The organism is Mycobacterium sp. IS-1742 (genome assembly GCF_001500125.1).
Classification (GTDB): Bacteria; Actinomycetota; Actinomycetes; order Mycobacteriales; family Mycobacteriaceae; genus Mycobacterium.
Genome location: NZ_LQIV01000002.1, coordinates 55,901 through 170,786, shown reverse-complemented (window position 1 = coordinate 170,786; position 114,886 = coordinate 55,901). Strand labels below are relative to the sequence as shown.

General features: G+C 68.8%; 112 protein-coding genes (2 of these 112 cut by a window edge). 66 read left to right on the top strand and 46 right to left on the bottom strand.

What is annotated here, in order from left to right; all coding sequences use genetic code 11:
* The 5 genes from AU196_RS02840 to AU196_RS02820 form a co-directional block, all read left to right on the top strand.
* Positions 1-485, top strand: the 3' portion of a protein-coding gene (locus tag AU196_RS02840; protein WP_059093558.1) for a helix-turn-helix transcriptional regulator. The gene continues 487 nt to the left of window position 1, outside the view; the window shows 485 of its 972 coding nt (coding positions 488-972); its start codon lies off the left edge, out of view; it ends in the stop codon at positions 483-485.
* Positions 486-514: 29 nt separating this feature from the next.
* On the top strand, positions 515-757 hold the full coding sequence (gene tatA / locus AU196_RS02835) for a Sec-independent protein translocase subunit TatA (RefSeq protein ID WP_059093557.1): 243 nt from the start codon (positions 515-517) through the stop codon (positions 755-757).
* 77 nt (positions 758-834) lie between these two features.
* Entirely contained in the window at positions 835-1,785 is a 951-nt protein-coding gene (gene tatC, locus AU196_RS02830; RefSeq protein ID WP_059093556.1) for a twin-arginine translocase subunit TatC, read from the top strand.
* Positions 1,769-4,525, top strand: a complete 2,757-nt coding sequence (locus AU196_RS02825; protein ID WP_059093555.1) for a DEAD/DEAH box helicase — start codon at positions 1,769-1,771, stop codon at positions 4,523-4,525. Before tatC ends, AU196_RS02825 begins: the two co-directional genes overlap by 17 nt.
* A gap of 41 nt (positions 4,526-4,566) precedes the next feature.
* Positions 4,567-5,358, top strand: a complete 792-nt coding sequence (locus AU196_RS02820) for a DUF4333 domain-containing protein (protein ID WP_059093586.1) — start codon at positions 4,567-4,569, stop codon at positions 5,356-5,358.
* On the opposite strand, the gene AU196_RS02815 is transcribed toward AU196_RS02820, so the two are convergent.
* Both AU196_RS02815 and AU196_RS02810 read right to left on the bottom strand, forming a co-directional pair.
* Positions 5,355-6,305, bottom strand: a complete 951-nt coding sequence (locus tag AU196_RS02815) for a 5'-3' exonuclease (protein WP_059093554.1) — start codon at positions 6,303-6,305, stop codon at positions 5,355-5,357. The two genes, AU196_RS02820 and AU196_RS02815, sit on opposite strands and share 4 nt — an antisense overlap.
* On the bottom strand, positions 6,302-7,150 hold the full coding sequence (locus AU196_RS02810) for a hypothetical protein (protein WP_059093553.1): 849 nt from the start codon (positions 7,148-7,150) through the stop codon (positions 6,302-6,304). The genes AU196_RS02815 and AU196_RS02810 overlap by 4 nt, the downstream gene beginning before the upstream one ends.
* A gap of 25 nt (positions 7,151-7,175) precedes the next feature.
* On the opposite strand from AU196_RS02810, the gene AU196_RS02805 reads away from it, so the two are divergent.
* On the top strand, positions 7,176-8,318 hold the full coding sequence (locus AU196_RS02805; protein WP_059093552.1) for a M24 family metallopeptidase: 1,143 nt from the start codon (positions 7,176-7,178) through the stop codon (positions 8,316-8,318).
* 3 nt (positions 8,319-8,321) lie between these two features.
* Here the strand turns inward: AU196_RS02805 and AU196_RS02800 are convergent, their stop codons facing one another.
* The gene (locus AU196_RS02800; protein WP_197415685.1) at positions 8,322-8,771 is read right to left on the bottom strand and encodes a F420-dependent biliverdin reductase; all 450 of its coding nucleotides are present in this window, start codon (positions 8,769-8,771) and stop codon (positions 8,322-8,324) included.
* Between the two features lie 10 nt (positions 8,772-8,781).
* Between AU196_RS02800 and dprE2 the strand changes: the two genes are divergently transcribed.
* The 4 genes from dprE2 to AU196_RS02780 are packed head-to-tail and all read left to right on the top strand — an operon-like array spanning position 8,782 to position 12,198.
* A complete protein-coding gene (gene dprE2 / locus AU196_RS02795) occupies positions 8,782-9,531 on the top strand; it encodes a decaprenylphospho-beta-D-erythro-pentofuranosid-2-ulose 2-reductase (protein WP_059093550.1) in 750 nt (249 codons plus the stop codon).
* A gap of 17 nt (positions 9,532-9,548) precedes the next feature.
* Complete coding sequence (locus AU196_RS02790) at positions 9,549-10,721, top strand: bifunctional cobalt-precorrin-7 (C(5))-methyltransferase/cobalt-precorrin-6B (C(15))-methyltransferase (RefSeq protein ID WP_059093585.1); 1,173 nt, start codon at positions 9,549-9,551, stop codon at positions 10,719-10,721.
* Positions 10,718-11,470, top strand: a complete 753-nt coding sequence (gene cobM, locus AU196_RS02785) for a precorrin-4 C(11)-methyltransferase (RefSeq protein WP_059093549.1) — start codon at positions 10,718-10,720, stop codon at positions 11,468-11,470. Before AU196_RS02790 ends, cobM begins: the two co-directional genes overlap by 4 nt.
* A complete protein-coding gene (locus tag AU196_RS02780; protein WP_059093548.1) occupies positions 11,470-12,198 on the top strand; it encodes a cobalt-precorrin-6A reductase in 729 nt (242 codons plus the stop codon). Before cobM ends, AU196_RS02780 begins: the two co-directional genes overlap by 1 nt.
* Here AU196_RS02780 and AU196_RS02775 read toward each other — a convergent pair.
* The 4 genes from AU196_RS02775 to cobG are packed head-to-tail and all read right to left on the bottom strand — an operon-like array spanning position 12,179 to position 16,538.
* On the bottom strand, positions 12,179-13,258 hold the full coding sequence (locus AU196_RS02775) for a phosphotransferase family protein (RefSeq protein ID WP_059093584.1): 1,080 nt from the start codon (positions 13,256-13,258) through the stop codon (positions 12,179-12,181). The genes AU196_RS02780 and AU196_RS02775 overlap by 20 nt on opposite strands.
* 37 nt (positions 13,259-13,295) lie before the next feature.
* Positions 13,296-14,771: a precorrin-2 C(20)-methyltransferase gene (locus tag AU196_RS02770; RefSeq protein WP_157545994.1), complete on the bottom strand. Its 1,476-nt coding sequence runs from the start codon at positions 14,769-14,771 to the stop codon at positions 13,296-13,298.
* Between the two features lie 8 nt (positions 14,772-14,779).
* The gene (locus tag AU196_RS02765) at positions 14,780-15,406 is read right to left on the bottom strand and encodes a precorrin-8X methylmutase (RefSeq protein ID WP_059093583.1); all 627 of its coding nucleotides are present in this window, start codon (positions 15,404-15,406) and stop codon (positions 14,780-14,782) included.
* A gap of 10 nt (positions 15,407-15,416) precedes the next feature.
* Entirely contained in the window at positions 15,417-16,538 is a 1,122-nt protein-coding gene (gene cobG, locus AU196_RS02760) for a precorrin-3B synthase (protein ID WP_059093546.1), read from the bottom strand.
* Between the two features lie 195 nt (positions 16,539-16,733).
* Here cobG and AU196_RS02755 point away from each other — a divergent pair, with 195 nt between their 5' ends.
* A complete protein-coding gene (locus tag AU196_RS02755) occupies positions 16,734-17,165 on the top strand; it encodes a cyclic nucleotide-binding domain-containing protein (RefSeq protein ID WP_059093545.1) in 432 nt (143 codons plus the stop codon).
* Position 17,166: 1 nt separating this feature from the next.
* Here AU196_RS02755 and AU196_RS02750 read toward each other — a convergent pair whose 3' ends face one another.
* A complete protein-coding gene (locus AU196_RS02750) occupies positions 17,167-18,084 on the bottom strand; it encodes a TauD/TfdA dioxygenase family protein (RefSeq protein WP_059093544.1) in 918 nt (305 codons plus the stop codon).
* 149 nt (positions 18,085-18,233) lie between these two features.
* On the opposite strand from AU196_RS02750, the gene AU196_RS02745 reads away from it, so the two are divergent.
* The 7 genes from AU196_RS02745 (at position 18,234) to AU196_RS02715 (ending at position 26,528) form a co-directional block, all read left to right on the top strand.
* Positions 18,234-18,881 (top strand): ABC transporter permease, encoded by a 648-nt coding sequence (locus tag AU196_RS02745; protein ID WP_157530998.1) that lies wholly within the window; start codon positions 18,234-18,236, stop codon positions 18,879-18,881.
* A complete protein-coding gene (locus AU196_RS02740) occupies positions 18,878-20,053 on the top strand; it encodes an ATP-binding cassette domain-containing protein (RefSeq protein ID WP_059093542.1) in 1,176 nt (391 codons plus the stop codon). Before AU196_RS02745 ends, AU196_RS02740 begins: the two co-directional genes overlap by 4 nt.
* Positions 20,050-20,829: an ABC transporter permease gene (locus tag AU196_RS02735; protein ID WP_059093541.1), complete on the top strand. Its 780-nt coding sequence runs from the start codon at positions 20,050-20,052 to the stop codon at positions 20,827-20,829. Before AU196_RS02740 ends, AU196_RS02735 begins: the two co-directional genes overlap by 4 nt.
* Positions 20,826-21,845 carry a glycine betaine ABC transporter substrate-binding protein gene (locus AU196_RS02730; RefSeq protein ID WP_059093540.1) on the top strand — a complete coding sequence of 340 codons (1,020 nt, stop codon included), beginning with the start codon at positions 20,826-20,828 and terminating at the stop codon, positions 21,843-21,845. Before AU196_RS02735 ends, AU196_RS02730 begins: the two co-directional genes overlap by 4 nt.
* Before the next feature lie 288 nt (positions 21,846-22,133).
* Entirely contained in the window at positions 22,134-25,718 is a 3,585-nt protein-coding gene (gene cobN, locus AU196_RS02725) for a cobaltochelatase subunit CobN (protein ID WP_059093539.1), read from the top strand.
* 38 nt (positions 25,719-25,756) lie between these two features.
* Entirely contained in the window at positions 25,757-26,140 is a 384-nt protein-coding gene (locus AU196_RS02720) for a PPOX class F420-dependent oxidoreductase (protein ID WP_059093538.1), read from the top strand.
* 1 nt (position 26,141) lies between these two features.
* Positions 26,142-26,528, top strand: a complete 387-nt coding sequence (locus AU196_RS02715; protein WP_059093537.1) for a PPOX class F420-dependent oxidoreductase — start codon at positions 26,142-26,144, stop codon at positions 26,526-26,528.
* Here the strand turns inward: AU196_RS02715 and AU196_RS02710 are convergent.
* Entirely contained in the window at positions 26,525-27,220 is a 696-nt protein-coding gene (locus AU196_RS02710) for a dienelactone hydrolase family protein (RefSeq protein ID WP_197415684.1), read from the bottom strand. The two genes, AU196_RS02715 and AU196_RS02710, sit on opposite strands and share 4 nt — an antisense overlap.
* A 61-nt stretch (positions 27,221-27,281) precedes the next feature.
* Between AU196_RS02710 and AU196_RS02705 the strand changes: the two genes are divergently transcribed.
* From AU196_RS02705 to AU196_RS02690, 4 genes are read left to right on the top strand one after another with little or no spacing between them, the layout of a single operon-like run.
* The gene (locus AU196_RS02705) at positions 27,282-27,755 is read left to right on the top strand and encodes an FxsA family protein (RefSeq protein WP_059093536.1); all 474 of its coding nucleotides are present in this window, start codon (positions 27,282-27,284) and stop codon (positions 27,753-27,755) included.
* A 21-nt stretch (positions 27,756-27,776) separates the two neighbouring features.
* Positions 27,777-29,369 (top strand): amidohydrolase, encoded by a 1,593-nt coding sequence (locus AU196_RS02700; RefSeq protein ID WP_059093535.1) that lies wholly within the window; start codon positions 27,777-27,779, stop codon positions 29,367-29,369.
* The gene (lnt, locus tag AU196_RS02695; RefSeq protein WP_059093534.1) at positions 29,362-31,092 is read left to right on the top strand and encodes an apolipoprotein N-acyltransferase; all 1,731 of its coding nucleotides are present in this window, start codon (positions 29,362-29,364) and stop codon (positions 31,090-31,092) included. The genes AU196_RS02700 and lnt overlap by 8 nt, the downstream gene beginning before the upstream one ends.
* Positions 31,089-31,886, top strand: coding sequence for a polyprenol monophosphomannose synthase (locus tag AU196_RS02690; RefSeq protein WP_059093533.1), 798 nt, complete (start codon positions 31,089-31,091; stop codon positions 31,884-31,886). The genes lnt and AU196_RS02690 overlap by 4 nt, the downstream gene beginning before the upstream one ends.
* 7 nt (positions 31,887-31,893) lie before the next feature.
* Here AU196_RS02690 and rbpA read toward each other — a convergent pair whose 3' ends face one another.
* Positions 31,894-32,232, bottom strand: a complete 339-nt coding sequence (gene rbpA / locus AU196_RS02685; protein WP_059093532.1) for an RNA polymerase-binding protein RbpA — start codon at positions 32,230-32,232, stop codon at positions 31,894-31,896.
* Between the two features lie 124 nt (positions 32,233-32,356).
* Here rbpA and AU196_RS02680 point away from each other — a divergent pair, with 124 nt between their 5' ends.
* The 5 genes from AU196_RS02680 to AU196_RS02660 all read left to right on the top strand — a co-directional run bounded on the left by AU196_RS02680 (position 32,357) and on the right by AU196_RS02660 (position 37,141).
* A complete protein-coding gene (locus AU196_RS02680) occupies positions 32,357-32,698 on the top strand; it encodes a hypothetical protein (protein WP_231737303.1) in 342 nt (113 codons plus the stop codon).
* Positions 32,699-32,732: 34 nt separating this feature from the next.
* Positions 32,733-34,364 (top strand): RecQ family ATP-dependent DNA helicase, encoded by a 1,632-nt coding sequence (locus AU196_RS02675; protein ID WP_059093530.1) that lies wholly within the window; start codon positions 32,733-32,735, stop codon positions 34,362-34,364.
* Positions 34,365-34,437: 73 nt separating this feature from the next.
* Positions 34,438-35,700 (top strand): alpha/beta hydrolase, encoded by a 1,263-nt coding sequence (locus AU196_RS02670; RefSeq protein ID WP_059093529.1) that lies wholly within the window; start codon positions 34,438-34,440, stop codon positions 35,698-35,700.
* Positions 35,701-35,774: 74 nt separating this feature from the next.
* Positions 35,775-36,506, top strand: a complete 732-nt coding sequence (locus tag AU196_RS02665) for a hypothetical protein (protein WP_059093581.1) — start codon at positions 35,775-35,777, stop codon at positions 36,504-36,506.
* 59 nt (positions 36,507-36,565) lie between these two features.
* A complete protein-coding gene (locus AU196_RS02660; protein WP_059093528.1) occupies positions 36,566-37,141 on the top strand; it encodes a hypothetical protein in 576 nt (191 codons plus the stop codon).
* Positions 37,142-37,156: 15 nt separating this feature from the next.
* On the opposite strand, the gene AU196_RS02655 is transcribed toward AU196_RS02660, so the two are convergent.
* Positions 37,157-37,849 (bottom strand): hypothetical protein, encoded by a 693-nt coding sequence (locus AU196_RS02655; RefSeq protein WP_059093527.1) that lies wholly within the window; start codon positions 37,847-37,849, stop codon positions 37,157-37,159.
* Positions 37,850-37,927: 78 nt separating this feature from the next.
* Between AU196_RS02655 and AU196_RS02650 the strand changes: the two genes are divergently transcribed.
* The 5 genes from AU196_RS02650 to AU196_RS02630 all read left to right on the top strand — a co-directional run bounded on the left by AU196_RS02650 (position 37,928) and on the right by AU196_RS02630 (position 42,539).
* Complete coding sequence (locus AU196_RS02650; protein ID WP_059093526.1) at positions 37,928-39,436, top strand: carboxylesterase/lipase family protein; 1,509 nt, start codon at positions 37,928-37,930, stop codon at positions 39,434-39,436.
* A gap of 61 nt (positions 39,437-39,497) precedes the next feature.
* Positions 39,498-41,501 carry a DUF7064 domain-containing protein gene (locus AU196_RS02645; RefSeq protein WP_059093525.1) on the top strand — a complete coding sequence of 668 codons (2,004 nt, stop codon included), beginning with the start codon at positions 39,498-39,500 and terminating at the stop codon, positions 41,499-41,501.
* Positions 41,502-41,585: 84 nt separating this feature from the next.
* The gene (locus tag AU196_RS02640) at positions 41,586-41,909 is read left to right on the top strand and encodes a YnfA family protein (RefSeq protein ID WP_197415686.1); all 324 of its coding nucleotides are present in this window, start codon (positions 41,586-41,588) and stop codon (positions 41,907-41,909) included.
* Between the two features lie 68 nt (positions 41,910-41,977).
* Entirely contained in the window at positions 41,978-42,190 is a 213-nt protein-coding gene (locus AU196_RS02635; RefSeq protein WP_011559910.1) for a hypervirulence associated TUDOR domain-containing protein, read from the top strand.
* A 10-nt stretch (positions 42,191-42,200) separates the two neighbouring features.
* The gene (locus AU196_RS02630) at positions 42,201-42,539 is read left to right on the top strand and encodes a DUF3140 domain-containing protein (protein ID WP_059093523.1); all 339 of its coding nucleotides are present in this window, start codon (positions 42,201-42,203) and stop codon (positions 42,537-42,539) included.
* A gap of 6 nt (positions 42,540-42,545) precedes the next feature.
* Here the strand turns inward: AU196_RS02630 and AU196_RS02625 are convergent, their stop codons facing one another.
* The 4 genes from AU196_RS02625 to AU196_RS02610 all read right to left on the bottom strand — a co-directional run bounded on the left by AU196_RS02625 (position 42,546) and on the right by AU196_RS02610 (position 45,677).
* Positions 42,546-43,433, bottom strand: a complete 888-nt coding sequence (locus tag AU196_RS02625; RefSeq protein WP_059093522.1) for an SCO6745 family protein — start codon at positions 43,431-43,433, stop codon at positions 42,546-42,548.
* 27 nt (positions 43,434-43,460) lie between these two features.
* Positions 43,461-44,057: an RDD family protein gene (locus tag AU196_RS02620; RefSeq protein WP_059093521.1), complete on the bottom strand. Its 597-nt coding sequence runs from the start codon at positions 44,055-44,057 to the stop codon at positions 43,461-43,463.
* A gap of 104 nt (positions 44,058-44,161) precedes the next feature.
* Entirely contained in the window at positions 44,162-45,127 is a 966-nt protein-coding gene (locus tag AU196_RS02615) for a DoxX family membrane protein (RefSeq protein WP_059093520.1), read from the bottom strand.
* Positions 45,128-45,167: 40 nt separating this feature from the next.
* Entirely contained in the window at positions 45,168-45,677 is a 510-nt protein-coding gene (locus AU196_RS02610) for a DUF6328 family protein (protein WP_059093519.1), read from the bottom strand.
* A gap of 103 nt (positions 45,678-45,780) precedes the next feature.
* On the opposite strand from AU196_RS02610, the gene AU196_RS02605 reads away from it, so the two are divergent.
* The gene (locus AU196_RS02605; protein ID WP_059093518.1) at positions 45,781-47,178 is read left to right on the top strand and encodes a xylulokinase; all 1,398 of its coding nucleotides are present in this window, start codon (positions 45,781-45,783) and stop codon (positions 47,176-47,178) included.
* Positions 47,179-47,307: 129 nt separating this feature from the next.
* Positions 47,308-48,525, top strand: coding sequence for an acyl-CoA dehydrogenase family protein (locus AU196_RS02600; RefSeq protein WP_059093517.1), 1,218 nt, complete (start codon positions 47,308-47,310; stop codon positions 48,523-48,525).
* Between the two features lie 90 nt (positions 48,526-48,615).
* Here the strand turns inward: AU196_RS02600 and AU196_RS02595 are convergent, their stop codons facing one another.
* Positions 48,616-49,245, bottom strand: a complete 630-nt coding sequence (locus tag AU196_RS02595) for a flavodoxin family protein (RefSeq protein ID WP_059093516.1) — start codon at positions 49,243-49,245, stop codon at positions 48,616-48,618.
* A gap of 89 nt (positions 49,246-49,334) precedes the next feature.
* On the opposite strand from AU196_RS02595, the gene AU196_RS02590 reads away from it, so the two are divergent.
* The gene (locus AU196_RS02590; RefSeq protein WP_059093515.1) at positions 49,335-50,147 is read left to right on the top strand and encodes an acyl-CoA thioesterase domain-containing protein; all 813 of its coding nucleotides are present in this window, start codon (positions 49,335-49,337) and stop codon (positions 50,145-50,147) included.
* Positions 50,148-50,176: 29 nt separating this feature from the next.
* Positions 50,177-51,658 (top strand): FGGY-family carbohydrate kinase, encoded by a 1,482-nt coding sequence (locus tag AU196_RS02585; protein WP_059093514.1) that lies wholly within the window; start codon positions 50,177-50,179, stop codon positions 51,656-51,658.
* Positions 51,659-51,668: 10 nt separating this feature from the next.
* On the opposite strand, the gene AU196_RS02580 is transcribed toward AU196_RS02585, so the two are convergent.
* The 8 genes from AU196_RS02580 to AU196_RS02545 are packed head-to-tail and all read right to left on the bottom strand — an operon-like array spanning position 51,669 to position 60,558.
* Positions 51,669-52,175, bottom strand: a complete 507-nt coding sequence (locus tag AU196_RS02580) for an Rv2253/PknI dimerization domain-containing protein (protein ID WP_059093513.1) — start codon at positions 52,173-52,175, stop codon at positions 51,669-51,671.
* Between the two features lie 9 nt (positions 52,176-52,184).
* Positions 52,185-53,672 carry an MCE family protein gene (locus AU196_RS02575; protein WP_059093512.1) on the bottom strand — a complete coding sequence of 496 codons (1,488 nt, stop codon included), beginning with the start codon at positions 53,670-53,672 and terminating at the stop codon, positions 52,185-52,187.
* Positions 53,672-54,859 (bottom strand): MCE family protein, encoded by a 1,188-nt coding sequence (locus AU196_RS02570; protein ID WP_059093511.1) that lies wholly within the window; start codon positions 54,857-54,859, stop codon positions 53,672-53,674. The genes AU196_RS02575 and AU196_RS02570 overlap by 1 nt, the downstream gene beginning before the upstream one ends.
* Complete coding sequence (locus tag AU196_RS02565) at positions 54,856-56,124, bottom strand: MCE family protein (protein WP_059093510.1); 1,269 nt, start codon at positions 56,122-56,124, stop codon at positions 54,856-54,858. The genes AU196_RS02570 and AU196_RS02565 overlap by 4 nt, the downstream gene beginning before the upstream one ends.
* A complete protein-coding gene (locus tag AU196_RS02560) occupies positions 56,121-57,206 on the bottom strand; it encodes an MCE family protein (RefSeq protein WP_059093580.1) in 1,086 nt (361 codons plus the stop codon). Before AU196_RS02560 ends, AU196_RS02565 begins: the two co-directional genes overlap by 4 nt.
* The gene (locus AU196_RS02555; protein WP_059093509.1) at positions 57,206-58,234 is read right to left on the bottom strand and encodes an MCE family protein; all 1,029 of its coding nucleotides are present in this window, start codon (positions 58,232-58,234) and stop codon (positions 57,206-57,208) included. The genes AU196_RS02560 and AU196_RS02555 overlap by 1 nt, the downstream gene beginning before the upstream one ends.
* Positions 58,231-59,418 (bottom strand): MCE family protein, encoded by a 1,188-nt coding sequence (locus AU196_RS02550; protein ID WP_059093508.1) that lies wholly within the window; start codon positions 59,416-59,418, stop codon positions 58,231-58,233. The genes AU196_RS02555 and AU196_RS02550 overlap by 4 nt, the downstream gene beginning before the upstream one ends.
* Positions 59,419-59,454: 36 nt before the next feature.
* Positions 59,455-60,558 (bottom strand): NAD(P)H-dependent amine dehydrogenase family protein, encoded by a 1,104-nt coding sequence (locus AU196_RS02545; protein ID WP_059093507.1) that lies wholly within the window; start codon positions 60,556-60,558, stop codon positions 59,455-59,457.
* A 174-nt stretch (positions 60,559-60,732) separates the two neighbouring features.
* On the opposite strand from AU196_RS02545, the gene AU196_RS02540 reads away from it, so the two are divergent.
* From AU196_RS02540 to AU196_RS02525, 4 genes are read left to right on the top strand one after another with little or no spacing between them, the layout of a single operon-like run.
* Positions 60,733-61,701 (top strand): LLM class flavin-dependent oxidoreductase, encoded by a 969-nt coding sequence (locus tag AU196_RS02540; RefSeq protein ID WP_059093579.1) that lies wholly within the window; start codon positions 60,733-60,735, stop codon positions 61,699-61,701.
* A gap of 15 nt (positions 61,702-61,716) precedes the next feature.
* Positions 61,717-62,790 (top strand): NAD(P)H-dependent amine dehydrogenase family protein, encoded by a 1,074-nt coding sequence (locus AU196_RS02535; protein ID WP_059093506.1) that lies wholly within the window; start codon positions 61,717-61,719, stop codon positions 62,788-62,790.
* A 10-nt stretch (positions 62,791-62,800) separates the two neighbouring features.
* On the top strand, positions 62,801-63,784 hold the full coding sequence (locus AU196_RS02530) for an LLM class flavin-dependent oxidoreductase (protein WP_059093505.1): 984 nt from the start codon (positions 62,801-62,803) through the stop codon (positions 63,782-63,784).
* Positions 63,784-65,019: a cytochrome P450 gene (locus AU196_RS02525; RefSeq protein ID WP_231737301.1), complete on the top strand. Its 1,236-nt coding sequence runs from the start codon at positions 63,784-63,786 to the stop codon at positions 65,017-65,019. The genes AU196_RS02530 and AU196_RS02525 overlap by 1 nt, the downstream gene beginning before the upstream one ends.
* Before the next feature lie 32 nt (positions 65,020-65,051).
* Here AU196_RS02525 and AU196_RS02520 read toward each other — a convergent pair whose 3' ends face one another.
* Positions 65,052-66,263 carry a cytochrome P450 gene (locus AU196_RS02520; protein WP_059093504.1) on the bottom strand — a complete coding sequence of 404 codons (1,212 nt, stop codon included), beginning with the start codon at positions 66,261-66,263 and terminating at the stop codon, positions 65,052-65,054.
* 100 nt (positions 66,264-66,363) lie between these two features.
* Between AU196_RS02520 and AU196_RS02515 the strand changes: the two genes are divergently transcribed.
* Positions 66,364-66,981 (top strand): TetR/AcrR family transcriptional regulator, encoded by a 618-nt coding sequence (locus AU196_RS02515; protein WP_059093577.1) that lies wholly within the window; start codon positions 66,364-66,366, stop codon positions 66,979-66,981.
* Complete coding sequence (locus tag AU196_RS02510) at positions 66,981-67,925, top strand: SDR family NAD(P)-dependent oxidoreductase (RefSeq protein ID WP_059093503.1); 945 nt, start codon at positions 66,981-66,983, stop codon at positions 67,923-67,925. Before AU196_RS02515 ends, AU196_RS02510 begins: the two co-directional genes overlap by 1 nt.
* A 19-nt stretch (positions 67,926-67,944) precedes the next feature.
* Here the strand turns inward: AU196_RS02510 and AU196_RS02505 are convergent, their stop codons facing one another.
* Genes AU196_RS02505 through AU196_RS02490 form a run of 4 tightly spaced genes read right to left on the bottom strand, consistent with a single transcriptional unit; the run spans position 67,945 to position 72,486 of the window.
* Positions 67,945-69,225, bottom strand: a complete 1,281-nt coding sequence (locus tag AU196_RS02505) for an amidohydrolase family protein (RefSeq protein WP_059093502.1) — start codon at positions 69,223-69,225, stop codon at positions 67,945-67,947.
* Positions 69,226-69,236: 11 nt separating this feature from the next.
* On the bottom strand, positions 69,237-70,211 hold the full coding sequence (locus AU196_RS02500; protein WP_059093501.1) for an SDR family NAD(P)-dependent oxidoreductase: 975 nt from the start codon (positions 70,209-70,211) through the stop codon (positions 69,237-69,239).
* A complete protein-coding gene (locus AU196_RS02495) occupies positions 70,208-71,335 on the bottom strand; it encodes an acyl-CoA dehydrogenase family protein (protein WP_059093500.1) in 1,128 nt (375 codons plus the stop codon). Before AU196_RS02495 ends, AU196_RS02500 begins: the two co-directional genes overlap by 4 nt.
* Positions 71,332-72,486 (bottom strand): acyl-CoA dehydrogenase family protein, encoded by a 1,155-nt coding sequence (locus AU196_RS02490; RefSeq protein ID WP_059093576.1) that lies wholly within the window; start codon positions 72,484-72,486, stop codon positions 71,332-71,334. The genes AU196_RS02495 and AU196_RS02490 overlap by 4 nt, the downstream gene beginning before the upstream one ends.
* A gap of 142 nt (positions 72,487-72,628) precedes the next feature.
* Between AU196_RS02490 and AU196_RS02485 the strand changes: the two genes are divergently transcribed.
* From AU196_RS02485 to AU196_RS02445, 9 genes are all read left to right on the top strand, one after another.
* Positions 72,629-74,275: a nitric oxide reductase activation protein NorD gene (locus AU196_RS02485; RefSeq protein WP_082695598.1), complete on the top strand. Its 1,647-nt coding sequence runs from the start codon at positions 72,629-72,631 to the stop codon at positions 74,273-74,275.
* Between the two features lie 98 nt (positions 74,276-74,373).
* Positions 74,374-75,222: a CbbQ/NirQ/NorQ/GpvN family protein gene (locus tag AU196_RS02480; protein ID WP_059093498.1), complete on the top strand. Its 849-nt coding sequence runs from the start codon at positions 74,374-74,376 to the stop codon at positions 75,220-75,222.
* Between the two features lie 83 nt (positions 75,223-75,305).
* Positions 75,306-76,424, top strand: coding sequence for an ABC transporter substrate-binding protein (locus AU196_RS02475; RefSeq protein WP_059093497.1), 1,119 nt, complete (start codon positions 75,306-75,308; stop codon positions 76,422-76,424).
* A gap of 3 nt (positions 76,425-76,427) precedes the next feature.
* A complete protein-coding gene (locus AU196_RS02470) occupies positions 76,428-77,564 on the top strand; it encodes a spirocyclase AveC family protein (protein ID WP_059093496.1) in 1,137 nt (378 codons plus the stop codon).
* Positions 77,557-78,573, top strand: a complete 1,017-nt coding sequence (locus AU196_RS02465) for an SDR family oxidoreductase (RefSeq protein ID WP_059093495.1) — start codon at positions 77,557-77,559, stop codon at positions 78,571-78,573. Before AU196_RS02470 ends, AU196_RS02465 begins: the two co-directional genes overlap by 8 nt.
* Entirely contained in the window at positions 78,566-80,053 is a 1,488-nt protein-coding gene (locus AU196_RS02460; protein ID WP_059093494.1) for an aldehyde dehydrogenase family protein, read from the top strand. Before AU196_RS02465 ends, AU196_RS02460 begins: the two co-directional genes overlap by 8 nt.
* 18 nt (positions 80,054-80,071) lie before the next feature.
* On the top strand, positions 80,072-81,289 hold the full coding sequence (locus AU196_RS02455) for a cytochrome P450 (RefSeq protein ID WP_059093493.1): 1,218 nt from the start codon (positions 80,072-80,074) through the stop codon (positions 81,287-81,289).
* A gap of 34 nt (positions 81,290-81,323) precedes the next feature.
* The gene (locus tag AU196_RS02450) at positions 81,324-82,601 is read left to right on the top strand and encodes a cytochrome P450 (protein WP_059093492.1); all 1,278 of its coding nucleotides are present in this window, start codon (positions 81,324-81,326) and stop codon (positions 82,599-82,601) included.
* Between the two features lie 38 nt (positions 82,602-82,639).
* Positions 82,640-84,022 carry a WS/DGAT/MGAT family O-acyltransferase gene (locus AU196_RS02445; RefSeq protein ID WP_059093491.1) on the top strand — a complete coding sequence of 461 codons (1,383 nt, stop codon included), beginning with the start codon at positions 82,640-82,642 and terminating at the stop codon, positions 84,020-84,022.
* Between the two features lie 6 nt (positions 84,023-84,028).
* Here the strand turns inward: AU196_RS02445 and AU196_RS02440 are convergent, their stop codons facing one another.
* Together AU196_RS02440 and AU196_RS02435 are read right to left on the bottom strand one after the other, a co-directional pair.
* On the bottom strand, positions 84,029-84,838 hold the full coding sequence (locus AU196_RS02440; RefSeq protein WP_059093490.1) for a lysophospholipid acyltransferase family protein: 810 nt from the start codon (positions 84,836-84,838) through the stop codon (positions 84,029-84,031).
* Positions 84,839-84,990: 152 nt separating this feature from the next.
* A complete protein-coding gene (locus AU196_RS02435) occupies positions 84,991-86,298 on the bottom strand; it encodes a TetR/AcrR family transcriptional regulator (protein WP_059093489.1) in 1,308 nt (435 codons plus the stop codon).
* A gap of 330 nt (positions 86,299-86,628) precedes the next feature.
* Here AU196_RS02435 and AU196_RS02430 point away from each other — a divergent pair, with 330 nt between their 5' ends.
* A complete protein-coding gene (locus AU196_RS02430; protein WP_059093575.1) occupies positions 86,629-87,507 on the top strand; it encodes a mycofactocin-coupled SDR family oxidoreductase in 879 nt (292 codons plus the stop codon).
* Here AU196_RS02430 and AU196_RS02425 read toward each other — a convergent pair.
* Positions 87,504-88,163: a TetR/AcrR family transcriptional regulator gene (locus AU196_RS02425; protein WP_502687203.1), complete on the bottom strand. Its 660-nt coding sequence runs from the start codon at positions 88,161-88,163 to the stop codon at positions 87,504-87,506. The genes AU196_RS02430 and AU196_RS02425 overlap by 4 nt on opposite strands.
* Before the next feature lie 182 nt (positions 88,164-88,345).
* Here AU196_RS02425 and AU196_RS02420 point away from each other — a divergent pair, with 182 nt between their 5' ends.
* A complete protein-coding gene (locus tag AU196_RS02420; RefSeq protein WP_059093488.1) occupies positions 88,346-89,134 on the top strand; it encodes a spirocyclase AveC family protein in 789 nt (262 codons plus the stop codon).
* Entirely contained in the window at positions 89,131-90,348 is a 1,218-nt protein-coding gene (locus AU196_RS02415; protein ID WP_502687202.1) for a cytochrome P450, read from the top strand. Before AU196_RS02420 ends, AU196_RS02415 begins: the two co-directional genes overlap by 4 nt.
* A gap of 15 nt (positions 90,349-90,363) precedes the next feature.
* Here the strand turns inward: AU196_RS02415 and AU196_RS02410 are convergent, their stop codons facing one another.
* Positions 90,364-91,392 carry a sugar-binding transcriptional regulator gene (locus AU196_RS02410; protein WP_059093486.1) on the bottom strand — a complete coding sequence of 343 codons (1,029 nt, stop codon included), beginning with the start codon at positions 91,390-91,392 and terminating at the stop codon, positions 90,364-90,366.
* A 117-nt stretch (positions 91,393-91,509) separates the two neighbouring features.
* Here AU196_RS02410 and eltD point away from each other — a divergent pair, with 117 nt between their 5' ends.
* Genes eltD through AU196_RS02370 form a run of 8 tightly spaced genes read left to right on the top strand, consistent with a single transcriptional unit; the run spans position 91,510 to position 100,363 of the window.
* Entirely contained in the window at positions 91,510-92,598 is a 1,089-nt protein-coding gene (gene eltD / locus AU196_RS02405) for an erythritol/L-threitol dehyrogenase (RefSeq protein WP_059093485.1), read from the top strand.
* A 19-nt stretch (positions 92,599-92,617) separates the two neighbouring features.
* Positions 92,618-94,045, top strand: coding sequence for an ABC transporter substrate-binding protein (locus AU196_RS02400; protein ID WP_059093484.1), 1,428 nt, complete (start codon positions 92,618-92,620; stop codon positions 94,043-94,045).
* Between the two features lie 32 nt (positions 94,046-94,077).
* The gene (locus AU196_RS02395; protein ID WP_059093483.1) at positions 94,078-95,034 is read left to right on the top strand and encodes a carbohydrate ABC transporter permease; all 957 of its coding nucleotides are present in this window, start codon (positions 94,078-94,080) and stop codon (positions 95,032-95,034) included.
* A gap of 2 nt (positions 95,035-95,036) precedes the next feature.
* The gene (locus AU196_RS02390; RefSeq protein ID WP_059093482.1) at positions 95,037-95,915 is read left to right on the top strand and encodes a carbohydrate ABC transporter permease; all 879 of its coding nucleotides are present in this window, start codon (positions 95,037-95,039) and stop codon (positions 95,913-95,915) included.
* A complete protein-coding gene (locus AU196_RS02385) occupies positions 95,915-97,030 on the top strand; it encodes an ABC transporter ATP-binding protein (RefSeq protein WP_059093481.1) in 1,116 nt (371 codons plus the stop codon). Before AU196_RS02390 ends, AU196_RS02385 begins: the two co-directional genes overlap by 1 nt.
* The gene (locus AU196_RS02380; RefSeq protein WP_059093480.1) at positions 97,027-98,154 is read left to right on the top strand and encodes an ABC transporter ATP-binding protein; all 1,128 of its coding nucleotides are present in this window, start codon (positions 97,027-97,029) and stop codon (positions 98,152-98,154) included. The genes AU196_RS02385 and AU196_RS02380 overlap by 4 nt, the downstream gene beginning before the upstream one ends.
* Positions 98,151-99,899, top strand: a complete 1,749-nt coding sequence (gene derK, locus AU196_RS02375) for a D-erythrulose 4-kinase (protein ID WP_059093479.1) — start codon at positions 98,151-98,153, stop codon at positions 99,897-99,899. The genes AU196_RS02380 and derK overlap by 4 nt, the downstream gene beginning before the upstream one ends.
* A complete protein-coding gene (locus AU196_RS02370) occupies positions 99,896-100,363 on the top strand; it encodes a ribose-5-phosphate isomerase (RefSeq protein WP_059093478.1) in 468 nt (155 codons plus the stop codon). Before derK ends, AU196_RS02370 begins: the two co-directional genes overlap by 4 nt.
* An 8-nt stretch (positions 100,364-100,371) precedes the next feature.
* On the opposite strand, the gene AU196_RS02365 is transcribed toward AU196_RS02370, so the two are convergent.
* A complete protein-coding gene (locus AU196_RS02365) occupies positions 100,372-100,863 on the bottom strand; it encodes a hypothetical protein (RefSeq protein ID WP_059093477.1) in 492 nt (163 codons plus the stop codon).
* Positions 100,864-101,105: 242 nt separating this feature from the next.
* Here AU196_RS02365 and AU196_RS02360 point away from each other — a divergent pair, with 242 nt between their 5' ends.
* A complete protein-coding gene (locus AU196_RS02360; RefSeq protein WP_059093476.1) occupies positions 101,106-101,972 on the top strand; it encodes an EamA family transporter in 867 nt (288 codons plus the stop codon).
* A gap of 83 nt (positions 101,973-102,055) precedes the next feature.
* Here the strand turns inward: AU196_RS02360 and AU196_RS02355 are convergent, their stop codons facing one another.
* The 4 genes from AU196_RS02355 to AU196_RS02340 all read right to left on the bottom strand — a co-directional run bounded on the left by AU196_RS02355 (position 102,056) and on the right by AU196_RS02340 (position 106,225).
* Positions 102,056-102,913: an ABC transporter permease gene (locus tag AU196_RS02355; protein ID WP_059093475.1), complete on the bottom strand. Its 858-nt coding sequence runs from the start codon at positions 102,911-102,913 to the stop codon at positions 102,056-102,058.
* Positions 102,910-103,785, bottom strand: coding sequence for an ABC transporter permease (locus tag AU196_RS02350; RefSeq protein WP_059093474.1), 876 nt, complete (start codon positions 103,783-103,785; stop codon positions 102,910-102,912). The genes AU196_RS02355 and AU196_RS02350 overlap by 4 nt, the downstream gene beginning before the upstream one ends.
* 9 nt (positions 103,786-103,794) lie before the next feature.
* Positions 103,795-104,985 carry a polyamine ABC transporter substrate-binding protein gene (locus tag AU196_RS02345; RefSeq protein WP_059093473.1) on the bottom strand — a complete coding sequence of 397 codons (1,191 nt, stop codon included), beginning with the start codon at positions 104,983-104,985 and terminating at the stop codon, positions 103,795-103,797.
* Between the two features lie 73 nt (positions 104,986-105,058).
* Positions 105,059-106,225, bottom strand: a complete 1,167-nt coding sequence (locus AU196_RS02340) for an ABC transporter ATP-binding protein (RefSeq protein WP_059093472.1) — start codon at positions 106,223-106,225, stop codon at positions 105,059-105,061.
* Between the two features lie 323 nt (positions 106,226-106,548).
* Here AU196_RS02340 and AU196_RS02335 point away from each other — a divergent pair, with 323 nt between their 5' ends.
* Positions 106,549-106,980, top strand: a complete 432-nt coding sequence (locus AU196_RS02335) for a type II toxin-antitoxin system Rv0910 family toxin (RefSeq protein ID WP_059093471.1) — start codon at positions 106,549-106,551, stop codon at positions 106,978-106,980.
* Here AU196_RS02335 and AU196_RS02330 read toward each other — a convergent pair.
* Positions 106,977-108,443, bottom strand: a complete 1,467-nt coding sequence (locus AU196_RS02330; RefSeq protein WP_059093470.1) for an MFS transporter — start codon at positions 108,441-108,443, stop codon at positions 106,977-106,979. The two genes, AU196_RS02335 and AU196_RS02330, sit on opposite strands and share 4 nt — an antisense overlap.
* Positions 108,444-108,556: 113 nt before the next feature.
* On the opposite strand from AU196_RS02330, the gene AU196_RS02325 reads away from it, so the two are divergent.
* Together AU196_RS02325 and AU196_RS02320 are read left to right on the top strand one after the other, a co-directional pair.
* Positions 108,557-109,036 carry a TspO/MBR family protein gene (locus AU196_RS02325; protein ID WP_059093469.1) on the top strand — a complete coding sequence of 160 codons (480 nt, stop codon included), beginning with the start codon at positions 108,557-108,559 and terminating at the stop codon, positions 109,034-109,036.
* Positions 109,037-109,096: 60 nt separating this feature from the next.
* The gene (locus AU196_RS02320) at positions 109,097-109,624 is read left to right on the top strand and encodes a phosphate-starvation-inducible PsiE family protein (RefSeq protein ID WP_059093573.1); all 528 of its coding nucleotides are present in this window, start codon (positions 109,097-109,099) and stop codon (positions 109,622-109,624) included.
* 4 nt (positions 109,625-109,628) lie between these two features.
* On the opposite strand, the gene AU196_RS02315 is transcribed toward AU196_RS02320, so the two are convergent.
* The 7 genes from AU196_RS02315 to AU196_RS02285 all read right to left on the bottom strand — a co-directional run.
* Positions 109,629-110,711, bottom strand: coding sequence for an isocitrate/isopropylmalate dehydrogenase family protein (locus tag AU196_RS02315; RefSeq protein ID WP_059093468.1), 1,083 nt, complete (start codon positions 110,709-110,711; stop codon positions 109,629-109,631).
* A gap of 62 nt (positions 110,712-110,773) precedes the next feature.
* The gene (locus AU196_RS02310; protein ID WP_059093467.1) at positions 110,774-111,826 is read right to left on the bottom strand and encodes a tartrate dehydrogenase; all 1,053 of its coding nucleotides are present in this window, start codon (positions 111,824-111,826) and stop codon (positions 110,774-110,776) included.
* Positions 111,823-113,427, bottom strand: coding sequence for an SLC13 family permease (locus AU196_RS02305; RefSeq protein ID WP_059093466.1), 1,605 nt, complete (start codon positions 113,425-113,427; stop codon positions 111,823-111,825). The genes AU196_RS02310 and AU196_RS02305 overlap by 4 nt, the downstream gene beginning before the upstream one ends.
* 97 nt (positions 113,428-113,524) lie before the next feature.
* The gene (locus AU196_RS02300; protein ID WP_059093465.1) at positions 113,525-113,944 is read right to left on the bottom strand and encodes a hypothetical protein; all 420 of its coding nucleotides are present in this window, start codon (positions 113,942-113,944) and stop codon (positions 113,525-113,527) included.
* 113 nt (positions 113,945-114,057) lie between these two features.
* Positions 114,058-114,243 carry a hypothetical protein gene (locus tag AU196_RS02295; protein WP_059093464.1) on the bottom strand — a complete coding sequence of 62 codons (186 nt, stop codon included), beginning with the start codon at positions 114,241-114,243 and terminating at the stop codon, positions 114,058-114,060.
* A 176-nt stretch (positions 114,244-114,419) separates the two neighbouring features.
* On the bottom strand, positions 114,420-114,836 hold the full coding sequence (locus AU196_RS02290; protein ID WP_059093463.1) for a DUF5313 domain-containing protein: 417 nt from the start codon (positions 114,834-114,836) through the stop codon (positions 114,420-114,422).
* 25 nt (positions 114,837-114,861) lie between these two features.
* Positions 114,862-114,886, bottom strand: the 3' end of a protein-coding gene (locus tag AU196_RS02285) for a MarR family winged helix-turn-helix transcriptional regulator (protein ID WP_059093462.1). 464 nt of this gene lie beyond the right edge of the window; 25 of the gene's 489 nt are visible here — the last part of the coding sequence; its start codon lies off the right edge, out of view — the gene reads right to left on this strand; it ends in the stop codon at positions 114,862-114,864.

Genomic DNA, 114,886 nt, shown 5'->3' with positions numbered 1-114,886 from the left:
ACTCCGCCTCGCACGACATCCTCACCAGCCGGGTCGTCGACCCGATCCGCGTGATCCTCGTCGCCGACCACACCTATCTCGAAGCCTGGTGCCGCTCGGCCGAAGGGGTGCGGCTGTTCCGGTTCGACCGCATCGTCGAAGCCCGCGTCCTCGACGAACCCGCCGCACCGCCCACGCCTGCGGTCGAGGCCGGTCCGGACACGTCGCTGTTCGACGCCGATCCGGCGCTACCGTCGGCCACGCTGCTCATCGACCGTTCCGCGTCCTGGATGTTCGACTACTACCCCCTGCGCGTGGTGCGAGAGCTGGCCGACGGCGCCTGCGAGGCCGCGATGACGTATGCCTCCGACGAGTGGATGGCCCGCTTCGTGCTCGGCTTCGGCTCGGCGGTGCGGGTGCTCGAACCGCAGGCGCTCGCCGACAGAGTGCGGCAATCGGCCGCCGCGGCGTTGCTCGCCTACGAGAACGACCCCGCCGGCGGGTAGACTCGGCGACGACTTCGAGGAGGTGCACATTGGGCGGTCTACAACCCTGGCACTGGGTAATCGTCATCGCGGTGTTCGTGCTGCTGTTCGGCGCCAAGAAACTGCCGGATGCTGCGCGTTCACTGGGCAAGTCCATGCGGATCTTCAAATCGGAGATCAAGGAGATGCAGGCGGAGGGCAAGACGGACAACGCGTCGGCCACACCGATCGCCTCCGAGCGCGTCGACACCGCCAACCCGACGGCCGAGCAACCCGACAAACGGTCGGCCTGACCTCACGCTTTCCGTCCCACGCGGCCTGACGCCGCGTCGTCAGGCGGCGTCCGTCGGCGGCCCCTAGGCAACTACACGTGCAAACCCCCGGATTCCTCAAGCGGCTCAACCCGCGGCAACGCCGCGCCCGAGTCAACCCCGACGGCACCATGTCGTTGGTCGAGCACCTCCACGAACTGCGCAACCGGCTTCTCGTGGCGGCCGCCGCGATCGTGCTGACGACCATCCTCGGTTTCTTCTGGTACAGCCACGGCATCCTCGGCTTCCACAGCCTGGGCGAATGGCTGCGCGGCCCGTACTGCGCACTGCCCGACTACGCGCGGGCCTCGATCACCGACGACGGCGAGTGCCGGCTGCTGGCCACCGCGCCGTTCGACCAGTTCATGCTGCGCCTGAAGGTGGCGCTGATGGCGGGCATCGTGCTGGCCTGCCCGGTGTGGCTGCACCAGCTGTGGGCGTTCATCACCCCCGGCCTGTACCGCAACGAACGCCGCTTCGCGATGGCCTTCGTCGGCATCGGGGCGGTGCTGTTCATCGCGGGCGCGATCCTGGCGTACGTGGTGCTCGCCACCGCGCTGGGCTTCCTGCTCACCGTCGGCAGCGACGTCCAGGTGACTGCGCTCTCCGGTGACCAGTACTTCGGCTTCCTGATCAACCTGCTGCTGGTGTTCGGCTTCAGCTTCGAGTTCCCGCTGCTGATCGTGATGCTCAACTTCATCGGGATGCTGCCCTACGAGCGCCTCAAGGCGTGGCGCCGCGGGCTCATCTTCGCGCTGTTCGTGTTCGCCGCGTTCTTCACGCCCGGCTCGGACCCGTTCTCGATGCTCGCGCTGGCGTGCGCGCTGACCGTGCTGCTCGAGTTCGCGATCCAGGTGGCCCGGATCCACGACAAGCGCAAGGCGAAGCGGGAGGCCGCCGAGACCGTGCCGGAGGACGAGGCCGCGCCGATCGGCGGCGTCGAACCGATCGAACCGCCCAGCGCGGTGTCGACCCCGTCCCGATCCACGATTCATGACGAATCCACCTGACACCCAACTCGCCGCGTTCTCCGCGGCGCTGCCGTTCACGCTCGACCCGTTCCAGATCCGCGCCTGCGAGGCGCTGGAAAGCGGGCACGGCGTGCTCGTGTGCGCGCCGACCGGCGCCGGCAAGACCGTCGTCGGCGAGTTCGCCGTGCACCTCGCGCTGGCCGCCGGCGGCAAGTGCTTCTACACCACCCCGATCAAGGCGCTGAGCAACCAGAAGCACGCCGACCTGGTCCGCCGGTACGGGGCCGAGAAGATCGGGCTCCTCACCGGCGACCAGTCCATCAACGGCGACGCCGACATCATCGTGATGACCACCGAAGTGCTGCGCAACATGCTGTACGCGGATTCGCCTGCGCTGCACGGCCTGTCGCACGTGGTGATGGACGAGGTGCACTTCCTGGCCGACCGGATGCGCGGTGCGGTGTGGGAAGAGGTGATCCTGCACCTGCCCGACGAGGTCAGGCTGGTCAGCCTCTCGGCGACGGTGAGTAACGCCGAGGAGTTCGGCGGCTGGATCCAGACGGTGCGCGGCGACACCACCGTGGTGGTCGACGAGCACCGGCCGGTTCCGCTGTGGCAGCACGTGCTGGTCGGTAAGCGGTTGTTCGATCTGTTCGACTACCGCGCGCACAGCCCGGCACGCAGCGGCCGTGAACTCATCGTGGACCCCGAACTGCTGCGCCACATCGCCCATCGGCGCGAAGCCGACCGCCTCGCCGACTGGCAGCCGCGCGGTAGGGGGCGCTCGGCGCACCGCAGCCGGCCCACGATCTACCGGCCGCCCGCCCGGCCGGACGTGATCGCCGCCCTGGACCGCGAAGGTCTCCTGCCGGCGATCACGTTCGTGTTCTCCCGGGCCGGCTGTGATGCCGCGGTCAAGCAGTGTCTGCGGTCGCCGCTGCGGCTGACGACGAACGAGGAGCGCGCACGCATCGCCGAGGTGATCGACCGCCGCTGCGCCGACCTCGCCGAGGCCGATCTGATCGTGCTCGACTACCACGAATGGCGCGAGGGCCTGCTGCGCGGGCTGGCCGCCCACCACGCCGGCATGCTCCCGGTCTTCCGCCACACCGTCGAGGAACTGTTCACCGCCGGTCTGGTCAAGGCCGTCTTCGCCACTGAGACACTGGCATTGGGCATCAACATGCCCGCCCGCACCGTGGTGCTCGAGCGGCTGATCAAGTTCAACGGCGAACAGCACATGCCGCTGACGCCGGGGGAGTACACGCAGTTGACCGGGCGGGCAGGGCGCCGCGGCATCGACGTCGAGGGCCATGCGGTGGTGCTCTGGACCCCCGACGTGGAACCCGTCGAGGTGGCCGGGCTCGCCTCGACGCGCACGTTCCCGCTGCGCAGTTCGTTCGCGCCGTCGTACAACATGACCATCAACCTGGTCCATCAGATGGGCCCGGCGCAGGCGCGCCAGCTGCTCGAGCAGTCGTTCGCCCAGTACCAGGCCGATCGCTCCGTGGTGGGTCTGCGCCGCGGGGTCGAGCGCGGTGAACGGATGCTCGACGAGATCGCCGGCGAGCTCGGCGGCCGCGACGCCCCGATCCTGGACTACGTGCGGCTGCGTTCGAAGATCTCCGAACGTGAACGCGCACAGTCCCGGTCGTCCCGGCTGCAGCGCCGCGCGGCCGCCAACGACGCGCTCAGCGCGTTGCGGCGCGGCGACATCATCACCATCACCAACGGGCGGCGCGGGGGGCTGGCCGTCGTCCTCGAATCGGCCCGCGACACCGACGATCCGCGCCCTCTGGTGCTGACCGAACACCGCTGGGCCGGCCGCATCTCCTCGGCCGACTACACCGGCGCGACCCCGCGCGTCGGCACCATGACGCTGCCCAAACGCGTCGAGCACCGCAATCCGCGGGTGCGCCGCGACCTGGCCTCGGCGCTGCTCTCGGCGGCCGCCGGGATGGAGATGCCCGAGACCCGGGGGCGGCGCAGGGGGGCCCAGCCGGACGACGACACCGACCCCGAACTCGTCTCGCTGCGCGACCGGATGCGCCGCCACTCCGCCCACCACCTGCCCGACCGCGAGGACAAGGCCCGCATCGCCGAGCGGTACCTGCGCATCGAACGGGACAACGCGCAGATCCAGAAGAAGGTCGCCTCCGCCACCAACTCGCTGGCGCGCACCTTCGACCGGATCGTCGTCCTGCTCGGCGAACGCGGGTTCATCGACACCACCGGCGACGATCCGAAGGTCACCGACGACGGCCGCCTGCTGGCCCGGATCTACAGCGAGAGCGACCTGCTGGTCGCGGAGTGCCTGCGCGCGGGCACCTGGGAGGGGCTCGACGGGGCGGAACTGGCCGCGGTGCTGTCGTCGGTGCTGTTCGAGTCCCGCGGCGACACGCCCGGCGTGCCGGCCGGGTACGAGGCGCCGACGGCGAAGGTGCGCCGTGCGTTGTCGCAGACCCGGCGCCTGTCGGCCGACCTGCGTTCCGACGAGCGGCGCCACCACCTCAGCCCCGGCCGCGAGCCCGATGAGGGTTTCGTCAGCGCGATCTACCGGTGGGCGACCACCGGCGATCTGACCACCGCACTGGCCGCGTCGGATGCCTCAGGCGGCGGGTCCCCGCTGTCCGCAGGCGATTTCGTGCGGTGGTGCCGGCAGGTGCTCGACCTGCTCGACCAGGTCCGCAACGCGGCGCCGACGCCCGCCCTGCGCACCGCCGCGAAACGCGCGATCAACGACATTCGACGCGGCGTCGTGGCAGTTGATGCGGGGTAGTGTGTGGTGCCAGCGAGCCGAGCGAGGACCAAGGAGACACGATGAGCGGACCGCAGGGATCTGATCCGACGCAGCCGTGGGCCGGTCAACAACCGGACACGGGCACGGATCAGCCGGCCGGCGACCCGTCGAACACTCAGTGGCAGTCACCCGGACAGGGCGGCGAGCAGGGGACGTCCGAAACCCCCTCGTGGCAGCAGCAGCCCCCGGCCTACACACCGCAGCAGTATCCGCAGTACCAGCAGCCGACTCAGCAGCAGCCGTCGTATCAGCCCTATCCGCCGACCGAGCAGTACGGTCAGCCCCAGCAGTACGGCCAGCCGCAGTACGGTCAGCCCGGTCAGTACGGTCAGCCGCAGTACGGCCAACCCCAGTACGGACAGCAGCCGCAGTACGGACAGCAACCCCCCTACGGTCAGCCGCCGCAGTACGGCCAGCCCGGCCAGACGGGCCAGTACGGGGCGTTCCCGCCGCCGGGCGGTGAGGACGGCTCGAAGCGTTCCCTGGGGGTGATCGGCGGCATCCTCGGCGCCCTCGTCCTGCTGATCCTCATCCTGGTCGCGGTGCTCGGCTTCTGGAAGCCCGGCTTCTTCGTGACGACCAAGCTCGACGTCAACGCCGCCCAGTCCGGTGTGCAGCAGATCCTCACCGACGAGTCGAACGGCTACGGCGCCAAGAACGTCCGCGACGTCAAGTGCAACAACGGGGAGAGCCCCGAGGTCAAGAAGGGCGCCACGTTCGACTGCGAGGTCAGCATCGACGGCACCAAACGCGAAGTCACCGTGACCTTCCAGGACGACGACGGCACCTACGAGGTCGGCCGGCCGCGCTAATCCAGGGCGTCGAGCGCCTTCTGCAACCGCCCGACCGACGACGTCACGCCGAGGTCGCCCGCCAACTGGGCGACCTTGCGCGGATGTGCTGCGGCCAACGGCAACTCGTCGGTCCTCGTCGACATCGTGACCGGGGCGTCGGTGGCCACCCGCACGACCGGTTCGGCCGCCTCGATGTAGTCGGCGGCGGCCAGCATCTTCTTGCGGTAGGCCTTGGACATCCTCGACTTCGGGTCGTTGGCTGCGGTCACGATCGCCTCCAGCGAACCGAACTGGGCCAGCAGCGTCGCGGCGGTCTTCTCGCCCACGCCCGGCACCCCCGGCAGCCCGTCCGACGGGTCCCCGCGCATCAACGCCAGTTCGGCGTAGGCCGCGCCCGCCCGCTCCTTCGGCACCGCGTACTGGTCGGCGACCTCGGTCGGACCGAACAGCGTGGCCTTGCTCATCCCGCGGCCGAGGTAGAGCACCCGCACCTCGACCGGAGCGTCGCGCACCACCTGCAACATGTCCCGGTCGCCGCTGACGACGATCACCCGGTCGCGTGTCTCGGCGGCGGCCAGCGTGCCCAGCACGTCGTCGGCCTCGTACCCGGGTGCTCCGGCATGGGGGATCCCGAACGCGTCGAGCATCTCCATGATCATGTCGACCTGCGGGGTGAGGTCGTCGGGGACGACCTCGACATCGGCGCCCGTGGGTTGCTCCTCGGCGACGCGGTGCGCCTTGTACGACGGGACCAGGTCGACGCGCCACTGGGGTCGCCAGTCGTCGTCGCGGCACACCACCAGCCGGGACGGCCGCTCCCGGCCGATCAACATCGCGACGGTGTCGAGGAATCCGCGCACCGCGTTGACCGGTCTGCCGTCGGGGGCGGTGATCGACGACGGGAGCGCGAAGTACGAGCGGAACCACATGCTCGCGCCGTCGAGCAGCAGCAACGGCCCGCTCATCGCCGGCCCTCGAACACGTAGGAGGCGCTGGTGATCGGGCGGTCACCGTTGCCCTCGTCGTGCAACACCACCCGCACCGCGACGACCCCGTCGGCCGGCACGGGCTCGGTCTCCGCGCGGAACGGCCCCGTCTTCCCGCGGGCCATGAACATCACGTGCGACGACGTGCCCTGCAGGAGGTCGGTGCCCGCGACCCGGGCCGCGGCGTCGGCGGCCGCGGTCTCGAGGACCACGAACTGCGGGCCGATGTGCAGCGCGGCGTCCGGTGAGGCCACCTCGGCGGACAGTTCGGGAAGCGCCCAATGCCCGTCGGGACGCCGGTGTGCGCCGAACACCTGCCACAGCGGCGGCAGCTCGGGGGAGTCGATGACCTCGATCGCGTCGACCTCCATCTTCTGCAGACCCTCCGGCGGTGTGCCGATGCTGACGCCCTGACCCTCGATCAGCGCGAGCACGCGGTCGGGCCGGTCGGCGTCGACGATCTTGGCGCGGCTGTACCCCATCTGCCTGCCCCGCCTGAGCTCCTCGGAGACCACCTCGATCCGTCGCACGTCGCGGCCGGCGTCGAGGAGCTGACACGAGTGCACGACCGGGTTGGGCACCGCCTCCAGATCGGACATGTGCCCGCTCTCCGGGGCCGCGATCCCCAACACGGACAACAGGAGTCCGCCGGTCGGGTTGCGCATGTCGCTGCGCAGGGTCACGGTGTCGTCGACCGCGCGCGGGTCCATGGAGGCGTAGAGCCGGCCGATGTAGCGGTAACTGAGCAGGCCACCCCAGCGTCGCCGCAGTTCCGCGGCGTAGGCATCGTGGTCGTCGATCAGGTCGCGGATATCTCGGAGCATCGCCTAGAACAGTAGCCTCGATGTCATGACCGGCAGCCGATTCGACACCGATGTCTATGCCCGACGACTCCGGGCCGCCGCGGCCGCGGCGGCTGACGCCGGACTGGCCGGCCTGATCATCACGCCCGGCTACGACCTGCGCTACCTGGTGGGTTCGCGGGCGCAGACCTTCGAACGGCTGACGGCGCTGGTGCTGCCCGGCGGCGGCGACCCGACGATCGTGGTGCCCCGGCTGGAGTTGGCCGCGCTGAAGGAGTCCGCGATCCCAGAACTCGGTGTGGCGGTCCGGGATTGGGTCGACGGCGACAACCCGTATGAGCTCGTCGCCGACGCGCTCGGCGGTGCCCCGGCCCGTACGGCGGTGACCGATTCGATGCCCGCGCTGCACCTGCTGCCCCTGGCCGGGGTGCTCGGCGAGATACCGGTGCTGGCCACCGACGTGCTGCGGCGCCTGCGGATGGTCAAGGACGCCGCCGAGGTCGACGCGTTGCGCAAGGCAGGCGCGGCCATCGACCGGGTGCATGCCCGGGTGCCCGAGTTCCTGGTGGCCGGCCGCACCGAGGCCGACGTCGCCGCCGACATCGCCGAAGCCATTGTCGCCGAGGGGCATTCGGAGGTGGCGTTCATCATCGTCGGGTCCGGCCCGCACGGTGCCGACCCCCACCACGAATGCTCCGACCGCGAGTTGCGGGCCGGCGACATCGTCGTCGTCGACATCGGCGGCCCTGTGGAGCCCGGCTACAACTCCGACTCCACCCGCACGTACAGCCTCGGTCAGCCGGATCCCGAGGTGGCGCGCCGCTACGCCGTGCTGCAGCGCGCCCAGCAGGCCGCCGTCGCGGCGGTGCGGCCGGGCGTCACCGCCGAGCAGATCGATGCGGCCGCGCGCGACGTGCTGGCCGCCGTGGGGCTCGCCGAGGCGTTCGTGCACCGCACCGGACACGGCATCGGCCTGTCGGTGCACGAGGAGCCCTACATCGTCGCCGGTAACGACCTGCCGCTGGAGGTGGGCATGGCGTTCAGCGTCGAGCCGGGCATCTACTTCCCGGGGCAGTGGGGGGCGCGCATCGAGGACATCGTGATCGTCACCGCGGACGGCGCCGAGTCGGTGAACAGCCGGCCGCACGACCTGGTCGTGGGGGCGGCCGGCCCGGCCGCCACCGCGTAGCGCCTAATCGCCGGAGCGGTCGAGCAGCTGGGAGGACCCCAGCACCCGCTCGACGCGCACCTCGATCACCACGCGCTCCGGGTTGACCCGCGGCGTGCGGTACCGCTGGGCGTAGCGCAGTTCGGCGTCGCGGACGGCATCGGGATCGGAGTTGACGGTCGACTTGCCTTCCAGCGACAGCCAGCGCGCCCCGTCGACCTGGCTGAGCACCGCGACACCCCGCTGTTCGGCGTTGACCGCCTTCTGCGAGCCGCCGGAGGTGATCACCCGCGCGATGTGGGTCTTGGGATCGAAGGTGAAGCCGACCGCCACGACGTGCGGGGAATTGTCGGACCGCAGGGTGGTCAGCATGGCGAGATGACGTTCGGTCAGGAACGCCAGCGCGTCGCTGGTGAGCCGGGTGGTCGCCTTGCGGCCCGATGTAGCCACGGGACCCACGCTAGCGCAGGACATACTGGCAGCCGTGAAGGACACGGATAGCGGTTCGGTGGTGATCTTCGGCGGCCGCAGCGAGATCGGCGTCGAGGTGGCGACACGGCTGGCACCCGGGGCGACGGTGGTGCTGGCCGCACGCGGCGCCGACCGGCTCGACGACCAGGTCGGCGCCGTCCGGGCGGCGGGTGCTGCGGCGGTGCACACCGTCGACTTCGACGCCGACGACCTCGCCTCGCACGCGCCGTTGGTGGCGAGACTGGTCTCCGAGCACGGCCCGATCGCCACCGCGGTCGTCGCCTTCGGCATCCTCGGGGACCAGGCGCGCGCCGAGCGCGACCCGGCCCACGCGGCGGAGATCGTGCACACCGACTTCGTCGCGCAGGTCAGCCTGCTGACGGTGCTGGCGGCGACCATGCGCGAGGCCGGTCGCGGGGCGATGGTGGTGTTCTCCTCGGTGGCCGGTGCCCGGGTCCGCCGCGCGAACTACGTCTACGGATCGGCGAAGGCCGGGCTCGACGGGTTCGCCAACGGGCTGGCCGACGCGCTGCACGGCTCGGGGGTCCACCTGCTGCTCGTGCGGCCCGGATTCGTGATCGGACGGATGACCGCCGGAATGGACCCCGCCCCGCTGTCGAGCACCCCGGCCCAGGTCGCCGAGGCGACGGTACGCGCGCTCGCGAAAGGGCGCAGGCAGGTGTGGATCCCGCGGTCGCTGGGCGCCGCCGTGGTGGTCATGCGGTTGCTGCCGCGGTTCGTGTGGCGCCGGATGCCGAGGTGAAAGCCGTGAACCGAGTCGTGGTCGTCGGCATCGGGGCCGACGGCATGCCCGGGTTGTCACCCGTCTCGGCTGCCGAATTACGGAGCGCGAGAAAGGTTTACGGGTCACGCCGGCAGCTCGACCTGCTCGACGACACGGTACGCGCCGAACGCCGGGAGTGGCCGTCGCCGCTGCTCCCCGCGCTGCACGCCCTCCGCGACGCGGCGGACGGCGACGTGCACATCGTGGCCAGCGGCGACCCGATGTTGCACGGCATCGGCGGGACGGCGGTGCGGACCTTCGGAGCGGACCGGGTCACCGTGCTGCCGCACGTGTCGTCGGTGACGCTGGCCTGCGCCCGCCTGGGCTGGGCGGTCCAGGACACCGAGGTGATCAGCCTGGTGACGGCCGCGCCCCGGCTGGCGGTGCGCCGCGGCGGCCGCGCGGTCGTGCTGTCCCGCGACGAATCCACCCCGGTGGCGCTGGCCCGGTTGCTGACCGACACCGGTCGGGGCGACTCGCAGATGACGGTGCTCGAACAGCTGGGCGGACCGGCCGAACGCCGACGGGACGCCACCGCCGGGGCGTGGGCGGCCGATCCGCCCGGCGACATCGACGCGCTCAACGTCATCGCGGTCCGGTACCTGCCCGAGGAGCGGCGACTGCAGGTGCTGTCCGACGACGCGTTCGCCCACGACGGCCAGCTCACCAAACAGTCGATGCGCGCGGTGACCCTGGCCGCGTTGGCGCCGCGCCCGGGCGAGCTGTTGTGGGACGTGGGAGCCGGATCGGGCAGCGTCGGTATCGAGTGGTGCCGCAGCGGACCGGGATGCCGGGCGATCGCGTTCGAGCGGGACGAACAGCGGCGGGCGCGCATCGCGACCAATGCGGACGCGCACGGGGTGGACGTCGACGTGCGGGGCCCGGCGCCGGACGGGTTCGGCGATGCGGAGCTGCCGTCGGCGGTGTTCATCGGCGGCGGCCTGACCACGGCCGGTCTGGTGGACGGTTGCCTCGCGGCGCTGGCGTCCGGCGGTCGGCTGGTCGCCAACACCGTCACCGCTGAGTCTGAAGCTGTTCTCGTGCAATGGTATTCGAAGATGGGTGGAGAGTTGCGCCGTTACCAGCACTATCGGGGTGAGCCCGTCGGCACGTTCACCGGCTGGCGGCCCGCCATGCCGGTGACGCAATGGGTGGCGGTCAAGCCGTGACCGTCTACTTCATCGGGGCCGGCCCGGGGGCGGCCGACCTGATCACCGTGCGCGGGCAGCGGTTGCTCGAGCGCTGCCCCGTGTGCTTGTACGCCGGGTCGATAATGCCCGAGGACCTGCTGGCGCTCTGCCCGCCGGACGCGCGCATCGTCGACACCGGTCCGCTGACCCTCGACCAGATCGTCGACGAACTCGCCCGGGCGCACGCCGCCGGAAAAGACGTCGCCCGCCTGCATTCCGGGGATCCGTCGATCTACAGCGCGCTCGCCGAACAGTGCCGCCGACTCGACGCGCTGAGGGTCGATTACGAGGTGGTGCCGGGCGTCCCGGCGTTCGCCGCGGCGGCGGCCGCACTGGGTCGCGAGCTGACGGTGCCCGGCGTGGCGCAGACCGTCACGCTGAGCCGGGTCGCGACGCTGTCGACGGCGATGCCGCCGGGGGAGGACCTGCGCACCCTGTCCGGCACGGGCGGCACCTTGGTGCTGCACCTGGCCGCCGCGCAGATCGACACCATCGTGCCCGAACTGCTGGCCGGCGGCCACCGGCCCGAGACACCCTGCGCCGTCGTGGCATTCGCGAGCTGGCCGGAGGAGATCGTGCTGCGCGGCACCCTCGCCGACATCGCAGCCCAGATGCACGACGCCGGCGTCACCCGCACCGCGGTGATCGTCGTCGGTGACGTGCTGGCCGGCGACGGCACCGACAGCTATCTGTACTCGTCCGGACGCGTGCGCCGCGGGCGGCACTGATGCGGATCCTGCTGCTGGGCGGCACGGGGGAGGCCCGGGCGTTGGCCGCGGCACTGCATCCCGACGTCGAGGTGATCAGTTCCCTGGCCGGGCGGGTGCCCGATCCGGCGCTACCGGTGGGTGAGGTGCGGATCGGCGGCTTCGGCGGCGTCGACGGCATGCGCCGCTGGCTGACCGAGACGCCGGTCGACGCGGTCGTCGACGCCACCCATCCGTTCGCCGCGACCATCACCGCGAACGCCGCCGCCGTCTGCTCGGACCTGGGTCTACCGCACCTGCTGCTGGCCCGGCCCGCCTGGGCGCCGGGCGGCGCGATCGTGGTGAGCACCGACCGGGAAGCTGCGGAAACCGTTGCGCGACAGCGGTTCGGCAGGGTCTTCCTCACCACCGGGCGGACCGGCGTCGCCGCTTTCCGCGACAGCGAGGCCTGGTTCCTGATCCGGGCGGTCACCCCGCCCGATGCCGAACTCCTCCCGCGGCGCCACGAACTGCTGCTCTCGCGCGGCCCGTACCGCTACGAGGGCGAGCTCGCCGTACTGCGGAACCATCGCATCGACGCGTTGGTCACCAAGAACAGTGGCGGCGACATGACCCGGCCGAAGCTGGATGCCGCCGCGGCCCTGGCCATCCCCGTCGTGATGGTGGATCGGCCACCGCTTCCGGCCGGGGTCCGCACGGTGGCGACGGTCGAGGAGGCCGTCGAGTGGCTCAGGTCGCCGGTGCGATGAGGTCGAGGGTGCCCAACTCGCGGATCGCCTGACAGCCGCGGGCCGCCATCACGAGCATCATCTCGTCGCCGCGTTCGGTCGACGTCGCGAACGCACACCCGAGCACGGTGATCAGCGGTGCCTGGAGCATGCCCAACCGGTAGTCACGCCAACATGTCTCGAGGTCGTAACCCGTCACCCCGTGACCGAGCAGCCGCCGGTGGTACGCGCCGACGAGGTCGCGTTCGACGGCGGCGCGGACCTCGGGCTGCAGGCTGGTCGCGGTGAAGTACGACAGATCCCTCGCGGGCAGTCCGGACCCCAGCGTCTGCCAGTCGACCACCGTGATCCGCGACCGGTCCGGGTCGAACAACATGTTGTCGAGGCGGTAGTCGCCGTGCAGCACCGCGAACCGGTCCGGTTCGGCCAGCAGCCACGGCGTCACCACCGACATCGCGGCCGTCATCGTGTCGCGGTCCTCGGGGCGCATCCGGTCGCCGAGCCGGTCCAGCGTCATACCGGCCGCCATGGCCGCCACCTCGCCGAAGCCCTGCGCCGACGCGGGTTCGGGCTTCGGCATGGCGATGCCCGGGAAGTCCGCCCACTGCGGGTCGCACCACGTCGGCCCGTGCAGGTCGGCCAGCGCCTCGACCGCCAGGCGTGCCTCCTCGGCGCTGCAGCCCGCGATCTGGTCACCCTGCACCGCAGGGGCCATGTCGCCGAGCAGCAGCACGAAATCGATTCCGTCGCCGGCGATCTCGCAGTGGTAGCAGGGTGGGATCGGGATCTGCACGACATCGGCGAGGTTGGTGTAGAACGCGTGCTCGGAGCGGTAGCCGATCGCGACCCGGTCGCGGACCGTCTCGTCCTGGGCGGGCAGTTTGACCGCGAACGACGACGGCAGGTCCGGGCGCGGGTCGGCGTAGGTGACCGTCACCCGGTAGGTGGCACCGGTCTGTCCGGTGCCGATCGGCACGGTGTCGACGCCGACGACGTCGACGGGCGCGCCGCCGCGGGCCAGTGCGCTGCCGAGCCACTGCGGGGTGACGTCTGCGGGCTTGCCGGGGATGAGGGCCTGCACGGCACCGCCTTTCGTCACGCTGTGACGCGTGACACTATCACCCGGGATAGTAACGCGGGGTGAACACCCGATCGCCGGCATCGCCGGTGTACCACTGGGTCTGCGACGACCCCACGATGAGCAGGCAGCGCATGTCGACCTCGGCGGGGTCCAGGTCGGCCAGCCGCACCACCCGGACCTCTTCGCGCGGTCCGGCGACGTCGCGGCCGATGATCACCGGGGTGCCGGGGTCCCGGTGGGCCAGCAGCAGATCCCGCATCGAGGCGACCTGCCAGGTGCGGGTCTTCGACGCCGGGTTGTAGATCGCGAGGACCAGATCGGCCTGTGCGGCCGCGGTCAGGCGCGCCTCGATGATCTCCCACGGTTTGAGCCGGTCGGATAGCGAGATCACCGCGTAGTCGTGGCCGAGCGGGGCGCCGACGCGACTGGCGACGGCCTGGGCGGCCGTCATCGCCGGGATCACCCGCACCTCGACACCCGGCCACTGCTTGGCCTCCTCGAGGACGGCGGTCGCCATCGCGAACACCCCGGGATCCCCGGAGGACACCACCGCGACGGCGCGGCCCTGTTCTGCCAGCGTGCACGCGAGCCGGGCGCGGGCCGGCTCGTCGGTGTTGTCGCTGGGGTGGCGCTGCTGGCCGTCGCGCAGCCCGACCCGGTCGAGGTAGGGCGCGTAGCCGATCAGGTCGGTCGCCGCGGCCAGTTCGCGCCGGCTCTGCGGGGTCATCCACTCGATCGCCCCGGGCCCCAGCCCGATCACGGTGACGCTGCCTGCCGCCGCGCGCCGGCGCGCGCCTCCGGGGACCATCGCCAACGAGAAGTACGGCACCTTGTCGTCGCCGTCGACGTCCGCCGCGGACAGGGTGCGCTGATCGGGGGTGCTCGCGCGTTCGACGTAGAACGCCTCGTCCAGCCGGCCCGTCGCCGCCAGAGCCGCACGCACCGCGGGATAGGACCGCCCCAATTTGAGCACGACGGCGGCGTCGGTGTCGGCCAGCCTGCGCTCGAGTTCGGAGGCGGGCAGGGTGCCCGGCAGGATCGTCAGCACCTCCTCGCCCTGCACCAGCGGTGTGGCGATGGCCGCCGACGCGGCGCTCACAGACGTCACGCCCGGCACGATCTCGGCGGCGAACCGCTCGGTGAGCCGGGTGTGCATGTGCATGTAGGAGCTGTAGAACAGCGGGTCACCCTCGGCGAGCAGCGCCACGTCGCGGCCCGCGTCCAGGTGCGCGGCGATGCGCTCGGCGGCCTCGCGGTAGAAGTCCTCCATGGCACCGGCGTAGCCGCCGGGATGGTCGGTCACCTCGGTGGTCACCGGATAGACCAGATGCTCTTCGAGCTGACCGCCGCGCAGGTACGGTTCGGCGATCCGGCGCGCGATGCTGCGGCCGTGGCGCGCACTGTGGTAGGCCACCACGTCGGCCTGCCCGATCACCCGGGCCGCCTTGACGGTCACGAGTTCGGGGTCGCCGGGTCCCAGCCCGACGCCGTACAGCGTGCCGCGCTTCGTCATCGACGGGGTCATTCTCGTTCGCTCGCAATCGCATTCACGGCGGCCGCCGCCATCGCGCTGCCACCCCGCCGGCCGGTGACGACGAGATACGCCATACCCCGGGGCCGTGCGACGAGCTCGTCCTTCGACTGCGCCGACCCGACGAACCCGACCGGCCCGCCCAGCACCGCCGCCGGGACCGGCGCACCCTCGTCGAGCAACTCGAGCAGCCGGAACAGCGCCGTCGGGGCGTTGCCCACCGCCAGGACCGCGCCACCGAGCCGGTCGGCCCACAGGTCGACCGCCGCCGCGGACCGGGTGAAGCCCAGCTTCGCCGCGAGCTCGGGCGCGCGGGGGTCGGCGACCAGCGACACCACCTCGTTGTCGGCGGGCAGACGCGACCGGGTGATACCGGCGGCCACCATCGACGAATCGCACAGCACGGGCGCGCCCGCGGCCAGCGCGGCGTGCGCACGGGCCACGACGTCGTCGCTGAACGCCACGTGGTCGGCCACGTCGACCTGACCGCACGTGTGGATCAACCGGACCACCACCCGCGCCACGTCGTCGGGGAATCGCGCCAGATCCGCCTCGTCGCGGATCGTCGCGAACGACTGCCGGTAGATCTCGGCGGCGTCGCGGATGTAGTCCAGCACGCCGCTCACCCTACGACGGGCGCTCGCGCGGCCGATAACCGTCCGGGCCCGCGATCAGCACCTCGCCGACCGGCGGGCTGCCACACGCGCGCTCGCACCCGACGAAGTGGCGATGGCCCGGCGTCGGATCATCGACCGCGGCGGCCGCATCGGCGCGCACGTCGGCGGCCGACCGATCGCATCCCGGGCTTCCGGTGCAGGCACTGACGTCGAGCCAGGGGGAGTTCTCGTCGAACACCAGCCCCATCGGCGCCAGCACACGCAGCGCCACGTCGGCGACGCCTTCGTCGAGGTCGCAGATCAGCAAGGACCGCCACGGCGTGACGATCACGGGCGCCTCGACCGCGCCGACGAACTCGGCGGTCCTGGCGGGCAGCACGCCGAGCGGAACAGCGGCGCCCAGGCTGACCCGGCCGTCGTGCTGGGGCAGCCAGCCCACCGGCGGGCGGGTCACCGCGGGCCAGGTGGCGCCGGGTCCGGCCGTGACCGGCAGGCCGGCGATCAGGTCCTGCGGCGCGGCGAGTTCGCCGACCCGCCAGGCGTTACCCCGGATCGCCACGAACCGCACCGCCACCTCGATCAGGACGCGCACGGCGTCGTCGAGGGTCAGCCGCACACCGGTGTCCCGGCCGGCCAGCAGCAGCGCCGCGTTCCCGCCGTCGAGGGCGTGGACACCGACATCGGTGCCGAGGCCGGAGATGTCGCCGCGACCGTCGTCGAGGCCGAACCAGAACCGGCCGGACGACTCGGCGAGCACGGGCTCGTTCCGGATCGCCGCGTCGAGGTCGCCGATCAGGTGCCGCAGGTCGGCGAGCCCACCCGAGCGTCCGGACAGGGGTGAGGCGACGATGTTGCGGACCCGCTCGTGGGTCGGCGACGGCAGCAGTCCCGCGTCGGCGACCGCGTCGGCGACCGCGCCGGTGTCGGTGATGCCGCGGATCTGGAGATTGCCGCGCGAGGTCAGCTCGAGATCCGGTGAACCGAAGCGGATGGCGGCCTGCGCGAGCGCGGTGAGCGCGGCGCCGGAGATCCTGCCGCCGGGCAGCCGGACCCGGGCCAGCGCGCCGTCAGCGGCCCGGTGCACCGAGAGGGCACCCGGGCACGCGTCCTGATCGCGGGATCGAGTCGTCACTGGCTGTCATTCTAGGAACGCCCGTCGGAGGACCACGCTCCGTCGCCGAGTGCGTCGTGTTCCGGCACTTTCGTCCAGAATTTGTTTGATCAGGTCATGAATTGTCGGATCCGGGCGTCCGTTCGGATCTGCGGGAGGCCCCCCATTCATTAGGCTCCGCGGTGTCAGGGTTACACCGGGGAACAGGAGCCCGTCATGAGAGACCGCGCCAAACAGGAAAAAGAAGACGTCGGCCGCCTTCGTGAGTTCCCGGCTTTCGAGAGTTTCTCCGACGAGGACCTCACCCGGCTCGTGCGAGCGGCGCACCGCACCTCGACATCAGCGGCATGGCCGCTGATCCACGAGCAGACCCCGTCCGACGCCTGCTTCATCCTGCTCAGCGGGGAAGCGTCGGTGTACCTCGGCCGCGACCGGATCGCGACGCTGCCGCCGGGAGAGGTCATCGGTGAATCGGCGCTGCGCCAGGGGAAGCTGCGCTCCGCCACCGTGACGACAACGGGTCCGGCAGAGGTGCTGCGCATCGAGCGCGACGACTTCGGCAGCCTCCTCGACGAGATCCCCGCGCTGCGCGGAATGGTGGACGACACCGTCGAGCGTCACATGTCGGGCACCCCGGCGACCGAGTGACTCAGCTCGCCAGCGCGACCGGCACCACCACGTCGGAGTAGCCGGACGCGTCGCCGACGACGACCCTGCTGCGCTGCCCGTACACGTCGACGGGGATGTCGCCGGCCAGCGTGACGCGGCTCAGCCGCCGGTACTGGTCGTCGTAGTCGGCCACCGCGTAGTGCTGGGTCGCGCGGTTGTCCCAGACCGCCAGATCGCCCGGTTCCCAGCTCCACCGCACGGTGTTCTCCAGCTTGGTGACGCGGTTCTGCAGCAGCGCCAGCAGCGCGGTCGACTCGGCGACCCCCAGGCCGACGAACTGCTTGATGAAGTGGCCGAGCAGCAGCACCTTGCGGCCGGTCTCCGGGTGGATGCGCACCACCGGGTGTTCGGTCTCGAAGTACTCGGAGACGAACTCCTCGCGGTACTCCCGTTCGGTGGCGGCGAGCGCCTCACGGCGGCCGTCGTAGTCGGCGGCGTAGTCGAACCGGTTGGTGTGCACGGCCCACAGGTTCTCGACGAGCGCGCGCAGCGGCGCGGGCAGCTGGTCGTAGGCGGCCTCCGTCGACGCCCACGTGGTGGTGCCCCCGTACTCCGGAAGGGTGACCGCGCGCAGCAGCGAGGCCTTGGGGATGCGGTCGACGAACGTGACGTCGGTGTGCCAGCTGTTGGCCTTGTCGTAGCGCGAGTCGATCGGCAGGATCCGGTGCCCGCGCGAGGTCACCGTCGGATGGGCCGTCGTCGGGGTGCCCAGCCGCCGCGCGAACGCCAGCTGTCCGTCGTCGTCGAGGTGGTGCTGACCGCGGAAGAAGATCACCTTGTGCTCGAGCAACGCCTCATTGATCGCGCTCACGGTCGCCGGGTCGAGCCCGCCGCCGAGGCGGGCCCCGTCGATCCTGGCGCCGATGTTCGCGCCCAGCTTCACCACTCGTAACGACATGCCGGTCAGGGTGGCCGCCGCGCCGGGGTCGCACCATGGTTTGACTCACGGCGAACCGAAACCCCCGTCGCGCCGGGCGTCGTTTCGTTTCCGGCGACCGGGGGTACCAGCGAATTCGGCACTCAACGAGCCGAGACGCGGAGGTGGTCGTGCGGGAGCTGTGGGACTACCTCAGAACCCATCAGGCACAGCTGATCTTCGACTCGTACCAGCATGTCAGCGCGGTGGTGCAGAGCGTGCTGATCGCGACGGTCATCGGCGTCGCGATCGGCGTGCTGACCTACCGCAACGCCACCGCGGCCAACCTCGCCACGGCGACGTCGAGTGTGATCCTCACGGTGCCGGCGTTCGCGCTGCTCGGTCTGCTGATCCCGCTGTTCGGCCTCGGCGTGGTGCCCAGCGTGGCTGCTCTGGTGCTGTATTCGCTGCTGCCGATCATCCGGAACACGATCGTCGGGCTCAACGCCGTCGACCCCGCCCTCACCGACGCCGCGCGCGGTATCGGCATGAGCCGGATGGCGACCCTGGGACGTGTCGAACTGCGGCTGGTGTGGCCGTCGATCCTCTCTGCCATGCGGATCAGCACCCAGATGTCGATGGGTGTGCTGGCCATCGCCGCCTACGTCAAGGGTCCCGGACTCGGGAACCTGATCTTCGCCGGGCTGGCCCGGGTCGGCAGCCCCACCGCCGTCCCCATGGCGCTCACCGGAACCCTGCTGATCGTCATCCTCGCGCTCGTCCTCGACGCCGTGCTGGTGCTGATCGGCCGGCTCACCACATCGAAAGGCATTCGATGACAACACAGAACGGCGCAACGGTGACCGATCCGTCCGGGGTGCGCATCGAACTCGACCACGTGTCCAAGGTCTATCCCGGGGCCGCCGAACCCGCCGTCGACGATGCGTCGCTGGACATTCCGGCCGGTGAGATCGTCGTCTTCGTCGGACCCTCCGGGTGCGGCAAGACCACGATGATGCGGATGATCAACCGGCTCTCCGAGCCGACCTCCGGTCAGATCCGCATCGGCGACGTGGACGCGCTGTCGATCAAACCGACCGAACTGCGGCGCAAGATCGGCTACTCCATCCAGCAGGCCGGTCTGTTCCCGCACATGACCATCCGGCAGAACGTCGGCCTGGTGCCCGGGCTGCTGCGCTGGGACCGCAAACGCATCGAGTCCCGGGTCGACGAACTGCTCGACCTCGTGGGGCTCGATCCGGGGCAGTACGCCGACCGGTACCCGCGGCAGCTGTCCGGCGGTCAGCAGCAACGCGTCGGGGTGGCCCGTGCGCTGGCCGCCGACCCGCCCGTCTTGTTGATGGACGAACCCTTCGGCGCCGTCGACCCGATCACCCGCAGCACCCTGCAGGACGAATTGCTGCGCCTGCAAACCGAATTGCGCAAGACCATCGTGTTCGTCACCCACGACTTCGGGGAGGCCGTCAAGCTCGGTGACCGCATCGCGGTGCTCGGTCCCCGATCCAAGCTGCTGCAGTACGACACCCCGCAGAACATCCTGGCCAGCCCGGCCGACGACACGGTGGCCGGCTTCGTCGGCTCCGGTGCCTCCCTGCGGCAGCTCGGCCTGATGCGGATCAAGGACATCGAGTTGCGCGACCACCTCGCGGTGCACGTCGACGACTCGCTCGAGGAGGTTCGCCGGCGGCTCGCGGACAGCGACGCCGAGTGGGCGGTGATCCTCGACGACCGCGACCGGCCGGTGAAGTGGGTGCGGGAGAACCGGTTGCGCAACGCCGCGTCGGTCTCGGACGCCGCCGAGGACCTCGACGTCGTGAGCACGCACTCCACCCTCGAAGACGCCCTCGAAGCGATCCTCGCCGAACAGCACGCGTCCGCGGTGGTGACCGGGGCCGGCGGCCGGTATGCCGGACTGGTGACCCTGGAGATGCTCATCGACACGATCACCCGGCTGCGCGCGGAGGCCAACGCGGAGAACTCCGAATCGTGAGCACCGTCGCCGACCAGGCGCGGGATCGCAAGGCGCCCAGAGCCGCATCCGCCGAGCGGTTGCGGCTGCTCATCCAGCCGGCGCTCGTGCTCGTCGTCGGCGCCGCGGTGGTGTTCTGGGCGTTCAACCGCGACCTCACCGCGACGCAACAGGAGAACATCAACCCCGGCAACGTGGCGACGCTGATCTGGCAGCATCTGCTCATCACCGCCGCGGTGACGGCGATCGTGCTGGCGGTCGGTGTCCCGCTGGGCGTCCTGGTCACCCGGCCCGGCGCGAAGGCGTTGCGGCCCTTGTTCATCGGCGTGGCCAACGTCGGGCAGGCGGCGCCGGCGATCGGTCTGCTGGTGCTCCTCTTCCTGCTCACCGCGCGGACCGGCTTCTGGATCGGCGTTCTGCCGATCGCGCTGTATTCGCTGCTCCCGGTGCTCGCGAGCACCATCCTCGGCCTCGACCAGGTGGACCGCTCGTTCATCGACGCGGGACTCGGACAGGGGATGTCGCGCAGGGGCCTGCTGCTACGGGTGGAACTGCCGTTGGCGGTGCCGTACATCCTCGCCGGGATGCGCACCTCACTGGTGCTGGCCGTCGGCACCGCGACGCTGTCGTTCCTCGTCAACGCCGGGGGCCTGGGCATCCTCATCGACACCGGCTACAAGCTGCAGGACAACGTGACGCTGATCCTCGGCAGCGTGCTCGCCGTCTGCCTGGCCCTGCTGGTCGACTGGCTCGGCGGGCTCGCCGAGTTCTTCCTCAACCCGAAGGGGCTGCGATGACCGGGGATTTCGGCGTACTTCGTCGCGCCCGGCGCAACCGACGACACCGAAATCGCGTGGTGGCGCTCGCGTGCGCGATCGTCTTGGCGGTGAGCGGGTGCGGGCTCGGGTCGGGCAGCACCGTCCCGCTGATGGTGGGGCCGGGATCGATCACGCCGACGCCGGGTCTGGAGGGCGTGCCGATCACCGTCGGCTCGAAGGAGTACACCGAGCAGGTCATCCTCGGCTACATCCTCGAGTTCACGCTGATGGCGGCCGGCGCCGAGGTGCGTGACCTCACCGGCATCGTCGGCTCGCGCAGCACACGGGAGGCGCAGCTGCGGGGACAGGTCGACGTGGCCTACGAGTTCACCGGCAACGCATGGATCAACTACCTGGGCCACGAGAAGCCGATCCCGAACACCCGTGAACAGTTCGAAGCCGTGCGCGACGAGGACCTCGAGCGCAACGGCATGGTCTGGCTGGACCCCGGACCGATGGACGACACGTACGCGCTGGCGGCCAGCAAGCAGGTGGTCGAACGGACCGGGGTGCGCACCCTGTCGCAGTACGCCGAATTGGTGCGCACCAACCCCGCGGCGGCCAAGACCTGTGTCGACACCGAGTTCCGCGCGCGCCAGGACGGGTTCCCCGGGATGGCGGCCGCGTACGGTTTCGACCCGGCGCGGGCCCAGACCCCGATCCTGCAGGTCGGCATCATCTACCAGGCCACGGCCGACGGCAGGCAGTGCGACTTCGGTGAGGTCTTCACCACCGACGGTCGCATCGCGGCCCTGGACCTGACCGTGCTCACCGACGACAAACAGTTCTTCGCGCACTACAACCCCTCGGTGACGATGAAGCGCGGGTTCTTCGACGCGCATCCCGAGATCGCGGAGGTCACCGCGCCCGTCACCGCCGCCCTCACCAACGAGGCGATCATCGAGATGAACAAGCAGGTCGACGTCGAGGGGCGCGATCCGGCGATCGTCGCGCGCGACTGGATGGTCGCCAAAGGGTTCGTCACACCCGCCTGAACAGGGGTGATCCCGGGTTATATGGCGTGGGTCACAGGTCCCGCGTCGATGATCAGTCCGGCACAAACAGTGGCCTGCGACGACGTCCCGGCCGTACGTTTCCAGTGAACCGATACCGCGGGTACCGGTTAACTGACTCGAAAGGGGTGCCCAGTGTTCACACTGATCGCCATCGCCGTGGGTTTGTTCGTCCTCGTCGCCGTTCTCGGCCTGCCCTACCAGCAGTCGTGGTACGCCCGGTGGGGTGGCTCGGACCAGTGAGCGGATGCGGTGGGGTACGAATGGTGAGTGACCCCGCCGCACCCCGCGCCGACCGTCCTGCTGCTGTCGACCTCTGACACCGACCTGATCACCGCGCGCTCCAGCGGGGCGCGGTACCGCTGGGCGAATCCGTCCCGGCTGGTGACGGGCGAGCTCGACGAGCTGCTCGACGGCGCGGACGTCGTCGTCATCCGGATCCTCGGCGGCTACCGCGCCTGGCAGGACGGCATCGACACCGTCTCAGCCGCAGGGCTGCCCACCGTGGTGGTCAGTGGTGAGCAGGCCCCCGATGCGGAGTTGATGCGGCACTCCACGGTCCCGCAGGGCGCCGCGCTCCAGGCGCACGTCTACCTCGCGCAGGGCGGCGTGGACAACCTGCGCCAGCTCCATGCCTTCCTCTGCGACACGCTGCTGATGACCGGCTTCGGGTTCGCTCCGCCCGCCACCACGCCGACCTGGGGGCTGCTCGACCGCGACATCCCCGCCGTGGACGGGCCCACGGTCGCCGTCCTGTACTACCGGGCTCAGCAACTGGCCGGCAACACCGCCTACATCGAGGCCCTGTGCGACGCGATCGAGGCGCAGGGTGGGCGGCCGCTGCCGGTCTACTGCGCCTCGCTGCGCAACGCCGACCCGGAACTGGTGTCGCTGCTGGGGTCCGCGGACGCGCTGATCACCACGGTGCTCGCGGCAGGCGCGGCCACCCCTGCCGCGGCGGGCGCCGGGGGCGACGACGACAGCTGGAACGTCGCGCACCTCGCCGCGCTGGACGTGCCCATCCTTCAGGGGCTCTGCCTGACGAGTTCGCGCGCGCAGTGGCACGACAACGACGACGGCCTGTCCCCGCTCGACGTGGCCACGCAGGTCGCCGTCCCCGAGTTCGACGGCCGCGTCATCACGGTGCCGTTCTCGTTCAAGGAGATCGACAGCGAAGGGTTGACCTCCTACGTCGCCGACCCCGAACGGTGCGCCCGGGTCGCCGGCATCGCCCTGCGGCACGCGCGTCTGCGACGAATCCCCCTACAGGACAAGCGGATCGCGGTCGTGTTCTCGGCGTATCCGACCAAGCACGCGCGGATCGGCAACGCGGTCGGACTGGACACTCCGGCGAGCGCGGTGGCGTTGCTGCGGGCCATGCGGGAGGTCGGCTACAACATCGGTGAGGTGCCGGGTGTGGAGGCCGGCGATGGTGACGCGCTGATCCACGCCCTCATCGAGCGCGGCGGTCAGGACCCGGAGTGGCTCACCGACGGTCAGCTCACCGGAAACCCGGTTCGACTGTCCGCCAACGACTACCGTGCGTGGTTCGCCACGCTGCCCGCCGAACTGACCGACGCCGTCGTCGAGCACTGGGGGCCGCCGCCCGGTGAACTCTTCGTCGACCGCACCGGTGACCCCGACGGCGAGATCGTCATCGCCGCAATACAAACCGGCAACATCGTGCTGATGGTGCAGCCGCCTCGCGGATTCGGGGAGAACCCGGTCGCCATCTACCACGATCCCGATCTGCCGCCCAGCCACCACTACCTCGCGGCCTACCGCTGGATCGACTCCGGATTCGGCGCCCATGCCGTGGTGCACCTCGGTAAACACGGCAACCTCGAGTGGCTGCCCGGCAAGACGCTCGGCATGTCGGCGGCCTGCGGCACCGACGCCGCACTCGGCGATCTGCCGCTGATCTACCCGTTCCTCGTCAACGATCCGGGGGAGGGGACCCAGGCCAAGCGACGCGCCCACGCCACCCTGGTCGACCACCTCATCCCGCCGATGGCCCGGGCCGAGACCTACGGTGACATCGCCCGCCTCGAGCAACTCCTCGACGAACACGCCAACGTCTCGGCGCTCGATCCGAACAAGCTCCCCGCGGTGCGCCAACAGATCTGGACGTTGATGCGGGCGGCGAAGATGGACCACGACCTCGGTCTCGAGGAACGCCCCGACGAGGACTCGTTCGACGACATGCTGCTGCACGTCGACGGGTGGCTCTGCGAGATCAAGGACGTTCAGATCCGCGACGGGCTGCACATCCTCGGTGCGCCGCCCGCCGGCGAGGCCGAGCTGGACCTGGTGCTGGCGATCCTGCGCGCCCGCCAACTCTTCGGCGGCGAACAGACCCTGCCCGGACTGCGCCAGGCGCTCGGCCTGGCCGAGGACGGCCACGACGAGCGGATCAGCGTCGACGCCGTCGAAGCCCGGGCCCGGCACCTGGTCGCCGCGTTGCAGGCCGCCGACTGGGATCCCGCCGCGGTCGACACCATCACCGACGACCCGCAGGTCGCGGCGATCCTGCGGTTCGCCGCCACCGAGGTGGTGCCGCGGCTGGCCGGCACGGCCGCCGAGATCACCCAGGTGCTGCGCGCGCTCGACGGCCGCTACATCGCCGCCGGCCCCTCGGGGTCCCCGTTGCGGGGGTTGGTCAACGTCCTGCCGACCGGGCGCAACTTCTACTCGGTGGACCCCAAGGCCGTCCCCTCACGGCTGGCCTGGGAAACCGGTGTGGCGATGGCGGATTCGCTGCTCGACCGTTACCGCGCCGACCATGGGTCGTGGCCGCGGTCGGTCGGGCTGTCGGTGTGGGGCACCTCGGCCATGCGGACCTCCGGTGACGACATCGCCGAAGTGCTTGCGCTGCTGGGAGTTCGACCGGTGTGGGACGACGCCTCCCGCCGGGTGGTCGACCTCGAACCGATCGACCTCGCCGAACTCGGCCGGCCCCGCATCGACGTCACGGTCCGGATCTCCGGGTTCTTCCGCGACGCCTTCCCGCACGTGGTCGCGATGCTCGACGACGCCGTCACCCTGGTCGCTGGTCTCGACGAGTCCGACGAAGACAACTACGTCCGCGCCCACGCTCAGGCGGACCTCGCACAGCACGGTGACCAAAGGCGGGCCACCACACGGATCTTCGGGTCCAAGCCGGGCACCTACGGGGCGGGGCTGCTGCAGTTGATCGACAGCCGCAACTGGCGCGACGACGCCGACCTCGCCGAGGTGTACACCGCGTGGGGCGGTTTCGCCTACGGCCGGGGACTGGACGGCAGACCGGCCGCCGACGACATGAACCGCAGCTACCGGCGAATCGCGGTGGCCGCCAAGAACACCGACACCCGCGAACACGACATCGCCGACTCCGACGACTACTTTCAGTACCACGGCGGCATGGTCGCCACGGTGCGCGCGCTGACGGGCAAGGCCCCGGCCGCCTACATCGGTGACAACACCCGCCCCGACGCCGTCCGCACCCGCACGCTGTCGGAGGAGACCAACCGGGTCTTCCGCGCCCGCGTGGTGAACCCCCGCTGGATCACCGCGATGCGCAGGCACGGGTACAAGGGCGCGTTCGAGATGGCCGCAACGGTGGACTACCTGTTCGGTTACGACGCCACCGCCCACGTCATGGCGGACTGGATGTACGACCGGTTGTCACAGGAGTACGTGCTCGACGCCGAGAACCGCAAGTTCATGGAGGAATCCAATCCGTGGGCGCTGCACGGGATGGCCGAACGGTTGTTGGAGGCCGCCGGGCGCGGCATGTGGGCCGAACCCGACCCCGCCACGCTGGACGGCCTGCGTCAGGTGCTGCTGGAGACCGAAGGGGAGCTCGAGGGCTGATCCGGCGCGGTGGGGGCGGACGCCGCTAGGTTGATCACATGGCCCCCACATTCGCCGAGATCGCCGGCTCCGAGTACATCCTGCTGACCACCTTCACCAAGGACGGCCGGCCCAAGCCGACGGCGGTCTGGGCCGCACCGTCCGGCGACAAGCTCCTGGTGATCACGCAGGAGAAGTCGTGGAAGGTCAAGCGGATCCGCAACACCCGGCGCGTGACGATCGCCAAGTGCGACCGTGCGGGGAAACCGCAGAGCGAGCCGGTGGAGGCCGCGGCGACGATCCTCGACAAATCCGCCAACGCCGCGACCTACGACGCGCTCGGTGACCGGTACGGGTTGCTCGGCAAGACCTTCAACGTTTTCTCGAAGCTGCGCGGGGGCATGAAGAACAACGTGACGATCGAGATCGAGGCGGCGGCCTGACATGGCGCCCACCTTCAGAGACGTCTACGGCGAGAAGTACCTGCTGTTGACGACGTTCACCAAGGACGGCCGGCCCAAGCCCACCCCGGTGTGGGGCGTGCCCGACGGCGACAAACTGCTCATCATCACCGACGACGGGTCGTGGAAGACAAAACGCATCAACAACACCCCTCGGGTGACGATCCAGAAGTGCGGTGTGCTGGGCAAACCCAAGGGCGAACCGGTCGAGGCGGTGGCCCGCAACCTGCCGCACTCGGAGACCCGGCGGGTGTGGAACATGGTCACCAAGCGCTACTGGTGGCACGCGTGGTGGTGGGTGCCCCACGCGATCATCCGCGGTGGCGTCGACAAGCTGCACAGCGCCATCGAGGTGACCGCCGCGGCCTAATGCGTCAGGTGCTCGCCGAAGAACGCGAACACGCGCTGCCACGCGTCCTCGGTGGCCTCGGCGTGGTAGCCGAAATTCGCGATCCGCATCAGCGGCTGCGCGGGTAGCCGGTTGGCGAAGCTGTGGCCGGCGTCCGGGTAGACCTTGACGTCCGCGGGCACCCCCTTGGCCGTCACCATCTCCTGCAGTCTGTCCCCGGCATCCCTGCCCAGCGGGTCGCGTCGGCCGAAGCTGGCCACCACCGGGCACGACGCGTCGAGCGTCTCGCCGATGTGCTTGGGCAGCGGGGTCCCGTAGAACGGGGCCGAGGCGCCGAAGTTGCCGGGGCCGAGGAGCAGCGCGAACTGTCCGCCCATGCAGAACCCGGCGATCCCCACCGCACCCGAACACTGCGGCAGCCCGAGCAGGTGGTCACGGGCGGCGAGCACGTCGTCGAACGCGCGGCCGCGCTGCTGCAGCGCCTCCCGGAACACCCGGGTGATGCACCGCGCCCGGCCCCCGCGTGAGTACAGGTTCGGTGTGATCGAGACGTACCCGGCGGCCGCGATCCGCCTCGCGGTGGCCTCGTTGTCCGAGCCGGAGCCGAGCGCGTCGTGCACCACCACCACACCGGGCCAGGGGCCCTCGCCCTCGGGCATGCTCAGCAGCGCCTCGATCGGTCCGTCCGGGGCGTCGACGCGCACTGTGGTCACCGTGTTGATCATGGTTCCCGAATGTACGGAACCCACCCGGCCCCCGAGACGTTGGAGGGCTATGGCAATGCGGCTGTTCCTGCTCTACGCGGTCGTCGAGGTGGCGGTCCTCGTGGCGCTCGTCTCGACCGTCGGTCTGGGGTGGGCGCTCCTGATCTCCCTGGCGGCCTTCGCGCTGGGCCTCATGCTCGCCGGATCGCAACTCAAGCGGCAGCTGCAGCGCCTGCGCTCGGGTCTGACGGCGACGACGGCCCAGGGGGCGGTCACCGACAGCGCCCTGGTCGCGCTGGGCACCGTGCTCGTCGTCCTCCCCGGGCTCGCCAGCTCGGTGGTCGGGGCGCTCCTGCTGCTGCCGCCGACGCGGGCGGCCGCCCGTCCAGTGGTGACCGCGCTGGCGGCCCGCCGGTTCGGGCCCGGGATGCCGATCGTCGTGACCGGTATGTCCGCCCGACCCCGCCGCGCGGACTACATCGACGGTGAGGTCGTCGACGTCGTCGACGTACAACCCCCTGCGGTGGAGCGCCGGGTCGACTGACCCGGCTAGTCTGTCGGCTCCGTGACGACACTGCTGCTCAACGGGCGGGTGCACAGCCCCGCCCAACCCGATGCCACCGCCATCGCCGTACGCGACGGCACCGTGGCGTGGGTCGGCAGCGACGACGTCGGACGCGCCCAGTTCCCACAGGCCGAGGTCGTCGACCTCGACGGCGGCTTCGTGGCGCCGGCGTTCGTCGACAGCCACGTCCACGTCACCGCCACCGGTCTGACGCTCATCGGCCTCGATCTGCGCCACGCCACCTCACTGCGCCACTGCCTCGACCTGCTCGCCGAGCAGGCGCGGATCCACCCGGACGGGGTCATCTGGGGGCACGGCTGGGACGAATCCGGATGGCCCGAGCCCACCGCGCCGAGCACCGACGATCTCGACGCCGCGGTGGGGCGGCGGGCGGCGTACCTCGCGCGGGTCGACGTCCACTCCGCGGCCGCCTCGACCGCGCTGCGGGACCGTGTGCCCGGGCTGGCCGACGCCGCGGGACACCACCCGCAGCGGCCCCTGACCGCCGACGCGCACCACCTCGTGCGCGCCGCCGCACGCGCACTGCTGACGGCAGCCCAGCGTGGACAGGCCCGCCGGGCCGCATTGGACGCCGCCGCCGCCCACGGCATCGTCGCGGTGCACGAGTGCGCGGGGCCCCAGATCGGCGGTCTCGAGGACTGGCGGGAACTGCGTGAGACCCGGCACGGGGTGGAGGTCGTCGGGTACTGGGGTGAGGCCGTCACCGACGCCGACGAGGCCCGTGCTCTCGTCGACCGCACCGGCGCCCGCGGTCTGGCGGGGGACCTGTTCGTCGACGGCGCGCTCGGCTCACGCACTGCGTGGCTGACCCGGCCCTACGACGACGCGCCGGAGCAGTGCGGCAACACCTACCTCGACGAGGGCGCCGTCGCGGCCCATCTGCACGCCTGCACCCAGGCCGGCGTCACCGCCGGATTCCATGTCATCGGCGACGCCGCCGTCGGTGCGGTGGTGTCCGCACTCGGGCGGGTGGTCGAGCGGTTCGGCGCGCCCGCGGTGGCCCGGTGCGGGCACCGCCTCGAACATCTGGAGATGGTCACCCCCGAGCAGGCGGCCCAGCTCGGATCATGGGGTGTGGTCGCCAGCATGCAACCGCACTTCGACGATCTGTGGGGCGGTCCGGACGGTATGTACGCCCAGCGCCTGGGCCGGGATCGAGCCGCCGGGCTCAACCCGTTCGCGCTGTTAGCATCCCATGGCGTGCCACTCGCGTTCGGCTCCGACAGCCCCGTCACCGGCATCGACCCCTGGTCGACGGTGCGGGCGGCGAGTCGCCATCGGACCCCGGGCAGTGCGATCTCGCTGCGCGCCTCGTTCGCCGCCGCCACCCGCGGCGCCTGGCGGGCGGCCGGGGTCCGCGACGGCGTCACCGGCACCCTGGTACCCGGCGCCCCGGCGTCCTATGCGGTGTGGGAGGCCGGCGAGCTGGCCGTCAGCGCACCCGCCGACTCCGTCCAGCGCTGGTCGACCGACCCGCGCTCCCGGGTGCCGGCGCTACCGCGACTCGAACCCGGAGACGCGCCGCCGCGCTGCCGCCAGACGGTGCACCGAGGTGTCGTCATCCATGGGTGACGCGCCGCGCGGCCGGATGGCGGGCCTGGCGCCCCGGCTCCGTCGCTTCCCGCAGGCGGTCGTGGACCGGATGTGGCACCTGGTCGCGGCGATCGCCGGCGGCCTGCTGCTCTGCGTGAGCTTCCCGCCGTTCGGGTGGTGGTACTGCGCGTTCCTCTCGGCTGCGCTGCTGGCGTGGGTGCTGCGCAGCGGGTCGACGACGCGCGCGGGCGGCTTCGGGTACGGCTACCTCTTCGGGTTGGCGTTCTACATTCCGCTGCTGCCGTGGATCAGCGGCCTGGTCGGCGCGTTGCCGTGGCTGGCGCTGGCCGCGGTCGAGGCGCTCTTCCCGGCATTGTTCGGGCTCGCCGCGGTGACGGCGCGCCGGCTGCCCGGCTGGCCGCTGTGGTTCGCCGCGCTGTGGGCGGTGCAGGAGTGGCTGAAGTCCAGCGTGCCGTTCGGGGGCTTCCCGTGGGGTGTGGTGGCGTTCGGTCAGACCGACGGTCCGCTGCTGTCGCTGGTCCGCGTCGGCGGCGCGCCGCTGCTGTCGTTCGCGGTGATGCTCGCCGGATTCGCGGTGGCGGCGCTGGTCGACGAGATCGTGCGGTGGATTCGCGGACACGACGGGCGGCCCGCCCATGTCGCGGCGCCGCCCGCGGTCGTCCTGCCGGGAGCGGTCATCGCGGTGGTGCTGCTCGGGACCGCCGTCATCTGGCCGCAGGTGCGGCACTCGGCGACGGGCGCCGTCGACGACCAGCCGGTGACCGTCGCTGCGGTGCAGGGCAACGTGCCACGGCTGGGGCTCGACTTCAACGCCCAGCGCCGCGCGGTCCTCGACAACCACGTCGAGGAGACGCTGCGGCTGGCGCAGGACGTGCGCGCGGGCCGGGCGGCGCAGCCGATGTTCGTGGTGTGGCCGGAGAACTCCTCGGACATCGATCCACTGGCCAACCCGGACGCCGCCGAGCAGATCTCGGCGGCCGCCTCGGCGATCAACGCGCCGATCCTGGTCGGCGCCGTCGTCCGCACGCCCGACCACACCCCGGACAATCCGGTCTCGACCAACACGGTGCTGGTGTGGAATCCGGCCACGGGTCCCGGCGACCGCCACGACAAGCGGATCGTGCAGCCGTTCGGCGAATACCTGCCCTGGCGCGGCTTCTTCAGCAAGCTCTCGCCGTACGCCGACCGGGCGGGCTACTTCATCCCCGGCGACGGCAGCGGTGTCGTGAACGCGGCCGGTGTGCCCGTCGGGATCACCACCTGCTGGGAGGTCATCTTCGACCGCGCCGCCCGGGAATCGGTGCGCAACGGGGCACAGGTGCTCGCGGTGCCCACCAACAACGCCACGTTCGACGAGGCCATGAGCCGCCAGCAACTCGCCTTCGCCAGACTGCGCGCCGTCGAACACGACCGGTACGCGGTCGTCGCCGGAACCACCGGGATCAGCGCGGTCATCGCGCCGGACGGCCGGGACCTCGCGCGAACGGAGTTCTTCGAACCCGCCTACCTCGACACCCAGATCCGGCTCAAGACCGACATCACGCCCGCCACCCGATGGGGTCCGCTGGTGCAGGGGCTGCTGCTGATCGCCGGGGTGGGCGCCGTGATCGCCGCCATACTGCACAATGGGAATTTCGTGCCCACGAGGGTGGTGCAGAGGTCGCGGCGGCGGCGAACCGCGACCCCGGACCGGGAAGACCGGTCCGCAGCACGCAGCAGCAGCAACGAAGGAGCCTCATGAGCGACCCGGCGGCGCAAGCGCAACGCCCGGCCGGCGCGGACATCCGCCCGAGCCAGCGGACGCTGGTCATCATCCCGACGTACAACGAGCGGGAGAACCTGCCGCTGATCGTCGACCGGGTGCACAAGGCGTGTCCGCAGGTGCACATCCTCGTGGTCGACGACGGCAGCCCCGACGGCACAGGTCAGCTCGCCGACGAGTTGGCGCTGACCGATCCGGACCGGATGCACGTCATGCACCGCACCAGCAAGGACGGGCTGGGTGCGGCGTATCTGGCCGGCTTCGCGTGGGGGCTCGGCCGCGGCTACTCGGTACTGGTCGAGATGGACGCCGACGGCAGCCACGCGCCCGAACAGCTGCATCGGCTCCTCGACGCCGTCGACTCGGGCGCCGACCTGGCGATCGGCTCGCGGTACGTTCCCGGCGGCACCATCCGTAACTGGCCGCGCCGCCGCTACGCGCTGTCGAAGACGGCCAACACCTACGCCCGGGTGCTGCTCGGGGTGGACATCCACGACATCACGGCCGGCTACCGCGCGTACCGGCGTGAGGTGCTCGAGAAGATCGACCTGTCCGCGGTCGATTCCAAGGGTTACTGCTTCCAGATCGACCTGACCTGGCGGACCATCAACAACGGGTTTGTCGTCGTCGAGGTGCCGATCACGTTCAGCGAGCGTGAACTGGGCCAGTCCAAGATGAGCGGGTCGAACATCCGCGAGGCCATGCTCAAGGTCGCGGACTGGGGAATCCGCGGGCGCTTCGACCGCGCCCGCGGACTGGAATACCGGCGCTAGCCGGCGCTCAGCTGCCGCGCCGCTTCGACTTGATCAGATCGAGGCGCTCCTTGAGCAGTTCCTCGAGCTCCTCGACGCTGCGGCGCTCGAGCAGCATGTCCCAGTGGGTACGCGGCGGCTTGACCTTCTTCGGCTCGGGGACGTCACCCTCGATCAGGGTGCCTTCCAGTCCGTTGCGGCAGAGCCACGTGCCGGGGATCTCGGCGTCGTCGGCGAACGGGACGTCGAACTCCTCGCCGTTGTCGGTGCGGTAGCGAGCGACCTGACGCGGCGCCAGGTCGTGGTTGCGGTCGGTCTCGTAGCTCACAGCTCCGAGGCGACTGCCTCTCAGGACACGATCAGCCATCGTCGAACACTCCTCATCGAAAGATTCTTGCCGGATTATCAACGCGGCGGAGCCACGAACGGTTCCCGACTCGACCCTCCATGCTACCGGGATCGGCGGGGTGACCCGTCTACAGTCTGATTTCGTGGAGACCGCGAGCAGACGGCGTACCCGGCCCCAGCCGTGCCGTTGGTGTGGCCGCGAGGTCGCCGATGCCGGTCTGGGGCGTCGCCGTCAGTACTGCAGGCAGTCGTGCAGGCAGCGCGCCTACGAACAGCGCGCGATGGTGCGGGGGACCTCGCTGTCGCCGGACGCGGTCGTGCTGACCGCCGAGGAGGCCGCGCTGCTGGCCGACCGGGTGTTCGAGGTGCGCTGCGCGGCCGAGGACGTCGCGACGGCGATCGACGAAGGCGCCGGATCCGACGAGCTGCGCCAGCTGTGCGATGCGCTGATGCGCGCGGCCAAAGCCGCCGACGGCTGGCGGTAGGTTTTCGCGTCCGCGCCCCGGGTAACCGGCCGCGGTGGTTGGAGAAGACAAGCGCTCGAACGAGTTGTGTGAAACCGCCCGGCGGGTGTTCGGCTGGGAGGAACTGCACCCCGAGCAGCTCGAGGCGATGGAGGCCGTGCTGGCGGGCCGCGACGTGGTGGCGGTGCTGCCGACCGGGTCCGGTAAGTCCGCGATCTATCAGGTCCCCGCGGTGCTGCTCGACGGCGCGACCGTGGTCGTCTCGCCACTGATCGCGCTGCAGCAGGACCAGATCGCCGGGCTGGCCGACACCCGCGCGCCCGAGGCCGTGGCGATCCACTCCCAGCAGCGGTCGACGGTCACCGAGCACAACTGGGAGGCCGTCAGCAGCAACGAGGCCGAGTACATCTTCGTCTCGCCCGAACAGCTCGCCAACGAGCGGGTGGTGTCCCGGCTCGCCGAGGCGTCGGTGTCTCTGATCGTCGTCGACGAAGCGCACTGTGTCTCGGCGTGGGGACACGACTTCCGCCCGGACTACCTGCGACTGGCCGACGCGTTCGCCCAGTTCGGCAAGGGGGCGCCGGTGGTGGCGCTCACCGCTACGGCGTCGGTGGTGGTGCGCCGCGAGATCGTCGAGCGGCTCGCGCTGCGCGACCCCCTGATGGTGGTGGGCGGCTTCGACCGGCCCAACCTGAGCCTCGAGGTGCAGCAGTTCGTCCGCGACGCCGACAAGCGCGCCGCGGTGGTGGACACCGTCGTCGACCTCGAGGCTCCCGGGCTGCTCTACACCGCCACCCGCAAGGACGCCGAGCGCTACGCCGGTGCGCTGGGCGAGCGCGGCGTCCGCGCCGCGGTCTACCACGCCGGACTGGCGGCCGCGGACCGTGAGACCGTCCACGAGGGTTTCCGCAACGACGACGTCGACGTGGTCGTGGCCACCTCGGCGTTCGGCATGGGGATCGACAAACCCAACGTGCGGTTCGTCGTGCACGCGTCGGTGCCCGATTCGCTGGACTCGTACTACCAGCAGATCGGCCGGGCCGGGCGCGACGGTGAGACGGCGCGCGTGGTGCTCTTCTACCGCGCCGAGGATCGGGGGCTGGCCCGGTTCTTCACCACCCACCGTCCCGACGGCGACCTCATCGAAGCCGTCTACCGGGCGCTCGCCACCGACCGGCCCACGCGGCTCAAGACGCTGCGCGAACGACTCGACGTGCGGGGACGCCGCCTGACCAACGCGATCAACCTCCTCGAACAGGCGGATGCGATCCGGTCGACCCGAAAAGGGTTCCTCGCCAACGGGATCCCACCCCGCGATGCGGTGGCTGCCGCGACCGAGGTGGTCGAGGCGCGAGAGCGCGTGGACCGCAGCCGCGTCGAGATGATGCGGGGTTACGCCGAATCGAGGCCCTGTCGTCGGCAGTTCCTGCTCACCTACTTCGGTCAGCCGCTGCCCGAACCGTGCGGCAACTGCGACCGCTGTCGCGACGGCGAGGGCGCGGACGACGCGGACACCGCGACAGAGTCGGCCATCCCGGTCAACACCGCGGTGGCGCACCGGGAGTGGGGCGACGGTGTGGTGATCGGCGGTGACACCGACCGCGTCACCGTCCTGTTCGAGGACTACGGCTATCGCACTCTGGCCATGTCGGCGGTCACGGAGAACGACCTGCTCACGACGCTCTGAATCGCGCTCGACGCGCTGTCATCGGGCGCGTGACGTCGTACCATGAGGCGACCCCACACCGAGATAGGCAGCCGTGGCTCCGTCACCGCCCGAATCCATCCCGGCCACCACCGGTGGCGCGGTGCACCGTGGCGTCTGGCGGTTCGGCGACTTCACGCTCGACACGCTCCGCTACGAATTACGTTGCGGCGCACAGGTGATCAGAGTGGAACCACAGGTGTTCGACGTGCTCACCCACCTGGTGGCCAACCATGACCGGTTCGTCAGCAAGGAAGAGCTGTTCGACACGGTGTGGGGTGGACGCTTCGTCGGCGAGGCCGCGCTGACCAGCCGGATCAAGGCCGCCCGCCGGGCGCTCGGGGACGACGGGGAGTCGCAGCGCTTCATCCGCACGGTGCGCGGTCGCGGCTACCAGTTCGTCGCCGCCATCCTGTCGGACGCGCCGGCGCCTCCGCCGCCCTCGGCTGAGGTCCTGCCCCCGCCCACCGAGGTCGCCCCGCGCCAGCACATCGCGTTCTGCCGCGCCGCCGACGGCGTCCGGTTGGCGTACGCGGTCTCCGGTGAGGGCCCGCCGCTCGTCCGGGCCGCCAACTGGATGACCCACCTCGGCTACGACATCGAGAGCCCGGTCTGGCGGCACTGGGTCCGCGAGTTCTCGCAGCGCCATTCGTTCATCCGCTACGACGAGCGCGGGTGCGGACTGTCCGACTGGGAGGTCGAGGATTTCACCTTCGACGCCTGGGTGACCGACCTCGAGTCGGTGGTCGAGGCGCTGGGGCTGGAGCGGTTCCCGCTGATGGGGGTCTCCCAGGGCGGTGCGGTGGCCGTGGCCTATGCCGCCCGGCATCCCGAGCGGGTCAGCCGGCTGGTGCTCGCAGGCGCCTACGCGAAAGGCCGTGCGGTGCGGGCGATCGACGACGACGAGAGACGCGCCGCCTCCCTGGACCTCGAGCTCGCCCGGGTCGGGTGGGGACGTGACGACCCGGCCTTCCGTCAGGTGTTCGCCGCACAGTTCCTGCCTGACGGTACGCGGGCCGACTGGGCGGCGTTCGACCAGCTGCAGCGCCGCACCACCTCGCCGGAGAACGCCGTGCGCTTCCTCACCGAATTCGGGCGCATCGACGTCTGCGACGAGGCCCGGGAAGTGAAGTGCCCGACCCTCGTCCTGCACTCGCGCGACGATCATCGGGTGCCGGTGCGCTTCGGCGAGGAGCTGGCCGCGCTGATCCCCGACGCACGGGTGGTGCGCCTGCACAGCAACAACCACCTGCTGACGGGCGCAGAACCCGCATGGCAGGTGTTCTGCGCCGAGGCCGGGGCGTTCCTGGCCGACTGATCTCCACCCAATCTCCACCGATTCTCCATGTAACGCCCGAATCGGGAATCCATGCTGGTCACATGACACAACACATCCGTCGACACACCCGCATCCTGCTTCTCGGGGCCAGTGCGATCTGCGCGTTCGGCACGCTGTCCGCGTGCTCGGGCGGGGAGTCCACCACCGAGACGACGGCGTCCGCGCCGGGCACCACCGCCGCACCCGCATCCACAGAGGCGTTCCCTCGCTCGGCCAAGTACATCGCCGATATGGAGAAGGACGGCCGCACGATGACGATCGGGATCGCCGTCGACGGCGACCGGTTCGCCGCGTACGCGTGCAACGGCACCGACGACGAAGCGTGGTTCTTCGGCGACCAGGCCGACGGCGCGATCCAGGCCACGTCGAAGTTCCGCGACACGCTGGAGGCCTCCTTCGACGGCGACGACGTCGAGGGCGATCTGACGATGGACGGCGTCACTTACGCGTTCACCGCCGCCGAGGTGCCCGCGCCGGCAGGCATGTACACCGCGGCACTGGGCGGCGTGCGCGAGTCGTGGGTGCTGCGGCCCAACGGTTCCGCCGTCGGTGTGCAGTTCGGCGGCCTCGGCGGGGATTTCGGCCGAGACGACGACCAGAACATCTTCGAGAAACAGCAGCAGCTCAAGGACGAGCAGTTCCGCGCCGAGGTGCGCAACCGGCGACTGCTGCAGCGGGCCGGTCAGCTCCAGCAGCGGCCGGACGGCACGTGGGGAGCCACCATCGGCGGTCAACCCGTCGAGGCCGTGATCGTCGACGGCGACTTCCGGCTGCCGCCGTCCTGAGCATCCGGTCCGTCGGCCTTCCGTCCCGGCGCGCCCACCGGGCGTACGCTGCGGAACTGATGGATGACTGGTTCGACCGAAGCCCGTTCGTCGGGTTCGTGCCGTGGATCATCTACTGGGTCGTCGCCGACGGCCCGAGCACGTGGAAGTTCGGCGCGCTCTGCGCAGTCCTGTCCGCCGTCATCCTGGGAATCGCGATGGGACGGGGCGGACCCCGGCTGCTCGACATCGTCACGATCGTGTTCTTCTTCGGCGTGACGGTCGTCGCGACCGCCGTCGGCGCCGCCGACCGCGACTGGATGGACACCTACGCGACCACGCTGTCCAGCGCCGTGCTGGCGGTGATGACGCTGGTGTCGCTGGCATTCGTTCCGTTCACCGAGCAGTACGCCAGAGAGTCTGTGCCGCTGCAGGATTGGGAGGAGCCGGCCTTCCGGCGCACCAATCAGGTGCTGACCCTGATGTGGGCGTTGGTGTTCTCGCTGATCGCACTGCTCGGGTTGCTCGCCGCGCAGGTCCCGCACACCCGGGACTGGACCAACTACGTCGTGCCCGTCGTCGTCATCGTCGGCGCCATCGGGATGACGCACGCCTACCCGCAGCGGGCCCGGGAACGGGCGCGTCCGGCGGACTGACGCCGCCGGCCGCGGTCAGCAGCTGTAGCGGGCGCCGATGTCCGGCGGCGGTGGCGTCACCTGCTGCAGACAGCCGAACGGTTCGACGCCGGTGTCGCTCAACCGCGCCGCCGACTGGTGGGCGTAGTTGACACAGAACAGACCCGACGGGTCGGTGCGGCAGCGGTAGTCGCCGAAGTTCAACGCCTGCCCGTAGGGCAGTTCGACACCGAATCCGTCGGAGAACGGACCGGGATCGGCGTGCGCCGAACCGACATCCAGGGTGGCCCCGGGGAAGTCGACCCAGCCGCCCTTCCATTCGCCGTACACCTCGCGCGGACGCGCCGGGGGCTCCCGCAGATCCACCAGACAGGTCAACGCCCCTTCGGCGCGGCGGTCGGTGACGCACTTCGACGTGCCTGCGGGCGTGGTGAACGCGACGCCGCCGCCACCGAGCTCGGTGGCGGCCCCTTCGCGGCTCACCGTGCGGAACCCCTCGGGTGCGGCCGGGGGCGCTGCCTCGATCCACCGGATCACCTCGCCGATCGGCGCCCCGGGCGCCGGGGCCCTGGTCGGTGGGGGTTTCGGCGTCGAGGTCGGCGTCGGTGAGGTGCGGGTGGTGCCGGACGGCGCCGACATCGTCGGGTCCGTCTGCCGCGACTGCTCGTCGACCGCCTGCGAACAACCCGCGACCAGCACAGACGCCGCCAGTATCACAGCAATCCGCATGGTCGCCAGGCTAGCGGGCCGACACGCAACCCCCGGTCAGGCGCGGCCGCGCCGAGGTGTTTCGACTACCGTCGAAACATGCACGAGCGTACCGTCCGCGCAACCATCAGCACCGGAACGATCGAGGGGTTCACCCGCGACCGGGTCCACCGGTGGCGAGCCATCCCCTACGCCCAGCCGCCCGTGGGGCGCCGCCGGTTCCGCGCCCCGCTGCCCGCCGAGCCGTGGCGCGGGGTCCGGTACTGCCACAGCGTGGGCAACTGCGCCCCCCAGGACCCCAAGTACACGCTCCTCGGTGTGGGGAAGCGCCAGCCGATGAGCGAGGACTGCCTGACGCTCAACGTGGTGGCCCCGGAGAAGCCGGCGGACGGTCCGCTGCCGGTGATGTTCTTCATCCACGGCGGGGGATACGCGTTCGGCAGTTCGGCCACCCCGATCTACGACGGCGCCGCGATGGCCCGCCGCGGGTGCGTCTACGTGTCGGTGAACTACCGCCTCGGCCCGCTGGGCTGTATGGACTTCTCGTCCCTGTCCACCCCGGACAACCCGATCGACGGGAACCTGTTCCTGCGCGACCTGGTGATGGCGCTGCGGTGGGTTCGGGACAACATCGCGGTGTTCGGTGGCGACCCGGGCAACGTCACGATCTTCGGCGAGAGCGCCGGCGCCCACGCGGTCGCCACACTGCTCGCCGTACCGCAGGCCAAAGGCCTTTTCCACCAAGCGATCTCGCAGAGCCCAGCCAGCGGCATGGTGCGCTCCCACGACGCCGCCGCGGTGTTCGCCGAACGCTTCGTCGAGCTGCTCGGGGCGCGTCCCCAGGACGGCGCCGCCGCGTTGATGGCCGCCCGGCCCGTCGAGCTGGGCAACGCGCTCGAGCACCTGATCCGGCGGGGGATGACGCATATGCCGGGCGCGTTCCCGGTCGGACCGTCCTACGGCACCGACTACCTGCCCGTCGAACCCGTCGCGGCGATGGCCGAGGGCAGCGCGCACCGGGTGCCGCTGATCGTGGGCAACAACGCCGAGGAAGGTCGGCTGTTCAGCCGGTTCCTGCCGCTGCTGCCGATGTCGGAGCCGATGATCGAGACGCTGCTGGCCGATTCGGATGCCGAGCGCCGCGCCCGGATCACCAGCGCCTACCCGGGCTATCCGGACGCGTCGGCGTGTATGCAACTGGGCGGAGACTTCGCGTTCGGCACCGCCACGTGGCAGATCTCCGAGGCCCACTCACGTCACGCCCCGACCTACGTGTACCGCTACGACTACGCACCGCGCACGCTGAAGTGGTCGGGGCTGGGCGCGACGCACGCGACGGAACTGCTCGCGGTGTTCGACACCTACCGGACCAGGTTCGGTTCGCTGCTGACCGCGGCCGCCGACCGGCGTTCGGCCGTCACGGTGAGCAGAGACGTCCAGCGCCGGTGGCGGGCGTTCAGCCGGACCGGTTCGCCCGGCGACGGGTGGGAGCCCTACCGCGCCGATCAGCGTGCGGTGCTCGTCTTCGACCGCAGGCCGCGTGTCGAGTACGACCCCGATGCCGACCGCAGGCAGGCCTGGGAAGGCTTCACGCTCTCCGCACGCTGAGCCGCCGCGGGTGGTTGACACCCGTCAACACTGTGATGCAGCCCACTGCTAGGTTCATCGCGTGGCTCACACTGCAGACCTCGTCATCGAAAGTCCCGCGGACCTGACCGCCGAGTGGCTGACCACCGTGCTGGGCGCGGGCACCGTCGCCGACTTCGGCTTCGAACGCATCGGCACCGGCCAGATGAGCGAGTGCTACCGCGTCTCGCTCACCTGGGCCGACACCGCGACGGCCGGACCGGAATCGGTGGTCCTCAAGGTCGCCGCGACCGACGCCAACAGCCGCCAGACCGGGTTGGCGCTCGGGCTCTACGAGCGGGAGGTGCGGTTCTACACCGACATCGCCCCGGGCCTGCCCGGTCCGGTGGCGCCCTGCTACCACGCGGCCTACAACGGCGAGACCGGTGCCTTCGACCTGCTGCTGGGCGATGCGGCGCCCGCGGTGGTCGGCGACGAGATCCGCGGCGCAACGGTCGAGCAGGCGACCCTGGCGCTGGCCGAGCTCGGCCGGGTGCACGGTCCGCTGCTCGGCAACGCCACCCTCGCCGACGCCGACTGGCTCAACCGCGAGTCACCGATGAATCAGGCGCTCATCGGACAGCTGTGGGCCGGCTTCGCCGACCGCTACGGTGACGCGATCGCCCCGGAGCACCGCGCCGTCTGCGAGCGCCTGGTCGCGGTGTTCGATGCCTACCTCGACGCCGAGGGCGCCCCCGAGCGTCCGCACGGGCTCATCCACGGCGACTACCGGCTCGACAACATGCTGTTCGGCCGGCCCGGCGCGGACCGGCCCCTGACCGTCGTCGACTGGCAGACCGTCACCTGGGGCCCCGCGTTCACCGACGTGGCCTACTTCCTGGGATGCGCACTGCCGGTGGAGGATCGGCGCGCGCACTACGACGCGCTGCTGCGCGCCTACCACGAGGCGCTGGGCGCGCAGGCGCCGGTGGACCTGGCGGCCGTCCGCGACGGGGTCCGCCGCCAGAGCTTCTTCGGCGTGATGATGGCGATCGTGTCCTCGATGCTCGTCGCGCGGACCGAACGCGGCGACGAGATGTTCATGACCATGCTGCGCCGCCATTGCGAACACGTGCTCGACACCGACGCGCTCGCCGCCCTGCCGGAGCCGTCCGCGGGGGACCCCCTGCAGCCAGGCGCCGACGACGAGGGCTCACACCCGCCCGGCGACGAGGAACTCTGGAACGAGAGCTGGTATTTCGACTTCGCCGACGGGGCACAGGATGTCGGCGGCTGGGTCCGGCTCGGGCTGTACCCGAACCGCAACGCCGCCTGGGTGAATGCGCTGGTGTGCGGACCGGGCATGCCGACGATCGGGATCGTGGACTTCGAGGCCCCGCTACCGGACCGCTACACCGAAACCACCACGGACAGCGCATCTCTCGGGCTCGAGCCCGTCGAACCGCTGCGCACCTACCGGGTCACCGTCCGCGGCCGCGGGGAGGCGTACGACGATCCCGCCGCACTGCTGCGCGGGGAAGCAGGCCGTCCGGTCGACCTGAGCATGGATCTGACGTGGACGACCGTCGGCACGCCCTACCAGTACCGCATCACGTCGCGATACGAGATCGCCTGCACGGTGTCGGGCACGATCAGCGCCGACGGCCGCGAGTACACAGTCGACGCCGTGCCCGGACAGCGGGACCACTCGTGGGGGGTGCGCGACTGGTGGGCGATGGACTGGGTGTGGAACGCATTGCACCTCGACGACGACACCCACCTGCACGGCGTCGACCTGCGGATCCCCGGGATGGGCCCGATGAGCATCGGGTACGTCCAGCCGCCGGGCGCCGCCCTGACCGAGACCACCGAGATGACCGCACAGGCGACGTTCGCCGACACCGGTCTGCCCGTCACCACCTCGCTGACGGTGCAACCCGGCGACCTGACCGTCGACGTGGACATCCGGGGCTTCGCACCCGTGATGCTGACCGCGGACGACGGTCGCGTCAGCCAATTCCCCCGGGCGTGGGCGGCGGTGACCACCGGAGACGGCCGCACCGGCATCGGCTGGCTGGAGTGGAACCGCAACATCGCCCGCTCCTGACGCCGAGCGCGCGCGTCTGCTGCGCGACACGCCGCCGACATTCGGTTGTTCGCGCACACTCACGGCAGGCTGACGGGCGTGTCCGTGCTCAAGTCCGCCATCCTGTTCGTCCTCGCCGCACTGCTCGAGATCGGCGGCGCTTGGCTGGTGTGGCAGGGGGTGCGCGAACACCGCGGCTGGCTCTGGGCGGGCGCCGGGGTCATCGCGCTGGGCGCCTACGGCTTCGTGGCGGCGTTTCAGCCCGACGCCCACTTCGGCCGCATCCTCGCCGCCTACGGCGGGGTGTTCGTGGCGGGGTCGCTGCTGTGGGGCGTGGTGGTCGACGGGTTCCGTCCCGATCGCTGGGACGTCACCGGCGCGCTCATCTGCCTGGCCGGGGTCGGCCTCATCATGTACGCCCCGCGCTAGGGACGACGAAAATATGACGTCGGCGCCGCGGCCCGGGTGACCGCGGAACCGGTGGGTACCCGCCCGTCATGAGCGATCAGGAATTCAAGAAGGGCGACAAGGTCACCTGGCAGAGCCACGGCAGCACCGCCGAGGGCGAAGTCGTCGAGAAGATCACCTCGGAGACCGAGGCGGCCGGCCGCAAGGTGAAGGCGTCCAAGGACGAACCGCAGTACCGGGTGGTCAGCGACAAGAGCGGCAACGACGCCGTGCACAAGCCCGGCGCGCTCGACAAGAAGTGACGGACACCCGATGACTTCCGGCAACGACGCCGAGGAGACGTGGTCGCAGTTCAAGGACGCGGTCAACATGACCGCCGGTGAACTCGAGACCTGGCTGGACACCGACGAGTCGAAGTCGGTGGGGCAGAAATCGGGCGGCGGCGAGGCCACCGGGCACGCCAGCGGGCGCCACATCGTGTCGATCCTGCACACCAAGAAGGCCGACCTGAGCGACGACGACCACGCCCACATGCGCAAGGTCGTCGGATACGTCAACCGGCATCTCGCGCAACGACCGTCGGGCGACGTCGAGAACACCCCGTGGCGGTACTCGCTGATGAACTGGGGCCACGACCCGCTGAAGAAGTGACCTGCTTCAGCCCAGGTGGGCGCCGGCGTCCTCGAGATCGGCGCGGGACAGGCCCATCGGAGTGGCGTCGGGGACGATATCGGCGGCGACCACCGTACGGGTGAGCGGCGTCAGCGTCTGGAACAGCGTCTCGACCTCGTGGTCGTCGAGACCGTCGAGGGCGCTCACCGCCAGCGTGTCGGTGGCGTCCTCGATCCGCTGTTTGAGCGCGTGGCCGGCCGCGGTGAGCTGACCCCCGCCGTCGAGCAGGCCCCGCCCCGCCAGGCGGTCGGTGTAGTGCTGCCACTGCGCATCGTCGTAGTCGCGGCTGCGCATGATCATCTCGCGCGGCACCCGGCCTGCCGCCGCATGCAGCACGTTGCACTCACGGCCGCTCACACCCTCCGCGGCCAGCACCGCGACGTGCCCGTCGCCGCGGTGCTCACGCAGCAGAGTGGCGGCATGCCACAGGACGGCGACCGGATCGTCGGGCCAGTCCAGCGACGCGTTCGCCGCGTACAGCGGCCGACCGTCCACGGGCAGATCGCGCGCGGCCTTCGCGGCCAGCGCCGCGGCGGTGCGCATCGCCTCCCCGTCATGGAGGCCGCAGCGGTTCAGCGCCGCCACCGCCGACTGCTCCCTGGCCCGCAGCGCCGCATCCGGCGCAGCGATCTCCCACGCCGCGGGCAACGCCTTGGCGACCCTCTCGGGGGCGAAGTTGTAGAAGATCGCGGTCACCACCTCGGTGGGGACCCGGCCCAGCGGTGCGGAGCGGGCGGCGAAGTACCCCATCCAGAAACCGCGGTACCCGAGGCCGTCGAGGGCCGAACGCGCCTCCGGAGCGAAGTAGGTGACGGCGTGCACGGGCTCGATGCGGTCGAACAGGCGGCGCGCCAGTTCGGGGCGTCTACTCACACTTGTGCGCTTGGCGCTCAACCTGTTTCAGCCCTTGACCACCTGGGTGCCGCCCGCCATCTCGTCGTGCTTGCCCTGTTTGGTCGGACTGCCGTTGATCGTCACCGCGATCACGACGATCGCGATCACGCCCAACAACCCACCGACGAACGGGATGATCGGCAGCAGCGTGAACAGGTTGCGGATGGCCGACTGGGCCGCCGACGGCTTGGGTGCGCCGCCGGGGCCGCGCACGCTCATCCCCAGCAGCTTCTTACCCGGCGTCCAGCCCTGCGTCGCCTCGAATGCGACGTAGTACAGGAACGACAGCACCCCGGTGAACAGCCCGGTGACCAGGACGTTGGACATCGAATCGGTCAACACGATCAGCAGACCGCCGACTATGCCGACGATGATGCCGTCGATCAACCGGGCCAGGAAGCGCATCCCCAGGCTGCCGGGAACCTGCCCGCCGAACGGCGGGGGATATCCGCCGGGCTGTCCGTACTGCGGCTGCCCGTACGCCGGTTGACCGTAATCGGGCTGACCGAACTGCGGCTGCTGTCCGTACTGGGGCTGACCGTACTGGGGTTGCTGACCGTACTGGGGCTGGCCCGGCTGAGGGGGGTAGTCACCGGTTGTCATTGCATCCGCTCCTGACCGCGTAGTGGGTGGGAACGAATCTACCGCCGGAAGACGACGAACCGGGCGCTTCGACGCGCCCGGTTCGACAAGATCAAACGACGGAGTCAGCGAAGCCGGCGCTTGGCCTCCTTGCGGACCTGCTTGCGGGACTGCTTGGCCTGCTTGCGGGTGGTCTCGGCCAGCTCGTTGGCGCGCTCGCGGGCCAGCAGGGCCAGTTCCGCGCTGCGCCCCTTGGCGACATCGGCGAGTTCGGGGGCGCGGTCGCGCGCGACCTCGGCCCACTCGGTGCCGCGTTCGCGGGCGACATCGGCCAGCACCGCGCCGCGCTTGCTCGCCACCTCGGCCAGCTCCGCGCTGCGCTTGCTCGCGACCTCGGCGAATTCCGCGCCGCGCTTGCTGGCGATCTCGGCGAACTCCGCGCCGCGCTCCCGGGCGACGTCGGCCAGCACCGCGCCGCGCTTGCTCGCCACCTCGGCCAGCTCCGCACCGCGCTCCCGGGCGACCCCGGCCAGCTCGCGTCCGCGCTCGGCGCCGACGTGCAGGCCGTGGCCGAGCTTCTCGGCGAATTCACTGTCCGCGAGCGAACCGCCCGCAGCCGCACCGACCGGCAGCGCCGCGGTGACCTTCTGGGCCGCGCGGCGACCGCGCCACCCCAGGGACGGCTTCCCCTCGGTGTCGACGGCCGCGATGATCAGGCCACCGATGAGGCTGACGTCGGTGAGGAAAGCGCGCCGCTCCTGGGCCTTGCGCTCCGGATCGGTCTCATTCCAGAACATGTGGCCGCCGAGGCTGCCCGGCACCACACTGAAGGCCAGCGCCGCGGACGCGAGGCGCGGCAGCTTGCCGGAGGCCAGCAGCAGTCCGCCGCCGATCTGCACGCCCGCGGTGACGCGGGCGACGGTCTCGGCGTTGGTGGGCACGTTGGTGCCGACCGGGTCGGGCAGTTTGGCCAGCCCCTCGAGCGTCGGTTTGGCCGCATCGACAGCCGGTTTGGGGCTCCGCAGAGCCTCCACTCCACGCCCGATGAACACAGCAGACAACATGGGTCGCGCGATACGTCGGATAAGCATGTTGCGCTGTGTTCCCCGGCCGAACTGGTCACAAACGCCCTCACTGCGGCCTCTTGTGCCTGCGGTGCCGCACCGGAACCCAGAACCACGAGCAGGCCAGTGCCAGCAACGTTGCGGTGCCTGCCGCCCACGCCGCCGTGGCGCCGAGCACCGCGTCGAAGATGATCGCGGCGACTCCGGTCAACGCCATGCCGAGCAACACCAGCCCCGCGAGCGCGAACCGGTGCGAGGACGCCACCAGGGCGTCGAGCCGGTGGCGGCGGAACAGCACCCGGTGCATGCTCGCCGGCGCGACGAGCAGGACGGTCGACCCGATCGAGCACGCCACGGTCGTCAGGTACACCAGCCGGGCTCCCTGGTCGAGGTCGGCGAACCGTTCCTGGAACGGCAGTACCAGCAGGAAACCGGTCAGCACCTGCACGCCGGTCTGCGCCACACGCAACTCCTGCAGCAGGCTCGACCAGTTGCGGTCCAACCGCTCGGTCTCCGTCTCGTCGCGGTCCGGATCCCACCGATGACGGTCCCGCGGCTCCGTGCTCTCGCCGGCCATCGAACGATTCTCCCAGCCGGCCGCCGCCTCGATCGTCGTTCGGCCGGGTGGGTTTCCGCCTGACTAGGGTGGACGGTCGAGTCGCCGTTCTGAGGAGGTCGCCATGGCACTGGTCGCCGGCATCGATTCGTCGACCCAGTCGTGCAAGATCCTGGTGTGCGACGCAGACACCGGTGAGATCGTCCGCTCGGCGACGTCTCCGCATCCCGGTGGGACCGAGGTCGATCCCCGGATGTGGTGGTCGGCCCTGCAGGCCGCCGCGAACGCCGCCGGTGGCCTCGAGGACGTCGGTGCCGTGGCGGTCGGCGCCCAGCAGCACGGGATGGTCTGCCTGGACTCGTCGGGTGACGTGGTGCGGGATGCGTTGCTGTGGAACGACACCCGTTCCGCCGGGGCCGCGGCCGACCTGGTCGCGGAGCTCGGCGGTCCCGGGGCGTGGGCCGACCGCATCGGCGTCGTACCGGTCGCCGCGATCACCGCGGCGAAGCTCCGGTGGCTGGCCGACGCGGAACCGGGGAACGCCGACGCCACCGCGGCGGTGTGCCTGCCGCACGACTGGCTGACGTGGCGGTTGTCCGGCTCCGACGACATCGGCGAGGTGCGCACCGACCGCAGCGACGCCAGCGGCACCGGATACTTCTCCGCGCAGACCGGCGACTACGACCCCGACCTGCTCGAGTTGGCGATGCGGGGCCGAAAGCCCGCACTGCCCCCGGTGCTCGGGCCGCGGGACGTCGCCGGCCGGACGGCGTCGGGCGCCCTGCTCGGTCCGGGCGCCGGGGACAACGCGGCCGCGGCACTGGGACTCGGTGCCGCCGCGGGTGACTGCGTGGTGTCGCTGGGAACGTCGGGTGTGGTCAGCGCGGTCGCGACGACCGCGCCGCGCGATCCCGACGGTCTCGTCGCGGGCTTCGCCGATGCGACCGGCCGTCAGCTTCCCCTGGTGTGCACGCTCAACGGGGCGCCGGTGCTGGCCGCGACGGCGGGCATGCTCCAGGTGGAGTTCGACGAGTTCGACCGCCTGGCGCTGTCGGCGCCCGCCAGTGCGGAAGGCCTCAGCCTGGTCCCGTACTTCGACGGCGAGAGGTCACCGAACCTCCCCGGCGCCTCGGGTGCGCTGCACGGCCTCACCACCCGCAACTTCACCCAGCCCAACGTCGCACGCGCCGCGGTGGAGGGCCTGCTGGCCTCGATGGCCTTCTGCATCGACAGGATCCGAGAGCAGGGCGTCGACGTCCAGCGGATCATCCTGATCGGCGGCGGGGCGCGTTCCGAGGCCGTACGACGGATCGCACCGGCCATCCTGGGCCGCCCCGTCCACGTCCCGACACCGGCCGAGTACGTCGCTCTGGGCGCCGCGCGTCAGGCCGCCTGGGTGCTCAGCGGTCAGGACGCCCCGCCCGACTGGGCCTTCGGAGGGACGGCGTCCTACGAGGCGGAACCGACCCCCCACGTCACCGAGCGGTACACCGCGGCGCGGATGCTGACATTTGGTCAGTGACCCCGGTGATCCCCGGTGATCAACGGTGTGCCGCAAGGGCTCCGGGTATCGCCGGACGCGGGCGCGCGCGCCGGCGCGCACGCATGACACGATGGGCGGCGACGACCGCGTCACGATAGGAGACCCGCGATGGAGCCCACTTTCTCGCTCGACCTTCCCGAGGACGTCGTCTCGGTGCGTGACTGGGTGCACGAGTTCTCCCGCGACGTGGTCCGGCCCGCGGCCGCCGAGTGGGACGAGCGCGAAGAGACCCCCTGGCCGATCATCGAAGAGGCCGCGAAGGTCGGGCTGTACACGCCGGAACTGTTCGCCCAGATGGCGGGGGAGAGCAGCGGTATCGGCCTGATCACCGTGTTCGAGGAGCTCTTCTGGGGCGACGCCGGCATCGCGTTGTCGATCCTGGCGACCGGCCTGGCGGCGGCAGCGCTGGCGTCGAACGGCACACCGCAGCAGATCGGTGACTGGTTGCCCGCGATGTTCGGGACACCGGGCGACACCAAGGTCGCCGCGTTCTGTTCGTCCGAACCCGGAGCGGGCTCCGATGTCGGGGCGGTGCGCACCCGGGCCGTCTACGACGAGGCCGCCGACGAGTGGGTGCTCAACGGGACCAAGACGTGGGCGACCAACGGCGGCATCGCGAACGTCCATGTGGTGGTCGCCTCGGTGTACCCGGACCTCGGCACCCGCGGGCAGGCCAGCTTCATCGTTCCGCCCGGTACGCGCGGGCTGTCGCAGGGGCAGAAGTTCAAGAAGCACGGCATCCGGGCCTCGCACACAGCGGAAGTGGTGCTGGACAACGTCCGTATCCCCGGTGAGTTGCTCCTGGGTGGGCGGGAGAAGTTCGAGCAGCGGATCGCGCGCGCGAAGGAGGGGCAGCGGACCGCGAGCCAGGCGGCGATGGCGACGTTCGAGCGCACCCGCCCGTTCGTGGGCGCGATGGCACTGGGGGTCGCCAGGGCGGCCTACGAGTACGCCCTCGACTACGCCTGTCAGCGTGAGCAGTTCGGCCGCAAGATCGGGGAGTTCCAGGCCATCGCCTTCAAACTCGCCGATATGAAAGCGCGTATCGACGCCACCCGGATGCTGGTGTGGCGGGCCGGGTGGATGCACCGCAACAACAAGGCGTTCACCTCGGCGGAGGGGTCGATGGCCAAGTTGTACGCCAGCGAGACCGCCGTCTACGTCACCGACGAGGCGATCCAGATCCTCGGTGGCAACGGCTACACCCGCGACTATCCGGTCGAGCGGATGCACCGCGACGCGAAGATCTTCACGATCTTCGAGGGCACCAGCGAGATCCAGCGCCTCGTCATCGGACGCGCGCTGACCGGTCTGACGATCCGCTAGCGCCGCCCTGTCCCGCGACGTCTGCACGCGACACACCGTTGCGCCGCACGGGATTTACGCACGCTCGCGGTGAACGAGCGTGCGCCGCCCTCAGGAGTAGGGCGGGTAGGGATCGGCGCGCAGCACGCGCGCCAGGTGCACCGCATTGCGCGCCGCGGAGCGGGTCGTGTCGGCGACGGCCTCCGGGGTCTCGTCGAGGTCCTTGAAGTCGCGCCCGCCCATCGCCTCGTCGTTCCAGTAGGTGCAGCCCTGCGCCGGGAGGGTGAACCCGATGTCGTTGAGCGCCTGGAACAGGTCGGCGACGATCTTGTGGGCCCCGTCCTCGTTGCCGACGACCGCGGCGAGCGCCACCTTCCCCACCTGCCGGGGCCGGCCGGCGTCGTCGGTCTCGGACAGTTCGGCGTCGAGTCGTTCGAGCACGCGCTGGGCGACGCTGGACATGTGCCCCACCCAGGTCGGGGTGGACACGACGACGATGTCGGCGGCGACGATCTTGTCGAGGATGGCGGGCCATTCGTCGCCCGGGCCCATGTCCGCCTCGACCCCGGGATGCAGTGTGTGGTCGACGCAGCGCACGATCTCGCATTCGACCCCGGCCTCGCGCATCGGTTCGAAGAGCTGCTCGGCGATCACGACGCTGCTCGACGGGGCCGGGCTGGGTTTGAGGGTGCAGACGAGCCCGACGGCGCGCAGGGGCCGGTCCTGTGGGGAAGTGGTCATACCGGCCGTCTACCCCGCGGTACGGGCCCGGAATCACCCGGCGCCGGGCGTCTCAGGTCGGTCATCACCAGTTGTGCGACGATGCCGGGGTGAGCGAACATCCCGTCCACTTCGATCCGGCCGACGACGGTGCGTTCCTGCCCACCCGGTTCGCTCAGAGCCACTGGGGGGAGGATCACCTGAACGGGCCGGCCGTCGTGGGGCTGGCGGCGTCGGTCCTCGAGGCCGAGTTCGGGCGCGAAGAGTTCCTCCCGACCCGCCTGACCGTCGACCTGTTCAAGGCGGCCCGGGGCGTCGCGACGACGGCGAAAACGAACCTGGTGCGCGACGGCAGGCGCGTGCGCAACGCCGAGTGCGAACTGGTCCAGGACGGCGTCACCGTCGCACGCGCGACGCTCGTGCAGTACCGGCGGGCGCAGGCGCCGCGTGGTGACGAATGGGTCGCCCCCGGCGCGTTCGACGTGCCGTCCGAGGTCGATCCGTCGCGGGCGATCCACCTCGGCAGCGACGGGCTGGGCTGGACTCACGCGATCGTCGACCACCAGAACACCGCCCGCAAACGGACCTGGAGCCGCTCGATCCAGGTGGTCGCCGGCACCGAGAACTCGCCGTTCGTGCGGGCGGTGGTGGCCGCCGAGGGCACCAGCCTCGTCACCAACCTGGGCACGGCCGGGGTCGGGTACATCAACGGCGATCTCACCGTCGCGATCGCCCGGCTGCCCGTCGACGAGTGGGTCGGTGTGCAGGCGGATTCGCACTGGGTCGCCGACGGCATCTCCGTGGGCACCGCGACGCTCTACGACCGGGACGGGGCCTTCGGCTCGGGGATGGTGACCGCGGTCAGCAACCCGGCCGCGCAGATCGATTTCGGCAACGATCCCTTTCCGTCCAGGACGCACTGACGGGGTCCGCACCACGTAGGGTTCAGCACGTGGATCTGCTGCTCGGAATCGACATCGGAACGGGGAGCACCAAGGGCGTCCTCGTCGATTCGAGCGGGTGGGTGATCGCCTCGGAGACCATCGCGCATGCGATGAGCCTGCCCCGCCCGGGTTGGGCGGAGGCCGATGCCGAGGGGCTGTGGTGGCACGAGGTCTGCCGCATCAGCACCGCGCTGATGGCGCGGCTTCCCGCAGGCGGTGCGGTCGCCGGGATGTGTGTCAGCGGGGTGGGGCCGTGTCTGGTGCTCTGCGACGATCGACTGCACCCGCTGCGGCCGGCCATCCTGTACGGCATCGACACTCGAGCCACCGCTGAGATCGACTCGCTCACAGCGGAATTGGGTGAGCAGAACATCCTCGAACGGGCCGGCACCCTACTGTCCAGCCAGGCCGTCGGACCGAAACTGGAGTGGGTGCGCCGCCACGAGCCCCAGGTGTTCGACCGCGCGACGGGCTGGTACGGGTCGAACTCCTACATCGCCGCCAAGTTGACCGGCGAATACGTCATCGACCATCACACCGCCAGCCAGTGCGACCCGCTCTACGGCACCCGGGTGTTCGACTGGAACCACGACTGGGCGCGGCGCATCTGCGCGCATCTGCCGCTGCCCCGTCTGGTGTGGCCCAGCGAGGTGGTGGGCACGGTCACCGCCGAGGCGGCGGCGGCCACCGGCGTTCCGGCCGGCACCCCGGTGTCGGCCGGCACCATCGACGCGTACTCCGAGGCGTTCTCCGTCGGCGTGCGCAGGCCCGGCGATCAGATGCTGATGTACGGCTCGACGATGTTCCTCGTCCAGATCATCGACGAGTACTTCAGCGATCCGACGCTGTGGACGACCACGGGCGTCGAGCACGGCAGCCTTGCGCTGGCGGCGGGGACGTCCACGGCGGGCAGCTTGATCGGCTGGTTGCAGGCCACCACCGGCGGCGCGTCGTTCGACGAACTGACGGCCGAGGCGTCGGCGGTGCCTCCCGGCAGCGAGGGGTTGCTGATGTTGCCGTACCTGGCAGGCGAGCGCACCCCGGTGTTCGACCCGCGGGCGCGGGGCGTGGTCGCGGGCCTGACGTTGCGCCACGGTCGCGGGCACCTGTTCCGCGCGGCATACGAGGGCATCTCCTTCGGCATCCGGCAGATCCTCGAACGCTTCGACGACGCCCACTCCGCGACCAGGACGGTGGCCGTCGGCGGCGGGCTGCGCAGTCCGGTGTGGGCGCAGGCGGTCAGCGACATCACCGGCAGGCCGCAGCTCGTCCCCGAACAGGCGATCGGCGCGAGCTACGGCGACGCGCTGCTCGCCGCGATCGGGACCGGTCTCGTCGACCCGGGCACGGACTGGACACGGGTGGACCGGGAGATCGAGCCCGACCCTCGGCGCCGCGCGCTCTACGACGACCTCTACGACACCTGGTGTGAGTTGTATCCGGCCACCCGCCCGCAGGTGCACCGGCTGTCGGCCCTCGATCCCGGCTGAGCGTCGACGATCAGGTGATCCGACTGAGGCGGAACGGCATTCGGATGTTCTGCCACCGGTTGACGCCGCAGGCGCCGCTCGGTCCGATGGTCTGGTCCCACCCGCTGAGCCGGTCATGCCGGTCCGGCGCGTCCGCGCGGGCCGGCCAGAACGTGAACGACTGCTCGCCGGGGAAGGCGGTGCCGTCCGGGCAGCGCTCCCAGCCCTCGATGACCCGGGTGACCCGCCACATCAGGTTGCGGTAGACCAGGTCGGCGGTCCACCCCTGATCGCTGGTCACCGACCCGGTGCAGTCCTGATAGGTGGTGCACGTCGACGAGATCGTCCAGGTGCTGACAACCGTGGCCTCGTCGCGAAAGCTCTCCCGGGTCTTGGCCCATTCGCCGTCGGAGACCGCCGTGAACACACCGTTGAGGGCCACGTCGCCGACCGAGGCGGACGTCGTCGCCCCAGCTGCGACGCCCCCGATGAGCAGGGCGCCGACCGCGGCTGCGGTGGTGATGTGCGTCGTCGACATGTCCTGTGCCTATCCGCTTCCCGACATCACGAGATCCTTCCAGGTCCTGTCCGTCCCGGGTGACGACAGATCGCTCTGCTCGAAGATGTCACCGTCGGGCGCGGCGACGCGACCGGTTTCGGGATCGTAGGTGGCGACGGCGACCGCGGGTCCCGGTGCGGGACCGTCGCCGGTGTGACCACTCGGCGCGGCGCCCGGTGTTCCCTCGATCGGCCCGTGGATGTTCTCGTCCGCGGACACCCGGTCGTCGGGGGGGACACCCTGAGCGATGAGATTCGGGTCCAGCGGATACGGTCCCGTGGCGTGCTGGCGGACGGCCAGTGGCTGGAACGGCCGGTCGCTGTTGCACTCCTCGATGGTGGGGGCGTACTTGCCGGGGTGGCGCATGCAGGGGAAGTTGCGGGCCCCGCGCACGGCAATCGGCGAATCCTGGGGCAGCTTGCAGTACAGACCGTCCGGGGTGTCGATGGTGGTGGTGTCGGCGGGGGAGCGCCACGACGACGGCGGCAGGAAGCCCACGGTGCAGGCCGGCGGATCGCTCATCGACACCCGGAAGTCGCCGAGAGGGATACCGGTCGCGTTCTGTCCGGGTCCCGCCGACTGGTAGAAGGCCGTCGCCGGTGGCAGCAACACCAGGAGCTGCTCCAGTCCGGGGCGATAGGTCACGGCGATCTGTCCGATCGACGCGAGGTTGGCCAGCAGTACCGGCAACGTCGGTTTCACCTGGTCGAGTAGGCGCGAAACCTCCTGTGCAGCAACGGGTCCAGTCTCGAAGATGGTGCGGATGTCGGGGTCGTCGGCCACCAGTTGCCCCGTGATGCCGGCGAGTCGGTCGGCCCACGTGCGCAGTGCCTGCGCGCTGACGTTCTGTCCGTCGAGCACCGGTTGGGCGTCGTCGATGAGGCGTGTGGTGCGGTCGGCGACCGCGTCGGTGTCGCGGGCGATCCGCGACGCGGAGTCCGAGAGGGACTGCAGGTCGTACGCGGAGCCGTTGAACGCCTTGAACGACTCGTCGAGCAGCCCGTCGAGCTTGTCGGTCGGGACGCTGCCGATCAGCGCGCTGAGCCGGTCCATCATCGGGCCGACCTCCTGCGGGATGACGATGCGGTCCCTCGGGATCACCGAACCGTCATGCAGGTACGGGCCGCCTCGGCCGCGCGGTCGCAGATCGACGTACTGCTCGCCGACCGCGGACACACTGCGAACTTCGGCGGTGAGGTCGCTCGGCACCTGCGGCGAGCCGTCGAGGGACAGGGTGGCGACGGCGCCGCGCGGGCCGACGTCGACTTCGGTCACCTTTCCGATCTGCACTCCGCGATAGGTCACGTTGGAGAATCGGTAGAGACCCCCGGCGTTCGGCAGTTCCATCGTCACGGTGATCCGGCCCACTCCGAGCAGGGTGGGGAGCTGCAGGTATTCGACGATCAACACCGATACGCCGACGATCGAGGCGACGACGAAGATCGTGAGCTGGATGCGGACGAATCGGGTCAGCATCAGCCACCACCCGGCCCGGTCGTCGGGGGAGCCGGAGTCGGGGGAGGCGGCATCCGGTCGGGTCCCTTCACCCCGGGAGGCGGGGCGACGGCCTCCCCGAGCGGGTTCTTCGAGTAGAACGAGTCGTATCCCGGGTCCCCGGGAGCGGGCACCAGGGGTGCGTTCTCGTCGCCGAAGCTGGTGCCCGCCAACAGGCCTCGTTTGAAGCGTCCCAGCGTCAGGTCGACGGTGACGAACAGGTTCATGTAGTCGCCGCGGATTCCGCGGTCGATGATGTCCTGCCCGAGCGGGAAGACGGTGGCCCACGCGAGGGCGGTACTGATGTCGGGTCCGACGTCGGCCAGGGCGCGGATGGTCGGGGCCAGGTTCTGCAGGTCGGTGACGAGGTTGTCGCCGACCGCGGAGACGACACCGGTGGCCGTGTCGCTGAACACCCGGAGCCTGTCCAGCGCGGCCACCAGCCGGGGCCGTTCCCGCCGTAACGTGTCGAGCGCCGGGGGGATGTCGCGGAGCGCCTCGGTGATGACGTCCTGTTGGTCGGCCAGCGTGGACGCGAACCTGTCGAGCTCGGTCACGGTGGCGATGACGTTGTCGCGCTGGGTGTCGAGGGCCCCGACGAAGGTGTCGAGGCGGCCGAGGAGATCGCGGATCTGGGTCTGGCGTCCGGTGAAGGCGGCGTTCAACGAGTGGATTATGTCGCCGATCTGCCCGAGCCCGCCCGCGTTGACCACGGCGGACAGGGCCGCGAGCGTCTGTTCGGTCGACGGGTAGGTCGACGAGCGATCGAGCGGGATGGTCGCGCCGTCGCGCAGCGTGCCTGCCGGCGCCTCATCGGCCGGGACGTCCAACTGCAGGTGCATGGAGCCGAGAAGGCTGGTCTGACCGACCGCGGCGGTGGCGTTCGCGGGGATGTGCACGTCGGGCCGCACCGCGATCTCGACCTCGGCGAGGCGGTTCACGAGACCGACGCTGCGGACGCTCCCGACGACGACGTCGTCGACCATGACCGGTGAATTCGGTTCCAGCGTGCCGACATTGCTCAGCTCGACGCGGTATTTCCACGCGTCGGTCTCCCGTCCGGCAGTGCCGGGGAGGGGCAGGGAGTTCACGCCCTGGAAGCTGCACCCGGCGACCAGGACGGGCAGCAGGACGGACAGGGCGCGACGCCCCGTGCGCAGGATGCTCACGACGGTGGCCTTTCCGCGGGTAGGAGGAGATCAGGCGTCGTGGTCGGGGCGTAGGCCGAATCCTCCGGGGCGACGGCCATGGGGCCGGAGGTGGTGCCTTCCCCGCCCGGCCGCAGCGCGGGATCGGTGTAGATGAGCTTCTCGGCCGACGGAACACTGGTGAGCCCCGGATTGAACGGGAACGGAAGGTAATTGAAGTTCAGCCGGTCCAGACCCGGGCCGAGGTACTGCGAACACAGCCGACTCGTCTCGGGCGCGGTGACATTGGCCAGTGCTCCGAGCATGCCGCAGAAGAACATGGTCGGGTCGGAGAAGTTGTTCAGTACGAACACCCCGCTGGCGCCCCCGGTTCGGGGATCCATCATGTTGTAGGAGTTCGCGAGCGCCGAGGGTGCGACGTGGAGTACCTGCTCGAGATCGTCCTGGTGGTCGACCAGCGTCTGGGTGACGTTGCGCAGCCGAAGCACCTGCTCGGCGGTGGCGTCGCGGCTGTCTGCGACGAATCGCCGGACGTCGGTCACCGCCCGGGAGAGGCCGGCCAGCGCGGCGTCGATGTCCGACCGGCTGCCGTCGAGCACGCTGGTGAGCGTGGCGAGCCGGTCCTGGAACTGCACTATCTGCTCGTTGCTCCGCCGCAGGACGGCGACGAAGACCTGGAGGTTCTCGATGATCCCGCTGATGTCCCCGCTGCCGTCGGCGATGACCCGGCTGATCGCGGCCAGCTGCGACAACGTCTCCCGGAGCCGGTCGCCATTGCCGTCCATCGCGTCGGCGGCGCTGTCGATCAAGCGGCCCACCGAGCTGGTCGACGACACGGCGGTGGGCCCCAGATCGGCGGCCAGCCGGGTCAACTGCTCCTTGACCTCGTCCCACTCCACGGGGACGGCGGTCCGTTCGATGGGAATGACGGTGTGGTCCGCCATCGTGGGGCCCGCGGTGAAAGCGGGGGTGAGCTGGACGAAACGCGCCGAGACCAGGTTCTGCGCGACGATGACGGCCCGCGCGTCGGCGGGCACCCGCACGCCGTGGTCGACCTGCAGGGTGAACACCGCCTGGGGGCCGTCCGGTTCGATACGGGAGATGGTGCCCACCGGAACCCCGGCGATCCGCACCTCGTCTCCCGGGTAGATCGAGGTGGCGCCGGCGAAGACAGCGGTGATCGTGGTCGGACGGAAGACGTGGCGGGATGTGATGAACACGGCCGCGCCGAGTATCGACACCATCAGCGCCGCTGCCGTGGTCCTGGTGAGCAGTGCCCGGGTCATCGGGGTGGCTCCTCCGGGATTCCGTTGTAGGGGAACGGAATCTCCGCGCGTGGTCCGACGTTGTCCGGCGGCTGTCCGGCATCGACGCCTCGCCGGAAGCCGAAGGCGTAGTCGAGGAACGGCTGCAGGATCGCCGGGAGGTCGACGTTGGGGATGTAGGCCGAGTAGAACGGCCCGCTCGCCACCGTCTCACCGAGCGTGGTCTGGTACTTCGCGAATCGGGGGAGCGCCAGAGCGATGTTGTCTCGCTGCCGTTCCAACATGGCGAGCACCGAGTTCAACTCCTTCAACGTGGGCGCCAGTTCCTGTTCGTTGTCGTCGATCACGGCGGAGACCTCACGGGCCATCACGGAGGTGTGAGCCAGCAACTCGACGATGACCCGGCGCCGCTCCGACAGCATCCCGACCAGGTCGTTGGCGTTGAGGATCAGTGTGGAGATCTGCTCGCTGCGCCGGGCCAGGATCTCGGTGACCTCCCTACCGCTCGAGAACAGTTCGCCCAGTGAGGAATTGCGGTCGTTGAGCGCGGCCGATATCCGCGTCAGCCCGTCGAAGGTGGGGCCCAGCTGTGGTGCGATCTGGTCGATGGTGGCCGACAGTGCGTCCAGCGACTGATTCAGATTCGCGGTGTCCGTGGCGGCGGTGTTCGTCGTCAGCTCGCCGACCGCCTCGGTGAGGGTGTACGGGGAGAAGGTGCGCGAGACCGGAATGACGGTCATGGGTTTCAGCGTCGCGTCACCCGCGGAGCGCAGCGTCAGCACCCGCTGCCCCAGCAGCGTGCCGGTCCGGATGTGGGCCGTGCTCTGCGAGCCGAGCGCGATGTCGTCGTCGACGGTGAACGTCACCAGGGCGTTGGGGTCCTGCAGGGCGACGGAGGTCACCGTGCCGACGGTCATGCCCGACATCGTCACGTCGTTGCCGACCGCCAGACCACTCGCGTCGACGAACAACGCCTGGTACCGCGCGGACGCCGCCCAGTCGATGATCCGCTCGGGGGACAGTCCGACGGCGATGACGAGAACCACGAGGATCAGGCCGATGAAACCGGTCCGGATGACTCTGGGGTCGCGGTATTTGCGCATCAGTCCTCCGCGCACCTTCCGCCGTCCTGCCGGAAAGACGGGAAGACGGCGGTTCGGCCCTGCAGGTCTGTCACCCGGACCGCCAGCGAGCAGATGTAGTAGTTCACGAAGCTGCCGTAGGAGCCGATCCGGATGAGCTTGCGGTAGTTCTCGGGGGCCTTCTGCAGCGCCGTCTCGATACGGTCCTGTTTCCCCGCGACGTTGGGCGCCAACGTCTTCAGCTGGTCGACGGTCTCGGCGAGAGGCGGGCGGGCACGGGTGAGCAGGTCCGCCACCGAAGCGGTCCCGGTGTTGAGGGATTCGATGGCCGCACCGATCGGTTCGCGATCGGCGGCGAGTTCGGTGATCAGCCCTTCGAGCCGGTCGAGCGCCGTGGAGAACTGATCACCCTCCCGCGCCAGCGTCGACAAGGTGGTGCGGAGATTCTCGATGAGCCGGTCGATCACCTCGTTCTTGTCGGCCAGCGCATTGGAGAAGGTCGACGTTCTCGACAGCAGCGATTCGATGGTGCCCCCCTGGCCCTGGATGATCTGGATGAGCGATGACGCCAACGCGTTGACATCCTGGGCGTTCAGCCCCCGGATGACGGGTTTGAGTCCCCCGAGCAGGAGGTCGAGGTCCAGCGCCGGCGCGGTTCGTTCGCGGGGGATCCGCGCTCCGGGAGGCATGATCCGGGTCGAGCCCTCGCCGTCGACGAGTTCGAGGAAGCGGTCCCCGACCAGGTTGAGATAGCGCACGACGGCCCGGGTGCCGTCGGTCAGCACCAAGGTCCGGTCGGCATCGAAGGTGACGACGATGGTGTCGTCCGAGCCCATCTCGAGGTCGCGCACCGTGCCGACGCGGACGCCGGCGAAGCGGACCGACTCACCGGCCCGGAGGCTCGAGACGTCGTCGAAGACCGCCGAATAGGTGTTCGCCGACCCGGTGCGGTAGTCGCCGAAGACCGCGAACAGACACGCGGTCAGCAGTGTCATCGCCGCGACGAAGGCGCCGAACTTGACGAACGACCTCGTTCCGTCGCCCCTCATCCCGGTTGGCCGATCTGTGCGCTGTTCCGCGGCGGGCCGTCGATGGGACCGAACAGAATCTGTTTCAGCAGGTCGGAATTGAGCACCGGGCCCAGGTTGCCGTACTTCCACGGGTTCGCGCCGGTGTCGGTGACGACGAAGGGCGGAGCCTTGCCGTAGGGCACCTTGGGTAAGTCGGTGCACTGCGGACCGCCTGTGGCGGCCACCTTGGGCAGATCGGAGGGATAGCGATAACGCTCCTGCCCCCAGAAGAACCCGGCCAGCACCTCCACGCCGGGCACCGTCAGGGGCGGATTGTTCGCCAATACGTCGATGCCACCGATGCCGCAGGTCAGCGCTTCGTGATAGTCGGCTGTCAGCGCCGTCAGTGGGACCAGCAGTTCGAGGACCTCGGTCAGCGGTCGCCGGTTCTCCGTCAACACCTGGTTTCCGATGTCGCCCAGGCCGATTGCGCTGACCAACAGGTTGTCGAGGTCCTGCTGCTTCTCGACGACAGTGTGGCTGATGGCGGTGGCGCTGTCCGCCACCGACAGCACGTCGGGTGCCGCGTCGGCGTAGGCGCGCACGACCGGAGGTGCGGTGGCGAGGTCGTGGTTCAGCGCGTCGAGGTGTGGATTGATCTGGGCGAGTGCGGCATCGAGATTCTCGAGCGTCGCCCCGAGCTGGTCGCCGCGGCCGTTCATGGCCGCCGCGATGGCGCCGAGGGTTTCGTTGAGCTTCTCGGGATGGATCGTGGTCAGCACCGAGACGAGCTGCTCGAAGACGGTGTTCACCTCGATCATCACGTGGTCGGTGTCGAGCACCTGCCCGGCCCGGATCGGCGCAGAAGAGGGGTGCTCGGGTGGGATGAGCCGGATCACCTTGGCGCCGAACACCGTTGTCGAGGAGATGTCGACGGTGGTGTTCTCGGGGATGATCGGGACTCGCGAGGGCTCGATGGCCAGATGGATGGCCGCGCGGCCGTCGGAGAGTTCGTCGATCGCGCTGACCCTGCCGACCTGGACCCCGTGGAACTGCACCTTCGCGTCCGGGTTCGTCACCAGACCCGCACGCGGGGAGACGACCGTCACCGGGACCGAGGAGGAGAAACCATCGCCGAAGAGGGTCGCGGACAGGGCGACGACCCCACCGATGGCCGCGACGGTGGCGAGGCCCACGAGCGGCCGCAGGACGGCTGCCCTCATGTGTGCTCCCTTCCCCCGGACCCGATCGGTGGCGTGTCAGGCCGGTGCGAAGACGTGCTGGGGGATCGTCGGAGGGATGTCCATCGAGCTGAGCAGCCCGGGCTGTGCCGAGACGACGTAGGGCACGGCGTTCACGACACGCATCGCGGTGGCCACCATGGCCCCCGCCCCGGACGTCATTCCGGCGATCCCGGCGCGGCGGGGATCCCGGAGGGTGGCGGCAAGTGTGCACTCGATGTCCGGATCGCCGGTGATCACGACGCGATACGACAGGTCGCCGTTGCCCTGCGGCCAGTGTGGCGCGACGTCCGCGGCCAGTCGGGTGACGTGTTCGATCACGATGGCCTCCTGTCCTTCGACGATCCCGATCGCCTGCATCCGCAGCGCGCCGCAGGTGCCGGCCTGCACGGTGCCCATCGCGACGTCCAGGGTCCGTTCCGTCACTGCGCGGTCGAAGGTCTCGCGGACCTCCTGCACCTCGACGCCGAGTGCGTCGGCGATCAGCCGGATCTGGCCCTGCCACTCCCCGGCGATCGCTCCGGGGATGCTCACCCACGGCTGGTAGTCGAGGGGTTGTCCGAAACCCATGCCGTTGATCATGATCTCGGGAACGCCGTAGTCGTCGTACAGGCCGATCTCGGAGGCGTGGATCTTCTCGATCGACGCAGACTGGGTCGAGAGGATGAGCGGCAGGTAGTCCGCGGCGAACCCCGGTTCGATACCCGATGCGTACAGCGACGCCTGACCCTCTTTGGCGGCGGTGGCGAGTTGGTCGCGCCACTGCGCCGGCTCGTAGGCGTGGGGGTTGACCAGACGGGTGGTGCTCGTCGTCACGACGTTGATGCCCGCGCCGAGGAGCCGGACGTAGTCGGGGACGGCCAACGCGTCGCGCTCGGGTCCGCTGGCGGCGTAGATCACGCAGTCCGGCCGTAGCGCGATGAGTGCGTCCGTATCGCCCGTGGCGGCCAGGCCGATCGGTTCGCCGTTGGCCAGCTCCCCGGCGTCTCTGCCGACCTTCTCCTCGGAGTGCACCCAGACGCCGACCAGGTCCAGATCCGGTCGCCGGCTGACGGCCCGGATGGCGATCGAGCCGATGCCGCCCGTCGACCACACCACGACGCGATGTCTGCTCCCAGTCATGACACACCTCTCGAGCGGCCGGCGAGGAAAACCTAACGTTTGCTCCGGAAGCTAACAGTTGCCAAGAGTAGAGGTCAAGACATCGGGGCGAGGAAAAGGATCAAATGCCAGCTGGGGAACAAAACTTAGGTTAGCGTCGGAAGCCGTGACCGATCCGGCTCCGATTCGGCAGTGATGTTCACACTCCGGTTCGACATGCGTGCGCCCGGCGACGGGGCGTCGACCACCGATCTCTACGCGGCTGCGGTCGAGATGTGCGAGTGGGCCGAGACCAGGGGAGCGGTGATCGCCGTGCTCTCGGAACACCACGGTTGCGAGGACGGCCATCTGCCCGCACCCCAACTCCTCGCCGCGGCGATCGCCGCACGCACGAAGCACTTGGCGATCCTGCTGGCTGCTGTGCCGATCACGTTCTGGGATCCCGTCCGCCTCGCCGAACAGATGAGCGTTCTGGACATCATCAGCGGCGGACGGGTTTCCTACGCTCTCGGAATCGGCCACCGCAGTGAGGAGTACGAGCACTTCGGTGTCGACATGGGCTCGCGCGGGACGCTTGCCGATGAGTCGCTGACGGTGCTTCTCCGACTCCTGGACGGCAAGCCGACCGAGGTGGGGGGACGGCTCGTACACGTGACCCCACAGCCCGCCACCCCTGGCGGTCCGCGCATCGTGATCGCCGGCGGCAGCCGGGCCGCCGCTCGGCGTGCTGCCCGCCACGGGCTCGGATTCATCTCGCAGGTCGCGTCGGAGGGGCTCAGGGAGTTCTACGAATCCCAGTGCCGTGACCACGGTTTCGAGCCTGGCGCCGTACAGTTCCCCGTCGAGGGCGCGCCGACGGCGGTCTTCGTCGCCGACGACGTCGATGCGGCGTGGGACGAGTTGGGTCCCCACCTGCTCCACGATGCGGTGACCGCAGCGTCCTACCGTGCCGGCGACCACTCCGTGGCGAGCATCTCGTCCGCCCGGACCGTCTCCGACCTCAGGGAACACGGGGGCCCCTACCGGATCCTCACACTCGACGAGGCGGCGGCGTACGTCCGGAGCGGCAGACTGCTGCCGTTGCTCCCACTCTGCGGCGGGGTGCCGCCGGAGGTGGCCTGGCCCTACCTCGAGCGCGCCGCGATCGCGTCCGGACGCGTCTGAATGACAGGAGGATCGGTGACAACACCGTTGAGAATCGTGGTCTGGTCGACGGGCGGTGTCGGATCGGTGGCCATCGATGCGATTCGGCGCAGGCCCGACCTGGAGCTCGTCGGAGTGTGGGTGCACTCGCAGGAGAAGGTCGGTGCGGACGCCGGGCGACTGGCCGGTGGCGACCCGATCGGGGTGACCGCGACCGACGACGCCGGCGCGCTCGTCGCGCTGAAGCCCGACTGCGTGGTGTACGCCGCGAGCGGACCCGACCGCGACGCGGGCGCGGTGCCCGACTACGTCAGGCTGCTCGCGGCGGGCGTCAACGTCGTCTCCACCTCGTCGACCAGCCTGGTCTACCCGCCCGCCTACTACTCGCCGCAGTGGCGCGACCAGATGGCGACGGCCGCCGAGGCGGGCAACGCGTCGTTCTACGTCTCGGGCATCTTCCCGGGTTTCGGCTCCGACGAGCTCGCACTTCTGCTCTCGACGCAGTCGAAGACGATCCGGTGCCTGACGGTCACCGAGATCGCGCTCAACGATCACTACCCGGTGGCCGACGTCATGATGAACGGGATGGGGTTCGGCCGTCCGCTGGACTTCGAACCCCTGCTGAAGACACCGGGTTTCATCGAGATGGCCTGGCGCGCACCGCTTCATCTGATCGCGGCGGGGCTGGGTGTCGAACTCGACGAGGTCCGCGGAACGCTGGACCGACGCCTCACCGACCGCGACATCGAGGTGGCGTTCGGCACGGTCGGGGCGGGTACCTGCGGCGCCGTGCGGACCAGAGCCGCGGGGGTGGTCAAGGGTAGAGAGGCCATCGTCGTCGAACACATCATCCGGATGGCACGCGACGTGGCCCCCGACTGGCCGGCGGCGGATTTCGACGCCACCTACCGCGTCGACATCGAGGGGGACCCCGACATCCACTGCACCATGAACCTGGGCGCCGCCGAAGGCCACGCGGCAGGTCACGCCGCGATGGCCGCCACCGCGATGCGAGTGGTCAACGCGATCCCGTTCGTCGTGGCGGCGCCGGCCGGCCTGCTGAGCTCGCTGGATCTGCCGACCACCCTGCCCCGGCACGCCTTCGACTGAGAGACCGGCGATGTTCACCATCCGCTTCGACATGCGGGCCCCAGCCTTCGGTGCGCCGACGACGCACCTCTATGCCGCGGCGATCGACATGTCGGCCTGGGCCGAGCGGCGCGGCTGCATCGCCGCGGTCCTGTGCGAGCACCACGGGTCCGAGGACGGGTACCTACCCGCACCACTGCTGCTGGCATCGGCCGTGGCGGCGCGCACCGATCGCCTGGCGCTGAGCCTCGTCGTGATCCTGCCGTTCCACGATCCGGTCCGATTGGCCGAGGAGATCGCGGTGCTCGACCTCATCAGCGCGGGACGGGCCTCCTACGTGTTCGGGCTGGGATACCGGCCGGAGGAATTCGAGCATTTCGGTCTTCGCGTGACGCAGCGGGGCAGGCTGGCCGACGAGAACATCGCTCTCGTGCGGAGGTTGCTCGCCGGTGCGACCGTCACGCGCGACGGCCGCCGCATCACGGTGACGCCGCGGCCGCAGACCCCGGGCGGACCCGCGCTGATGTGGGGCGGGTCGAGTCTCGCTGCCGCACGCCGGGCCGGTCGGTACGGCCTCGGACTGCTCGCCAACGGAAGTGTCGAGGGTATGCGGGAGGCGTACGAGGCGGCATGCCGCGAGCACGGACACGAACCGGGCGCCACGCTGCTTCCGGCTGCTGACACGCCGACGGTCACGTTCGTCGCCGACGACGTCGACGCCGCATGGGAGGAGATCGGCGAGCACCTGCTCCACGATGCGCGGACGTATGCGCAGTGGAACCCGGGCAACACCGTCTCCGCGGGTATCTCCGACGCGCGCGATGTCGCGGAGTTGCGGAGCCGCTTCACCTCGCACCGCATCGTCGACCGCGCCGAGGCCGCCGCGATCGTGCGCGGCGGCGGGCTGCTCAACCTGTCCCCCCTGTGCGGGGGGCTCCCGCCGGACACGGCGTGGCCGTATCTGGAGCGCGCCGCCGCGGCCGTGGCCGACGGCACGACGCAGGAGGGCGGTTGATGGCGGACGGCACCGACTTGTACTACGACCCCTTGTACTACGACCCCTTGTACTACGACCCCTTGTACTACGACCCCTTCGATTTCGACATCGACGACGACCCGTACCCGATCTGGAAGCGGATGAGGGACGAGGCGCCGCTCTACCACAACGAGAAGTACGACTTCTACGCGTTGAGCCGGTACGACGATGTCGCGCGTGGACTACACGACTGGGACACCTACAGGTCCGGTCGCGGGACGACGATCGACGTCCTCATGAGCGGTGTCGAGGTCCCGCCGGGAGTGATCCTGTTCGAGGATCCGCCGCTGCACGACCTCCACCGGCGCGTGCTGTCGAAGGTCTTCACGCCCCGGCGGATGGAGGCGATCGAGCCGCTGACGCGCCAGTTCTGCGTCCGGGCGCTCGACGCGTTGGCGGGCGCCCGGCGCTTCGACTTCATCACCGATTTCGCGGCGATGATCCCCATGCGGACGATCGGCTACCTGCTCGGCATCCCCGAACAGGGGCAGCAGCAGATCCGGGACAACACCGACGCGGCCATCGGACTGACGGAAGGCGGTTTCCAGTCGGTCTCACAGGCCTCGTTCGAGAACGCGTACCAGCTGTTCGCGGAGTACATCGAATGGCGGGCCGATCATCCGTCCGACGATCTGATGACCCAGCTGCTCGACGCGCAGATCGAGGAGGGCGGACAGCTGCGGCCGTTGACCCGCCTCGAGGTGCTGACCTACACCAGCATGATCGCCGGCGCGGGTAACGAGACGACCACCCGGCTGATCGGCTTCATCGGCCAGCTGCTCGCCGAGCATCCCGGTCAGCGCCGTGAACTCGTCGACGACTTCTCCCTGATCCCACGCGCGATCGAGGAGGTGCTGCGTTATCAGGCGCCGTCTCCGGTGCAGGCACGCTACGTCGCCCGGGACACCCGGTGCCATGGACAGCTGATCGCGGAAGGGTCGATCATGCTGCTGCTCAACGGATCCGCCAACAGGGACGAGCGACAGTACCCGGACGGCGAGGTGTTCGACATCCACCGCACGGGGGCCCACTTGTCGTTCGGTCAGGGATTGCACTTCTGCCTCGGCTCGGCGCTGGCCCGGATGCAGGCCAGGGTCGCGCTCGAGGAGGTCCTCCTGCGCTGGCCGGAATGGGAGGTGGACTACGACGAGGCCGCGATGGCGCACACGTCGAGCGTGCGGGGGTGGGGCAGGCTGCCGGTCACCGTCGGCTAGGCGGTCGCACCCCGCTTCTCACCGTCGAGATGTCACCAGCTGACCGGCAATTCGTGCATCGTGTAGATCTCCTGCTCGTCGGCGAAGCGCAGATCGTCGTCCGGCACGGCCAGTTGGAGGCCGGGAAGCCGGCGGAACAAGGTGGCCAGCGCGATCTGGAGCTCGACGCGCGCGAGGTTCTGACCGATGCACTGGTGCACTCCGAAACCGAAGGCGAGATGCCCGCGTGGGTTTCTGTCGATGTCGAATCGGTCGGGTTCGTCGATGAATTCGGGATCCCAGTTGCCGGCCGGGAGATTCATCAGCACGTGCTCACCGGCGCGGATCAGTTGGCCGTTGATCGTGAGGTCCTCGACGGCTACACGGTCGACCTGGCTGTGCACGATCGACAGGTAGCGCATCAGTTCTTCGACGACGTCGGCGGCCAGCGCCGGGTCCTCGGAGAGCCGCAGCCGCTCGAGCTGTTCGGGATGCTGCAGGAGCGCCACGGTTCCCAGCGCGATCATGCCCGCGGTCGTCTCGTGCCCGGCCTGCAGGAGGATGACGCCGTTCATCACAGCGGTCTCGCGGCTGAGTTCGCCGTTGGCGACGTAGTCGGTCATCAATCGGCTCATCAGGTCGTCGCCGGGCTCGCGCGCCTTGAGTTCCGCGAGCTTCCACATGAAGTCGAACAACGCGCCGATCGCCGCCGCCTTCTCCTCGTCGGTCGAGCGCGAGTCGAGACCCTTGGTGCTGTGGTACTGGAAGAAGTCGTGGTCCTCGTAGGGGACTCCGAGAAGCAGGGAGATGACCAGCGACGGGACCGGTAGCGCGTACTCGCGCACCAGATCCGCGGGAGGGCCGGCGTCGATCATGGCGTCCAGCAGACCGTCGACCAGGGCTTGGATCTGCGGCCGCATCGACTCGGCTCGCCGGAAGGTGAAGTCGCGCGTCATCATTCGTCTCAGCCTGTTGTGCTCCGGATCGTCGATGCGGGCGAAGATCGCCGGGATGCTGTCATCCGCCGCACGTGCTCGCAGGTTGTCCGGGAGCGTCTCGGCGCTGAGTCGCGGGTCGGTCAGCGCCGCCCTGATGTCCTCGTAACGGCTGACCACCCAGGTCGGCTGATGTCGCCAGAGGGCGCGCTGCAGCCCGTCTGACTCGCGCCATTCGCGGAATCGTCGGGGTGGCGCGAGCGGGCATCGTGCGTCGCGGGGGAGGGGGATGACGGGCAGACCGGCGCCATCCGCGGATTGTGTGGTCATCTTCGACTCTCCGTAACGACAGACGACTGTCACTTGATGCGAGCGTAGAGGTCGCTGGTTCTGACAGTCAACTGTCGGTTAGGGTGAGGGCGTGGTAGAGCTGACCACCGACAGACCTCTGCGTGCCGACGCGGCGCGGAATGCCGCACGCATTCTGAGCGCCGCACGCGAGGCCTATGCCGAACTCGGGCCCGATGTCCCGATGGACGTCATCGCCGAGCGAGCCGGGATCGGTGAGCGGACGCTGTATCGCCGCTTCCCCAACAAGGGCGAACTGGCCAGGGCGGTCATCGACCAGAGCGTCGTCGAGACCCTGTCGCCTGTCATCGACCGGGCTCGCCGCTCCCGCAATCCGTTACGCGGACTGGCCACACTTCTCGAGGCGGCCATCGCGCTGGGGGCTCGTGAGCACAACGCCCTGCTGGCAGCCCGGCGAGCGGGATCGTTGACCGGCGTCTCGACGCAACTCGACGAGACCCTCGAAGAGCTGGTCCGCCGTGCCCAGGCGGCCGGGCTGGTACGCGCGGACCTCGCACCCGAGGACCTGCCCCGCATGGTCGCGATGTTGTACAGCGTGCTGGGGACGATGGATCCCTCGGTCGACGGATGGCGGCGATACCTGATGCTGATGCTGGACGCGATCTCGACGCCGACGCCCAGCCGGCTGCCGCGTGCGGTCGCGATCCGATATCCGCGCCCGGACGATTGGCCGATGTGATGTCCGACCTGCGTTTCGCCGGGCGGGTTGCGGTGGTCACCGGCGCCGGACGCGGGCTGGGCCGGCACTACGCACTGCTGCTCGCCCAGCGCGGTGCCCGCGTTCTCGTCAACGATCTCGGCGCGTCGGTCACCGGCGAGGGCGCCGACCCGGACGCGGCCGACGCCACCGTGCGGGAGATAGGCGACCACGGTGGGGAGGCGGTCGCCGACACCCACAGCGTCGCGACACGCGACGGCGCGCGGGCGGTCATCGACTCCGCGCTCGATCGTTGGGGACGTGTCGACATCGTGGTGAACAACGCCGGGACCGTGTCCGACGCGCCGTTCGGCGCGGTCACCGACGATGACCTCGACATGATGATCGACGTCCACCTCAAGGGCGTCTTCTTCGTCACCCAATGCGCCTGGAAGACCATGTCCGAACGGAATTTCGGACGTATCGTCAACACGTGTTCGGCGGCCGGGATCCTCGGCGCTCCCCGCATGAGCACGTACGGCGCGGCCAAGACCGGGCTCATCGGACTCACCCGCGTCCTGGCCGCGGCAGCGGCGGATTCCGACATCACGGTGAACGCGGTGGCCCCGATCGCCGCGACCCGCATGCTGGCCCGGTCGATGCGACAGGCCGCCGCGGCCGACAGCGGTGAGGCCGAGGACCTCATGCGGCCGTTCGCCGATCGGCTCGATCCGGCTCTGGTCGCGCCGGTGGTGGCCTACCTGGCCCACGACGAGTGTTCGGTCTCCGGGGAACTGTTCACAGTCGGCGGGGGCCAGGTCTCCCGGTTCTTCATCGGCAGAACCGCGGGTAACCACAATCCCCACCTGTCGGTCGAGGACGTGCGGGATCACCTGCCGCAGATTCTGGACTCGGCGGACCACACCATCCCGGCGGGGCCCGTCGACGAGATGGCGAGCCTGTATCGGGCGATCTTCGATCAGTGACGGTCGACGCGTCTCCCCACTAGGTGGACAGTTTGGAAGCCAGGTCGAGCACCGTCACGGTGTCCGTACCGGTCTTCTTCAGCCGCTCCGACGAGCGGAAGCCGAGGTCGACGCCGGTTGCCTGCGCGCGCAGCGCCCCGACGGTCAGCTGTTCCTTGGGGATATGGCTGAACATGTCGAAGGAGTAGAGCCGCATGGCATTGCGGTGGGTGATCCGGTCGATCTCGTCGTCGGGCACTCCGTCGAGATACAGGGCCAGGGTCTCGGGAGACAGGGGCCAGGTGGAGTCCGAGTGGGGATAGTCGCACTCCCACGTCACCATGTCCAGATTCAGTTTGTGGCGGCTCTCGATCCCGAACTCGTCGTCGATGAAACACAGCGCGACTCGGTCGAGGAAGACCTCGCTGGGGAGTTTGTCGCCGAAGTCCTGGTGCGTCCAGGCGCGGTGCATCTTGTAGGTGCGGTCGATGCGCTCCAAGAAGTATGGCACCCAACCTATTCCCCCTTCGGACAGTGCGAACGTCAGGTCGGGGAACTTGCGCAGCATCGGTGACCAGATCAGATCCGCCGCGGCCTGCACGATGCTCATCGGTTGCAGCGTGATCATGGTGTCGACCGGGGCGTCGATCGAGGTGATGACGACGCTCGACGACGAACCGATGTGCAGGTTCACCACGGTGTTGGTGTCGCTGCAGGCACGCCAGAACGGATCCCAGTGCGGGTCGTGGATCGACGGGTAGTCGATCTTGGTCGGGTTCTCGGAGAACGAGACGGCGTGGCAACCCTTTTCGGCCACCCGTCGCACCTCGTCGGCCATCAGGGCGGGATCCCAGATCGGCGGCAGCGCCTGCGGGATCATGCGGCCCGGATACGTGCCACACCACTCGTCGATGTTCCAGTCGTTGTAGGCCCGCAACACCGCCAGACCGAGTTCCTTGTCCTGGGCACGGGCGAAGTACTGACCGCAGAACTGCGGATAGGACGGGAAGCACAACGCGGCTGCGACACCGTTGGCGTTCATGTCGCGGATCCGCTCGTGGATGTTGTAGCACCCCTCACGGATCTCGGAGAGCTTGGTCGGCTCCGCGCCGTATTCGTCCGGCGGGCGTCCGGCGACCGCGTTCAGGCCGACGTTCGTGGCCTCCTGTCCCTCGAAGACCCATGCGTCGGTACCGTCCTCGCGCTGGACGAGTTTCGGCGCATCGTCTTTGTATCTGGCCGGGATGTGAGCGTCGAACATATCCGGTGGCTCGACCATGTGGTCGTCGACCGACACCAGGACAAGGTCGTTCATCTGCATGGGTTGTCTCCTCAGTTTCCGGTCGCATCGGGAAACGCGACCGCGGCGTTGTCGGGCATCGGACTGATGCCGCGGCGATCGCAGACCTCCAGCACTTCGTCGACGATCGAGTCGGGCACGATGAACTTCTCGGTGCCGGACACCTCGTCGAAATGCGCAAGGATGTCTTCGGCCGTCGGTTCGCTCTCGGCGTCGGCCAGCCAGCCCTCGCCGAGGCCCATGAACACCCGTGCGTAGCGCCCGGCGCACGCCGAATAATTGCGGTGCGTGACATCGCACGCCCTGCTGGCCAGGAACACCACGAGGGGAACGACGAGTTCAGCCCGGATGGCCTGCATGAACCCGGACTCGGCGAGGAACTTCTCGTCACCCACTGTCTCGGTCACCATCCGCGAGAAGCCGGTGGGCAGAACGGTGTTCGACAAGATCCCGTGTTCGGCTCCCTCGATCGCGATCACGTTCGACAACCCGACCAGCCCCGACTTGGCCGCCGCGTAGTGCGCTTCCGACGGCTGGCCGAAGTTGCCCGCCGACGAGGAGATGAACACGAATCGGCCGGACCGCTGCTTGGCCATCACCGCGTACGCGGGCCTGCTGAGATAGAACGCTCCGTCGAGATGCACGCTGAGCATGCGACGCCACGTCTCTGGGGTGAGCTGGTCGAAAGGAACGCTGTTGAAGATTCCCGCGTTGCTCACGACGGCGTCGAGGCGTCCGAAGGTCTCGACCGCGGCGTCGATGATCGCCTGTCCGCCTTCGGGACTGTCGACCGAGTCGTAGGACGCGATGGCGCGTCCGCCTTCGCGCAGAATCTCCTCGACCACCTCGTCGGCGACGCGGCGGTCGGTTCCGTCGCCGTGCATCGTTGCGCCGAGGTCGTTGACGACGACCGCGGCACCGCGTCGAGCCAGGTCCAGAGCGTAGAGGCGGCCGAGCCCGCGTCCCGCGCCGGTGACGACGGCCACCTGGTCGCGAAAGTCGATCATGCTGTCCTCACTTCCGTGCCGAGCTTCTCCTCGCGGTCCGCCACGAGTGCGGCGCCGAGCTGTTCTGCGTACTCCCCGGGGTGGCCGAGGAACCGACTGAAGTCGAGCAGACGTCTGAGATACAGCTGCGCGTCGTGTTCCCAGGTGAAACCGACGCCACCGAAGACCTGGATCGCCGAGTCCGCGACACCGGCGAGGTGGCCGCCGAAGGCTTTGACCCGCAACGCGGCTCGGTGGCTCTCGGCCGGTGCGGCGGAGTCGGCGGCCCATAGCGCGTAGAGCACGCCGCTGCGTGCCAGTTCGACCGTCTCGAGCATGTCGACACAGAGGTGTGCGACCGCCTGGAAACTGCCGATCGGCTGACCGAACTGACGCCGCACCTTTGCGTAGTCGACGGTCATCGCGAGGATCCGACCGGCCGCGCCCACCGCGTCGGCTGCTCGCGCGACGAGAACGTCGTCGGTCAGCGCCCGTGAAGCCCGTTCGTCGGCGACGCCGACCACGCGACCCGGCGCATTGTCGAACCGCACCCGGCATCTCTTGTGGGTCTGGTCGATTCCGGGAATCGAAGTCACCGAGACGGACGGAGCGGAGGTTTGCACGGCCACGAGCTCGACGTCCGCTCGACCGCGCACCGGAACCAGGACGACGTCGGCGGCCAGCGCGTCGGACACGTCGTCGCATGCGCCGCGCATCGACACCCGACCGTCGCCGTGATGGCCGACCGTCGGCGCGTTCTCACCGGGCAGCGCGACAGTGGCAATCGTCTGGCCCTCGGCCAACGCCACGGACAGGTCCGCCGCCGCTTCGGCCGCCCGGAAACGGGCGAGCGCACGAGGTGCGGCCACCGCGCTGGACAGCCACGGCCCGGGGTGCAGGGCGGCGCCCATCTCCTCGAGAACCACGCCCGCCTCGAGCATGGTCATGCCGTCGCCGCCCAGATGGGACGGGATCAGCAGTGCGGTGGTTCCGAGGGCGGCCAAGCCTCGCCAGACCTCGTCCGTGGTGCCCCTGGCGTCGGTCAGCATCGGCCGCACATGGTCGCCGATCGGGGCCTTCTCGGCGAGGAATCGGCGCACGGTGTCTCGAAGGGCCTGTTGCTCTTGGGTGGGTTCGAGGTTCATGAGCGGGGGAGTCCGAGAACGCGCTGGGCGGTGATGTTCTTGTTGATGTGCGTGGTGCCGCCGGCGATGGTCAGGGCGTGCGAGGTCAGGCGGAACTCGTCCCATTTCCCCTCGGTCGCCGCGGGATCGAGGGTGTCGAAGGCGAGCGCAGCGAGGTCCTTGCCGATCTCACCCCATACGGATTTGGTCAGGCTCGCAGTGGCGAACGGGTCGCCCCCGTGCATGCCCGCCGATATCGACCGTTGGCAGAGCACCTCGAGGTTCTTGATCCGCACGTCGAGCTCGCCGAGCCTGCGCAGCGTCGCGGGGTGGTCGAGTATCGCCTTGCTCGAGCGGCTCTCGGCGAGGTCGTCGACGAGGTCGGCGAGCCGGATCTGCATCTCGGCGTAGAGCCGCGCCGCTGCGGCGCGTTCGAAACTCAGCGTCGACGTGGCGACCTGCCAACCCTCGTTCAACGGGCCGAGCAGAGCGTCAGCGGGTACGCGTACGTCGTCGAAGAAGATCTCGGCGAAGTCGGCGGCGCCGTTGAGCGTCACGAGTGGCCGGACGTCGATGCCCGTCGACGCCATGTCCAGGATCAAGCACGAGATGCCCCTGTGCCTTTGTGCATCCGGGTCGGTGCGAACGAACAGCTGACACCAGTCCGCGCGGTGTCCCAACGAGGTCCAGATCTTCTGGCCGGACACCACGAAGTGGTCTCCGTCCCGGACGGCCCTGGTGCGCAGGGAGGCCAGGTCCGACCCGGCCTCCGGCTCGGACATGCCCTGGCACCAGATGTCGTCTGCGCGCAGCATGCGGGGGAGCAGCCTGGACTTCTGTGACTGCGAGCCGTACTGCATGATCGCCGGGGCGATGTTGTTGATGCCGATGATGTTGAGGGGCAGCGGCACTCGGGCTCGCATGGTCTCTTCGGCGTACGCCAGTTGCTCTGTAGGGGTGGCTCCGCGCCCGCCGTACTCCGCCGGCCACGACACCGCGGCCCAGCCCGCGTCGGCCATCGTGGCGTCCCAGGCGCGCAACGTCTCGAAGGCGTTGTCATCGGTGCCACGCCGGGCTCCGCTGGCGATCACCTCTGGGGTCAGATGCGCCGACAGCCACGCGGCCAGTTCGCTCCGGAACTGTTCTGCCTCTTGGGGGTATGAGAAATCCACGGTCTCCACATGACCTTGTTCGATTGACTTCCAAGAACTCGGACAATACGGTGGAACAGATATTTGGTCAACAGCGTGGGACCGATGGAGGTGGTGACGGGTGACGGGCGACGCCTTCGGTGACCGGCTCCAGAGCTTGGGAATGTTGGCCTCGGCGCTGGCGGGGCGTGCCCTCGGGGTGGCGCCGGTCGGTCCCGGAGAGCCGTCGTGGACGGACGGCCAGACCCTCTATCTCGATCCCTCCGCGGGGGCCCGCGCGAACCTCGACTCGGTCGCGGTGCATGCGTCGCTGATCGCGGCGGGCAGCCTCGACCCCGACCTGATGGCGGCTCTGGGCCGACGCACCCGGACGGCGAGGCGCTACCTGGCACTGGAGGGGCACCGTGCCCTGGTGGCCAATGCGGCGCTGCTGCCTGGTGCGTTGGCCTCGCTCGGTGATCCCGGCGTGGCGAGCCGCAGCGAGTCTCCGGCGGTCTCGTTGTCGTTGGCGTCCGGGAAGGCTGTGGTGGACGATCCGCCCGAGGGGTTCGGTGTCATCCGCGCCAAGAAGGTCATCGCCGCGAGCAGCAAGAGTTCCGGACAAGTCGATCACGAAACGGCTGGGCACGTACCGCGTCGAGAGAGCAAAGAGGCTCTCGAAGAACTCGACGACGGCGAGGTCGACGACACCGACGACCCGGATGTGTTCACCAGTCCCGTGGGCGGTGCAGGCTTCATCGGCACATGGTTCAAGAAATTCCTGTCATCGGCGCGCAAGACCGGCGGCAGCGGTGGCGGTCCACCCGGTGCCGACGCTCCAACCCACCGGACGAACTCGGCAAACCGCGGCGCCTACGCGGTGTCGTCGACCGCCAGGGCATCCAGCGAGGAGGTCGCCGATATCACGCCGGACGGCTTCACGTACCCCGAGTGGGATGTGAAACGTAAGGCGTATCGGCCGCAATGGTGTACGGTCCGCGAAGTCGAGGCGCGGATCAAGGCCTCTGCTCCGCAGGCAATCGAGGGTGCCGTCGGTGTGCGCCGGCCTCTGGCCCGCCTGGGGATGGGGCTGCACCGGCGCCATCGGCAGTCCCAGGGCGACGACATCGACATCGACGCGACCATCCAAGCGCGCGTGGAGGTGATCGCGGGATCGGTACCCGACGAGGCGGTCTACCTCGACAGCTTGCGTCGCCGTCGCGATCTCTCCGTGCTCCTGCTGTTGGATGTCTCCGGATCGACCTCAGAACCCGGGACCGTCGGCCGAACGGTGCATCACCAACAACGCGCCGCAGCCGCTGATCTCATGGTCGCACTGCACGACCTCGGTGACCGGGTCGCGCTCTACGCCTATTACTCGCAGGGGCGAACCGCGGTCAACATCGTGCCTGTCAAGCGGTTCGACGACCACCTCGACGCCAGGGTCATCAGGCGGTTGAACAGCCTGGAGCCGGGCTCCTACTCCCGGCTCGGCGCGGCGATCCGCCACGGGTCGGCCGTGTTGGAGTCCCGCGGCGGAACATCGCGCCGGCTGCTGGTTGTGATCTCTGACGGGCTCGCCTACGACCACGGTTACGAGCGGACGTACGGGGCGGCCGATGCGAGGCGCGCGCTGACGGAGGCCCGCCGCCGTGGGACGGGGTGCGTATGCCTGACGGTCGGCGCGAGCACGGACGTGGCGACGCTGCAACGTGTGTTCGGCAGCACGGCACATGCGACCATCGCCCGGCCGGACCAACTCGCCGGCGTCGTCGGACCTCTCTTTCGGTCGGCGATCGTGTCCGCGGAGGTCCGGCGCCGTGTGTCGTGACGGGACGGGTAGCGGCGTCTCCGTCGACGATCTGTTGAAACAAACATCTGTTCCGAGCTAGGTTCACTGGCAGAGCGTTGGACGACGAAAGGGGTGCTATGGGCACCGAGTCAGGGCTTGCGTACCAGAACGGTGCAGCGCCGAAGGCCGAATCGCGCCCGTATTACCAACCGGTGGGTAACGAGGAAACGGTCTTCAAGGCGGCATATCGCCAAGGTTTGTCGCTGGTTCTGAAGGGGCCGACCGGATGCGGAAAGACCCGCTTCGTCGAGGCGATGGCTCACGACCTCGACCGCGAGTTGATCACTGTCGCCTGCCATGACGACCTGACCACCGCGGACCTCGTCGGCCGTTACCTCCTCCAGGGTGACGAGACAGTGTGGGTCGACGGTCCGCTGACCCGGGCCGTCCGGGAAGGTGCCATCTGTTACCTGGACGAAGTGGTCGAAGCTCGGCAGGACACCACAGTGGTGCTGCATCCGCTTGCCGATTACCGGCGGCAGCTGCCGATCGAGCGCTTGGGCGTCACGCTGGACGCGGCGCCGGGATTCGGCCTCGTCGTCTCTTACAACCCCGGTTATCAGAGCGTCCTCAAAGACCTGAAAGACTCCACGCGGCAACGGATGGTCGCCATCGAATTCGGTTTCCCCCCTCCCGAGGTGGAAGAGGGGATCGTCACCCGCGAGGCGGGCGTGGATCAGGCCACGGCGGCCGAGCTGATCCGGTTCGGCCAGGCGATCCGTCGCCTGGAAACCGGCGGACTGCGTGAAGTCGCATCCACGCGTGTACTCATCGCGGCCGGCCGGCTGATCGCCGAGGGCCTCGACATGCGCGAGGCCGCCAGGGCCGCGATCGCGGGCCCGCTCACCGACGACATGCAGGTGGCTCGTGGCCTGAACGAGATGATCGATGTCTACCTGGGCCAGCCGGCGGGGTCCGGTGATTGACGCTGCGCGGCATCGGCCGCTAGTGTCTGAACAAATGTTAGGTTGCGCCGATCGGCGATCGACGGATTCGTCTGGAGGTCAGGTTGTCCTACGAAAGCACCGCTGAGCCGATCAAGGTCGGCTATTTGATGGACTTCACCCTGCCGCCGGGATTCCCCGAAGAGCTGATGGCCTCCTTCACGCGTTGCTTCGACCTCATCTTCAAGGAGGCGCATGAGCAGGGGCTGATGGATCGGCCGGTGCAGATGATCTACCGCGAGGTGGAGGGCCTGCCGAAGGGGTCGGTCAAGGCGGTGATCGATGCGTACGCCGAACTCGTCGACGAGGGTTGCCTGGTGGTGTTCGGACCGAACATCACCGACAACTGCGTCCCCATGCGGGAGGCCATCGAGGAGCGGTTCAGAGTGCCGGCGATCAGCGTCACCGGCACCGACGACTGGTTGGGTGAGTGGACGTTCGCCTTCCCGCAGGGATCGATGACCGACGAGCCGATCTTTCTCGTCGATCTCATCGCCAAACGCGGATTGAAGGACATCGGCGTATTGGTCGAACAGAACCTCATCGGCGAGAGTTACGTGAAGAACTTGCGCAGCGCCGCTGCGCGCAAGGGCCTTCGCATCGTGGCGGAGGCACCGATCGCCCAGACGGCGCAGGACATCAACGACGCCGTGCGCACCCTGCACGATGCCAAGGCCGAGACGATCGTGCACCTCGGATTCGGGTTCGGGATCGTGTTCATCAACCCGGCGCTCGAGGCCGTCGACTGGGACCCGCCGCGGTTCACCACCACCGCTTTCCAGAACGCGTGGGTCAATCCGATCATGTGGAACGCATTTCTGGGCTGGATCGGTATCGACCAGTACGACGAGGGCAACACAATCGGGCAGGCCTTCCTCGACCGCTATGCGGAGAAGTACAACGGCAGCCGCCCCGAATACTGCGTGTCGGTGGTCAATCACGATGTCGCCGCGACGCTGGTTCGTGCATTCACCGACGCGCATCCGCTGAGCCCGCGGGGGGTCAAAGAGGCACTGGAGCGGGTGAAGATGATGCCCGCCGCCTCGGGTGCCCCCGGTACCCGGGTGTCGTTCGGCAAATGGACACGACGGGCGTGGATGGGCGCCGGGTACCTGGTCGCCCGGACTCTCGATGCGGACGGCATCAACTCGCACCTGGTGGATCGCTTCGGAGAGGAAGACTGACCGATGACAACCCAGGAGTCCTTGCCGCCGGACACTAGGACGGATTCAGCGAAATCGACACGCAGCGGCCCTAACTGGGGCCGCGTGATCGCCCTGCTGGCGTGGCTCGGGTTCCTGGGACTGTTCGCCGCGGTCGGTCGAACAGAGGTCGACCCGCGGGTGGCCAACCCGAACGTCGAGGGTCGGCCCCGTCCAGTCGAGTTCCTGACCGCATTCGATCACTGGCAGATCATCCCGCAGGTGGGTGCCGTGATCATCGTCGTGCTGTTCACCGTCATCTTCATCGTCGGCTGGCGGAGAAACCCCGGCAGTCCGGTGCTGCTCATGGTGCTGTGCACCACGCTGATCGTATGGCAGGACCCGATCATGAACTGGTCGCCGTATGCGGTGTACAACCCGATGCTCCTGCACTGGCCGGAGAATTGGTACCTGATCATGATGTCGCCGACCGTCGAACCCTTCATCGTGTTCGGCTACGTCTTGTTCTACTTCGGCCCGTACTTCCCGGCGGTCTGGATTCTGCGCAAGATGCAGGCGAAGCGTGGTCCGGAGGCGTTCGTCACCCGGCACCCTCTGCTCAGTTTGGGCGCATTGGTGCTGGTGATCGGGTTCATCTTCGACGCCATCCTCGAGGTCAGCCTGGTCCGCACCGGCCTGTACATCTACTCGCAGGCCATCCCGTTCGGCACGTTGTTCCCAGGCAGCACCTTCCAGTTCCCGTTGATCTGGGAGTCGTTCTCGGTGACCTTCGTCATGGTTCCTGCAGCCATCCTGGTCTACCGCGACGACACGGGAAAGTCGGTGGCGGAGAAGCTCGCTGCGAAGGCCAGGCTGTTCCCCGGAAAACCCGTGCTCGGCACGTTCCTGGTGATGTTCGCGATCATCAACGTGTCGTACTTCGCTTACGGCAGCTGGTTCTGGGCGATCAAGGCCAGCGGGCTGGCAACGTCGGTCGCGTGCCCGTGGCCGTATCCAGAAGCGAAGATCTATGACCCACAGGGCTATTACAGGGCGAACGGAGCGGAGGGGCCTTACTCGGTAGGCAAGTGGTCCACCTGGCAGCAGGGGCCGTTCAGCAACCCTGACGTGGAGCTGGGTTCGAAGAGCAACCGGTGCGCATCCGAGAACCAGAATGGGTGAGCCTCGGACCGTCGTCATCACCGGTGCGTCGCGCGGACTGGGCTTCGCATCGGCCGTGCGCCTCTATCACGAGGGGTGGCGCGTGGTCGCCGCGATGCGCACACCCGATGAGTGCGTCGCTCTGCTACGCGAAGCTGTCGGAGCCACCGAAAACGACGACCGGCTCCTGTGCGTGCAGCTCGACTTGGTGGATCCGGCCTCGGTCGCCGGCGCAGCCAAGACGATCGAAGAAATGGTCGGTGCGCCGTACGCACTGATCCACAACGCCGGGATCTCCGCTGCGGGAGTCGTGGAGGAGACCGACATCGAGCTGTGGCAGAAAATGTTCTCGACCCACGTGATGGGCCCGGTCGCGTTGACGAAAGCGTTGCTTCCCTCGATGCGCGCGGCAGGCCGGGGCCGGATTGTGCTCGTGTCGAGTGCCGGTGGGGTGCGCGGTCAGCCGGCCATCGCGCCCTACTCTGCCGCCAAGGGGGCGTTGGAGCGCTGGGGCGAGTCGATGGCCGGTGAGATCGCCCCGTTCGGTCTCGGCGTGACCATTCTGGTCACCGGCACCTACGACACCGACATCATCACCGACGCGGGGACCACCGACGATCGGGATTTCGCAGGACCTTATGCCCGAATACACGCAACCATGAACACCCGCGGGCGGTTCGCGATGCGGTTGGCGCGGCCGCCGGAGCGATTCACCGACGGACTGGTCAAGGCGTTGCAGGACACGAAATCGTTTCGCCGTCGGGGTGTCGGCCCCGACGCGTCGATGCTGTTGGCTGCCAACCGAGTTCTGCCCGCCGCGGCAATGCACCACGTTTCCCGCCTGGTGATGGGGATACCTCGGCACGGCGCCATGCGGGACGGGGCCTACCCGTTGACGACTGGTCAGAAGGCGATGGTGTTCGCCGCCAAGGTGCTTCCGCAGCCGGTCCTCATGCGGTTGGCATCGCTGGCGACGCGCCTGTCGACCGCCAAGCCGGAACCACGACAGGACAGTGCAAACGATGGCTGATGTGAATTCGACGTTCGAGTCGAGGATGCTGATCGACGGCAAGCTCGTCGACGGTGAGGCGGGCACCTTCACCAACATCAATCCGGCGAACGAGCAGGTGCTCGGCGAGGTCGCCGACGCGTCCAAGGCCGATATGCACCGGGCGATCGACGCTGCGCGCCGGGCGTTCGACGAAACGGACTGGTCGACCCACGGTGAACTGCGCAAGCGCTGCCTGCTGCAATTGCACGAGGCCATCGAGAGCGAGCTGGAGGAGCTGCGCGAGGAGCTCATCCTCGAGGTGGGCGCCCCGCGCGCGGTGACCCATGGACCGCAGCTCGACGCGCCGCTCGAGGACGGGCTGAAATACCCGGCCCGGCTGATCGACGAATTTCCCTGGGAGACCGACCTCGGCGACAAGGTCGTCTCCGTGACCGGCGTCAACACCCGCCGCAAGGTGTGGCACGAACCGGTCGGCGTCGTCGGTGCCATCGTGCCGTGGAACTTTCCCTTCGAGGTCACCATCAACAAGCTCGGGCAGGCCTTGGCGACGGGCAACACCGTGGTCCTCAAGCCGGCGCCGAACACGCCGTTCAACGCCACTCGGCTGGGACGGCTGATCGCCGAGAAGACCGACTTCCCGGCCGGTGTCGTCAACATTGTCACGGCCTCCGATCACTTGGTCGGGGAGGAACTCACCATCTCGCCCAAAGTCGACATGATCTCGTTCACCGGATCGACGGCCGTGGGTAGAACAATCATGGAGAAGGGCGCCGCGACCATGAAGCGGCTCTTCCTCGAACTCGGCGGCAAGTCGGCGACGATCGTTCTCGAGGATGCCGACATCAACACCGCCTGCCTCATCGGCATCGGTCCGCTCATGCACGCCGGGCAAGGCTGCGCTGCGCCCACCCGGATGCTGCTGCCGCGGTCCAGATACGACGAGGGTGTGGCGATACTGCAGGCGATCTACGAGAACGTGAAGGCAGGCGATCCGCAGGACCCGAGCACCATCTGCGGTCCCGTCATCTCCGCAAGACAGCAGTCCCGCATCCTCGGCTACATCCGAAAGGGTGTCGACGAGGGCGCGACCATGCTGGTGGGCAGCACCGAGCCCCCGACGGACTTCGACAAGGGATTTTGGGTCAGCCCAACGCTTTTCACTGATGTCGACAACGCGATGACGATCGCGCAGGAGGAGATCTTCGGTCCGGTGCTGGCCGTCATCCCCTACGATGACACCGAAGACGCGATCCGGATAGCCAACGACAGCGTCTACGGCCTCGCCGGCAACGTGATGTCCGGCTCACTCGAGAGCTCCCTTGCCGTCGCGCGCCGGTTGCGCGCCGGCTTCATCGGACTCAACGGGACTGCAGGTTACGGCGCGGACACGCCATTCGGGGGCTATAAGAACAGTGGCGTCGGACGGCAGAACGGGATCGTGGGATTCAGCCAGTACACCGAAGTGAAATCGGTCGCATACCCGGCCGACCAGGCCTGACAGCTCGAAGGGGCAACGATGGAACAGCTTTTCGACGACCTCGATGACTTCGGTACGTTCGACGACGCGATCTCCGGTGACGTTCGGGACCCTTACACCGAACTGGCGCGGTTGCGGCGGGAAGAACCCGTCCAGCGCCTGGAGACATCGGGCATGCTGCCGCACGAGGAATCGTTGCCCATGTTCATCGTCTACCGGCACGAGGACGTCCAACACATGTTGCGCGACAACGAGACGTTCTCCTCGCGCGGCGTGATCGATGCGTTCGGTCCCGTGCTGGGCGAAGGCGTGATGCTGGGGATGGACGAGCCGATTCACGGCAGGCTGCGTTCGTTGGTGTCGAAGGCGTTCACCCAGAAGGCCCTGGCGAAGTGGGAGGACGAGCTTGTCGGTCGCGTTGGCAACTCCTTGATCGACAAGTTCGCTCCGAAGGGCAAGGCCGATCTGGTCAAGGAGTTCACGTTCGACTACCCGAGCCAGATCATCGCGGGACTGCTGGGTCTGCCGCGGGAGGACTATCCACAGTTCCAGCGCTGGTCGATCTCCCTGCTGAGTTGGATGATGAACCCGGAACGCGGGTTGGCCGCATCGGCGGCGCTGTGTGACTACTTCGCGCCGATCCTCGAAGCGCGCCGTGCGGAACCGCAAGACGACCTGATCAGTCGTCTCGCGGAGGCCGAGATCGACGGGGAGAAACTTGCGGACGAGGAGATCTACTCGTTCTTGCGACTGTTGCTGCCCGCAGGTGTCGAGACGACATATCGGTCGCTGGGCAGCCTCCTGTTCGCACTGTTGTCGGATCCCGCACAACTCAACGCGATTCGGGACGACCGGTCGCTGCTGCCCCAGGCCATAGAGGAGGGCGTGCGGTGGGAGCCGCCCCTGCTGACCATCACACGCGTGGCCACCCGTGATACCGAACTGGGCGGAGTGAGTATTCCGGCCGGCGCGACGGTGATGCCGATGCTGGGTTCAGCGAACCGGCAGGAGGAGCGCTACCCGGATCCCGATAGGTTCGACATCTTCCGGCAGGCCAAAGCGAATCTCGGGTGGGGGCACGGCGTGCATGTGTGCCTCGGCATGCATTTGGCGCGCCTTGAGATGCGAACCGCCATAAACCTTCTGCTCGACCGCCTGCCGAACCTGCGGATGGACCCGGCCGGCGATGATCCGCACATCCGCGGTCAGGTGTTTCGTTCGCCGACTTCCGTGCCCGTGCTGTTCGATCCTTCGTGATCGATGCCGAAGTCATTCTAGCGAGGAGCTGTTCGTGAGCGATCTGGAGTCGATCGACTACTTCACCGACATGTCGTTGGTGCCCAACCCGTACGACTACTACGACCAGTTGCGTTCGAAGTGCCCTGTGCAGAACGCGACGCCATACGGTGTGATGGCGGTTACGGGTTATCGCGAGGCACTCGCGGCCTACAAGGATCCGGCGATGTCGTCGTGCGTCGCCGTCGCGGGCCCTTTCCCGCCGCTGCCGTTCACACCGGAGGGTGACGACATCAGTGCCCAGATCGAAGAGCACCGCGCCGCCATTCCGATGGCCGAACATATCGTCACGATGGACGCCGAGGCGCACCAGAGGACGCGGGGGCTCCTGAGCAAGCTCATCACCCCGAAGCGACTCAGCGAGAACGAAGAATTCATGTGGCGCCTCGTCGACCAGCAACTAGACAAAATCGTCGACCGCGGGTCATGCGAGTTCATGGAGGAGTTCGCCAAACCGCTTGCGCTGCTGGTCATCGCCGACCTGCTCGGTGTGCCGGCCGAAGATCATCAAGAGTTCAAACAGATGATGGGCGCCGAGCCACTCGGGGAGGTCGAGGGCAACAGCGGCGAAACCGTCGCGCACAATCCGCTGGCGTGGCTCGACGAGAAGTTCACGTCATACATCAGCGACCGCAGGCGGCAACCTCGAGCCGATGTGCTCACAGAACTGGCGGGGGCGACCTATCCCGACGGGTCGGTGCCCGAGGTCGACGAGGTCGTCAAGCTCGCTACCTTCCTGTTCGCCGCCGGTACCGACACGACGACCAAGCTCGTCGGCACCGCTATGCGAATGCTGGGGGAGCGCCCGGACATTCAACAGTCACTTCGCGAGAATCGCGCCCAGATCCCGGCCTTTCTCGAGGAGTGCCTGCGGATGGAGAGCCCCGTCAAGAGCCACTTCCGGTTGGCAAGCACGTCAACGACGATCGGCGACCATGAAGTCCCGGCGGGAACGATTCTCATGATGCTGCCCGGCGCGAGTAACCGCGATCCGCGCAAGTTCGAAGACCCGCATGCCTTCAAGCATGACCGCAGCAATGTCCGCGAGCATGTCGCCTTCGGTCGAGGGCCGCATTCCTGCCCCGGCTCACCATTGGCCCGTGCCGAGGCCCGGATAGCCGTCAATCGGATCCTGGATCGAATGGCGGACATCCGCATCTCCGAGGAAATGCATGGACCACCCGACAGCCGAAAGTACGACTACGAGCCGACATTCATCATGCGTGGCCTGACGGCACTTCATGTGGAGTACGACCCGCTGCCTGACGACTGACCGAAGTGTGCCGTGCTCACGACCTGTGAGGGCAGGCAATGAAGCGTCTGAACGGGATGGACGCCCTGTTGCTCTACAGCGAAACACCCAACGTACACACGCACACGCTCAAGATCGCGATTCTCAGTTCGGCAGAATCTGATTCGGTTGCGACCCTCGACGGCTTCCGGCGTACTCTCGAACGCCGGTTGCCGCTTCTGGAGCCTCTGCGATACAAACTGGTGGAAATACCTGGAAGGCTGCATCATCCGATGTGGCTGCAGAACTGCGAGGTTGACCTCGACTATCACCTGCGGCGGGTGAGGGTTCCGGCGCCCGGCGGGAGGCGTGAGCTCGACCATGTCATCGGCGAAATCGCCAGTACGCAACTGGATCGGCGGTACCCGTTGTGGGAGTTCTACTTCGCGGACGGTTTGGCCGACGGGCGATGGGCGCTGATCGGCAAGGTGCACCACGCCCTCGCGGACGGTGTGGCCTCGGCCAACCTGCTGGCCCGCCTGATGGACGTGGACGGCGCAGGCTGCGCCGCGTCGACGCCGGCCGAACCGTGTGCGCCGCCGTCGTCTCTGCAACTTCTGCGCGCCGCTGGTCGCGATCATGTGCGGCAGCTTGCCGAGATGCCCGCAACCGCTCGCGATGTCGCCATCGGCTCCTGGCGACTGCGGCGGCGCACGCGCGAACGCGGTGAGACGCCCGATTTCGCGCAGTTGATGCGTGCTCCGGCAACGTTCCTCAACCATGTGGTCTCGCCGGTTCGACGGTTCGGAAGCGACACCCTACCGCTGGACGTCGTCAAGACGACGGCCAGAAAGCTGGGAATGACGATCAACGACCTTGTGCTGGGGATGGCGACCGGAGCGCTGCGCACGTTGTCGTTTCGCTACGACGGTGCCGCCGACGAACCCATCGTTGCGTCGGTTCCGCTGAGCACCGACCAGTCGACCGAGCGAGTCACGGGTAATGAGATCGGTGGCCTGGCCGTGTCTCTCCCGGTGCATATCGCCGACCCGCTGGAGCGTCTCCGGCTCGTGTCGGAGGCGACCGCGATCGCGAAAGACAACCAACGACTGTTCGACCAGGAGTTGTACGGGCGACTGATGGGTTATGTGCCGCCCGCTGTCGCCACTCGGGCGCTGCAGTGGGTCGCGGCGCACGACACCGACCGCCGCCTCATGAACATCCCCATCTCGAACGTTCCCGGACCGCGCATCCACGGTCACTTCGACGGTGCCCGCGTCGATGAGATCTATTCGGTGGGTCCGTTGGCGCCCGGATGCGGCATGAACATCACCGTCTGGAGTTATGTCGACCAACTCAACATCTCGGTGATCACCGACGATGTGACCATCGCAGACACCACAGAGGCCACCGACGCCCTCCTCGCGGCGTTCGACGAGATCCGTTTCATCGCAGGCGTGTAGCGGTCATCATCCCAGGACGGGAAAACGCCGTTCCTCGGCGAGTTCGTCCAACGCGCGCTGCATGACCCCTCGGACATGGGCGTCCACCTCCGTGATGTCCGGGTCGCGGCCGAATTGTGCGACGACGTCGATAGGAGCCAGCACCCGCGTGACGATCTTCGTCGGCAACGGAAGATTGACCGGAAGGACGGCGCTGATCCCGAAGGGAAACCCCACCGAGATCGGGAGGATGTCGGAGCGGAACCGCTCGAGTCCGAGCCGCTTCGCGAGCCAGGTGCCGCGGGTGAGGAACAGTTGACTCTGCTGACCACCGATCGACACCACCGGCACGATGGGCGTACCCGCCGCCAGCGCGGTGGCCACGTATCCGGTGCGGCCTTTGAAGTCGATGACGTTCGCCCGCAGCGTCGGGCGATAGGCGTCGTAGACACCACCCGGGAAGACCAACACGACCGCGCCCGACTTCAGCGCTTGTGTGGCGACCGTCCGACGGGCAGGGATGAGGCCGATGCGCGAGACCCAGTCGCCGACGGGGCCGGTGAACAACGCATCGTGTCCCAAGGTGAGAACCGGTCGGTCGTAGCCGAAGTGGTCATAGAACGCGCCGCTGAACGTCACGGTGTCGAGGGTGAGAATGCCGCCTGAGTGGTTGGACACTGTCAGCGCGCCACCGGTGTGTGGGAACGAGTCCATGCCGCGCACCTCCCAGCGGAACCAATGCCTGCCGACAGGGCGGGCGGCGTCGATCAGCCTGCGGATCGATGCCGGATCCCAGCGAGAAGGGTCGTAGCGGTCCGCGGCGCTGACATCGTCCATCGAGTGAGTCCTTCGATCGCTTGCGCGCGTTTCCTATCGACGTGCCCGACGTGCCCGACGTGTCTGTCGGCCGGGTCAGGAGCGCACGGTCGCCATGCTACCCAGAAACAACTATTTGGTTTAGCTGCGGGCGGACAGGCGCGAGATCCACATCAGGCGTGGCGTTCCGCGACACCCCGAAGCGTCGTGTCGCGGACGTGGATCAGTGCCTCACGTGTCCCCAGGTCGCGAAGGATGTTCTCGGGGACCCAGCCGATTCCGATGACAGCGCGGGCCAGCAGATCGTTCGGCGGGCTGTCGATGCGGATCTCGCCGGACCGGATCCCCTCGGACAGGAGATTCCTCATCTGCCGCACGCGTTTGGAGAACAGCCACCCGGGGTTCGGCGTACCGGGAGGGGACTGCCGCATCCATGCCAGCTGGATGCGGAACTCGTCGCCGAAGCGGTCCAGCGCGTTGGTGTTGATCCAGCTCAACGCGTCCAGCTTCTCGATCGTCGTTGCGTCGGCACCCAGCACCTCGGTCCAGCCCAACGCGATCTTCTCGCCGAAGGACCGCATGATCGAGGCGAGCAACTCGTCCTTGGAACCGATCAGCCGGTACACGGTGCCCGTGCCCATGCCGGCCGCCGAGGCGATGTCGCGGATCGTGGTGACCTCGTACCCCCGGCGTCCGAATTCCGCACGAGCGACGGCGCGCACGTGTGCCGTCTTGCCGTCGGCCTCGGTCTCGCCGTCGTCGCTCCACGACTGCACGACGGCGTCGGCGGCCAGGAACGCCGCCGACCGATCGAGACTCCGATCGGTCGGAGGCTCGACTGCCAGGCCCTCGAGCACGATTCGGGTGAGGAGGGTGGCCACCTTCTCGGCGGGCGCGTTCTGCCGGATGACGTCGAGACCGGCCTGCAGCATTGTCTGGACCATCCGGTCTGCCAGCACCGGTAGGTCGACGTCTGACCTGAGATAGCCGCTCCACCGGGCTGCCCGCAGCGTCTGCAGCATGGCCTGCAGGATCGCCGTGGGCCTGCGCTGCGCGAGCGCGGCGAGTTCGGGATTGGAGCTGCGGCCCTCGTAGAACGACATCTGCAGTGCGGCGCGGTGGGTCACGGCGCACTGGGCGATCGCCGCGCTCAACTCCACGATCCGGTCGAAGGCGGAGTGCGAGACGGGGTCGTCCAACTCGAGCTCGGCGAGTTCGGCGATCCGGTCGAGGTCGGCGTGGTAGCGCCGGAGCAGTTCGACGAGGATCGACTCCTTGGACTCGAAGTGGTGGTAGAGGCTTCCGGGCAGGATGCCCGCGGCGTCCGCGATCTCCTGAAGTGACGTGCGCAACCCGGAGGTGGCGATCAACGATGCCGCGGTCTGCAGTATCTCGGTGCGGCGTGAGCCGTCGTCGTACGCATTGCCGGCCTCGGACCCGAGGGTGGAGGCGCGTTTCGCCGCACCGCGTTTCGGCGTCACCGTACGACGCCCCACGACTCCGCCAATGACCTCGACTCCCAACGCGCATTCGCCACTCTGACCGAATGTTTGGTGGAATCCTACCAGAACGCAGATGGTCGGATGGCCTCCTGCCTGCTGAAACATCAGTCGTCGGCGATAGTGTGGAAGATCCGTTTGGGAGAACGTGTTCCAACGGGGCCCACAAGTGGAACGGCGGAAAACCGGTCGGCGGATGGGCTCGGTACCAAACTTTTGTGCCACAACCCTTGCCTACCCTCCCGGAGTGACATAGTTTCGCATCGTTCGAGCGCGAGAGTCGGCTCGCGCCTCATGGACATCGGAGGATGCATGACCGGAAAGCTCGACGGCAAGGTCGCTTTCATCACCGGTGCCGCCCGCGGCCAGGGTCGCGCGCACGCCATCGCGATGGCCAGAGAGGGCGCCGACATCATCGCGGTGGACATCTGCCGTGACATCCCGTCGAACCCGTATCCACTCGCGACTCCGGACGACCTCGCCGAGACCGAGCGTTCCGTCAAGGAGATCGGCAGACGCGTCGTCGCGCGGATCGCCGATGTCAGGGAACGCCACGATCTCCGCGACGCCGTCGAGGCGGGGCTGGCCGATCTCGGCAGGATCGACATCGTCGTCGCCAACGCGGGGATCCTCCCGATGGCGATGGGCAACCCCGATCCCATGGGCTTCGTCGACGCGTCCGACGTCGACCTGCTCGGGGTGATGAACACGGTCGCCGTCGCCATCCCGCACCTACCGGACGGCGCCTCGATCATCGTCACCGGCTCCACCGCGGGCATGATCCGTGGCACCACCACCAGCCCGGACATGGGTCCCGGCGGCGCCGGATACGGGTGGAGCAAGCGCATCGTGATGGAGTACGTCGACGAGATGTGTCTTCACCTGGCGCCGAGGATGATTCGCATCAATGCGATCCATCCGACGAACTGCAACACCCATCTGCTGCAGAACGAGGGCATGTACGGCGTGTTCCGGCCCGACCTGACCGCCGAGGGCAAGAAGCCGACGCGCGAGGATGCCGAACCGGTGTTCACGATCTTCCAGGCCATGCCGATCCCGTACATCGAGCCGGAGGACATGGCCAACCTCGGGGTGTTCCTCGCCAGCGACGACAGCCGATACATCACCGGACAGCACATCCGCGTCGACGCCGGCTCGCTGCTCAAGTGGCCCAACGGACCCGGTGGTTAGGGCCGGTGCAGGAACCCGTGCAGGATCGCCTGGACGAGTTCCTCGACGATGGCCTCGCGTGACGGGGGGCTGCTGCCGAAGAACGTCGAGCGCAATGCGACCATGCCGACAACCATCGCCACCGTCGAATGGGCGGGCAGGTCCGGCTGGTTCGACCGCAGGCCGCGCAGGCGCACGCCTTCGGCGCTGATCCGCCCGAGCATGCTCAACGCGCGCCGGATGTCGGCGATGCCGGCGGCCTCGATGTCCTCGTCGCCCAGCCCGTCCGAGGCGACGAGCGTCAGCAACAGGCCCCGGTTCTCGACGAGGACGTCGTAGAGATGGCCGACGAACTGCCGCGCCAGGTCGACCTCGTCGGTCTCCTCGGGAACGACGGTCCGCCAGGTCTGCGCGAAGTCGTCGAGGAAGCTCGTGAACGGCACCACGAGCGCTTCCCGGAACAGTCCGGCCTTGGAGCCGAAATGGCGGAACAGCAGATACTCGCTCACGCCGGCCGCCTCGGCGATCTCGCGGGTGGTGGTGCTGCGATAGTCCTTGCGCGCGAACAGATCACGGGCGGCATCGAGGAGCAGCCGGCGGGCCTCACCACGGGGCCGGCGGCCGGCCTGAACCGGGACGGCGGTCTGCTTGTCGGACGAATTTCGCTCGGACACCATCGTTGAGCCTAGTCGGCCCTTGACCGCCGCCGTTGTAATAGTGTCCACTATTAATAGTCGGAGAAAGGGGCTGGCGTGGGCGCGGTCATCATGCTCGGCACGCTGTTCGGGCTCATCGCGGTCATCGTCGGCGTGATCGTCTTCGTCGACCCGGAAGCGCGCAACCGCGATGGACGGGACCGATGAGCGCCGAGCTCACACCGGCTCTGATCGCCGGCCTGTCCTTCGCCTACGTCGGCGGCATCGTGTTCCTGGGCGTCGGCGTGGTCCTCAGCGTCCGGCGGGGCCGTCTTCATCCACTGCTGCTGGTCTCCATCTCGGCGATCTCGTTCTCGTGGATCGAGGCGCCGTACGACTGGGCGGTCTACGCCCAATTCCCGCCGGCGCTGCCGCGGATGCCGTCGTGGTGGCCGCTGAACATGACGTGGGGCGGCGGCCTCCCGTCCTCGGTGCCCGTCGGATACATCGCCTACTTCGTGCTGCCCGCAGTGTTGGGCGCCGCGCTCGGCCGGCGACTGATCGCGCAATTCGGTTGGCGCAGGCCCCAGACGCTCCTGGCGGTGGGCCTGCTCGTCGGATTCTGCTGGGCACTGCTCTTCAACGGATTCTTCGGTCCCCGGCTGGGTGTCTTCTCCTACGGGTACGTCATTCCCGGCCTCGCGATCTTCGAGGGGAGCAGGTACCAGTATCCGATCTACGACGCCGTCGCGATGGGCATCCAGATGATGGTGTTCACGTACCTTCTCGGCCGCACCGATGCCCAGGGACGCAATGTCATCGAGTCGTGGGCCGACCGGGCGTCCAAGACCCGGGTGCAGTCGGCGGCCGTGTCGATCCTCGCCGTGGTCGTCGTCGGCCATGCGGTGTACGGTGCCGTCTTCGCCCCGCATCTGGTGACGAAGCTCCGCGGTGACGTGACGTCGGGACCGACCGAGCAACTGTTCCCCGGTGTGCCCAACCAACCTCGATGAGGATTCCCGTGACCAGTGATCCCGCGGTCGAGTTGTACTACGACCCTTTTGATTTCGCGATCGACGACGACCCGTACCCGGTCTGGGAGCGGATGCGCGCCGAGGCGCCGCTGTACTTCAACGACAGGTACGGCTTCTATGCGCTCAGTCGCTTCGACGATGTGGTCCGTGCGCTGCCGGACTGGGAGACCTACCGGTCGGGTCGGGGGACGACGGCGGACATCCTGTTCAGCGGCATCGAGGTGCCACCGGGGATTCTTCTCTGGGAGGACCCGCCCCTGCACGATCTGCACCGGCGGCTGTTGTCCAGGGTCTTCACTCCCCGCCGCATGCTGGCCGTCGAGGATCTCGTTCGCGGATTCTGTTCGCGCGCACTGGATCCGTTGCAGGCGGCCGACGGCTTCGACTTCGTCGTCGATCTCGGAGCGATCATGCCGATGCGCACGATCGGGTACCTGCTGGGTATCCCCGAGGAGGGGCAACAACAGATCCGCGACCTCAACGACAAGAGCATCACCGTCGGCTCGCAGGGCGCCGACGCCGGCGGGGTCAGTCAGACGATCTTCGAGGAGTCGCTCGGCGTCTTCGCGGAGTACATCGAATGGCGGGCGACGCATCCCTCCGACGACCTGATGACGGAGCTGCTCAACGCCGAGATCGAGGAACCCGACGGGACGCGCCGACTCCTCGACCGCACCGAGGTTCTCGCGTACACCGCGATGATCGCCGGCGCGGGCAACGAGACGACGGCGCGGCTTATCGGCTTCATGGGTCAGTTGCTCGGCGAACACCCCGGGCAGCGGCGGGAACTCGCCACGGACCCGTCGCTCATCCCCTCGGCGGTGGAGGAGACGCTCCGTTACGAACCGCCGTCACCGGTGCAGGCGCGGTATGTCGCCCGCGACGTCGAGCTGTACGGACAGACGGTCACCGAGGGCTCCTACATGCTGTTGCTCAACGGGTCGGCCAACCGGGACGAAACACGGTTCGACGATCCCGACCGCTACGACATCCACCGACAGGGCGGCCACCTGAGTTTCGGGCAGGGGCTGCACTTCTGTCTCGGCTCGGCCCTGGCGAGGCTCGAAGCGCGCGTGGCCTTCGAGGAGGTCCTCAGGCGATGGACGGACTGGGAGGTCGACTACGACAACGCGACCCGGGCGCGTACGTCGAGTGTGCGGGGTTGGGCGACGTTGCCGGTGAGGACTCGCTGACCGTTCGGCCGGCCCTCAGGCCTTCGCGCCGTCGACCGCCTCGAGAACGGCCGCGGCCGTGGACGGGTCGGTCACCAGCTGGTTGAAGTAGCCGCCGCGGGCGCCGGCGATGATCGAGGACACCTTGTCTCCGCCCACCGCCACCGCGATCGTCACGGGGACGTGGCGCAATGCCTCGAGTTCGACGGCGATCAGGCGGTCGCTGCCCTCGAACTCGACCTCGTCGCCGTTGCGGTCGTAGAAGCGCGAGCACACGTCACCGACCGCCGCCCGCAGGGAGTTCGACCGGGTCGGGACGAATTGCGGGATGTCCGAACGCATCAACGGCGGCGCCCCGACACCCATCAGAGCGCAGCGGGCGTGCGGCCACAGGTGCAGGACCCGCTGGATGCTCGGATCGTTGAGCAGCGACGGATACAGATCCGGTCCGGGCAGCGCCGGGGCGAACAGGTAGTTCGGCCTTCCGTTGATCCGGTTGGCGACGCGCCTGGTGATCTCGTTGGTCTGGTACCACTCCTCGGGCTGGTCGTTGCCGCCGACCGTGGGTGCCACCAGCACCCCCGGCAACGGCACGAGGTCGTACTGGGACACCTCGTACACCGTCCGCCCACTCGACACCAGCAACACGTCCCCGGGTAGCAGCCCGGCCCCGGCCAGCGCCCGCCCCACCGCGGGCGCCAACGCGGCGCCCATCACGTCGACGAGGCCGCGGCCGGGGCCCGGGTGGGGCAGCGGGTGGCTGAGGAAGACCGTCGTCAGGGAGAGTGCGCGCGCCACCCGGTCGGCGAGGTCGCCGGATGCGACCTCGGCGGGCGGGACCACCTCGATCCGCACGATGCCGCGCCGCTTGGCCTCGGCGAGCAGGCGGCTCACCGTCGCCCGGCTGGTGCCGAGCTGCGTCGCCACCTCGGCCTGCGTGGCGTCCTCGGTGTAGTACAGCTTCGCCGCGGCATAGAGCAGCGAAGCCGGGAAATGGCCGGCGTCGGCGTCCGGGACGGGACTGTCGACGCCGGTCGGGGACGCGGGCTGTGCGGACCGGGGCACGCCAAGAAGTATGACACTGAACACCTCTAGCTGAACAGATTCTCTCTGAACAGATGTTCTGGACAGATGTGCACAGCATTGGTTAGTGTGAGCGCAGCCACACGAGAGGAACCGCTGATGCCCGATCAGATCCCGGAGAAGATGCAGGCCGTGGTCTGCCACGGACCGCGCGACTATCGACTCGAGGAGATCGCCGTCCCCCAGCGGAAACCCGGGGAGGCGCTGATCAAGGTCGAAGCGGTCGGGATCTGCGCCAGCGACCTCAAGTGCTACCACGGCGCGGCCAAGTTCTGGGGCGACGAGAACCGTCCCGCGTGGGCCGAGACCATGGTGATTCCCGGCCACGAATTCGTCGGCACGGTGGTCGAACTCGACGACGACGCGGCCCAGCGGTGGGGGATCGCCGTCGGCGACCGGGTGGTCTCCGAGCAGATCGTGCCGTGCTGGGAGTGCCGCTTCTGCAAGCGCGGCCAGTACCACATGTGCCAACCGCACGACCTGTACGGCTTCAAGCGCCGTACCCCGGGGGCGATGGCCGGCTACATGGTCTATCCGGCTGAAGCCCTGGTGCACAAGGTCTCCAAGGACATCAAGGCCCACCACGCCGCCTTCGCCGAACCGCTGTCGTGCTCCCTGCACGCGGTCGAACGCGCCCAGATCATGTTCGAGGACACCGTCGTCGTGGCGGGGTGCGGGCCGATCGGCCTGGGCATGATCGCCGGCGCCCGGGCCAAGAACCCGATGCACGTCATCGCGCTCGACCTGGCGCCCGAGAAGCTCGAGCTGGCCGAGAAGTGCGGCGCCGACATCACGATCAACATCGCCGAACAGGACCCGGTCGCGATCGTCAAGGAGCTCACCGACGGTTACGGCGCCGACGTCTACCTCGAGGGCACCGGGCACACGGCGGCGGTACCCCAGGGGCTCAACCTGTTGCGCAAGCTCGGCCGCTACGTCGAGTACGGGGTGTTCGGCAGCGACGTCACCGTCGACTGGAGCATCATCAGCGACGACAAGGAACTCGACGTGCTCGGCGCGCATCTCGGGCCGTACTGCTGGCCGGCCGCCATCAAGATGATCGAGTCCGGTGTCCTGCCGATGGACGAGATCTGCACACATCAGTTGCCGCTCACCGACTTCCAGAAGGGTCTCGACCTGGTCGCCAGCGGTAAAGAGTCGGTCAAGGTCTCGCTGATCCCCGCCTGAGAGCCGAAGGAAGAACCACATGAGTCGAGATCGGGTCGCGCAGCAACGTCAGCTGTCGCGCCGGAACATGCTGGCCGCGATGGGAATCGCCGGTGCGGCCGCCGCCAGCCTGCCGGTGCTGTCGGCCTGCGGGGTCGGAGGCAAGGCCAGTGCGCCGAACGGGGCCTCGGAGGTGAGCGGTGGATTCGACTGGCGCAAGGCGTCCGGGTCGACCATCAACATCCTGCAGACCCCGCACCCGTACCAGCAGTCGTACCAGCCGCTTCTCAAGGAGTTCACCGAGCTCACCGGGATCACCGTCAACGTCGACCTGGTGCCCGAGGCGGACTACTTCACCAAGCTGAACACCGAACTCGCCGGCGGCACGGGCAAACACGATGCGTTCATGCTGGGCGCCTACTTCATCTGGCAGTACGGGCCACCCGGCTGGATCGAGGATCTCAACCCCTGGCTGCAGAACACCTCGGCGACCAACGCCGAGTACGACTTCGAGGACATCTTCGAAGGTCTGCGCACCTCGACCCGGTGGGACTTCACTCTGGGGAACCCGTTGGGCACCGGCGGTCAGTGGGCCATCCCGTGGGGATTCGAGAACAACGTCGTCGCCTACAACAAGGCGTATTTCGACCGGCGGGGCATCAGGAAGCTGCCCGACACCTTCGACGACTTCGTCCAGCTCGCCGTCGACCTGACCGACCGCTCGGAGAACCGGTACGGCATCGCGACCCGCGGGTCGAAGTCGTGGGCCACGATCCACCCGGGCTTCATGACCCAGTACGTCCGCGAAGGCGCCGTCGACTACACGTTCGACGGCCGCGATCTGGTCGCCGAGATGGACAGCGACAAGGCCGTGGCATTCACCGAGAAGTGGATCCAGATGCAGCACGAGGCGGGTCCCACCTCGTGGACCACCTACGACTATCCCAACGCCACCGGTGATCTCGGTGACGGCAAGGCCATGATGGTCTACGACGCCGACAGCGCCACGTATCCGAAGAACAAGCCGGGCGCCAGCGCGCAGGCGGGAAACCTCGGCTGGTACCCGGGCCCGGCCGGGCCGGACGGCAACTACCGGACCAACCTGTGGACCTGGACCTGGGCCATGAACGCCAACTCGCGCAACAAGCTGCCCGCGTGGCTGTTCATCCAGTGGGCCACCGGCAAGGAGTCGATGAACAAGGCCGTCGAGGGCGGCATCTACGCAGATCCGGTGCGGCAGTCGGTCTTCGACACGACGTTCAAACGCATCGCCGCCGACCAGTACGGCTACCTCGAGACCTTCGAGACCGTGATCCCCACCTCGAAGATCCAGTTCACCCCGCAGAAGAAGTTCTTCGACACCACCAAGGACTGGGCCGTCGCGCTGCAGGACATCTACGGCGGGGACGACGCCGCGTCCCGGCTGCGCAGTCTGGCCAAGACCAACACCTCCAAGGTCAACCTCTAGGAGCCGTGTCCAATGAGAGAGCAGGGCCACCCATGACCACTCAGACCCCCAAGGCGCCGGAGGCGTCGCCCGAACGGCAGGCGCAGGAACCGGGCCGTGCGCTGCCCGAGGTGCCGACCTGGCGGCGCAGGCTGCGACCCTATCTGCTGTCGATCCCGGCGCTGGTCATCGTCATCGGGATCCTGTATCCGTTCTTCGTCGGCGCCTACTACGCGTTCCTCAACTACGCGGCGGTCAACCCGAACCCGCACTTCATCTGGTTCGAGAACTTCGCGTCGGTTCTCGGGGACCAGATCTTCTGGGAGAGCGTCAAGGTCACCGGCATCTTCGCCGTCGTGGCGACGGCGATCGAGACCGTCCTCGGTGTCGGGCTGGCGCTGCTGCTGAACCGGTCGAGCATCATCGGCAAGATCTTCGAGAAGGTGCTGATCCTTCCGCTGATGATCGCCCCGGTGATCGCGGGCGTGATCTGGAAGCTGATGTTCAACCCGCAGTTCGGGATCCTGAACCATGTTCTGGGCTTGGGCAACACGTTCGACTGGTTGTCGTCGGGCAATGCGCTGTGGTCGGTCATTCTGGTCGACCTGTGGATCTTCACGCCGTTCGTGGCGATCCTCGTGCTGGCCGGTATCCGGTCGCTGCCCAAGGAACCCTTCGAGGCCTCCGAGGTCGACGGCGCCAACTGGTTCTACATGTTCCGCAAGCTGATGCTGCCGATGCTGTGGCCCTACATCCTGGTCGCCGTCATCTTCCGGTTCATGGACAACCTCAAGGTGTTCGACCACATCTACGTGCTCACCGCGGGCGGGCCGGGTGTCGCCACCCGCACCCTGCAGATCGGCGCCTTCGAGGATTCGATCATCAACCTCGACTACTCGCGCGGCAGCACCTACATGTTGCTGCTCTGGATCATCGTGTTCATCACCGCGCGCTACCTCGTCAGCGTGCTCGGCAAAGCGCAGCGCCGTGCTGCCGGAGCGGAGTCGTAACCATGGCACTCTTCCGCAGAAGCGAGTTGATGCCCGGTCAGAAGCGGTTCTCGATCGGCTCCGTCGCGGCCGACCTGGGACTGGTGTTCTGGTTCCTCTTCTCGCTGTTCCCGATTTTCTGGATGCTCATGCTGGCGCTCAAGAACGCCGAACAGCAGACCACCACGTACTTCTCGTTCAGCCCGACCTGGTCGAACTTCGCAACGGTGCTCTCCGACAAGGGCACTCAGATGACCAGCGTGGACTTCAAGGCGTCGCTGCTGACCAGCCTGATCAACTGTGGCGGGGCGGTGATCGTGTCGCTGGTGATCGGCATCCCGGCCGCCTACGCCGCGGGTCGCTGGCAGTACAGGGGCAGCAACGACCTGATGTTCCAGATGCTGTCGTTCCGGTTCGCCCCCGAACTCATGGTCATCGTGCCGCTGTTCGTGATCTACAACCAGATCGGGCTGTTCGACACCAAGGTCGGCATGATCTGGGTGCTGCAGCTGGTGACGATGCCGCTGGTGGTGTGGATCCTGCGGTCCTACTTCCAAGATCTGCCCGAGGATCTCGAGCAGGCCGCACTGCTCGACGGCTACACCCGCAAGCGGGCATTCCTCATGGTGGCGTTGCCGATCGTGCGGCCCGGTATCGCCGCGGCGGCCCTGCTGGCGTTCATCTTCGCCTGGAACAACTACGTGTTCCCGCTCATCCTCGCCGACAGCAACGCCGGCACCGTCACGGTCGCGATCACGAAGTTCCTCGGTGGCGGCGGCCAGGCGTACTACAACCTCACAGCCGCGGCGGCGATCATCGCGGCCCTCCCGCCCCTGATCCTCGCGTTGACCATTCAGCGCTATCTGGTACGGGGCCTGTCGTTCGGGGCGGTGAAAGCCTGATGGCCACGGTATCTGTCAACGATCTGCACAAGTCCTTCGGCAAGACGCGAGCCGTCGACGGGGTGACCGTCGACATCGCCAACGGCGAGTTCTTCGTGATCCTCGGGCCCAGCGGCGCCGGGAAGACCACCACGCTGAAATCGATCGCGGGGCTGGTCGACATCGACGGCGGGTCGGTCCACATCGGCGGCCGCGACGTCACCCGCGTCGAGCCCTACCACCGCAACGTCGCGATGGCCTTCGAGAGTTACGCGCTGTACCCGCAGAAGACGGTGAGCGAGAACCTCGCCTCCCCGCTGAAATCGGGTCGTACGGGCCGTTATTCGGATGCGGAGCGCGCCGAGCGCATCGACCAGGTGACGACCACGTTGGGGATCAACCACCTGCTGAAGCGGTATCCGCGGGAGCTGTCGAACGGTCAGCGGCAGCGGGTCGCGCTCGGTCGGGTGCTGGTGCGCCCCGCCGACATCTACCTGCTCGACGAACCGCTCAGCCACCTCGACGCGAAGCTGCGCGCCGCGATGCGCGCCGAGCTCAAACAGCTCGGCGCGATGTCGAACACGACGACGCTGTACGTCACGCACGACTACCAGGAAGCGCTCGCGCTCGGCGACCGGATCGCGGTCATGCGCGACGGCCGCCTGGTCCAGATCGGCACACCCGAGGACATCTGGCGCCGGCCCGCCGACACGTTCGTCGCACGGGCGCTCGGCCAGCCCGAGATCAACCTGCTCGACGGGGTGGTCGACGACGGCCGGATCCGGCTCGGGGACGGCTCGCTGGACGTCGCCATCCCGGCCGACGCGCTCGTCGACCGCGGTGACCGCGTGCGGGTGGGCCTGCGCCCCAGCGATATCCACGTCACCAGTGGCGAAGGAACGCTGCGGGGACGGGTGCTGCTCGCCGAGCGCCTCGGCCGCAACATCGAGCTGACCGTCGACTGCGGCGGCACCCAGCTCATCGTGCTGACCTCGGGCCGCCACGGGGTGGGGGAGGGCGACGACGTCACGATGAAGGTCGCCGGCTCCGACGTCCACGTCTTCGCCGTCGGTGACGGCGACACCTCGCGTCTGAGACCCGCCGATCACCATTCGACACTGGAGGCAGCACAGTGAGTCTGACCGCCGAGAAGCCGCGGACCGACACCGCGCAGAGCCTCACCCTGGACAAGCTGGTGAAGACCTACGCGTCGAGAGGCCGGGAGAGTGTGACCGCGGTCAAGGGCATCGACCTGGCCATCGAACCGGGCGAACTCGTCGCGCTGCTGGGACCGTCCGGCTGCGGGAAGACCACCACGCTGCGGATGATCGCCGGACTGGAGACCGTCACCAGCGGATCCATCAGGATCGGCGACCGCGAGATCTCCCAGTTGCCCGCCGCCAAGCGGGGAATCGGTGTCGGGTTCGAGAGCTACGCCCTGTACCCGCCGATGTCGGTGCGCGAGAACCTGCTGTACGGGTTGAAGGCGCGCAAGGTCAAAGGCGCCGAGCAGATGGTCGATTCGATCAGCCGGCGTCTCGAGATGGACGACCTGATGGGCCTGCGACCGGCCGGGCTGTCGAGCGGTCAAAAGCAAAGGGTGGCGCTGGCCCGCGCGCTCGTACGCAACCCACCCGTGCTGCTGCTCGACGAACCGCTCAGCCACCTCGACGCGTCGGCCCGGCAGCGGGTGCGCCGCGAACTCAAGGTGCTGCAACGCGAATTCGGCTACACGATCATCGTCGTGACCCACGACCAGGTGGAGGCGCTGTCGCTGGCGGACCGTCTCGCGGTGATGGACGCAGGCGTCGTGCAGCAGTTCGGCACACCCGACGAGGTATTCGACGATCCGGCGAACCTGTTCGTCGCGCAGTTCGTGGGCGAACCGCAGATCAACGTCCTCCCGGGGATCGCCCGTGTCCGGGACGGCCGGGTGTCCGTGCAGATCGGCGACGACGCCGGAAGTCTGGACACCGCGGTCACCGACGTCGCCGACGGCACCGCGGTCACCGTGGGTCTGCGGCCCCAGGACTGCGTGATCACCGCCGACTCCACACGCGGCGTCGCGACCACCGTCGCCTACTTCGAGCACCTCCTGGAGTTCGGCCTGTCCACGAGCACCGTCCACGGTCTGGAGGAGGGCGTCGTGGTGCAGACACCGGCCGCCGAGAGCTACGAACCCGAACAGAAGGTGTACGTCACGGCGCCGCCGGAACGGGTGTACCTGTTCGACACCGACACGGGGGTGCGTCTGCGGTGACGAAGCTGTTCAACGATCCGGCGCGCTTCACCGAGGACATGCTCGTCGGGTTCCTCGACGCGAATTCGCGCTACGTGGCCGGAGTCCCCGGCGGCGTGGTGCGCGCGCACCGCACCCGCCCGGGCAAGGTGGCGGTCGTCATCGGCGGCGGATCCGGGCACTACCCGGCGTTCTGCGGAACCGTCGGCGCGGGCTTCGCCGACGGCGCGGTGGTGGGCAACATCTTCACGTCCCCGTCCACCGAGGAGGCTGCATCGGTCGCGCGCGCCGCGCACGGTGATGCCGGCGTGCTGCTCATCACCGGCAACTACGCCGGCGACGTCATGAATTTCACCCTGGCGGTGAACCAGCTGCGCGGGGAGGGTGTCGACGCCCACTACTTCGCGGTCACCGACGACATCGCCAGCGCACCGAAGGGCGAAGAGGCCAAACGACGGGGCATCGCAGGCGATTTCACGGTTTTCAAGTGCGCGTCCGCCGCCGCCGAGGAGGGCCTCGACATGGCGGGCGTGCTCCGGGTCGCGGAGGCGTCCAACGCGGCGACCCGCACACTCGGTGTCGCCTTCGACGGGTGCACGCTGCCCGGTGCCGACCACCCGTTGTTCACCGTGCCCGACGGGCAGATGGGCGTGGGCCTGGGCATCCACGGTGAGCCGGGCGTCGCCGAGGAACCCATGCCGACCGCCGCCGGTCTGGCCGCGACGTTGGTCGACGGTGTGCTCGGCGACATTCCCGCGGACACCGGGTCGAACCGGATCGCGGTCATCCTGAATGGACTCGGCCGGACCAAGTACGAAGAGCTGTTCGTCGTGTGGGGTGAGGTGGCGCGGCTGCTGCGGGAGCGCGGCTTCGTGATCGTCGAACCCGAGGTCGGCGAGCTCGTGACGAGCCTCGACATGGCCGGCTGCTCGCTGACGGTCATGTGGCTCGACGAGGAACTCGAGCGGTACTGGCGTGCCCCCGCGGACACCCCGGCATACCGCAAAGGTGCTGCCGCGGTTGCGGATACGCCCGGTGAGCGGCGCAGCGACGCCGAGGTGTCGGCGGTGGCCGCCGCACCGTCGGTCGGTGAGCGCTCCGACGAGGCCGGACGCGACGGCGGTCGGGCGGTCGCCAGGATCTTCGAGGCGCTGGCCGCGATGCTCGCCGGCGCCGAGGACGAGCTCGGCCGCATCGACGCGATCGCCGGCGACGGCGACCACGGCCGCGGCATGGTGAAGGGATCGGCCGCAGCGCGTGCGGCGGCCGCCGACGCGGTGGAGCAGGGCGCCGGACAGGGTTCGGTGCTCACCGCGGCCGGCAAGGAGTGGGCGGCCAAGGCGGGCGGCACATCCGGGGTGCTGTGGGGCGCGATGCTCAGCGCGTTGGGCACCCGTCTCGGCGACACCGGACGGCCGGACTCGGCGACCGTCGCCGCGGGAATGCGGGACGGCTACGACGCGCTGGTCCACCTCGGTGGTGCCGCACCCGGCGACAAGACGATGCTCGACGCGCTGTTGCCGTTCGTCGAGGAATTGGAACGGCGGGTGGCCGACGGGGAGCGGTGGCAGCAGGCGTGGACGGCGGCCGCGCAGACCGCGGAGAGCGCCGCCCGCGCCACCGCCGACCTGCGGCCGAAGGTCGGCCGCGCCCGCCCGTTGGCCGAGCGCAGTGTCGGCACGCCCGATGCGGGCGCCACCTCGCTGGCGATGTGCGCACGCACGGTCGCCGAAAGCCTCACCGTGAAAGGGGACAGTCCGCGATGACTGACAAACTGCGCATCGTCGTCGGCTCCGACGACGCCGGATACGAGTACAAAGAAGCCCTCAAGGGCGACCTGAAGGCGGACGACCGGGTGGCCGAGGTCACCGACGTCGGGGTCGGCACCGACGAGGACACGGCCTATCCGCACATCGCGGTGGCGGCGGCCCGGATGGTGGCCGAGGGCAAGGCCGACCGCGCCCTGCTGGTGTGCGGTACGGGTCTCGGGGTGGCGATCAGCGCCAACAAGGTTCCGGGGATCCGGGCGGTCACCGCGCACGACAGTTTCTCCGTCGAACGGTCGGTGCTGTCCAACGACGCCCAGGTGTTGTGCTTCGGACAGCGCGTCATCGGGTTGGAGCTGGCGCGCCGCCTGGCCAGGGAATGGCTGAACTACGAATTCGATCCCGCCAGCAAGTCGGCGGACAAGGTCGAGGCCATCTGCGGCTACGAACCCGGCGCCGACTGAGGTCGCGACTAATTGAAGGTCACCGGATCGGCGACGGCGAAACAGCGCTGGGTGTTCGTCATGATCAGCACCTCGGTCACCGCGGCGGCGTCGATCGTCGGGAATTCGAACAGGCGCAGGTCGCCCCGGTCGAGGATCGCCCGGTCGGCGATGTCGACGCCGGAGTTGGTGCGCACGAGCACGATCACCGCGGTCTGATCGTCGGTGGTCACGGTGACCAGGACGCCGCCTCCCTCGGGTTGCCTGCCCCAGGCCAGCGAGGACGGGCAGGCCGGGTCACCGTCTGCGTTCGGGGGGACGCCGTGGTTGGCCGCGGCGACGGAGGCGTTCTGCCCTACCTTCGGCACCTCCGGGGTTGCGGCAGCCGCCGTGATGGCGCGGGTCTCGACCGATTCGGGAGCCGGGCCGGCGTCAGCGGGCTGAGCGCCCAGACGGTAACCGCACCCCGTGACCGAGAGTGCGGTGGCGGCGACCACGACGGCCGCCTTACCGATGTCCACGAGTCCCCCTCGCTGCCATCCCCGACAACCCGCGGGTACCCGTTTACCCGCGCGTCAATCCCCATGGTCGCCCCACCGAACGCCACGACAGGGTCGAATCGCCGAAATTTCGTCAGTTCGAGACAAATGCCGGAACCCGAACCGATCCGACCTGGAATCGTGCGCCGGCGCGCCCGCGTTACCGTGCACCGGCGAAACCCGTTGGACGCGGGCGCGCGCCGTGCCGTATATCCATTGCGGTGATGACCAGCACCGACGCCCGCACCGGTGCGGCCATGGCGGTGACCGCCATGTTGTCGGTGCAGTTGGGTGTGGCGGTCGCGGTCGGCCTGATCGATCAGATCGGTGCCGAAGGCGCCGCCTGGCTGCGTCTGGCCTGGGCGGGCTTGCTTTTCCTGGTCTTTCTGCGCCCGCGGCGGGCGGGATTCACCCGCCGGAGCCTGTTGGCGTGCGTGGCGCTGGGGGTGGTCACCGCCGCGATCACGCTGCTGTTCATGGCCGCCCTGGATCGGATCCCGATGGGCACCGCCAGCGCGCTGGAGTTTCTCGGACCGCTGGGGGTGGCCGTGGTGCGGGGGACAGGCGTGGCGCGGGTGATCTGGCCCGGCCTGGCCGCGGTCGGGGTGCTGTTGATGACGCAGCCGTGGACCGGAACGGTCGACCCCGTCGGCGTTCTCTACGCGCTCGCGGCCGCGGTGTGCTGGGCCGGCTACATCCTGCTCACCCAGCGGGTGGGGGATCAGGTCGCCGGGATCAACGGGCTGGCGGTCTCGATGCCGGTGGCCGGACTCGTCGGCACCCTCGTCGTCGGATCGATGGTGTTCGAGCGGATGACACCGCAGCTACTGCTCATCGGCCTCGGCCTTGCCGTGATGCTCCCGATGTTCCCGTTCGCACTCGAGTTCCTCGCGCTGCGCCGCCTCAGCGCCGCGGCGTTCGGCACGCTGATGAGCCTGGAACCGGCGTTCGCGTTGATCATCGGCTTCGTGGCGCTGGATCAGGTGCCGGGTGTCGCCGCGGTGGTCGGCATCGTGTTCGTCGTCGCGGCGGGGATCGGCGCGGCCCGCGGCGGGGGCCGGGCGACACCCGTGCCGGTCGAAGTCGCCTGACCCCGCGCGGCCGCGAAACAGCATTCCCTGCTGCCAAGCCGCGCGCTTGGCGACAGGGAATGCTGTTTCGCGGAAAAAGGGGGCTAGGCGTCGATGCGCTTGCGGCGGTAGAGCGTGCCCGCCGCCAACAGGATCAGGCTGACCACGAGGATGGCCGTCGCGATCACGTTGATCTGAGGTGGCACCGCCGCCTTGACCGCCGCGTTGACGTAGAGCGGATACGTCACCGTCGACCCGCTGACGAAGTACGTGATGATGAAGTCGTCGAGCGACAGCGCGAACGACAGCATCGCCGCGGCCACGATGCCGGGGACGATCAACGGCAACGTCACCTTGAAGAACGTGCGGGTCGGGCTCGCGCCCAGGTCCATCGACGCGTCCTCGAGTGTCCAGTCGAAGCCCCGCACCCGGGCACGCACCGTCATCGCGATGAAGCTGACCTCGAAGGCGATGTGGGCCAACACGATCGTGACGTAACCGGTGGCCCAGCCCAGGTCGAGGAACAACACCAGCAGCGATGCGCCCATCACCACCTCGGGCGCGGTGAGCGGGAGCACCAGGAATGTGTCGACGGCACGCTGGCCGCGCCAGCGTTGCCGCACCAGCGCGATCGCGACGAGCGTGCCGAGCACCAGCGCGATGAGCGTCGACACCCCGGCGACGTTGAGGCTCAACTTCATCGCGTTCGTCAGCGCCGGGTACTTGAACGGGTCGAGCCAGTTGTCGAGCGTGAAACCCTGCCAGCTGTAGTTGAACTTGCCCTTGGGGTCGTTGAACGAGAACAGCACGATCACGAAGATCGGGACGAACAGGTACAGCAGCACCAGACCGGCGACGATCCGGAGGCTCCAGTCACCCCACTTCGGGGTTCCCCGAACGGCTTTGGGACGGGGGGGCTGCTCGGCCGCGACGGCCACCGCGGCGCCGGCTTGGGTGGTCATACCAGGTCCTCCGTGCCCAGCGCCCGCGTGTAGAGCAGCACCCCGGCCAAGATCGTGCCCATCAGGACCAGACTCAGCGCGGCGGCCGCCGGATAGTCCTTGACCACGAGGAACTGCTGTTGGATCACGTTGCCGATCATCGTGGTCTGGGTACTGCCGAGGTATTCGGCGTTGATGAAATCACCGGCGGCCGGGATGAACACCAGCAGGCTGCCCGCCAGCACACCGGGTAGCGACAGCGGCAGGATCACCTTGGTGAAGCTGCGGGTGTTCGACGAGTACAGATCCTTCGACGCCTCGATGAGCCGCGGGTCGATCTTCTCGAGGCTGACGTACAGCGGCAGGATCATGAAGATGATCCAGTTGTAAATCAGCCCGCCGATCACCGCCCAACTGGTGGAGAGCAACCGGCCGTCGCTCGGCAGCAGCCCGACGGCGCCGAGTGCGGAGACCACCCAACCGTCGTCGGCGAGAATGGTTTTCCACGCGATCGTGCGGATCAGGAACGTCACGAAGAACGGCAGGATCACCAGGCCCAGGATCAGGTTCTTGAAGCGCCCGGCCTTGAACGCGATCACGTAGGCGAGCGGATACGCCAGCAGCAGGCACACGATCGTCGCGGTCAGTGCGTAGCCGAACGAGCGCAGGATCTGATCGGAGTACCGCGAGAACGCCTCGCCGTAATTGGCGAAATCCCATGAGAAGGTCAGCGTCGGCAGGAACACCGACCCGCCCGTCGACGACAGCGATGTGCGCGCCAGCGAGATCAACGGCCACAGGAAGAAGATTGCGAGATACGCCAGCGCGGGCAGGATCATCAGATACGGGGCGATCCTGCTGCGCTGCCGGCTACTGCTGGCTACACCGGCCATGGGTGGGCGTCAGCCTCCGGTCACCGCGGCGTACATGGTGTTGTACTCCTGCGTCTGCTCGTCGGTCAGCGCCGCCCACGACTTGAGGTTGTTCACCGTCGACTCCGGCGGGTTGATGAGCGCGTTCGACGCGACGCCGGGGTCGATCTTGTTCAGTTCGTCGGTCATCTCGGACAGCACCGGCACGAACTGGGTGAAGGCGATCAGCTTCGCGTAGTTGGCCCGGTCGTAGACGTAGTCGATCCACGCCTCGGCGGCACTCTGGTTCTGCGTGGTGTAGGGAATGACCATGGTGTCGATGAACCACGTGCCCCCGGCCTCCGGGACGATGAACTCCAGATCGGGGTTGTCCGCCTTCAGCTGCACCACATCCCCCGAATAGGCTTGCGCGATGGCGACATTGCCCGCGGCGAGATCGTCGGCGTAGTCATTGCCGGTGAAGCGGCGGATCTGCCCGTTGTCCTTGTGCTCACGCACCAGGTCGACGGCCTTCTGCACGGCCTCGGTCGAGGGCCGCTCCGGGGAGGCGCCCTGCGAGAGCATCACCATGCCCAGGCCGTCCTGGGTGTCGGAGAGCAGGCTGACCCGACCCTTGAACGCCGGATCCCACAGATCCTCGATCCGCGTGATCTCCCGTCCGGTGGCGGCCTTGTTGTAGGCGAGGCCGACCATGCCGGTCATGTACGGCGCGGTCTTGTTGCGGCCCGGGTCGATCGCCGAGTTCAGCAGATCGGGGCGGAGGTTCTTCTTGTTCGGCACACGGTCGGCGCGGATCTCGTTGAGCCACCCGAGGCCGTTGATGCGGGCCGCCATGAACTCGGTCGGAATGACCAGGTCGGCGCCGATGTCCTGCTTACGCGAGAGCGGTTCCTTGACCTTGGCGAACCACTCCTCGTTGTCGTTGAAGTCCTCTTTGTAGTCGACGGTGACCCCGGAGGCGGTCTGGAAGGCGGCGACGAATCCGTCGGCCATGTACAGCGGCCAGTTCGAGACCCGTAGCGTCCCGCCGGCCGGGCCGCCGTCGTCGGTGGCCGTCGACTCGGAGCCACCGCTGTCCGAACCGCACGCTGCGAGGACCGACGGGCCCAGTGCCAGCGCAGCGGCCGCGGCGGCGCCGCCGCCGAGGAACCGCCGCCGCGACGTACGGGCGGCGGCGAGACGGGCGGCCAGTTGCGGGTCGAACTCTGACGAACGGGGCATGACTGGTGTGCCTTTCGTGATCTTCTGCGGTGAGAAGGGCCGGGGGAGGGAAACGGCGGGGTACGGGACGGGGTCAGGACTCGTCGAGCATCTCTTCGAGATCCTCGGTGGTCGGGATGTCGGCGGCGGGCAGCACTAGCGAGGCGTCGGGCGACCAGCAGACGTACACCTGGTCGCCGGGGCGCAGCGAGGGCAGGTGATGTTCGGGTCCGATGTGGGCGACGATGGGGGACTCGTCGGGTGCGGCCAGCGAGAGGCGCACCACCGGACCCTGGAAGGTCATGTCCCGCACGGTCGCCCGGACCGCGGCGGCATCGCCCACCGGGGGCTCCAGCGACACCCGCAGGCGTTCGGGCCGCACCATCAGCGTGGCGTGTCCGCCGGTCTCGATGGCGGTGTCACCCGGTTTGGCCTTCAGCTTGCTGCCGAGGACGTCGACCTCGACGTAGCCCCCGTTGAGGCGACCGGTCTGGCGCCCCGGCCACAGATTGGCCTGTCCGATGAAGTTGGCGACGAACACCGTCGCGGGCCGGTCGTAGATGTCGGTCGGTGTGCCGATCTGTTCGACGTTGCCCGCGTTCATGACCGCGATGCGGTCACTCATCGTCAACGCCTCCTCCTGATCGTGGGTGACGTAGATGAACGTGATGCCCACTTCGCGCTGGATGCGTTTGAGCTCGAACTGCATCGCGTGGCGCAGTTTGAGATCCAGTGCGCCGAGCGGTTCGTCGAGGAGCAGCGCGCTCGGGTAGTTCACGAGTGCCCGGGCCAGCGCCACGCGTTGCTGCTGACCGCCGGAGAGCTGTCCCGGTTTGCGCTTGGCGAAGTCGGTCAGGCGGACGACCTCGAGCAGTTCGTCGACGCGGCGTTTGACCTCTGACTTGTCCTTCTTCATGCTGCGCGGGCCGTAGGCGACGTTGTCCCAGACGCTCATGTGGGGGAACAGGGCGTAGTGCTGGAACACCGTGTTGACGTTGCGCTTGTGCGGGGGGACACGCGAGACGTCGGTGCCCTCCAGCCGGATCGCGCCCGACGTCGGTGTCTCGAAGCCGGCGATCATCCGCAGCGTCGTGGTCTTCCCGCACCCGGACGGCCCCAGCATCGAGAAGAACTCGCCGGAGGCGATGGAGAAGTCCGCGTCGGCGACGGCGACGTAGTCGGCGAACCGCTTCGTCACATGGTCGATCTCGATGACCGGGCTGCCCTTCTTGGGGGCGACCCCGTCGACGGTCTGATTCACCGAAGTGGTGTGTGTGCCGGTCAGAAAGCAGCCTCCTCAGATCCCAGCCCTGCGGACTGTGCGTAAACAATCGCCGATCCCGGCACCCTTCGCAAGTGATTCCGCAACGATTTAACATTTTTACAATGGAATCCTTCATTCCGAAGGGGTTCCAGCAGAAGAATCCGCGCTTTGCCGCAGACGCCGGCTGAGCCGGTCAGGGCCCCGGCGGGCGCGGTGAGCGGCGCGGTGGTGTGCGATTCAGTGTCGCAGTGTGACATGCGTCCCGTTCGGAATCCGCGCAGGCCGTTTACCTGGCCGCACGGGCAGGGTAATGGGGGTCCATGGCATCGGTTGACGTGGCGGTCTCCTCCGACCTCACCCCGGAGAAGGCGTGGGAGTTGGCATCCAACCTGCGGCGGTTCGACGAGTGGCTGACGATCTTCGGGGGCTGGCGCAGCGAGGTCCCGGCCGAGATCGAAGTCGGCACCTGCGTGTCGTCGCTGATCAAGGTCAAGGGATTCCGCAACACCATCCACTGGCGGGTGACCCGCTACGACGAGCCCAAGGAGATCGAGCTGATCGGCACGGGGTTCCCGGCGATCTGCATCGCGCTCTCCCTGCACGTCGAGGAGGAGCCGGACACCGGCTCGAACTTCCGGGTGGTCGCCGACCTGTCCGGCGGTCTGCTCAACACCCGGGTGGGGTCGCTGGTCGCGAAGGTCATCGAATCGGACGTGAACAAATCGGTCAGCAATCTCGCGAAGCTGCGTTAACCCCATTCGTGGTTCATCGCGCGGGTGTGTGAGAGCGCATCCGGGTCGACCGCCCGTGGCCGGGCGCGGGTGAGCGCGATCAGGGTCAGCGCCAGCGCCGCGGTGACGGCGCCCGCGACGAAGACGACCACGAAGCTGCTCTCCATCGGCACCGCGGTGCCGGGCGCGGAACGGCCCAGCAGCACCGCGACGACCGCGGCGGCCATGGAACTGCCGACCGTGCGCGCGATCGCGTTGATTCCGGTGGCCACCCCCGTCTCACCGGCCTCGACCTCCGCGACGACCAGTGCCGGGAGGGCGCCGTATCCGAGGCTGATGTAGGCGTTGGCCAGGATTCCCGCCGCGATCACCTGCCACGGCTGGTCATGCGCGACGGCCAGCAAAACGAACCCGAGGACCCCGGCCATCGCGGCGACGACCAGGACACGGCGGGCGCCGTACCGGTCGATGAAGCGACCGCTGACCAGGGCGACGGCGAAGCCCGTCACGGCACCCGGGAGCAGGTACACCACACTCGACTGCAGCACGGAGGCGCCGAACCCGTATCCGGCCGCCTCCCGCGGGATCTGGACGAACTGCGTCAGCCCGAGGAATGCGAAGTACAGCCCCATCCCCACGAAGATGGTGGCGAGATTGGTGAGCAGCATGGCCGGCTTGGTGAGCATGCGCGTGGACACCAGCGGATGCACGCGCCGCTTCTCCCACAGCCACCACGCCACCAGAACGGCCGCACCCCCGAGCGCACAGACCAGCGTCCGGGCCGACACCCACCCCCACGCGTTGCCCTGGGTGACGGCCAGCAGCACCGCCGACAGCCCCGCCGCCAGACCGACGGCGCCGAGCCAGTCGATCGAACCCTCCGCGCGGCGTCGGCGCGCAGGCACCAGGAACACGACGATCGCGAGGACGACGACGGTGAAACCGGTGGTCAGCCAGAACACCCGGTGGTAGTCCGCGTCGCCGCTCATCAGCAGCCCGACGACCACCAGTCCGACGCCGCCGCCGAAGCCGAGTGTGCCCGACATGACCGCCATCGCCCCGGCCAACCGTCCGGGTGGGAGTTCCTCGCGCAACACCGCCACGCTGATCGGATACAGCGCGTACGAGGCCCCCTGCAGCACCCGGGCGACGATCAACAGCGGCAACGACGAGGTCACCGCCGCGAGGATCGACCCGACGAGCACGACGACGAGCACGCCCAGTAGCACGCGCTTCTTGCTGTAGAGATCCGCCAGACGGCCGAGCAGTGGGGTCGCTGCGATCGCGGCCAGCAGGTTGGCGGTGACCGCCCAGCTCACGGCGACGGTGGAGGCGCCGAGTTGTTCCCCGATCACCCCGAGCACCGGCACGACCGCCGTCTGCAGGACGGCGACGGTGAGGACCACGATGCTCAGACCGCCCACCAACAGCGCCGGGCGCACGGTGCCGGTGGTGGTCGAGCGCGCGACCCCCGTGCCCACCAACCGAAACTCCGATCCTCAGCGCATCTCGACGTTCACGACGCTAGCTCAGCGGCGGTCAGGATTGCCGGGCGGCGGTGCTGGGTACGTGATCGTGACTCGTCGAAAGGGAACCCATGCGCGCGTCGACCCTCGCCAGGACCGCCGGCACCGTGTTCGCCACCGGCGCGCTCGGCGGACTGGCCAACCGCGACATGCCCTCGCTGTGGTACGCGAAGCTGAAGAAGCCGAGCTTCCAACCGCCCGGCCAGACGTTCGGGATCGTGTGGCCGATGCTGTACGCCGACATCGCGGCCGTCTCGGCGTCGACGATCGACCATTACCGCGACACCGGCCAACCGGAGAAGGCGCGGGCCTACACCACGGCGCTGGCCGCCAATCTGATTCTCAACGGCAGCTGGTCGTGGCTGTTCTTCAACCAGCACAAGCTGGCACTGTCGGCGGTGACGGCGGGCGCACTCGCCGCCAGCAGTGCGGATCTGACCCGTCGCGCCGTCGAAGCGAAAGGTGCGCAGGCGGCGCCGTTGGCCCTCTATCCGCTGTGGTGTGGTTTCGCGACCGTGCTGTCGTCGCGCATCTGGTGGCTGAATCGCTGACCTCTCAGGCGAATCGACGGTTAGCCTGACTGACTCGGACGGCGGTGGGAGAGGGTGGCGGTGGCGGAACGGACGAAGACCGAGCCGGAAGAGCAGGAGCGTCAACGCTTCGCCGACCGGGCGCTCGGGATGCTCGAGGACTCGGTCTACTGGGCCATCGCGGCCGTGCTGGCCGTCTGCTCGGTCGCGCTGCTGGTGTCGCAGTTCAACACGATGCTGAGGCTGCGCAACACACCGGCGTCGACCGTGATGCTCGAAGTGCTCGACGGACTGCTGCTGATCTTCATCTTCGTCGAACTGCTCTATGCCGTCCGCACGTGCCTGCGGTCGCACGAGATCGTCGCCGAACCGTTCCTCATCGTCGGAATCCTGGCCGGTATCAAGGAGATCGTGGTGCTCTCCGTGGAGGCGGCGACGCTGCTGGAGAAGGGTCCGGAGTTCGCCAGAGCGGTCGTCGAGATCGGCGTCCTCGGCGGCGTGGTCCTGGTGCTGGCGTTGGCGGCGTTTGTGCTGCGCGAGCGGCGACGTGACACCGAGGACGCCGGTGAGAAGGCCGCCGACGGTAAGGACGGGATCGAGGCGACGTAACGGCTCAGGCCGACGCGAGCACCGAGAGCACGTGTTCGGTGAAGCCGGTGGTGGTGGCCGCACCGCCGAGGTCGCGGGTGTGCACCCCGTCATCGAGGCTGCGGCACACCGCATCTCGTATCAGGACCGCGGCGCCCGCCAGCGCAGCGCGGCCGTGGCGTTCGGCCAGCCATTCGAGCAGCATCGCCGTGGACAGGATCATGGCGACGGGATTGGCGGTGTTGCGTCCGGCGATGTCCGGCGCCGAACCGTGGGCGGCCTGCGCCATGGCCTTGGTGTCGGACGCGTTCACCGACGGTGCCATGCCGAGTGAACCGGCGAGCTGACCGGTCAGGTCGGAGAGGATGTCGCCGAACATGTTCTCCGCGACGATGACGTCGAATTCGGCGGGTCGGGCGACCAACAGGGCGGCCAGCGCGTCGATGTGTTCGAGGCGCACGGTGACGTCGGGGTACTGCTCGGCGATGCGGAGACAGCTGTCGCGGAACAGCCCCGTCGTCTTGGACAGCACGTTGGCCTTGTGGGCGACGGTGACCGAGCGGCGGCGCGTGCGCGCCAGTCGGAACGCCTGGTGCGCAATGCGTTCGCAGGCTTCGCGGGTGAACACGGCGACCGCCATCGCGACGTCGGCGGTCGGCATGAACTCGCCGGCGCCGTCGTACATGTTGCGGTCGGAGTAGAAGCCCTCGGTGTTCTCGCGCACCACCACCACGTCGAGGGCGGGACACACCGCGGGGATCGTGTCGCTCAGTCGGCGGGCCGGCCGGATGTTGGCGTAGAGCCCGTAGCGTTTGCGGATGGTGCCGCCGGGGGACAGGGCGTCACGGAACGGGGCGGGGTAGCTCGCGTTGTCGTGCGGGCCGAGCAGCCACGCGTCGAGACGGTCGAGTGCGGCGAGCGTGGTGTCCGGCAGGGGAGTGCCGTCACCGGTGATCGCCTCGGCTCCCATGCGCAGCCGCCGCCAGTCGACGGGAACCGATACCGCCGCCAGCGCGCGCTCGGTGATCTGCACAGTGGCCGAGACGATCTCGGGTCCGATGCCGTCACCGGCCAGCACTCCGAGCCGCAACGGTTCCTCTGTCGACATCTCGGTCCGGCACCTTCCTGGTCGTGTGGTCTGCAGTGTGCCGTACCGGTGTCGGCGGCCCGTCAGCGTAGCTGGGCGGCCAACGCCTCGGTGACGTCGGCGGTCGTCGCGTGCCCGCCCAGGTCGCCGGTCCGCGTCTGCGGTTGCGCCAGTGTCCGTTCGACGGCGGTCATCACATCGGCCGCGGCCGCGGCGTATCCGAGGTGTTCGAGCATCAACGCCGCCGACCACACCGCGCCGATCGGGTTGGCGACTCCCTGTCCGGCGATGTCGGGTGCCGATCCGTGGACGGGCTCGAACATCGAGGGGTACTGCTTGGTGGGGTCGAGGTTCGCCGACGGGGCGATCCCGATCGAGCCCGCGACCGCGGCGGCGAGGTCGGAGAGGATGTCGCCGAACAGGTTCGAGCCGACCACCACGTCGAACCGTCCCGGCTGCAGGACGAATTTCGCGGCCAAGGCGTCGATGTGCTCGCTGTCGAACCGCACGTCCGGATGGCGTGCGGCTCGCTCGGCGACGACTTCGTCCCAGAACGGCAGGGTGTGGACGATGCCATTGGATTTGGTGGCGGACGTGACATGTCGGCGCCGGGTCTCGGCGAGGTCGAAGGCGTAGTCGGCGATGCGGCTGATCCCGGCCCGGCTGAACACCGACTCCTGCACCGCCATCTCATCGGGGAAGCCGCGATTGAGGCGCCCGCCGATCTCGCTGTACTCGCCCTCGACGTTCTCCCGCACGACGACGAAGTCGACGCCGGTGGCGTCGCGCAGCGGACTGGTGACCCCGTCGAACACCCGAATGGGCCGCAGGTTCACGTATTGCCGGAACGCCCGCCGGATCGGTATGAGCAGACCCCACAGCGAGACGTGGTCGGGCACGCCGGGCCAGCCGACCGCGCCGAGCAGGATGGCGTCGAACTCGCGCAGTGTGTCGATGCCGTCGGCCGGCATCATCGCGCCGTCGCGGGTGAATCGCTCACAGGACCAATCGAATTCCCGGTACTCCAGGTCGATCCCGTGGCGGGCGGCGACCGCGTCGAGCACGGTGCGCGCCGAGGCCGTCACCTCGGTGCCGATCCCGTCGCCGGGGATGACCGCGACCCGTCGAGCGCTCACGCGCCCAGTCCCACCAGCGCGATCATCAGCGGCAGGAAGACGATGATCAGGATTGCGCCCGCGATGTCGAAGGTGACGCCGGAGCGAATCATCGTCGTGATGGGAACGGCGCCGGAACCGTAGACGATCGCGTTCTGTGGTGTCGACACCGGGAGCATGAAGCCGAAGGAGGCCGCGAAGGTGGCCGCCAGCGCGGGCACGAACGGATTGACGCCCGCCGCGATCGCGACCGGGATCACGATGGGGACGACGACCGCCGCGGAGGCGGTGTTGCTCGTGGTCTCCGAGACGACGATGGCGAGCAGGACGGCGAAGATCGTGATGGCCACGACACTGGAGAGTCCGAGCGCGTCCGCGACGGAGGTGCCGATGGTCTCGGCCAGCCCGGAGTCGGCGAGCAGCGAACCGAAGATGATCCCCGTGCCGAAGAGCACGATCGTGCCCCAGTCGATCGCGGCCGCGTCCCGCCAGCGCAGCGTGAATTCGCGCTGCTCCCAGTCGGTGGGCAGCAGGAACAGCAGGGCCGCGCCGAACACCGCGACCGTGCCCTCGTCCAGCCGGTCGCTGACCGTGGAGTAGACGTCGGAATCGTTGCCGAAGATCAGCGCGACGATGCCCGGCAGCACCCACAGGAACACCGTGATCCCGAACGCGATCAACGTGTTCTTCTCCGCGCGGGAGAGCGTGCCCATCTCTTCGCGCTCACGGGCCACGTACTCGGCGACACCGTCGATGTGCTTGATCTCCGGTCTGTTCAACAGGAGCAGCACGACCGCGAGGATCGCGAACATCAGCAGACAGATCGGCGCGGCCATGACCATCCACTGCCCGAAGCTGATTCGTTCCCCGGTGGCCTCTTCGATGAGGCCGCGCCCGATGAGGTTCGGTGGGCTGCCGACGGGCGTGAGCAGACCGCCGACACTGGCCGCGTAGGCGAGCATCAACATGAGCGCCGCGCCGACGCGCAACCGCAACGGGTCGAAGTCCTCGGCCACCTTGCCCTGTTTCTGCAGCAGCTTGGCGATCACGCCGAGGATGCCGATCGCGGTGGGCAACAACATCGCGACGGTCGCGGTGTTGGAGACGAACGCCGACAGCAGACAGGTGATCGCCCCGAAAGCGAGGATCACGCCGGTGGTCGACTGGCCCGCACGCGGCAACGCCAGGATCCGGAACGCGAATCGCCGTGCCAGGCCGTGCTTCAGCATCGCCTGCGCCAGGATGAAGGCGCCGATGAACGTGAAGATCGTCGACGAGCCGAACGGGCCGAGCACGTCGTCGGCCGGTGCGACGCCGAGGAAGACCACGACCGCCACCCCGAGCAGACCTCCGATCGGGATGGGGACCGCCTCGGTCACCCACAGCACGATCACGCCGAGCAGCACGCCGGCCAGGGTCTGTTGCTGCGCCGGGATGTTCATCGGCAGCAGTAGGAAGACGATGGTGACGACGGGCGCGAGGAACAGGCCGACGGTGCGGCGGCCCTTCTCGAAGCGCTCTTCGGCGGGAGTCAGACGCTGTTCCCCGAGGCTGCGGTAGGTGGCGCTGCCGAGCAGCGCCTTGTCCACATCGGTGCGTCTGACCGGATTGTCAGCGGTCATGGTGTCCCCTTCGAGGCCATCGGCTCACCGGCGTGTGAGGTGCCTCACACTCGCGGAGGATGCCCGGTCTCGGCGGGAAGTAACCGCCGACCGGTACTCAGTACCGGCTGAGGACCTTTCGGTCACCGAGTGGAGCGTCGAGCGCGACGTCGGTGGCGGCGAGGACGGCCTTCGCGGTGCACCTGCGGTCGGCCGCCTCGGGCAGCAGGCCCGACTGCAGTTCGACGATGACGGTGTCGGCGGTCTCGGTGGTGACGGTCCGGACGCCGTTGCAGGCGGGTGTCCCCGAGAGGAAGTAGACGCGGACACCCGCGAGGTTCTCGAGCGGGCTCCACGCCTCGAAGCGCAGCGGCTCGCTGTCGACGAGGTCGGCCCGGCCGGTGAACAGCACTTCGGTCGAACTCAGCGGGCGCTCAACGGGTTCGGTGGTGGTCGGCGCGGCCGACGCGACGCCCGGTGTGAACCCGATACTGAACAGTGAGCCCGCCACAGCGGCGGCGACAAGGGCAACCCGCATGGCGAGACAGTACGTGCGGAGCGGTCCGCGGCGTGGGCTGCCGATGGGCGCGCCGCGTCACGATTGAGCTTCGGTTGGGTCGCGAAATGTGTTGGTCGGCGACCCTGTTGGAGTCAGTCGCGTGACCAGACGGCGACGAAGCCGTGGGGGATGCCGGTGTGGCGGGAGATGAGTTCGCGGGCGGCCATCTCGGCTTCGGCCCGTTCGGTCCGGTGGGTGACCGCGCCGAGTTCGGGGACGGTGACCGACCATCCGGTCGCGTCCCGCGTCACGACGATCTCGAAGGCCTGGCCGGCCATGGGCGGAAGGGTCCGGCGACGTGCGCCGCGCGCAATCGCCCGGCGGCGGCATCCGTGGCTGCTCCGAATCGTGGCAGGCATGTTCGTGGGCTTTCTGCAGCGGGGATCGGGCCGTCGGACAATGTACTGCCCGGCGGGACCCAACTCCAAATCGCCGCAGCGCGTGTGCTACCCGGTCAGAACGGGCTGCTGTTCTGTTGCCATTTGGCCTCTTCGGGGCGCGGTCCGAAGCGCCGGGCGTACTCCTCGTGGATGTGGGCGTCCTTCTGGCGCTGGATCACGTCGACCAGCTTTGGGTCGAGGTTGTGCTGGGCCAGCCGGTGACGGCGCCACACCTTGTTGAGGGCGAGTGCCATCAGCAGCGCCCAGATGTAGATCGGCGCGGTCATCTCCAGCCGCACGTAGAACGACGTCGGCAGGAGCCAGAACGGGGCCAGCACCAGCAGCGGCGGGATCGCCATGCGGATCATGTGCCTGCGGACGGCGCCGTGTCCGGCGAGATCCTCGGCGACCCACCGACTCATCGAGGCGGGTAGCCGCCGGCCGTAGGCGTAGGCGATGCGCTGGAAGAACGACGGACGGGCGTCGGCCATGGTGGCTCCTGGGTGTGGTGGGTGGTCAGAGATCGAGGGCGCCGGCCGCC

Coding starts and splice junctions, on each gene's coding strand:
- AU196_RS02825 (WP_059093555.1), top strand. CDS start 1,769: ATGACGAATCCACCTGACACCCAACTCGCCGCGTTCTCCGCGGCGCTG.
- AU196_RS02820 (WP_059093586.1), top strand. CDS start 4,567: ATGAGCGGACCGCAGGGATCTGATCCGACGCAGCCGTGGGCCGGTCAA.
- AU196_RS02815 (WP_059093554.1), bottom strand. CDS start 6,305: ATGAGCGGGCCGTTGCTGCTGCTCGACGGCGCGAGCATGTGGTTCCGC.
- AU196_RS02810 (WP_059093553.1), bottom strand. CDS start 7,150: ATGCTCCGAGATATCCGCGACCTGATCGACGACCACGATGCCTACGCC.
- AU196_RS02805 (WP_059093552.1), top strand. CDS start 7,176: ATGACCGGCAGCCGATTCGACACCGATGTCTATGCCCGACGACTCCGG.
- AU196_RS02800 (WP_197415685.1), bottom strand. CDS start 8,771: ATGTCCTGCGCTAGCGTGGGTCCCGTGGCTACATCGGGCCGCAAGGCG.
- AU196_RS02780 (WP_059093548.1), top strand. CDS start 11,470: ATGCGGATCCTGCTGCTGGGCGGCACGGGGGAGGCCCGGGCGTTGGCC.
- AU196_RS02770 (WP_157545994.1), bottom strand. CDS start 14,771: ATGACGAAGCGCGGCACGCTGTACGGCGTCGGGCTGGGACCCGGCGAC.
- AU196_RS02755 (WP_059093545.1), top strand. CDS start 16,734: ATGAGAGACCGCGCCAAACAGGAAAAAGAAGACGTCGGCCGCCTTCGT.
- AU196_RS02750 (WP_059093544.1), bottom strand. CDS start 18,084: ATGTCGTTACGAGTGGTGAAGCTGGGCGCGAACATCGGCGCCAGGATC.
- AU196_RS02740 (WP_059093542.1), top strand. CDS start 18,878: ATGACAACACAGAACGGCGCAACGGTGACCGATCCGTCCGGGGTGCGC.
- AU196_RS02730 (WP_059093540.1), top strand. CDS start 20,826: ATGACCGGGGATTTCGGCGTACTTCGTCGCGCCCGGCGCAACCGACGA.
- AU196_RS02720 (WP_059093538.1), top strand. CDS start 25,757: ATGGCCCCCACATTCGCCGAGATCGCCGGCTCCGAGTACATCCTGCTG.
- AU196_RS02715 (WP_059093537.1), top strand. CDS start 26,142: ATGGCGCCCACCTTCAGAGACGTCTACGGCGAGAAGTACCTGCTGTTG.
- AU196_RS02705 (WP_059093536.1), top strand. CDS start 27,282: ATGGCAATGCGGCTGTTCCTGCTCTACGCGGTCGTCGAGGTGGCGGTC.
- lnt (WP_059093534.1), top strand. CDS start 29,362: ATGGGTGACGCGCCGCGCGGCCGGATGGCGGGCCTGGCGCCCCGGCTC.
- AU196_RS02690 (WP_059093533.1), top strand. CDS start 31,089: ATGAGCGACCCGGCGGCGCAAGCGCAACGCCCGGCCGGCGCGGACATC.
- rbpA (WP_059093532.1), bottom strand. CDS start 32,232: ATGGCTGATCGTGTCCTGAGAGGCAGTCGCCTCGGAGCTGTGAGCTAC.
- AU196_RS02660 (WP_059093528.1), top strand. CDS start 36,566: ATGGATGACTGGTTCGACCGAAGCCCGTTCGTCGGGTTCGTGCCGTGG.
- AU196_RS02655 (WP_059093527.1), bottom strand. CDS start 37,849: ATGCGGATTGCTGTGATACTGGCGGCGTCTGTGCTGGTCGCGGGTTGT.
- AU196_RS02650 (WP_059093526.1), top strand. CDS start 37,928: ATGCACGAGCGTACCGTCCGCGCAACCATCAGCACCGGAACGATCGAG.
- AU196_RS02635 (WP_011559910.1), top strand. CDS start 41,978: ATGAGCGATCAGGAATTCAAGAAGGGCGACAAGGTCACCTGGCAGAGC.
- AU196_RS02630 (WP_059093523.1), top strand. CDS start 42,201: ATGACTTCCGGCAACGACGCCGAGGAGACGTGGTCGCAGTTCAAGGAC.
- AU196_RS02620 (WP_059093521.1), bottom strand. CDS start 44,057: ATGACAACCGGTGACTACCCCCCTCAGCCGGGCCAGCCCCAGTACGGT.
- AU196_RS02615 (WP_059093520.1), bottom strand. CDS start 45,127: ATGCTTATCCGACGTATCGCGCGACCCATGTTGTCTGCTGTGTTCATC.
- AU196_RS02610 (WP_059093519.1), bottom strand. CDS start 45,677: ATGGCCGGCGAGAGCACGGAGCCGCGGGACCGTCATCGGTGGGATCCG.
- AU196_RS02605 (WP_059093518.1), top strand. CDS start 45,781: ATGGCACTGGTCGCCGGCATCGATTCGTCGACCCAGTCGTGCAAGATC.
- AU196_RS02600 (WP_059093517.1), top strand. CDS start 47,308: ATGGAGCCCACTTTCTCGCTCGACCTTCCCGAGGACGTCGTCTCGGTG.
- AU196_RS02595 (WP_059093516.1), bottom strand. CDS start 49,245: ATGACCACTTCCCCACAGGACCGGCCCCTGCGCGCCGTCGGGCTCGTC.
- AU196_RS02580 (WP_059093513.1), bottom strand. CDS start 52,175: ATGTCGACGACGCACATCACCACCGCAGCCGCGGTCGGCGCCCTGCTC.
- AU196_RS02575 (WP_059093512.1), bottom strand. CDS start 53,672: ATGCTGACCCGATTCGTCCGCATCCAGCTCACGATCTTCGTCGTCGCC.
- AU196_RS02565 (WP_059093510.1), bottom strand. CDS start 56,124: ATGACCCGGGCACTGCTCACCAGGACCACGGCAGCGGCGCTGATGGTG.
- AU196_RS02560 (WP_059093580.1), bottom strand. CDS start 57,206: ATGCGCAAATACCGCGACCCCAGAGTCATCCGGACCGGTTTCATCGGC.
- AU196_RS02555 (WP_059093509.1), bottom strand. CDS start 58,234: ATGAGGGGCGACGGAACGAGGTCGTTCGTCAAGTTCGGCGCCTTCGTC.
- AU196_RS02550 (WP_059093508.1), bottom strand. CDS start 59,418: ATGAGGGCAGCCGTCCTGCGGCCGCTCGTGGGCCTCGCCACCGTCGCG.
- AU196_RS02545 (WP_059093507.1), bottom strand. CDS start 60,558: ATGACTGGGAGCAGACATCGCGTCGTGGTGTGGTCGACGGGCGGCATC.
- AU196_RS02540 (WP_059093579.1), top strand. CDS start 60,733: ATGTTCACACTCCGGTTCGACATGCGTGCGCCCGGCGACGGGGCGTCG.
- AU196_RS02530 (WP_059093505.1), top strand. CDS start 62,801: ATGTTCACCATCCGCTTCGACATGCGGGCCCCAGCCTTCGGTGCGCCG.
- AU196_RS02525 (WP_231737301.1), top strand. CDS start 63,784: ATGGCGGACGGCACCGACTTGTACTACGACCCCTTGTACTACGACCCC.
- AU196_RS02520 (WP_059093504.1), bottom strand. CDS start 66,263: ATGACCACACAATCCGCGGATGGCGCCGGTCTGCCCGTCATCCCCCTC.
- AU196_RS02510 (WP_059093503.1), top strand. CDS start 66,981: ATGTCCGACCTGCGTTTCGCCGGGCGGGTTGCGGTGGTCACCGGCGCC.
- AU196_RS02505 (WP_059093502.1), bottom strand. CDS start 69,225: ATGCAGATGAACGACCTTGTCCTGGTGTCGGTCGACGACCACATGGTC.
- AU196_RS02500 (WP_059093501.1), bottom strand. CDS start 70,211: ATGATCGACTTTCGCGACCAGGTGGCCGTCGTCACCGGCGCGGGACGC.
- AU196_RS02495 (WP_059093500.1), bottom strand. CDS start 71,335: ATGAACCTCGAACCCACCCAAGAGCAACAGGCCCTTCGAGACACCGTG.
- AU196_RS02485 (WP_082695598.1), top strand. CDS start 72,629: ATGTTGGCCTCGGCGCTGGCGGGGCGTGCCCTCGGGGTGGCGCCGGTC.
- AU196_RS02480 (WP_059093498.1), top strand. CDS start 74,374: ATGGGCACCGAGTCAGGGCTTGCGTACCAGAACGGTGCAGCGCCGAAG.
- AU196_RS02470 (WP_059093496.1), top strand. CDS start 76,428: ATGACAACCCAGGAGTCCTTGCCGCCGGACACTAGGACGGATTCAGCG.
- AU196_RS02465 (WP_059093495.1), top strand. CDS start 77,557: ATGGGTGAGCCTCGGACCGTCGTCATCACCGGTGCGTCGCGCGGACTG.
- AU196_RS02460 (WP_059093494.1), top strand. CDS start 78,566: ATGGCTGATGTGAATTCGACGTTCGAGTCGAGGATGCTGATCGACGGC.
- AU196_RS02455 (WP_059093493.1), top strand. CDS start 80,072: ATGGAACAGCTTTTCGACGACCTCGATGACTTCGGTACGTTCGACGAC.
- AU196_RS02445 (WP_059093491.1), top strand. CDS start 82,640: ATGAAGCGTCTGAACGGGATGGACGCCCTGTTGCTCTACAGCGAAACA.
- AU196_RS02440 (WP_059093490.1), bottom strand. CDS start 84,838: ATGGACGATGTCAGCGCCGCGGACCGCTACGACCCTTCTCGCTGGGAT.
- AU196_RS02430 (WP_059093575.1), top strand. CDS start 86,629: ATGACCGGAAAGCTCGACGGCAAGGTCGCTTTCATCACCGGTGCCGCC.
- AU196_RS02425 (WP_502687203.1), bottom strand. CDS start 88,163: ATGGTGTCCGAGCGAAATTCGTCCGACAAGCAGACCGCCGTCCCGGTT.
- AU196_RS02420 (WP_059093488.1), top strand. CDS start 88,346: ATGAGCGCCGAGCTCACACCGGCTCTGATCGCCGGCCTGTCCTTCGCC.
- AU196_RS02415 (WP_502687202.1), top strand. CDS start 89,131: ATGAGGATTCCCGTGACCAGTGATCCCGCGGTCGAGTTGTACTACGAC.
- eltD (WP_059093485.1), top strand. CDS start 91,510: ATGCCCGATCAGATCCCGGAGAAGATGCAGGCCGTGGTCTGCCACGGA.
- AU196_RS02400 (WP_059093484.1), top strand. CDS start 92,618: ATGAGTCGAGATCGGGTCGCGCAGCAACGTCAGCTGTCGCGCCGGAAC.
- AU196_RS02395 (WP_059093483.1), top strand. CDS start 94,078: ATGACCACTCAGACCCCCAAGGCGCCGGAGGCGTCGCCCGAACGGCAG.
- AU196_RS02390 (WP_059093482.1), top strand. CDS start 95,037: ATGGCACTCTTCCGCAGAAGCGAGTTGATGCCCGGTCAGAAGCGGTTC.
- AU196_RS02385 (WP_059093481.1), top strand. CDS start 95,915: ATGGCCACGGTATCTGTCAACGATCTGCACAAGTCCTTCGGCAAGACG.
- AU196_RS02370 (WP_059093478.1), top strand. CDS start 99,896: ATGACTGACAAACTGCGCATCGTCGTCGGCTCCGACGACGCCGGATAC.
- AU196_RS02360 (WP_059093476.1), top strand. CDS start 101,106: ATGACCAGCACCGACGCCCGCACCGGTGCGGCCATGGCGGTGACCGCC.
- AU196_RS02355 (WP_059093475.1), bottom strand. CDS start 102,913: ATGACCACCCAAGCCGGCGCCGCGGTGGCCGTCGCGGCCGAGCAGCCC.
- AU196_RS02350 (WP_059093474.1), bottom strand. CDS start 103,785: ATGGCCGGTGTAGCCAGCAGTAGCCGGCAGCGCAGCAGGATCGCCCCG.
- AU196_RS02345 (WP_059093473.1), bottom strand. CDS start 104,985: ATGCCCCGTTCGTCAGAGTTCGACCCGCAACTGGCCGCCCGTCTCGCC.
- AU196_RS02335 (WP_059093471.1), top strand. CDS start 106,549: ATGGCATCGGTTGACGTGGCGGTCTCCTCCGACCTCACCCCGGAGAAG.
- AU196_RS02325 (WP_059093469.1), top strand. CDS start 108,557: ATGCGCGCGTCGACCCTCGCCAGGACCGCCGGCACCGTGTTCGCCACC.
- AU196_RS02315 (WP_059093468.1), bottom strand. CDS start 110,711: ATGTCGACAGAGGAACCGTTGCGGCTCGGAGTGCTGGCCGGTGACGGC.
- AU196_RS02305 (WP_059093466.1), bottom strand. CDS start 113,427: ATGACCGCTGACAATCCGGTCAGACGCACCGATGTGGACAAGGCGCTG.
- AU196_RS02300 (WP_059093465.1), bottom strand. CDS start 113,944: ATGCGGGTTGCCCTTGTCGCCGCCGCTGTGGCGGGCTCACTGTTCAGT.
- AU196_RS02295 (WP_059093464.1), bottom strand. CDS start 114,243: ATGGCCGGCCAGGCCTTCGAGATCGTCGTGACGCGGGACGCGACCGGA.
- AU196_RS02290 (WP_059093463.1), bottom strand. CDS start 114,836: ATGGCCGACGCCCGTCCGTCGTTCTTCCAGCGCATCGCCTACGCCTAC.